We start from the raw sequence: 94,179 nt of genomic DNA on the forward strand, positions 1-94,179 counted from the left end.
CCAGCGCCGCCGTCACCGCCGCGGTGGCCAGCACGCCGATGGCGACGTTGGCGGCGACTTCCAGCACGCCGCTGACGATGTCGGCCATCATCGAGGTGTGCATCAGCGCGTCGCCCTGACGAGCGGCCCAAAGAGCGTCAGACATGCAGGGTGCTCATCAGGTCAGGGCGTCGAAGTTCAATGATTGCTTGATCGCCGCCCAGTGCGCCGCCTCGGCATCGCCCAGCGGTTGGGCTTTGACGTAGCTCAGGGCGAACATCTTGCGAGTGCCCGGTAGCACCAGGGCGAGCTGGTACTGATAGACCTTTTCGTTGCCCTTGCTGAACTGGCTGCGCAGCTCGATGCCGTCCACCGACTGCTCGGCGCCCAGGCGCACGGCCTGGCCAGGTTGAAAACGCAGGTCCTTGACCTGTTGTTGCAGACGTTCAAGCTGACCGTCGAAGTTGCTTTGCAGGGTTTCGCCGTCGGCCAGCAGGCTGCGGCTGACGATCAAAGATGTGCCGAGCTTGGCAAAGCGCAGGATATTGATGGTGGTGTCCTGCACCTCGACATCGGGCAGGGCAAACTGGAATTCGTTGAGACGATAAGTCATGACGCAGGAATCTCTTTATTGGCTGGCTTTGGGCTTGGGGAAGATCGCTTCCACGGCGCCATCGATGGTGCCTTTGACGCCTTGCCCGTCCGGAGTGGCGCCGGGGGCGCCGCCGATGTTCAGGTCCAGGGTGCCGCCGGTGTTGAACTGGGCATTGCCTTCGGCGTTGAGGTTGAACTGCACGCCGGTGAGGTTGATCTGGCCGCTGGCGTTGAGCTCGAGCACACTCTTGCCACACACCAGGCGCAGGTTCTCGCCGACCTCGATCAGGTAGCTGCGGCTGATGCTGTCGGTCTTGGTCGAGCCCACCAGCAGGATGTCGTCGCGCTTGACCGCGCGAATACGGTCTTCGCCGATGGTCGCCACTTCGCTGAAGTCCACCACCTTGTTGCGGTTGTGGCCCACCCAGTGGCTCTCGTCGTTCTCGACCTCGATGTCCTGGTTGCGCTCGGCATGGATGTACAGCTGCTCGGCGCCCTTCTTGTCCTCCATGCGGATTTCGTTGAAGTTCGCTGGCGTGCCACCTTTGCTCGAACGGCTTTTCATCCCGCTCTGAGTGGCATTGGCCGGCAGGTCGTAGGGCACGGTCTGCTCGGCGTTGTACACCCGGCCAGTGATGATCGGCCGGTCCGGATCACCTTCAAGAAAGCTGACGATCACTTCCTGGCCGATCCGCGGGATCTGCATCGAGCCCCAGTTCTTGCCGGCCCAGGCCTGGGACACGCGGATCCAGCACGAGCTGTTCTCGTTGGACTGGTCATGGCGGTCCCAGTAGAAGTGCACCTTGACCCGGCCATACTGGTCGGTCCAGATCTCTTCACCGGCCGGACCGACCACGATGGCGGTCTGCGGTCCCTTGACCTGCGGGCGCAGGGTGCTGGCCAGGGGGCGGAAGCTCTGCTGCGCATCGATGCAGCTGAGGTTGCTTTCGAACTGCGCGTTGCCGCCACCGGCACCGGTTTCCAGACGCTCCTGGACGACGTAGTAGCGGGCGCCGACGATCAGGTACTCGCGGTTCTGGTCCTGGCGGCTGAACCCGCTCATGCTGAACAGGTTGCCCGCTGCCAGGCCCCGGGCGTTGCCGCGCAGCTCGATGCGCTCGTGCAGGCTTTGCAAGGCCTCGATGCGGGTACGGGCGTAATGCTCGCCGTCCTCGCTCTGCACGTAGGTGCCGGGGTAGTCGTATAGCGGGTAATCGCCAGCGGTGTGCGGACGCGGCATTTCCGAGCGCACGTCGATGCGTGCGCTGGGGCGCTGGAAGTCATAGTCGTTGAGCTCCAGCGAGCCGGATTGCACCTCCTGGGCCAGATGCCAGTCGTTGAGGTGGTCGCGCTCGCGATGCTGGCCATCAGGTGGAAAGTACGGCACCGATTCGTAGCCCGGCACTACCTGATGGGCGCCATAGGCATCGGCCAGCACCAGCACGTGACGGTCCTTTTCGTGGCGGAAGTAGTAGTAGATACCTTCCTGTTCCATCAACCGGCTGACAAAGTCGAAGCTGGTCTCACGGTACTGCACGCAGTATTCCCACTCACGGTAGGGGCGGCTGAGACTGTCTTCGAAGTCGGAAAAACCCAGGTCGCGAAACACCTGCTTGATGATCTGCGGGATGGTCTGGTTCTGGAAGATGCGGCAATCGGAGGTCTTGCTCAGCAGCCACAGCCACGGCCGCAGGGTCACCCGGTAACTGGCGAACTGGCCGCGGTCGATGCTCTGGCTGCAACGCGACACGATGCCGTGAAAATACCGCGAGCGGCCCAGGTCCAGTTGCAGGCTCAAGCTCATGGGCTTGCCCAGCAACTGGTTGAGGTCGATGGACGAGTTGTCCGAGGTCAGCTGCAACTCGTAGTCGAACAGCCGCCCCAGCTCTTCGCCGCCACCCATTTCCGCCAGGATCAGGGCATCCGGGCCCAGCGGGCTGTTGATCTGCGCCAGTCGGGTGAATTGCTTGAATAGCATCGTTTATCTCGTCAAACGCGCCATCACGGCGCGTCGCTGAAGTGGTAGTGCAGCTCGTTGGCGTGGCAGCTGATGCGCACCCCGGCCAGGGCCTTGCCTTCGAGCATGCGCGTCAGGAACTCGCGGCTCATGTCCGGCAACAGGCTGTTGGTCAGGATCGCGTCGATCATCCGTCCGCCGCTTTCAGTCTCGCTGCAGCGCGAGACGATCAGGTCGACCACCTCGTCGTCGTAGTCGAAGGCGACCTTGTGGGTGCCTTGTACGCGCTTGCGGATGCGTTCGAGCTGCAGGCGGGTGATGGCCTTGAGCATCTCGTCGCTGAGCGGGTAATAGGGGATGGTCACCAGACGCCCGAGCAGTGCTGGCGGGAAGATCTCCAGCAGCGGTTGGCGCAGTGCGGTGGCGATCGCTTCCGGTTCGGGGATGTTCTGCGGGTCCTTGCACACCTGGGAAATCAGCTCGGTACCGGCGTTGGTGGTGAGCAGGATCAGGGTGTTCTTGAAGTCGATCACCCGGCCTTCGCCGTCTTCCATCACGCCTTTGTCGAACACCTGGAAGAAGATCTCGTGCACGTCCGGGTGGGCCTTCTCCACCTCATCCAGCAATACCACGCTGTAGGGCTTGCGCCGCACCGCCTCGGTCAGCACACCACCTTCGCCGTAGCCGACATAGCCGGGCGGGGCGCCCTTGAGGGTCGAGACGGTATGGGCTTCCTGGAACTCGCTCATGTTGATGGTGATGACGTTCTGCTCACCGCCATACATGGCTTCGGCGAGGGCCAGGGCGGTTTCGGTCTTGCCCACCCCGGAGGTGCCGGCGAGCATGAACACGCCAATCGGCTTGTTGGGGTTGTCGAGGCCGGCGCGGGAGGTCTGGATGCGCTTGGCGATCATCTGCAGGGCATGGTCCTGGCCGATGATGCGCTTGGCCAGGTGCTGATCGAGCTTGAGCACGGTTTCCAGCTCGTTGCGGGCCATGCGCCCGACCGGGATGCCGGTCCAGTCGGCAACCACCGAGGCCACGGCCTGATAGTCGACGGTCGGCAGAATCAGCGGGGTTTCACCTTGCAGGTCGCTCAGGCGTTGTTGCAGGTCGATGAGTTTTTCGCGCAGCTCATGGCTCTGTTCGCTGCCCGTGTCGCGGTCGACCACTCCGACGTTTTCGCGCAGTTGCGCACGGGTGGCCAGCAGTTCGTCGACCAGGGTTTTCTCTTCGGCCCAGCGGCTTTCCAGTTCGGCCAGGCGCTCGCGCTCAGCAGCCAGCAAGGTTTCAGACTGTTGCTGGCGGTTGCCGATGGCGATACCGATCGCCTGTTCGCGGGCGATGATCTGCAGCTCGGTTTCCAGTGCCTCGATGCGCCGGCGGCTGTCATCCACTTCAGCCGGCACCGCGTGCAGGCTGATGGCGACGCGGGCGCAGGCGGTGTCGAGCAGGCTGACGGACTTGTCTGGCAACTGGCGCGCCGGGATGTAGCGGTGGGAGAGCTTGACCGAAGCTTCGAGGGCTTCATCGAGGATCTGCACCTGGTGGTGCTGCTCCATGGTCGAGGCCACGCCGCGCATCATCAGCAGCGCCTTGTCTTCGCTCGGCTCGGCGACCTGCACCACCTGGAAGCGGCGGGTCAGGGCCGGGTCTTTCTCGATGTGCTTCTTGTACTCGGCCCAGGTGGTGGCGGCCACGGTGCGCAGGCTGCCGCGGGCCAGGGCTGGCTTGAGCAGGTTGGCGGCATCACCGGTACCGGCCGCGCCACCGGCACCGACCAGGGTGTGGGCTTCGTCGATGAACAGAATGATCGGTTTCGGCGAGGCCTGAACATCCTCGATGACCTGGCGCAGGCGCTGCTCGAACTCGCCCTTCATGCTCGCCCCGGCCTGCAGCAGGCCGACATCCAGGCTGCGCAGTTCGACGTCCTTGAGCGAAGGCGGGACATCGCCGGCGACGATACGCAGGGCAAAGCCTTCGACCACTGCGGTCTTGCCCACACCGGCTTCACCGGTGAGGATCGGGTTGTTCTGCCGGCGACGCATGAGGATATCCACCAGTTGGCGGATCTCTTCATCACGGCCGACGATCGGGTCGAGCTTGCCGCTGCGCGCCTGCTCGGTGAGGTCAACGGTAAAGCGCTTGAGCGCTTCCTGTTTGCCCAGGGCGCTGGGGGCCATGGCACCGCTGGCTTCGCCCGGCACGGCGCCGGCATTGAAACCGTCGCTGGCGCTCAGGGCGTTTTCCGGCGAATCACCGACATACTCGTCAAAACGTTCGCTGAGGGCTTCGACCTTGATCTTGGCAAACTCCGACGACAGGCCGAGCAAGGCATTGCGCAGGCTCGGGGTCTTGAGGATACCGAGCACCAGGTAGCCGGTGCGCACCTGGCTTTCGCCGAACATCAGGCTGCCATACACCCAGCCACGCTCGACGGCTTCTTCGACGTGGGAAGACAGATCGGTGATCGAGGTCGAGCCGCGGGGCAAGCGGTCCAGGGCATCGGTCAGCTCACGGGCCAGGCGCGCGGGCTCAAGGTTGAACTGGCGGATGATGCGGTGCAGGTCCGAGTCCTGCAGTTGCAGCAGTTGATGAAACCAGTGGGCCAGTTCCACATAAGGGTTGCCCCGCAATTTGCAGAACACCGTGGCGGCCTCGATGGCCTTGTAAGCGACGCTGTTGAGTTTGCCGAACAGCGCGGCGCGGCTGATTTCACCCATGTTCCGGACTCCTTGTGGATTGCGATGCGGTCGCCTGCTCGGCGTAGTACCGAGCCAGTGTCAGATCCCTGGCATCGTGTTGCGGGCGGCCCAGCCAGGTATCGAAACCCAGGCGTCGACCGGTGTTGAGTTGCAGGGCGGGTATCTGCTCCTGCTGCAGGATCAGGTTCAGGTCCCAGTCCAGCTCGTGCCCCTGATGCTCGGCGACCCAGGCCACCAGCTCGCCAAAGGCACTGCCATCGGGCAACAGTGACAGGTACTGGTCCAGGCTCAGCGGCCCCAGGCAGATGCGAAACTTGTGCTGGCGGTCCCAGACGTGGCTGCCCAGGCACACATCCATGCCCAACTGGTTGGCGCTCGCACCCAGGCGGCTGCGCTCCGGCAGTTGTAGCCACTGACCGACATATTCCTCGATGCTCACCGGCACGCCGAAGTACGCCCCGAGAATGCCACGCAGGCCATCCGGGTAGCGGGTCTGGGCGGCGAGATGGCCGCTGTAGTGCAGCTTGGCGGTGTCCGGCAACGGGCCCTGGTCGCGCAGCGCCGGTGTGCCGCGGCCGCTCAGGGCGGCCAGGCGCGCGGCCCAGTAGTCGTCATCGGGGCGGTCATGGCTGACCGTCGGCCGCGCCTCGGCCCAGGCCCGGTAGAACAGGCTCAGCAGGCGGTGATGAAACACATCGAGAAAGCGCTTGCTGGTGCTGTCGGCGTTGTTGCGCTGGCGCTCGCGCATGTACTCGGTCAGGTGCAGGGGCAGGGGGCCGTTGGGGCCGCCGAGGCCAAAGAAGAACTGCTCCAGGCGCGCCGGGCCCTGCTCTGTGGCAGGCGTCAGCGATGCCAGGGTTGCCGGCGCAAAAGCGCAATCGAGCTGCTGGCCAAGGCGAACCGGCTCATCGGCCAGGCGCAGGGAATGGCCGAAGCGTGGCAACTGCGGCGACTCGCACTCAAGCCGGCGCAGGGCCTGGAAGAAATCGTAGTTCCAGGGTTCGGCCTGCATCTCGCTGAGGATATTCACAGGGTCGGACGGCGTCCGGGCTTGGCTTTCCATCGCATGATCTCGCCGCGTTCGGTGGTACGGAGCACCGTCTCGGTAAAGCTGTTGATCGACACGTAACGTGCCAGGAAACGCTCGAACACTGCACCGAGGAGGAACACCCCGGTGCCGCGGAAGGCGTTCTCATCGAACTCCAGGGTGATCTCCAGGCCACGGCCAAAGACGATCGGCCCGGGCATTGGCAGCCGTCGCGTGCAAGCCTTGCTGCTGACCTCACGCAGGCCGTCGATCTGCAGTTGCAGGGCGGCGTCATGGCTGTCGCCGTACAGGCGCAGCAGCTCGCGCAGAGCGGCTGCGCCCTGGCCCTGTTCGGTCAGCGACAGGTAGTTCAGCGACAGCTGGCTGATCAGGCGCCAGGCCTTGTTGTCATGGGCGTGGCTGGCACGCGGCCGGCTTGGTCCGGCCAGGCAGCGAATGGCGGCCACTGGCGCGCTGTCGGCCAGCGTGAAATCGCTGCGGCCATCGCCAACGTTCATGAACAGCGGCAGATCGCGGTTGGTACACAGGGCGCTGACGCCCAGTTGGCGCAGGTCATGGCGGTAGGGCGCCTGCTGACCATCGACCAGGCTGATGAAGGTCTCGCTGCCCATGTAGGTCGAGCGGGTGCCGTTGCGCCGCTGCTCGCTGGAAAGCATGCGTGGTTCGCGGCGCACGATGTAGTACGCCTGGTCACGGCCATAGCGCGACGGATCGCGCACGGCATAGAACGGCAGGAAACTCTGGTCGGGGCCGGTGCCGTGACCGGTCACACTGCTCAGCGAGTGGATCTCGAAATCCGTCGGCCGGGTGCGGTCAGCGATCACGTGGTGCTCGTTGACCCGGTCGCTCAGGTGGATCCGGTCGACACGGCGCGGGAACAGATTGATCGCCGGAGTACAGAAGGGCACGAACTGCTCGACGCCGACGCTGCCTTCCAGCGTCTGGTCGTAGCGCTCGAACAGCACGATCAGCTCCAGCTCCTGCCCGTCGCAACGTTTTACCGCGCGACTCAGCTCGGCGAACTCGACGAACAGGAAACGCTGCGGCAAAGCGAAGTATTCCTGCAGCAGGCGGTAACCCTGGAACGCCTGCGGGACCACCGGCAAGGCTGCCTCGCGGTCATCGAAGCCGCACGGGCGCAGGGCCGAGGCAGGAATGCGCTCGACCCAGTCGCTGCCGGGCTGGCGCGCGAACACCGCACAGGCGTTGCCCAGCAACTGCTCATAAAGGCGAAACGGCAGTTCATCGGCGCCGTTGAGGTACAGCGGCAGGCTGCTGAGGTCGAGCGCGTTGAACGGCAGCTCGGCGCCGGTACGCAAGGTAATGCGCAACCCGGCGCGGGCTTTCGGTTCACTGGCGGCAAGGCGCCCGAGGTTGGCTGCGGGATTGCCGAAGTATTCGGCCTGGGCCACCTGCAGCGGCCACAGCGTGACCGGGTGGGCACTGCGAAATTCACAGGGCGTCTGCGAATTGCGGCCAAGGGTGGCGCGCAGCACGCTGCCACGGGGCAGGGTGAAACCAGCACTGAGCGATCCTTCGTCAGGATCGGCCTGCATCTGCACCACGGCCATCGACGGCGTCGGTGCCAGGTAGTGCGGGTAGGCGATCTCCAGCAGGTTGTGGGTGAAGGTCGGGTACTCGGCATCGAGCTTGAGTTGTACCCGTGCGGTCAGGTAGGCAAAACCTTCGAGCAGACGCTCGACATAGGGGTCGGCGCAGTCAATGCCGGACAGGGTCAGACGCCCGGCGATCTTCGGGTATTCCCTGGCGAATTCTGCCGCGCTTTCACGGATGTGTTGCAGTTCCTGGTTGTACAGCTCGAGCAGGCGCGGGTTCATGGACGTCTCCGGCGCTCGGCGGGGGCAACCCGGACATGCCCGGATTCCAGGTCAAGGTCTGTGCGCAGCAGCAACGGCAGTGCCGCGGGCTGGGCCCACAGGTCGCCTTCGATCTCGAAACTCAGGGCGTTGTTGTTCATTTCCCCCGGTGCGACCTGGGCGCGAACCCGCAGGCTGCTGCGCAGGATGCGCGGTTCGAAGGTGGCGATGGCCTGGTAAATGATGCTCTCCAGAGCGCTGATATCAATGTTCGAGGCGCTGTTACCGGCCAGTGCCGGCAGGCCGTAGTTGACCACCGAGGTGCCGGCCGCAGTGTTGAGCGTGGCGCCAGCATCAAGCAGTGAGGTGGTATTGAGTAGCCAGGTGAGATCGCGCAGTACTGACGCCTTGAGCTGGTTCAGCGACAGCACGCGTTTGTCGTTGGCTTCTTGCAGGTTGCCGGGCTCGTCGTCGGTCAGACGATCGAGCAGCGAAGGCTGCAGGCGGTCACGTGCAGCGATTTCGGCTACCAAGGGGCGGCTCCGGTGGTGGGATTCAAGATTGCGTTGGCCTTATCGCGGGGCAAGCCCGCTCCTACCAGGTGGGAGCGGGCTTGCCCCGCGAAGAGGGCGAAACGCATCAGATCTTGACGTTCTGGCGCACGTTCCAGCCGTACTTGACCGGGCCGCCGTCTTTGGTGCCGTCAGCTTTCTGCGGCTGGTAATCGACCGTGACCTTGCCGAAGTTCAGGGTGACGTTTTCGGTCAGGCGGTCATCGCCGCCCGAGCCGCCGGTGCTCAGCGAGCTGATCAGCACTTCTTCGAGGTTGATGACCAGGTATTCAACCTGGCTTTCGCCACCGGCCTTGCGCACGGTCAGCTTGACCTTGTCGATGTGCTTGCCGCTGGAGCAATGCATCATCAGGTTAGGGCTGGACTTGTCGACGTACTTGGTCAGCGACAGGTCCTGGATGTTGACCTTGCCGGCGCCACCGCCACCGCCCATGTGCATGTTGCCGGACTGGGCCATGCCCCAGCTCCAGTTCAGCACATCGATCTCGTCCTTGTGGGCCTTGTCCATGGACTCGCCCTTGATGTCGCCGATCTTGATGAAAATATCAACTGCCATGTTGTCTCCAGAGTGTGGCTTCTACCACATTGTTTTTCAGTGCACGCCCCGCATTTGCGGGGCGCTTCAGCGAGCCAGGGCTCAGGCGCCCTTGGCCGATGGCAACTTCGATACCAGACGTAGCGACACGGTCAGCCCTTCGAGCTGGTAGTGCGGGCGCAGGTAGAAACGCGAGTTGTAGTAACCCGGGTTGCCTTCGACTTCTTCGACCACCACTTCGGCCGCCGCCAGCGGATGCTGGGCCTTGGTGGTTTCGGTGGAGTGGGCCGGGTCGCCATCGACGTAGTTGAGAATCCAGTCCTGCAGCCAGCGCTGCATCTCGTCCTTCTCTTTGAACGAGCCGATCTTGTCGCGCACGATGCACTTCAGGTAATGGGCGAAGCGACAGGTGGCGAACAGGTACGGCAGGCGCGCAGCCAGGTTGGCGTTGGCGGTAGCGTCCGGGTCGTCATACTCGGCAGGCTTTTGCAGCGACTGGGCGCCGATGAAAGCAGCGAAGTCGGTGTTCTTCTTGTGCAGCAGCGGCATGAAACCGTTCTTCGCCAGTTCCGCTTCACGGCGATCGGAGATGGCGATCTCGGTCGGGCACTTCATGTCCACGCCACCGTCATCGGTGGGGAAGGTGTGCGCGGGCAGGTTCTGCACTTCACCGCCGGACTCGACACCGCGAATCCGCGAGCACCAGCCGTAGTACTTGAACGAGCGGTTGATGTTCACCGCCATGGCGTAGGCGGCGTTGGCCCAGGTGTACTTGGTGCTGTCGGCACCGTCGGTGTCTTCTTCGAAGGCGAAGGCTTCCACCGGGTCGGTCTTGGCGCCATACGGCAGGCGCGCGAGGAAACGCGGCATGGTCAGGCCGATGTAGCGCGAGTCTTCCGATTCACGCAGCGAACGCCAGCCAGCGTACTCCGGGGTGGTGAAGATCTTGGTCAGGTCGCGCGGGTTCGACAGTTCCTGCCACGAGCCCATGCCCATCACGGTCGGCGAGGCCGCAGCAATGAACGGCGAGTGCATGGCGGCACAAACCTTGGACAGCTCGCCGAGCAGCTCGACGTCCGGTGGCGACTGGTCGAAGTAGTAATCGCCGACCAGGCAGCCATATGGCTCGCCGCCGAACTGGCCGTATTCCTCTTCGTACATCTTCTTGAACAGCGGGCTCTGGTCCCAGGCCGTGCCCTTGAATTTCTTCAGGGTCTTGTGCAGGTCGGGCTTGGAGATGTTGAGCACGCGGATTTTCAGCTGCTCGTCGCTCTCGGTGTTGTTGACCAGGTAGTGCAAGCCACGCCAGGCGCTTTCCAGCTTCTGGAACTCGGGGTGGTGGATGACCTGGTTGACCTGGGCAGTGAGCTTGGCGTCGATGGCGGCAATGATCGATTCGATCGACTTGATCGCGTCATTGGACACCAGGTCGGTTTGCGCCAGGGCCTGTTCGGCCAGGGTGCGTACCGCAGTTTCGACGGCTTCGCGAGCGCGCTCGGTCTTGGGTTTGAATTCTTGCAGCAACAGCGAGGCGAACTCGCTGGCTTGCTCGGTGGCCGCTGGCTGGGCCTGGGTATCACGCATCGGATCGGTCATGAGGCTATGTCCTGATTAAGCGTTCGGCTCGGGGTCCTGGGGCTTTGGCGCACTGGCCAAGGCCTGGAGCAGGGCCGGATCCTTGATGGCTTTCATGATGATTTCTTCGGCGCCGGTCTTGCCGTCCATGTAGGTCAGCAGGTTGGCCAGCTGGGTCCGCGCTTCGAGCAGCTGGTTCAGCGAATCGACCTTGCGCGCCACGGCGGCAGGGCTGAAGTCGTCCATGCTTTCGAAGGTGATATCCAGGCTCAGGTTGCCTTCGCCGGTCAGCTCGTTGGGTACATGGAAGGCTACCCGTGGTTGCATGGCCTTGAGGCGCGAGTCGAAGTTGTCGACGTCGACTTCCAGGAACTTGCGTTCGGCCACCGGCGCCAGCGGCTCGGCAGGCTTGCCCGCGAGGTCGGCCATGACGCCCATGACGAAAGGCAACTGGACCTTCTTTTCGGCGCCGTAGAGCTCGACGTCATACTCGATCTGCACCCGCGGCGCGCGATTGCGCGCAATGAATTTCTGAGAACTGGGGTTCGCCACGTTGTTCCTCCTGGTCGCAGGTGCGACGGTATTGGCGTCATCGATCGTTGCCGGTAACGGTGTTGCATATGTGCGTAGGGTCTGGCCCGCAGGCCTCAGTCGGTCTCAGGCCCGCGCAGGGTTTCGAATTGCGACAGCCCATCCGGGATCAGGTCGCGGACGATCGCGGCAAAATCGGCATTCACCAGATTTTTCGCGCGGTTCAACAGCACCGGCAGCGGGCTCGAGGGCTCGTGACGGGCGTAGTACTTGAGAATTCGGTCGAGGCTGCGCAGCACCTCGTCGCGGCTGGCGATATCGGCCGAGGCACGGGCAACGGGGGCTGCAGGAGTCGCGCTGGCAAGAGACGCCGGGCTGTCGGCTGCGGTGCTGACTTCGCTGACTTCGCTGGTGTCGTTGGCGGCTTGCTCGCTTGCTGGCGCATGTTCGGCGAGGATTTGCGCGGCCTGGCGCAGCGGCTGTTTCAGGGCGCTGAGATCAACCCCGCTGGCCGACCCGACCTGCTCGTTGACGTACTGCTCGATTGCCTCGGTGGCTTCGCGGGCCTGCTGCAACGCCTCGTGGGTGGCCTGCAGTTGCTCGGCATCACTGTCGCGCAGGGCACCGCCGAGCTCGTCGGCATTGAGTGTCTCGCTGGCAAAGTGCTGCAGGCCGCTGGCGTGCAGGGCCGCGCGCAGGCTGACCGGGCCGAAAGCACGGGAGCGGGTCAGAAGGCTTTCGCGCAGCAGGGCGATGTTGGTCTCGCAGACCAGACCGGCGAGGGCGTTGATGCGCACCGTCGGGTCATTGTCGTCATCGGCGTCGAGTTGCGGGTGCACGTGCGGCCAATACTGGCGCAACAGGTCGTTGATCAGTTGCAGGGTGCTGGCAAGGCCGGCAATGCCATGCAAGGCCAGGGCACTTTGCAACAGGAAATGAGTGACGCGAAGGTCTTTGCTGCGTTGCAGCAGGGCGGTGCAGGACTGTTCGATCTGCCGCCATTGGGGCGGTTCGGCAGGCTGGATGGCATCGCCCATGACACGTTCGGGCTTACCTTGGGCATCACGCTCCAATTGCAGGAAGTCCGGGTCGTATTCAAGGTCGTCGCCGCAAGGAAAGTTCTCCGAAACGGCAGCGAGCAAATGCGCTGAGTTCACCAGATATCGATCTCCGTATCGTCCCGTGGTGGGGGTAGCTAATGTGCGCTAATTGGTTTTGTGACGTAGCGCACATATTTTGCTGAGTTGTCCTTAGTTGATATCAAAGTGATATCACGCTTGTTCAGCAAGTCGCGCATTTTTGGTTTATTTCCAATTGGCTGTCAAGGTAAGCTATCGGCCCACCGTAACCTGAGTTTTGGGCCAAACAGGTTTTCTGACCTATTGGTCAGGGTGCCGGTGGATGTCGTTTGAAACTGACAGAGTTCGGCTAAAGTTACCGAACATCGGACATTCAGTTGATTTTTCAGGGATTGGAAGCGAATCGCGTTATCTGCGCAAGGCCTGAAGCGGGTCCGCAGGCGATTCAGGATGTTGCTAAGGAGGCGTGATGTCGCTGAGTCTGACTATTACCAGTTATCACAAGATTACCCCTGGCCAATGTCCTGAAAAGTTCATCGAATCAGGTGCCATCAGCATTGGACGTGGCCCCGGTAATGATTGGGTATTGCCCGATCCGGAACGTCTGGTCTCTTCGCAACATTGTGTCATTCAATATAAAGACGGTCGCTACTACCTCACTGATAACAGTACGAATGGTGTCGAATTAATTCACGCCGGTATTCGTTTGCGTCGCGGTAACAGTGAGCCGCTGATGGATGGCGAAGTGATCCGCATTGGCGAGTACGAGATTCAGGCGCGCATCGATTCAAGCTTCAAAATGGAAGATGGCAATCCGTTAAGTCGCGATGCCTCCAACAGCTTCGAGGCGCTGATGGCCAATCAGGCTGGCGCCGCCCCTACTCCTTCAGTCCCCGCCGCGCCTGCGTTCATCCAGGGGGCCTCGAGCAACGATACCCTCCCTGACCTGTTCGATTTTCTTGCACCGGCAAGCATTGCACCGGTGACCCAGCCCGATCATGTGCCTGCCCAACAGCATGACTTTCGCCCACCAACGCCAGTGCCGCCTGTTGTGCCAGCGCCGGCGAGCCCCGGGGTCATCCCCGAAGACTGGGACCTGTTCGCCGAACCTTCAGCTCCCACGCCCGCTCCTGTAGCCGCGCCGGCCGCGACCGCAATGCCCGCTCCGGCGCCCGTTGCCGAAGCCGTTGCGCAGCCCGCCCCGGCGCCCGTTGTCGAAGCCCTTGCGCAGCCTGCCGACTCAAGTGCGTTGGTCCAGGCATTCCTGCGCGGTGCAGGTCTTGAGCAGTTGCGAATCGACAGCGCCCAGGTAGAGGCGCAGATGGAAGCCCTCGGCCGTAGCTACCGGCTGATGGTCGAGGGTCTGATCGATGTACTGCGTGCGCGCAGCAGCCTCAAGGGTGAGTTCCGCATGCAGCAGACCATGATCCGCCCGGCGGAAAACAACCCGCTCAAGTTCGCTCCGAATGCCGATGAAGCGCTGCTGTTGCTGCTGCGGCACGGCAATCACGCGTTCATGGCGCCGGATCAGGCAGTACGCGACAGCTTCGACGACCTGCGCGCGCATCAGTTGGCTGTGATGGCGGGTGTTGAAGCGGCCATCAAGCACCTGCTCGCACGCTTCGAGCCGGCACAGCTGGAGTCGCGGTTAGGCGAGCCGGCCGGCCTATCGAAACTGTTCGGCAGCTCGCGCCAGGCGCAGTACTGGCAGCAGTTCACCGAGCTGTACAGCAAGATCTCCGGGGAAGCCGAAGACGACTTCCAGGACCTGTTCGGGCGCGAGTTCAGCCGCGCCTATGAGGAGCACAGCGCGCGTCTGCAACGCTCCTGAAACAAACGGAAAGTGCCACGTCATTGAGGACGCAGGATGATTCGAACAATGCTGATGGCGGCGGTGACCACACTGCTGCTCAGTGGTTGTAGCAAGGATGAAGTCGCAGCACCGGTCCAGCCCGAGGTGGCAGGGCCTACCAGCGTGACCTTGTATTTCAGTGCCGCCGCCGGGCTCAACCCGGGCGCCAACGGCCAGGCCGCGCCTGTGCGCGTGCGCATTTTCGAACTGAAGAACAGCGCCAACTTCAACCGCGCCGATTATTTCGCCCTGGCCGAACGTGCTCCGGCGACCCTGGGCGCCGACCTGATCGATCAGGACGAAGTGCTGGTGCAGCCTGGTGAGCAACTGCGTGTCGAGCGCCCGCTGAGCTCGACCACCCGCCAGATCGGCCTGGTGGTCGGCTACCGCGAGGTCGATCAGGCGCAGTGGCGCAGCCTGCTGCCCGTGCCGCCGCTGGATTACCAGATCAGCCTCGATGTCCGCGCTGTGCGCAGCGCTGCCCATACCTCCCCAACCAGTACCGCCCAATAGGCGATCGGAGAAGCCATGTCCTGGAACAATCGTGTGGTCTGGTCGGAAGGCATGTTCCTCGGAACCCAGCACTTTCAACAGCATGACCGTTATCTCGAAAATCTGATCGATGCCCGCAGCCGGCCACTGTCGGCGGGCGCCTGGGGTTTTTCCGAGCTGCTGATCGACCAGGGCCTGCTGGCCCAGGGAAAACTGGCCATCGTTTCGGCTCGGGGCCTGCTGCCTGACGGCACACCTTTCAACATCCCCCAGGATGACTTGGCGCCAAGCCCGCTGAACATCGATGACAACCTGCGTGATGGCCTCGTGTACCTGGCCTTGCCGCTCAAGCGCGCCGGTGCCCGCGATACGGTCGACGAGGGCGAGACGCTGGGCGGTGCGCGCTATGTCAGCCGGGTGGCCGAAGTGCGCGACGACAACGCGCCGTTCGAGAATCGCTCGCCGGTCGCTCTCGGTTCCCGTGCCCTGCGCCTGATTACTGCCGAAGAGGGCCTGAGCGACTATGCCGCGCTGGGCCTGGTACGTATCAAGGAAAAGCGCGCCGACCGCGCCCTGGTCCTGGATGACAGCTATATCGCGCCAGTGCTGGATGTATCGGCGAGCAAGAGCCTGTCGGCATTTCGCAGCGAACTGCTGGGCCTGCTGCATCAACGCGGCGAAGCGCTGGCCGGGCGGGTGGTAGCCTCGGGTGCCGGCGGCGCTTCGGAAATCGCCGACTTCATGCTCCTGCAACTGGTCAACCGCGCCCAACCGCTGGTCGAACACCTGAGCCAGTTGAGCCCGTTGCACCCGGAGCGGCTTTACAGCGAGCTGGTCAGCCTGGCCGGTGAGTTCGCCACCTTCTGTGCCAGCAACCGTCGCCCGGGCGAGTTCCCGGTGTACCAGCATGATGACCTGGCAGCGAGCTTCGCCCCGGTCATGCAGGCGCTGCGCGAAGCCCTGTCGATGTTGATCGACAGCAAGGCCACGCCCATCCCGATCGTCGAGAAGGCCTACGGCATTCACGTGGCCATGCTGGCTGACCGCAGCCTGCTCGATAACGCCAGCTTCATCCTCGTGGTGCGCGCCGACGTGCCGAGCGAGACCCTGCGCGGGCGCTTTGCCCAGCAAAGCAAGATCGGTGCGGTCGAACACATTCGCGACCTGGTCAACCTGCAACTGCCGGGCATCGGCCTGCTGCCGTTGCCGGTGGCGCCACGGCAGATCCCGTTCCATGCCGGCTCCACCTACTACGAACTCGATCGCGGCAGCGAGCATTGGCAGCAACTGCAGAACGCCGGGGGCTTTGCTTTCTACGTCGCCGGCGAGTTCCCGGGGCTGAACCTGGCCTTCTGGGCCATCCGAGGATAAGCCGCGATGCAGCCTAACGACCCGTCGGCACCGCCGGCCAACGACCGTACCCAGTTCATGCCGCGCCCCGGTGGCCGTGGCCCACAGGCGGATATGCCTGAGCCGGCTGCGCCGCCGTCGATGCCGGCACAGCCGTTGCCCGGTGGCCAGGCACTTGGCCTGAACCCGCTGGAAAGCGCCGCCGGCCCGTTGTTGGCATTGCTGACCCGCTTGCGTAGCACCATCGCCCATCCGGCCCCGGCCAGCCTGCGTGCGCAGTTGCTGGCCTATCTGCGTCAGTTCGAAGAGCGCGCCGAAGCCGCCGGGGTGGCGCGTAACGAAGTGCTGCTGGCGCGTTACGCCCTGTGCACCGCTCTCGATGAAGCCGTACTCAGTACGCCTTGGGGCAGCAGCAGCGACTGGGGCAAGCAGAGCCTGCTGATTACCGTGCACAACGAAGCCTGGGGTGGCGAGAAGGTATTTCAGCTGCTTGAACACTGCCTGCAGAGCCCGCGCGAACGTCTGTACCTGCTGGAGTTGCTGTACCTGTGCATGTGCCTGGGCTTTGAAGGCCGCTATCGGGTCATGAACGGTGGCCGTGCTCAGCTCGAAGCCTTGCGCGAACGCACTGCCGCCGCCATTCGCAGTGCCCGGGGCGAGTTCGAGCGCGAACTGTCGCCGCACTGGCGCGGGGTCAGCGTCACCCGTGATCGACTGTCGCAGTTCATGCCGCCCTGGGTGGGCCTGGCCATTGCCCTGGCGCTGTTACTGGCATTGCTGTTTGCCCTGCGCTTCATGCTCGCCGCCGACGCCGAGCCGGTATTCAAGAACATTCATGCCCTGGGCGAGATCCCGGTGCAAGCCATCGATCGCCCGGTGACCCAGCCAAAACCAGTGGAACGGCCACGGCTGGCGGGCTTCCTGGCCAGCGATATCAAGGCCGGGCGGGTCAGTGTCGAAGACGCTGTCGACCGCTCGGTGGTGACCATCCGCGGCGACGAGCTGTTCGCCTCGGCCAGCACCAGCATCAATGACAGCTTGCAGCCATTGATGCTGCGCATCGCCGATGCCATTGGCCAGGTCAAGGGCCAGGTGCGGATCACCGGCCACAGTGACAACCGGCCGATTGCGACCTTGCGCTTCCCGTCCAACTGGGCGCTGTCCCAGGCCCGCGCCGAGCAGGTCCAGCAGATTCTGGCAGCCAAGACCGGCCAGCCTGCGCGCTTCACCGCACAGGGCCTGAGCGATACCGAACCACTGGCACCGAACAACACGGCCGAAGGCCGGGCAAAGAACCGCCGGGTTGAAATCACTGTATTGGCGGAGGGGGTCGAGTGAAGGCGTTTTTCGGTTTTGTCATTCGCTGGGTCATCCCGGTGCTGGGTCTGATCGCCCTGAGCCTGATCATCTGGTTCGTCGGGCCGTTGTGGGATGTGCTGATTCCGGCGGGTCGCCGCTGGGCCCTGATTGCCCTGCTGTTTGCGTTGTGGCTCGGCTATCGCCTGTGGCGCATTGTCCAGGCCCGCCGCCAGGCGGAAGAGGTCATGCGCAGCCTGGCCGCGGAAACCGCCCCGGACCCTGCCAGCGTTGCTACCGCCGAGGAGCTGGCGACCTTGCGCCAGCGCATGGACGAAGCCCTGGTGCTGCTGAAAAAGGCCCGCCTCGGTGGTGACGAGCGGCGCAATCTGTACGAGCTGCCGTGGTACGTGATCATCGGTCCGCCGGGCTCGGGCAAGACCACGGCGCTGGTCAATTCCGGCCTGCATTTCCCTCTGGCGGCGCAGCTTGGCGCCGGGGCAATTCGCGGTGTTGGCGGCACCCGCAACTGCGACTGGTGGTTTACCGACCAGGCTGTGCTGCTCGACACCGCAGGCCGCTACACCACTCAGGACAGCCACGCCCAGGTCGACAAGGCTGCCTGGCTGGGCTTTCTCGACCTGCTGAAGAAGCAGCGCTCGCGTCGGCCGATCGATGGCGCCTTCATTGCCATCAGCCTGTCCGACCTGCTGCTGGGCAGCGACGCGGAACGTGCCGCCCACGCGGCGGCCATCCGTTCGCGCATCCAGGAGCTGTATAGCCAGCTGGGCGTGCGCTTTCCAATCTACCTGATGCTGACCAAGCTCGACCTGGTGCCGGGCTTCATGGAGTTCTTCGACACCCTGAGCAAGGAAGAGCGCGCCCAGGTGTGGGGCATGACCTTTGCCCTGGACGACGACAAGTCGGCTGAAGGGCCGCTGGCGCAGTTCCAGAGTGAGTTCGCCGGCCTTGAGCAACGCCTCAACGAGCGGCTGGTCGAGCGCCTGCAGCAAGAGCGCGATCCGGCGCGGCGCGATCTGGTCTATGGCTTTGTTCAGCAGTTCGCTGCCTTGCGCTCGAACCTGCAGAGTTTCCTCGACGGCGTGTTCAAGCCCAATGCCTATGAAGAGCGCGCGTTGTTGCGTGGCGTGTACTTCACCAGCGGCACCCAGGAAGGCAGCCCGATCGACCGGCTGATCGGCGCCATGGCCCAGAGCATGGGCCTGGACCGTCAGCACCTGGCGCGCCAGACCGGCACCGGCCGCAGTTACTTCATCGAAAAACTGTTCAGCGCCGTGGCCTTTGCCGAGCGCGGGCTGGTCGGGGTCAACCCGAAGGTCGAGCGCCGGCGCAAATGGCTGGCCCGTGCTGCACTCGCGGCCAGCGTTGCCCTGGTAGTGCTGGTCGGCAGCGTGTGGGCGCTGAGCTATCGCGCCAACCAGGCTTACATCGCCCAGGTCGAGCGTAAGCTCGCGCCGCTGGGGCCAGTCCTGCAAACCCTGAGCCCGGCCCAGCGCGATGTACTGGCGGTACTGCCGCTACTCAATGCCGTGCGCCATCTGGCCGATGATCCACCGAGCTGGGCAGAAGGCCTGGGGCTGTACCAGGGCGACATGCTCGAAGCCGAGTCGGCCAGCGTCTACCGCAAGCTGCTGATTGCCGTGTTTGCCCCACGCCTGGTTACCCGTATCGAAGAGCAGCTGCACAGTGGCGGTGGCTCCGACTTCCTCTACGAAGGCCTCAAGGCGTATCTGATGCTGGCGGACGGCGAGCACTATGACCCTGATTTCATCAAGGCCTGGGTAACCCTCGACTGGGAGCAGAGCCTGCCCCGTGACCTCTCTCCTGAGCAGCGTGCGGCGCTGGGTGAGCACCTGCAGGCGCTGTTTGAAAAGCGTCCGCCGAATGCGCGCCTGGATGCCAACCTGATCGAAGACCTGCGTCGCCAGCTGCAGCAGTTGCCGGTGGCCCAGCGCGTCTATGACCGGGTCAAACGGCAGAAACTGCCAGACGGCGTCAGCGATTTTCGCCTGAGCGAAGCCGCCGGCCGCGATGCTGCGCTGGTGTTCAGCCGCAAGAGCGGCAAGCCGTTGGGCGAGCCATTGAGCGGGCTGTTCACCGTCGAGGGTTATCGCAAGGCGTTCCTCGCCACCAGCCTGCAACACAGCAACACCCTGGCCGAAGAGCGCTGGGTGCTGGGCCGCGAGCAGGCCGATGAAGGTGATGTAAGCAGCCTGGCTGCCGACGTGCGCCGCCTGTATTTTGCCGACTACATCCGCCACTGGGACGCACTGCTGGCCGATATCGACTTCGTGCCGATCACCAGCGTGGCCCAGGCCGCCGATGTATTGCGGGTGATTTCCGGGCCGACTTCGCCGCTGAAAAAACTGCTGGCCGCCGTGGCCAAGGAAACCAACCTGCAACAGCAGGACCCGCTCGCCGCCGCCCAGGCTAAAGCCAGCGAGGCCGGTGTCGATCAGCTCAAGCAACGCCTGGGTAACCTGCTGGGCCAGGATGCACCGGTAGATATCCGTCAGGCGCAACACAACGAGGATCCGGTCACCGCGCACTTTGCCGAACTGGCCAGCCTGGTCAGCAAGGGCGAGGGGGAGCCTGCGGCCATCGATGGCCTGCTCACCGACATGAACGCCTTGTACGTGCAGGTCAGTGCCATGGTCGGTGCCAGTGGTGACGCCTTGCTCGGTGAGGCCAAGAACCAGGCCACTGCCGCCGCCAATCGTGTCAGCCTCACCGCACAACGCCAGCCGCCGATGGTCCAGGGCCTGGTCAAGTCGGTCGTCAGCTCGACCACCAACACCATGATGGGCGGCGTGCGCAATCAACTGAACGCCGCCTGGGTCAGTGAAGTGGTCAACGTTTATCGCCAGTCCCTGAGCGGCCGTTACCCGTTGGCACCGGGCAGCTCGCGGGATGCCACGCTGGACGACTTTGGCCAGTTTTTCGGCGTTGGCGGGGTGATGGACAGCTATTTCCGCAAGTACCTGCAGCCGTACGTCGATACCTCGGCCAACCCGTGGCGCTGGCAGCCGGGTGCGGCGCAGAAACTCGGCATCGGCCCTGGTGTGCTGCACACCTTCCAGCGCTCGGCGGCGATTCGCGATGCGTTCTTCCGCTCCGGCGGCATGCAGCCGACCGTGCGCTTCGAGCTCAAGCCGGTGGCCATGGACGCCTCGATCACCCAGTTTTTGCTCGACCTCGACGGCCAGCAGATCAGCTATGACCACGGCCCGAGCCGACCGGTAGCAATGCAGTGGCCGAACCCCAACAGTATCGGCGTGGTGCGCCTGTCGATCATGCCGCCGTCGGCCAGCGGCCGTTCCGGCCTGACTCTGGAAGGGCCGTGGGCCTGGTTCCGCTTGCTCGATCAATCCGATCTGGTGGCCGGCAACGGCCCGGATCGCTTCAGCCTGCGCCTGCGCGTCGACGGTGCCAGCGTGTCTTACGAACTGCGCGCCAACAGCGCTTTCAACCCGTTCAAGAGCCGCGTGCTCAGCGGCTTCAGCCTGCCGGAGCGGTTGTGATGGGTGGCGTTGGCTTCTACGGCAAGCTGGCCAGCCGTGGCGACTTTGTCAGCCGCGGCTTGCCGCAGAGCTTCATCCAGCCCTGGGACCAGTGGCTGGCGGCGGGGCTTATGGCCAGCCAGCAGCAGTTGGCCGAGCACTGGTTGCCGGCCTATCTGGTCAGCCCCTTGTGGCGCTTTGCCTTGGCCCCGGGGGTCTGCGGGCCAGAGGCTGTAGTGGGCGTGCTGATGCCCAGCATCGACCGGGTAGGGCGCTATTTCCCTCTTACCCTGGCTCAGGTTCTGGCGTCGGATGAGTCGCTGGCGGCGGTGGTCAGTGGCCCGGATGACTGGTTCGAGCACGGCGAAGCGCAGCTGTTGGCCACCCTGGAACCCCAGGCTGGTTTCGAGGCGTTCGATGCGGCGGTCCAGGGCTTTTCCGCACCCCGCATCAGTGCCGTTTCGAGCCCGGCGGTTGCTGGCTTGCAGCGCTTTGCGGCAGTGACCCCCGAGGCCCGCCAGGCCGCTTTGGCCGAAAGTGCCTGCGCCGGCATGAGCCTGTGGTGGGGGCGGGGTTCGGAGCATATCGAGGCGGGATTGTTGCGTTGTGCCGGTCTACCGCGCAGCGAGGATTTCGCCAGTTTTCTTTTGGGTAGTGAGGCGGCGCGCTAGATGACGGCTTTGCATTACACCGCAGCCAGCTACAGCCATGTCGGCATGGTGCGCAGCATCAACGAAGACGCCTGCCTGGACCTTGGCAGTGAAGGCCTGTGGGCGGTTGCCGATGGCATGGGTGGGCATGCGGCGGGCGATTACGTCAGTTGCCTGATCGTCGATACCTTGCGCCAGTTGCCGGCAACGCATTCCCTGGATGAATACGCCCAGGTGCTGCGCGAGCGGCTGTCGGCGGTCAACGCAGCGGTGCGCGAAGAAAGCGTCCGGCGTGGCGTGACGATGATGGGTAGCACCCTGGTGCTTTTGGCTGTGCGTGGTGACCAGGGTATCTGCCTGTGGGCCGGTGACAGCCGCCTGTACCGCTTGCGCGACGGGCGCCTGGAGGGCATCTCCCGCGATCACAGTTACGTGCAGGAACTGCAGGACAGCGGCCTGCTCAGCGAGGCCGAAGCGCGGGTGCACCCGCGGGCCAATATCGTCACCCGGGCGATTGGTGTCGAGCCCGAGCTTGAGCTTGAGGCCGTGTCACTGCAGATCTTCCCCGGCGATACCTACCTGTTGTGCAGCGACGGCCTCAACAAGACTGCCGAAGACCATGAAATCCGCGAAGTGCTGGGCCACAGCGACCCCTACCAGGTGGTCCGCAGCCTGGTGCACCTGGGCCTGACCCGGGGCGCCCCCGACAACATTACCGCCGTCGTCATCAAGGCCGGTTGAAGACCAAGCACATGGACAAAGTGATTCCCGGATACGACATCGACGGAGAGATTGGCGAAGGCGCCATGGCTACCGTCTACCTGGCCACCCAACGCTCGCTGGAGCGTAAGGTGGCCCTGAAGGTCATGGCTGCGGCCCTGGCTGCCGACCCGACCTTCTGCGAGCGCTTCTTGCGCGAAGGCCGCACCCTGGCGCGGCTGTCGCACCCGCACACGGTGACCATCCACGACATCGGCAATGTCGGCGAGCTGTACTACATGGCCATGGAGTACCTGCCCAATGGCACGCTCAAGGAGCGCATTGCCGCCGGGGTGACACCGGAGCAGGGCCTGCTGTATATCCGCCAGATCGCTTCAGCCCTGGGCTACGCCCATGCCCAGGGCCTGGTGCACCGTGATGTGAAACCGGCCAACATTCTCTTTCGCGCCGATGGCACTGCGGTGCTGTCGGACTTCGGCATCGCCAAGTCGCTGGATGACCGGACCCAGTTCACCCAGGCCGGTTTCGCTGTTGGCACCCCGAGCTACATGAGCCCGGAGCAGGCGCGTGGCCAGGACATCGACGGCCGCGCCGATCTCTATGCCCTGGGTGTGGTGTTTTACGAGATGCTGGTTGGCAAGCTGCCATACAGCGGCAACGACGCACTGTCGACGGCACTGGCGCATTTGACCGAGCCGTTGCCGGAGTTGCCGATCGAGCACGGCCGCTATCAGGAAATTCTTCGTGGCCTGCTGGCCAAGGACCCGGCCGAGCGCTTTGCCGATGCCGAGACCTTGCTGGCGGCGCTCGATCGGCTGCCAGCACAAGATACTCAAAGCACGTTGATCCAGCCGCTGCCAATTGCCAGCCCGGTGACGCCTGTAGCGGTGGAGCCGCCACAGGCGCCTCCAACGCCGAAACCAGAACCCATCGCCAAGGCATCGCCACCGGCAGCCCCGCGCAAGCGCCCGGCAGTGGCCTTGCTTGCCATTGCGATCGCTGCGGCGCTGGGCCTGGGCGGGGTTGGCTATTGGGTCATGAGTGGCGATGAACAGATCGCTGATTCCCAGCCGGTGCAAACCAGCGAACCGGCACCACAGACGCCTCCGAGCGCAAGCAATGACGACAATCGCCCGCTGTTGATGGCCGGCAAGAAAACCCTGTTCCAGCGCGTGCTGAGCAAGCCCGGCGCCCAGGTCGTCAGCCAGCCGGGCGCCACGCCCAGCGATACCTTGCCGGCGTTTACCGTGCTCTACGTCTACCAGCGTCAGGACCTCAACGGCAGCCCCTGGCTTCAGGTCGGCACCGCCAGTGATGGCCGCCGCGACGGCTGGTTGCCGGCCTCCCAGGTCAGCGACTGGAAGCAGAGCCTGGTACTCAAGTTCACCGAACGCTCGGGGCGCGCACCGGTGATGTTCCTGCGCCAGTCCGATGAGCTGGAACGCTTGCTCGGCGATACCTCGGCGGCCCGCGCCGAACTGCTCAAGGCGCAAAACACTCCGGACGCAGTACCGCAAGTGATGGCCCTGGAACCCAGCGCCAGCGCCGTGCCCCAGGATCAGTTCTATCTGATGCCGATCTTCGAGGCGCGCGAGAGCTTCGACGAAAACGGCCAGCCGCTGCAGCTGCTCAATGTCGCCTCCATCGACCCTGGCAGCAGCGCGCGCAGCAGCCAACCCAAGGCCGCCGGTATGGCGTCCTCCAGCGACGCGTTCCGTACCGCCGTGGTGCTGGTGGTGGATACGTCGGTATCGATGCAGCCCTATATCGATCAGGTGCGCCAGGTGGTGCACGAGCTGCATGGGCAGATCTCGCGCCGTGGTGAGCTGGATAACGTCAGCTTCGGCCTGGTCGGCTTTCGCAACAACACCACGCGCACGCCGGCCCTGGAATACCTGACCAAGACCTTGGTAACCCTGGACCAGGGCCGCGATCCCGAGCGCTTCCTGAAGCTGGCCGAACAGGTCAAGGCCACCAATGTCTCCAGCCACTCGTTCAATGAAGACGCCTTCGCCGGGATCATGCAGGCGGTCGACGGCATGGACTGGTCCGGTTATGGCGGGCGCCTGATTCTGCTGGTCAGCGACGCCGGCTCCCTGCGCAAGAACGACCGCTACAGCAGCACCCAGATGAACGAAGCCGAAGTGCGCCAGGCGGCCCTGAGCAAGCAGATCAAGATCTACGCCCTGCACCTGCGCACCGAAGCGGGCAAGAAGAACCACGCCTACGCCGAGCAGCAGTACCGGGTGTTGACTGCCGATGCCAACCCGCAGATCGGCGACCTGTATGTGTCGGTGCCCGGTGGCGATGTGAACAAGTTTGGCGAGCGGGTGCGCGAGATCGGCTCGAGCTTCGCCGACCTGGTCCACCAGGTACGCAGCAACCCGGCACAACCGGCACCGCTGCTGGCTGCTTCGCCAAGCGTTGCGGATAAATCAGCCGCCATTGGCTATGCCATGCACATGGACTTTCTCGGCCGCAAGAGCGCCAGCCAGGCCCCGCAACTGGTCAGCGCCTGGACCTCCGACCGCGACCTGACCAACCCGGCGCTGCCGACCCTGCAGGTCTGCGTGATGCTCACCAAGCTGCAACTCAACGACCTGCAGCAATCGCTGAAGCTGATCGTCGATGCCGCGCGCAAGACCCGCACTTCGCCCAAGGATTTCTTCCAGGAAATCGCCAGCGCCAGTGCCTACATGAGCCGCGACCCGGCGGCCCTGCGCAAGGGCGCCAACCTCGCCGAAGGCGGTGTGCTGGGCGAATACCTGGAGGGCCTGCCGTACCGCAGCAAATCCCTGAGCATGACCCAGGACCTGTGGTTGTCGCTCAGCGTTGGCGAACAGGAGGACTTTATCGACGAGCTGGATTCGAAGATCCGCCTGTACGAAACCTTCCATAACGACATGGCCAACTGGGTGCGCTTCGGCAATGCCGAGCCCGGTGATGCCTTGTACCGTGTGCCGTTGTCGACGCTGCCGTGATGATCAGCCTGCAAGCGCTGCGCAAAACCCGCGGCCTCGGCAGCCAGCGCTACAGCCTGGAGATCGAGCGCCTGGAACTGCGCGCCGGTCAGCAGCTGGCCCTGGTCGGCCCTAGCGGCTGCGGCAAGAGCACCTTGCTCGACCTGCTGGCCTTGGTGCTGCAGCCGGATCAGGCCGAGCGCTTCGTGTTCAGCACCGACTCGCACACTTACGACATTCAGCAACTGTGGCGCGAGCAGCGCCAGGACCGGCTGGCGCACCTGCGCCGCCGGCATCTGGGCTATGTGCTGCAGGCGGGGGGCTTGCTGGGCTTTCTCGACGTACGCAGCAATATCGCCCTGCCGCGCCAGGTGCTTGGCCTGGGCGATGACGGCAGCGTACAGCGCCTGGCCGAGCAACTGGAGATTGACGACCAGCTCGACAAGCAGCCGAACGCGCTGTCGGTCGGCCAGCGCCAGCGGGTCAGTTGTGCCCGTGCCCTGGCGCATAACCCCGACCTGTTGTTGGCCGATGAGCCGACCGCGGCCCTTGATCCACTCAATGCCGAGCGGGTGATGCAGCTGTTGCTGCGTCAGGCGCAAGCGCGGCAGGTGGCCTGCCTGATCGCTACCCACGACGAGGCGCTGGCCCGCGATGCCGGCTTGCAGGTGTTGCGCATGATCTGCCGCCGCGATGCCGACGGCGGTGTCACCGCCACGCTGGAGGGCCAGCCCTGATGCGCCCGATGCTGATCGCTGCCCTGGCCTGGCGGGACTACCGCAACGACGCGCGCCTGTCCGCTTGCAGCGTGCTGGCGCTGGTGGCGGTGATCGCGCCGTTGCTGGTGTTGTTCGGTTTGAAGTTCGGCCTGGTCAGCAGCCTGACCGAGCGCTTGGAGCGCGACCCGGCGGTGCGTGAAATCATCCCGTTGGGCGGTGGTCGTTTCAGCGCTGATTTCGTTGCCGAACTGGCTGAGCGTCACGATGTGGCATTCGCCTTGCCGCGGACCCGACAAATTGCCGCAACCGCTGATCTGGTGCTGTCTGCGCGCAAGGTGGTGGTCAATGTCGAGATGATCCCGACGGCGCTCCGCGACCCGCTTCTGCAGGGGCTGCAAATCCCCAACGGCATCGACCAGATCGTCCTCAGCCGCACGGCGGCGGAGAAGCTTGGCGCTCAGGCAGGCGACTCGCTTGAGGCGTCGTTCAGCCGCCAGCTGGCCGGGCAGATTCAGGCTCAACGCACCACCTTGAAGGTCTTGGCCGTATTGCCGCTGGAAGCCTTCGAGCGTGACGCCTTGTTCGCGCCTCTGGCGCTGCTGGAAGCTGCCGAAGACTACCGCGATGGCCGCGCCGTACCCGCCTTTGCCTGGGAAGGGGAGGCCAAGGCCGGCGAGGCGCAACGGGTCTATCCGGCCTTTCGCCTGTATGCGCGCAACCTCACCGATGTCGAGCCGTTGCGCCGCTTCTTTGCCGACCGCCAGTTGCTGGTCTCGACCCAGGCCCCGGCCATTGCCCAGGTGCAGTCGTTGAGCCGCAACCTGACCTTGGTGTTCTGGATCATCGCCGCGCTGGCAGTGGCTGGCGCGTTCGCGGCTATCTGCGCTGGCGCCCTGGCTGCGGTCGAGCGCAAGCGCCGCGAGCTATCGGTGATGCGCTTGCTCGGTTTCAGCACGACAGCCTTGCTGGCTTTTGTGGTGCTCCAGGCGCTGTACAGCGGTGTGTTCGCCGCGGTGCTGGGCGCCACGCTGTATGCCCTGGCCGAAAGCGGCCTCAACCAGTTGTTCATGCAGATGCCCGGCGAGTACGCCAGCCATCTGCTCCCGTCGCATTACCTCGTTGCCTTGCTCGCTGTGCTGTTGGCCAGCGCGGCCGCTGCCGCCCTGGGGGGCTGGCGCGTGGCACGAATAGACGCTTGTGAAGGAATTCGAGATGTTTGACCGCCGCTTCCCCGCCCTGGCGCTGATCGTCGCCGCCCTGAGCCTGGTGTCCTGCGCCCAGGCCGAGGACGACCCCAAGCCTGCCAGCAACAAGCTGGACAACCCCAAGCCGCTGGCCGACGACATCAGCCTGCCGCTGCCGTGCGACGGCGAGATGGTCTTCCGCCACGTCTACGTGCTGGCCCAGGGCAGCCTCGATGATCGTGAAGTGAACCTCGGCTATCCGTTCAGCGAAGGCGAGGCGGGCTACAAACAGTCGTTTATTTCCGGCTATCGCCGCGACTTCATCAACGGCCAGTTCAGCCTGCAGGACCTGTCCACTGACTGGAAAAAACGCATCAGCCCAAGCCTGCCGAAAACCGAGGCCGGCAGCCCGCTGAGACCGATGATGTACTTCATCGGCAAGTACGAAGTCACTGCCCGCCAGTACGCACAGGTGATGGCGCAGGCCCAGTCGCTGGCCAGCGGCGAACCGGCGCCGGCCTGCGAGGCACCGACTGGCATGGCCGGGCGCCTGCCCAAGGTCAAACTGTCGCGTTTTGAGGCTGAGCGTTTTTCCGCGGTCTACAGCGCCTGGCTGATGAAGAACCACCGCGATCTGCTGCCGGTCAGTGGCCGTGGCAAGAAGGCTGAGGATGGCGGTATCGGTTTTGTGCGCCTGCCGACCGAAGTGGAATGGGAGTTTGCTGCCCGTGGTGGCTCTGCCGTCAGTCGCCAGGAGCTGGAAGGCCGGCTGTTCCCGCGACGCCTTGAGGGCAGTGAAAGCGACGGGCCGCTGGCTGATTGGGCAGTGTTCAATCAGGTTGCCGGCGGCACCGGCCAGGCCGCGCGCCTGACCCCGATCGGCACCAAACTGCCCAACCCGTTGGGGCTGTTCGACGTTGTCGGCAACGCTGCGGAAATGGTCCAGGAGTCGTTCCAGCTGGTGCATGCCGGGCGCCGCCAGGGTGCTTATGGCGGCTTCGTGGTCAAGGGCGGCAATTACCTGGAAGGCGAGGGCACGCTGTTCACCGGCATGCGTCGCGAGTACCCGCTGTTCGGCGCCGATGGCACTGAGCAAAGCAATGAAACTACAGGTTTCCGTGTAGCCATTGGCGCCCTGTCGGCCCCGCGTTCGCGTTATGAGGAACTGTTCGAGCAGTGGCAGAAAGAGGGCCGCATGGCCTCGCTGACCGACGCCATCGACGACGCCCAGGACCCGACCAAGCGCCTGGACAGCATCATCGCCGCCAGCGTCGACCCGCGCCTGCAAGCGGAGCTTGGCCTGGTCAACGAAGAGCTCAAGCGCAACGTTTCGTTGATCGCCCAACAGCGCGAAGAAGCTGCCGGCAACCTGATCCAGTCGGCGGCGCTGGTGGCCGAGACCATCAACAACTACAACATCCGCCTGACCAACCTGCAGAAGACCCAGCAGCAGGCCAAGGCCTCGGGTGACGAGACCAGCGCCAAGCTGTTCGCCGCCGCCATCAACAACGGCCGCAGCGCGCTCGACGGCGCCGTGGCGATCTACATCGACAACCTTGCCACTGGCACGCGCTATACCGATGCGGTGATTCAGGCGCAGTTCCAGCGGGTCAAGGAAGAGCTCAATCGCAAGCCGGTGCTGGGCAAGAGCCTGCTCAGCCGCGCGACCTTGTTCGTCCGTCATGTCGGGGACTATCGCCAGCAACGGCGTGCGGACCCAGCGACGATCTTGAAAGAACTGCTCGCATCAGCTGCTCCGCAATCTTGAGCGGCTGTCGAGCGAGCATCGTAGTGACCGGGGCGACATGAGGTTGTCCCGGGCGTGTTTAAACAGAGAGAGAACCTGACCATGCTTTCAACTCGCAAGCCCTTCTTCACTGCTTCCAACGGCCGGGCCGCGCTGCTGCTGGCGGCCGGTTTCAGCACCGTCCTGCTGACTGGCTGCGCCAGCTCGCCGGCGTCCAAGGTCGGTGCGACGACCAAGGTCGAGTACTACCCGAGCTGCTACGAGCCGGTCCAGCACCTGCGCGCCACCGATTCGGACATGACCAAGTCGGTCGCAACCGGCGCCCTGATCGGTGCCGTCGGCGGCGCGCTGACCGGCGCCCTGACCGGCAACTCCGACACCCGTGGCCGTAACGCTGCCATCGGTGCTGCCGGTGGTGCCCTGGTCGGCGGTGCGGCCGGTTACTACACCGAGCGCCAGAAGCAGATCAGCGACGACAACCAGCGCATCGGCTCTTACGCCACCGACATCAACAAGAGCGCGGCCGACATGGACCGCAGCACCGCTTACGCCAAAGCCTCCCAGGCGTGCTACCAGCGTGAGTTCGCCAACCTGATGGATGGCCGAAAGAGCAACAAGATCAGCGATGGCGAAGGCCGCAAGCGCCTGGCGGAAATCATCGCCGGCCTGCAGGAGTCGAACAACCTGATCACTGCGGTCAACGGCCGTCTGGGTGAGAACCTCAACAACTACACCCAGGCTTACGAGCAAGACCTCAAGCAGGTCGGCGTACCGCGTAACGACGTGGTGATCGTCGCCGAGGCCCAGGCGCCGGTGCTGGCCACCGGCAACGCCAAGAAGACCAACACCGGCAAGACCAAGACTCCGCCACCGGCGAAGAAAAAGCTGCCAGAGGTACCGAAAGAAGCCGTCGCCACCGAGAAGACCCTGCAGGACGCCAATGCCAAGAAGGCTGAAAGCCAGAAGGTTGCTAGCGCCGGCCAGAGCCAGGTCAACAGCATGTGCAAGAACCCGGACATGGGTGACTGGGCACCGGTGCCTTGCCCTAACGTGTAAGGCCTGAACAGCAGCGTCGCCTGGCCTTGTGCTACAAGGCCGGGCGACCTGTGCGCCGTTTCAAGGAAGACCGTACATGAGTGAGTTACTCAGCCGACTGGATAGCAATCCATCGCAGTTTTTCGCCAGGCAGCGCATCGAAAGCGGCATCAACCTGCCGAAACTCTTTGCCGCCATCGACGCCGATCCAGGCATCGTCGGTGCCGGCGTGGTGTATATCGATGCGGACTACAACGTGGTGACGCTGCGTGAGTTTCAACCCATTTGCAGTGTGTTGCCCAAGCGGGTGATTTTGCGTGAGGCGAAGAAGTATCTGGCGCCTGCGCAGTTCATCGAAGAGCTAAAGGCTAGTCCGCGCGAGTCGCGAGTAGTCAAGGAAGCAATGAACGCATCGCTTTCCTGTGCGGGGGCAATCCTGGGATGGATCGTGGTGTTTAGCGGCACAATTGCGGTGCCGTTCACCGCCGGTACCAGCTTGGTGCTTACCGCTATGGGGAGTGCCGCTGCAGCAGCCAGTACCACCCAGTGCTTTTTCGGCGGATACAGAACCTACAATGAACTGATGAACCCTGCCGATAACGACGAGCTTGACTCTCAGGCGTGGTACCAAAGCATGTCATCAGTTCTGGATGCTGTGTCATTGATGGGGGTTGGCGCTTCGGGCCTGACAACATTCAAGTACCTTCAGGTCCGCAAAGCGGCCACGGGAAGCAGTTGGCATGAGCTTTCCAGAAACCTGAGCCGTCAGCAGCGTAAAGCACTTACCGATGAACTGCTTTCGCTCAAGCACCCGTCGCTAACAGCCAAGCAACTACGGCTCAAACAGAGCACCGGTCAATTAACCAAGCGCTACACGCCAACCGAGTTCAAGCATGCAACCCAAACCCTGATCAAAGACTCCTTGGGTGCTGGTGCTGGGTTTGTGGGCAGCAGCAGAGTGCAAACGATCGCCGTAGGTTTGTATGAGGAGTTTGAGCAATGACGCAGTCGCTGAGTTTGAAAGTGTTTCTGGCACAGTACTTTCCAGCGTTCATCGTCGCCTTCTTTATGATGTGCTTCTCGGCTTCCTGCACCGTGGCGCTTGCTTCCAATACCTATTTCAAAGGTATTGAAGATCGAGTGTTCAAAACCTCCATGGTTCTGCTGGCGCTTTCTGTGGTGGGGTTTCTGAGCCATTTTCTGATGGTAAGGGGTCGCGCTTGGGCGGTTTGGGTCATTGTCGGCTTGTTCGTGGCTTGCCTGTTAACAGTGTTGCCCAGCTACGGATATCGGCCTCATATGTTTGTCTACAGCACCGGTCTGCTATTCCCTCTCATCGGGTTGTTGATTCTGAACAGCAAACGGCATAGGGAAATGCGTGCCTATCTGGTAGCGATGCGAAAGGAGCGTGTTAAGCAACGGGGCGAAGCTCGTGCAATCAAGGCACGTCGTTGAAGGGGGGAAGTCCCAAATGGTTCATCTCCATGACGTACCAGGGTTTCTTCGCCGTTACTTTCCGACCTTTATCTGCGCTTTTTTGTTGGCCTGCTTCTCCTGCGCGTTGACAGCGGTAGTCGTGGTCGATGGGCATTTTGCCAGTGTGACAGAGCAGGCCAACTACACCGTAGTACTCGTGATGATCGCTTCATTGGTGCTTTGTATAGGCAATATGCTTGTTGTCCGCGGGCGTCCTTGGGGTGTCTGGGTGGTTGTTGCGTTGTTGGTTGCTAATCTGCTGGCGTTGTTCGTTAGCTATGGGCCGCGCTCCAGCAATCTGCTGTTCCTGGTTATTACGGTTCTGTCGCTGGCAGGGCTTTATGTGCTCAACAGCCAACGCCAGCGAGAAATGCGCAGTCGTCTGGTGACGATCCGCAAATCGCGTAACAAGTTGTTCAAGGCCATGCGTGCCGGCAATCGGCAAAACCATTGACTCTGGTTAATATTTGCACAATCGCCACTCCCTAAACTAAGGCCTCTGCACCCTCAAAGGGGGACATGGCATGACCATTATCGTCACCGGCGCCGCCGGTTTTATCGGTAGCAATCTGGTTCAGGCCCTCAACCAGCGCGGCGAAACCGAGATCATCGCGGTCGATGACTTGAGCGATGGCGACAAGTTTCGCAACCTGGCTGACTGCGAAATCGCCGACTACCTGGACAAGGACGATTTTCTCGAGCGTTTCGCTCGCGGCCAGTTCGGCAAGGTACGCGCCGTGCTGCACCAGGGCGCTTGCTCCAGCACCGTCGAAGGCGACGGGCGCTTGATGATGGACAACAACTACCGCTTCAGCCGCGACCTGCTCGACGCCGCCCAGGCCCTGCAGGTGCCGCTGCTGTATGCCTCGTCGGCAGCGGTGTATGGCGCCGGACGCGACTTTCGCGAACAGCGTGAATGCGAGCGGCCATTGAATGTTTACGGCTACTCGAAATTCCTTTTCGACCAGCGCGTGCGCCGGCAACTGCCACAGGCGCGCAGCCAGATCGTCGGCCTGCGCTACTTCAACGTCTACGGCCCCCACGAACAGCACAAGGGCGCCATGGCCTCGGTCGCCTTGCACTGCTTCAACCAGTACCAGACCGACGGCAAGGTCAGCCTATTCGGCAGCTATGGCGACTACCCGAGCGGCGGCCACCTGCGCGATTTCGTGGCGGTCGAGGATGTGGTCAAGGTCAACCTGTTCTTCCTCGACCGGCCACAGTTGAGTGGCCTGTTCAACGTCGGCAGCGGTCGTGCCCAGCCTTTCAACGATGTGGCACTGGCAGTGATCAACCACCTGCGCGAGCAGCAGGACCAGCCGCCGCTGTCGCTGGAGATGGCCCTGCTGGAAGGCATTCTTGAATACAGCGAATTCCCCGAGCACCTGCGCGGCAAGTACCAGTGCTACACCTGCGCCGACCTTGAGCGCTTGCGCAGCGTTGGCTATGAGCAGCCGACGCTGACGGTGGAGCAGGGTGTGGCGGGTTATTGCGAGTGGTTGCAGCGCGCGCCGTAGTCAGTGCTGGCGCAAGGTCTTCAAATCGCCCTTGCCCGAAGTCTCGCGCAGGTACTCCTGCAGTGAGTCATCCAGCGCGTTGAGCCAGCGGGTATGGTGCGGCACGGCAGCGGTACCGGTGATCACTGAGCGGTAGGACTTGTCGCGGTAACCCATGATGTCCTGCTTCTTGTCCGACTTCCATTTGAGGAAAATCCGGTTCACCGCGTCGATATCGAAACTCGGGTAATCGGTCTGCTCGATCAGGTGCTTGATATAGCGGCCCTGGAACTCGTACATCGACGCGGTCGACTCCAACGCCAGTTCATCGGCGCGCCACTGTGCGCCGTCGGCAGCCATCGCCGCCCGCTGCGGCAGCTTGATGCGCCCGAGCATGTAGTCGCGGGCGAACCAGGCCTGGGCGTCGAATAGGTTGAAGCTGTACCAGAGGTCTTGCATGCCGAGGTAGATCAACTGCGGGTTCTGCTCCCAGACAACTCCTTGGTACAGTCCTGCCGGCCACAGGCGGTTGCTGGTCTTGAGCGTCAGCTCATCGGGCAGGAACGGGAAGTGATGCTGGTAGCCGGTGCAGAGGATGATCGCATCCACGCGCTTGCTCGAACCGTCGGCAAAGAACGCCATCTCGCCCTCGACCCGCAGCAACTGCGGGCGCTCTTCCCAGCCTTTGGGCCATTTGTAGCCCATGGGCTGGGTGCGGTAGGCACTGGTAATCGAGCGCGCACCGTACTTGAAGCACTGCGAGCCGATGTCCTCGGCCGAATAGCTGCTGCCGACAATCAGCACATCCTTGCCCTTGAACTCCACTGCCTCACGGAAATCGTGAGCATGAAGGATTCGCCCGGAGAAGCGCTCGAAGCCGTCGAACGCCGGCACATGCGGGGTAGAGAAATGCCCGCTGGCCACCACGACGAAATCGAACACCTGCTCGATGCCCTGGCCGATGCTGTAGTCATAGGCACTGACGGTGAAGGTGCGGCTAGCCTGGTCAAATCGCACCGCCTTGACGGCGGTATTGAAGCGAATGTGATCGCGCACTCCGGCCTTTTTCACCCGGCCCTGGATGTAGTCCCACAGCACCTCGCGCGGCGGATAAGACGAAATCGGCCGACCGAAATGCTCATCGAAACTGTAGTCGGCGAACTCCAGGCATTCCTTCGGCCCGTTCGACCACAGGTAGCGATACATACTGCCGTGCACCGGCTCGCCGTGCTCATCCAGGCCGGTGCGCCAGGTGTAGTTCCACATCCCGCCCCAGTCGGCCTGTTTCTCGAAACACACCACCTCGGGCATCTCGGCACCCTGGGCATGAGCGGATTGGAAGGCACGTAGCTGCGCCAGGCCGGACGGGCCCGCGCCGATAATGGCAACACGAATAGTCATAATATTTCCTGACAGAAAACACTGAAAAAAATGCAAAGCATCTCCAGCCCTGAGCGGCAGAACCGAGGGCGAGGGGAAGCGGAAACTTCAGATGTCAGCTGGCAGGCGGAGGGACAGGGCGCTTGCGCTTGTGCGCGAGCAGGACGTCGCGAGGTGGAATCGACAAGGTGTGGAACAGCGTCGACAGGGGGGAGCTGGTCAGCGAAGGGCTAGCGACAGCGTTGGGCCCGTAAGGCTTGCCGAACAGCGCGGCAAACGGGCCTGAAGGGCGAAAGATACGTGTGGTCTCGTACATGGCGGGCTGATTCTGCCTCTTGTGGTTATGGATGCCTTTTTAGCTATAACGGATGAGGAAGGGGATTACAACCACCTGCAGGTGGTCGCCAAGCTGCTGGAGGGGCTTGCTCGTTGAGCTGCTTTCGGTCACTGTACAGACTAATGTCATTACAGTGAGGCCAAAGCCATGGCGTCTATCAACGTTCGTATCGACGACGATCTTAAAGCCCGGGCCTATCGTGAGCTCGAAAAGCTCGGCGTTACGCCTTCCGAACTGATGCGCCAGGCTTTGCAGTACGTCGCAGAGCGGGGCCAGTTACCGTTCAAGCCGGTGCTGTTGACGGAGGATGACGAGGCTTTGCTCGCAACAGTACGCGAGCGGTTGGCTGCACCACAGCGAGTGAAGGTCACCCTGGATGACCTATAGCCTTGAGTTCGATGCAAGGGCACTGAAGGAATGGCACAAGCTCGGCGACACCATACGTGCCCAGTTCAAGAAGAAGCTGGCGGCGGTTTTGCTGGAACCACGAATCGAGGCCAATCGCCTTCGCAGTCTGCAGGACTGCTACAAAATAAAGCTTCGCAGCAGCGGCTATCGCTTGGTTTACCAAGTGATAGATCAGGAGGTTGTGGTGTTCGTGGTGGCGGTGGACAAGCGGGAGCGTGAGCAGGTGTACCGTAAGGCATCTGAGCGATTGGCAGACTGAGCGAAGCCAGCTCATATGGAGGCAAAAAAGGCCGTCTCTGCATCCTCAGAGGGGGCATGGCATCGACACTATCGTCACCGGCGCAACTGCCGGCATAAGCTTGCTATCAGTGCAAGAGATCGCGAGTTACCGCCACCTGATTATGTACTCGTGTGTTTCCCGCCTTGCCATTTCGGCATGCTGAACGTTAGGCTTCCCCGGTCGCTGCAAAATCAGCGATCGGGTTTGGTCGCCCGTACAGCAAATTGCAAAAGCTCCCATCCACGAATGCTGACGGATTTTCGTCTGCACATTCGTGCTATGGCGGCTGTGCGCGGGAGGCATTCGTGCCTGCCGGGTTTGCCTTTTGTCCCGGTCGACCAACCTGCGTACAGCTGTCACCCAATTTGTTTGGTCGCAGACGGTGACAGCTCCATTGCAAAAGGAGCGTCATAATGACAAAAAAGATAGTTCCGGATCCTCCCGAATCCCTCCTTGGCAAGACTGCCGCAACCCCCTTCGGCTCCTGTGGTGCCGGACATCCACCGTTATTTGCTGTGCGTGATGGAATCGAGGCTGAAGATGCTTTGGTTCACGTTTCGCTCTTGCTGCAAGGCATCTATGACAGCGCTCAGCAGGCATGCGAGCACATCGATGGCCTGCCCAAGAAGGGGCTGCTCTGGTCAACCCTGCATTCGGCTGAAATGGCCAAGGGGTTGGTGGATGCCGTGCTGGATGGGCTCGAGAGTGAAGCGCTGAGGCGCAAAGGATTGGGAAAGCCTGTCTGATCTAGTCGACGATGCGAAAGGTTTGTCTTCTCGCTTCAGGGCTGCTTGGCAGCCCATCGTCTACGAGCGTTGCTGATCATTTTTCTGGGAAATTCGGGCCATGCTTTGCCCGAGATCTCAGGTACCAAAGCAGTGTCAGCACGCTCGGCCAAAACACAGTATTCAGCACATCATGAAGGCTCGCCTGCCACCGCCAGTAGCCCAGGCTATGCAGGTCATCCCACCCGTCGACTATCTCGCCCATGCAGGCCAGGGCTAATACACAAGACCAGGCCAGATAAGGTTTTGGTTGCTTGCTGATGGCTGCAAGGGCGACGAACACCACCATACCGAAGTAGATATGCAGCGCGTCTTTCGAAAGACCGGTAACCGAGACGATGGCCAGCTTGATGGCTTGTGCGGTTGAGGTTTCCATACCAATGATTCTCCTCCCTGTGGTGGCTGAGAGGATAGTTTGGATCATCCCGTGATATACATGTGGGAACGGGACTTGCCCGCGATCGAGCGTGCAGCGGTCGTAATTCAGACGGTGCAAACAAAAAAGGCCGACCTTGCGGTGAGCCTCATTTTTTACTGCGTATGGTGCGGCACCAGACGAACGGTTTCTACCTATGAGGGCAGGGGATTCGCGGGGTTGGAATTTGGTGGATTTTCTGGCGTACCTCATAAGGTAGCTATAAATAAATCAGCTAGTTATGGCGTTTGATGGAATCGAATCGGGGTGTTTCTGGTCACCTGCTGATGAAAATTGTGAAAGTAGATTATCGGTCTGAATAGTTACAGGTCATAGAACTTGAAGATATAAACATCGCCTCCCAGTCGCATGCGACCCAATGCTGCGATTGCTGATACACCGGAGGCAAGAAGAATTATGGATGGGTACAATTAAGTTTGGTTAGCTACTAAAAGATACGCGCAACTAGGTCGGTGATTCGGGCTGCATTAGATTTGTTAGGGTCCTTAGGCTTGCTATGCCTACGTTTGCGCAAACGAACGATAGCTTGAGATAGGCTATCTAAGCTTGGATGAATTGCCACCAGCTGTTCAAGCGTTCGCTGCATCTGCTAGAGTGAAGGCTAATGGGGAATGGTTTTATTTTTGGTATAAATTTCTAAATGTTTAGCATTTGAAACGTAATGGCCGGTTTTGCTAATCTTTCTAGACTCAGTTCAGGAAGTGTTAACTCATGCCATCGTTAGCTCGTAATGAGTCAAGTGGAGAGATTTTCGCTTTAAATGGCATAGTTGAGATTTGTGCCAGGTGTTAGCAGAATGCTGTTTTTAAATTTATCGCGTAAATCAATGGAAGAATTATGGCTGATCTACTTAGAAGGCATCTAGAGCAGAAGACCAAAGAACATTCTGCGCTAAAATCATTGTATAGCCAGTGGGACTTTGATGAAAAACTCATTCCTAAAGCGCTTCAAACAGTAGGTGCTTTATTTCCTCATTATAGCCGGCATGATGAGTCACACTCCAAGCAGATACTGATCAATATAGAGCGAGTCCTTGGCGAAAATATAGCGCTGTTAACCGCAACAGATACTTGGTTGATACTAGAGTCTGCCTATTGGCATGACATTGGCATGGTCGTGCCCCGAAGTGATATGGATGAAGCGCTTCAAGATCCAAAGTTTAAGGAGTTTTTACAATATTACTGTGATAATAGTCATCACGAGCTACATGGTATTTCGTCCGCACTTAAGGGTCCCGATAAAAGCAACTTGTTTTTTGATCATTCTAATCCCGCGGATGCGGTTGTGAAGTTTAGGGAATTAATGGCGGAGTGGTTTCGGGGGAAACACCCGGGGCGGGCAGATCAAATTGTTAGATCACCGATGCAAACAATCGGAGTTAACTCTCCCAGGACAGAACTAATCCCGTCACGGTTGTTTCGATTGCTGGGTAGAATCTGTCAAATGCACGGTGCCCCATTCGAGTCAATATTGGCCGATGGAGGGCTGCCATTCCGTGAGGCGGGGCTAGCTCAGGAAGATTGCCATCCTCGGTTCGTTGCGTGCCTGCTTCGAATGGGGGATTTGTTGGACATGGATGACAACAGGTTCTGCCCTGTCATGCAACGAGTTTCAGGGGATGACAGGCCGAAGGTTAGCAAAGCGCACGAGGACAAACACTCAGGCATACGGCATTTGAGGATCGACCAAGAAAAGATTGAGGTTGATGCGGAGTGTGACTCCATCGATGGGTATATTGAGGCGTTCAAATGGTTTGAGTGGTTAAAGCAAGAAACGCAGAATCAGATGGCAAATTGGCGAGATATTGTGCCAAACCGAGAGCTCGGGCTGCTTCCAACACTTGGTAAAATTTCTGTAAAAATTGGCGGAAATATTCAGATCTTGCGTGATGGAGAAAAACCTGCATTTGGAATCGATCTGTATGCTGCGATTGAACTGCTGCAAGGTCACAATCTTTACGACTCAAAATTTGATTGTATTAGAGAGATTATTCAAAACGCAGTGGACGCCACTCTGCTAAGAGTTTGGTTAGAGCATGGGCGAAAAGCTGATATTGACTGGTCAAGCCCCGATTCTGCAGAAATTAAAGAGTTATTCAGCAGGTATCCCGTTGGATTTGAGCTCACTGAGTCGTTGCAAGATGCAGACGCGCTGAACGAAATACGCCAGACCAGTTGGAAGGTCACGATTACCGATTCCGGAACTGGGATCAGTAAGAATGACCTTGAACATATGCTGAAAGTTGGTGGGTCCAGACGTAATACACTGAAGCAACAGCAGATCGCATCAATGCCAGAGTGGATGAAGCCTTCGGGGACTTTCGGCATAGGCTTACAAAGCCTTTTCATGATAAGCGATAGTCTGCATATCGAAACCAAAAGCCTCATTAGTAACGAGGCTTTTAGTATCACTATGCATAGTCCTACGGGGCCAAAGGACGGCTTGGTAATTTTACATCGAATGGACAGTGATTTTAGCAAGCCTTTCGGTAGCAAGCTTACTGCAATGATTAAGCTGGATACATTTTCAAGGTCTTTCAGTACTCAGCATGACGATGACTCTATATCAGCGGAGATTGTAAATAACTTAGACCCAATTCTGCATGAAAGTTTTCCATATGAGGCGGCACAGGTTTATGATGCTGCCGTGAGGTTTAGCGAGAACTCGCTTATCCCCATTAAGGGTAAATTAGCTTCGGGCATAATTAATCATAGTAATTCTGACTTTGATTGCTTGCACTTAGACTCGAGCGAGAATCCTTGGCATTTTGTACGGTGGAATGGGTTGGAGTGTCGTTTACAGTATAAGCCATCTCCGCATGTTCATCCTTCTCGCGCCTGTAGAACTTTCTATAGGGGGCAGGAATTTGAAACGAAGGGCTTAAACTTTCCAAATGTTATAGTGGCTATAGATATACTTTCTGGTAGCGCAAGCAAATGGCTTAGGTTTAGCAGGGATAAGGCCTTCAAAACTGCCATGAAGGAAATTGAGGAGGCAATACTTGGATGCTTAAGTGTGCAAGTGAGGCTGGATTTAAATAGTTACAAAGTCAATCAGGTTGAAGATGCCGCCAGCAAGCAGAGTAAGTCCGAATTTTCCTTCTTCCTAAAAAGTATGGCGCTCAGATTCGACGGTGATTGGGACGAATTGGCGAAATCTCTTGGAGATAGCTGGCTTGATCTGGAAATAAAAAATCAAAAACACTGCTATAGATATTACTTCAATTTGCCAGAGTGGACTGCGCAAGTTAAGCATGACGAAAAAATAGTACGGTCCGATGAATCCCTTTTGGTAATTAGTGGGGTTAATAGTGAGCTAACACTGTGGGTGCTAATTTCTGACTGGTTATCAGTAGCGGGGAATAGTGTTTCAGTTGCAGGCGGTGACAATATATATGATCTCGAAGCCTATGAGTCCTATTTGGCGCAGCAGGCCGAAAGTGGTGCCCAAAAAGACTTTTTCCTTCGAAACTCTGAAGAGTACTTCAATGCTATTAGCTTTAAGCGCATAGCACAAGAGCCATGGAACGATTCTGCATTTGCGACTGCCTTGTATCGGGCTACACGATCTTCTTGGGGTAATGAAAGATTATATGTGTCAACAAAGCTTCTGAGTTGCGATCCAAGTGCCATCAAGCGTTTGGCGATTGCTGATAGTGTAGGTATAAGGGCGCGAAACCTTTTTCATGTTTCGCCTTATAATTCTGAGCGTGTGGTATTGCCTTTTCTTTTTAGGGGCAGAAAAAATAAGTTTGGTAGGCTGACTGATAGTGATGATTTAGAGGCGCTGTGTCATTGGGTTCAGCCCAAACTGATTGAACGGCTTGATATTTCCGAAATTAGAAATATTTATGTTGAATTTATTGGTTTCCTCGATAATGAGCTTATGCCTGGGACAGTTTATTACGTTGAGTGGTGTAAGGCACGAGGCATAGAGCCGAAAACTTCTTGATTTAAGTTCGCTGGGCGTGGCTTTGTGATTTTCGAGAGTCACGCTCAAATTTTTAGCCCCTCCCCCATTTCCTGGCTAACGCTAAGGTGTCGATCTGGGGCAAAATATCAGGAAAAATTATCTATCGTTCCAGTTTGGCCATTCGGAAGCGATGCCCCACAGTCAAGACCCTGTTTATATATCGCTGAACTTTAGGGGGTCGATGCTTTCTAGAAACAAGAAGGTCTAGGGCTGAAGTCGAGCCGTTCGAGCAGGCTGCTCGCAGAAGAATAACTCGCAAAACTGAATGGTGATAGTCCTAGGTTTTCTAAAAACTATTTCACTTCGTATAATTGGGTTCCCATCCTCGCAAGACTACTCATGAGTTTTAATTCAGGTTGTTATAGCTAAGGCCATTCGCTCCTCTGGTAAATTGGGATACCATAGCTGAATAAGAGTAGCCGTTTTTAAATTAGTGTTCGGAGGTTCTTACGGGTTTATTGCTTGATATAAACCAATCTTGTTGATAGATCGAAAGTCCATGTTTTTTGTAAACGACTAGCGATTAGCCGCACGGTTAGCAAATAGGAATATCGCGTCGTCTCGCTGTGTTGATTCAGACGATGTATAAGAAACCAAGCCACATGCTTTCTCTGCCAAGCCCAAGGTGTCTTCCGCTGCCAGCGCTCTGAGATTTCAGCTTGGATGGTTCGCGCTTGCCGCAAATGACGTTGCCGTGTGGCGTGTGATCCAGTAAGCACGCCAGCCAAGAATAACTCCATGTCGAATGGCTCACTCATGTCCGACCACCAATGTAGGCTGCGACCACATCGATCCGCCCGTGCCCCAGCTCATAGCTGACCTGTCTCCGGGCCTCACGATCTAAGTTTCTATCTACCTGGCAACATTGGCCGCCATTGATAGGCGCGTGGTGTTGGGTGATTTGTTCATAGCGCTCACATGCATACGCTGCTCGTAGCTCATGGAGGCCTTTGAGGTCGTGGGCATGCAGGATGTCCCGCGCGGGGCGGATGATTTTTTGCTGAAAAATTAAGTAGCTCTCGTGTGGCGCAATCAGGTTACGGCTACCCGCAGGCGACACCTGCCATGCAAACCTCAGAGTCTCGCGAACTTGGCCGTCCACCGCAATCCAACGCGGTGCCGAGGCACCGGCGCGACCGCCTTTGGTGCCATCCTGAATGTTAATTCTGCCTAGGTCGTTAGCCTCACGGCTCAGCCGTGGCAGGTCAGCCAAGGTGGCCTCGCGCAAGCGCATGCCGGTGGCTCGCGCTAGGAGTACAATTGCGGCGGCCCGTAGCTGATGTTGGCGACAAAGTGCATCGACGATCTGTTTAACCTTTGCGCGGTCTTGGCCCTGCGGCACCGACTGTCGAACTCCGCTGCGCTGCATACCCAACGCCCTGCTCGGGCTGGGCAATTTCACGTACTGATCACCGCGAAGCGCTGCCATGGTCCTGTTAACGCTGCATAGGCGGTTTTGTGAGGTGCTGACAGCAAGGTCACCACACCCAATCGCGTCGCGCAGATACGCCGCATAGTCGCCCAATACCTTTCGATCAATCTGCCGTGCATCATTGATACCGGGCCCCTGTTCGGAGCGGCACCACTTCACGAATGCCTGCCACCGATCACTGTGCGCCTTGACTGTGCCGTAGTGGCCACCGCCGAACATGTCTTTCAGCGCCTGCGGCCCGGCGTAGCTCAACTGCCTGCCGTAGCCGAAATTGCGGCCATCGCGTCTACCCACCAATGCCATATCGGTCACCTCATCTCTTGCTCTCCAGTCCTCACCCCACGTCATCCCGCCAAGAATGTTGAGTGTTATCAGGGATCAAGGCCCCTGCGACCTGTGGGGAATGTCCACTACGCGGGACTGGCGGCTCCTTACGTCCGGGAGCAAGGGCATCTCATGATCTGGCCTCCTGAGCACCGTTACCGGTGGGCGGGTGGAGGCAGCGCTGGCTGACGAGACCTGCGCCTGAAGATCCTGAGCCATGTGCAAGCAGCAATGCGATGACCGGGGCATGCCTGACTGTCAGTCAGGTGCAGTCCATTCCCTGGTCTGCGGCACCATCATCTAGAAGGCTGTTGCTGGTGACATCGGCGTTTGTCACGCCGATTGTCACGAGGGGGAATGCCGCAAAGCCTTGTGCGATCAGGGCTGCAGCAGTGGTAGAAGTGCCCGTCTCTTTCCAGAAGAAAGAGACGGGTGCAGGTTGGCGCAATATTCGGCCAAGCGGATAGGTTGCTGCAGGGCAGCGAGGTACGATGTATCTGGCGCACGAGCGCTATATGTGTAAGAGCATCCATCACATGGGTAGTGACCGGGCGAGCTGCCGGATGCGAATCGCCTTTGGGGAGAACCACCGCGAGAGCGGCGTGACCTTGAAGGTTCGGGTCACCTGGGGTGCTGCCTAAGGCAGCGGTTGCAAGATCAGTTCTACGCCTGTGGATAATTTTGGTCAATGCCTCAATCTCCGTGGCCTCTGAGGCTGTGCATGAAGTTATCCACCGGTGGAAATCAGTGGTATCCAAAGGATTTGTGTCGGCTTTTAGCTTTGCAAAGCGAGGTCCATCCAAACAGGGCGGCTTTGCAGCCCTGTTTGGATGGACCCGAATTAAAGAGCGGCCAACGGTGTTCTGGAGGGTTCACCGACGATTGAATGCGCCACGCCCACTTGGCAAGGGGGTGATGTTCTCGCCGGCTGGGTGGGCGAACTCGTGTGGGGTGACATGCCCGGATCTGTTGGCATCGATGTAATTGCTCCACCACGCCATGATCAGCCGACGCTGCTCCAGAAATTCGGCCTTGTGGATATAGGCGGCGCGCACGCGATTGCGTTCCTTGTGGCTCATCTGCCGCTCAATCGCCGCGTCCGTCCACAGCCCTGACTCCAGTAAGGCGCTACAGGCCATGGTCCTGAATCCATGCCCGCATACCTCCTTGGATGTGTCGTAGCCAACGTTGCGCAGCACCTGGTTAACCGTGTTCTCCGACATTGGCTTCCAGTACTTGTGGTCACCAGGCAGCACCAGTTCGGAGAAGCGACTCAAGCCGCGCAGCCGTTCAAGGATCGCGATGACTTGGGGAGAGAGCGGTACCATCTGTATGTCTCCGCTCATCTTGGTGCCACGAGTGGAATTGCGCACGCCGTCGATTGGCTTGCGGGTGTCCGGGATTTCCCACATCGCCCTTTGCAGGTCGAACTCCTCCCAGCGCGCAAAGCGCAGTTCGCTGGAGCGCACGAACACGTGTAGCGTCAGCAGTACAGCCAGCCTGGTTAGCTCACGGCCGTTGTAGTTGTCGATCCGGCTGAGTAGTTCGGGGAGGCGGTTGAGTGAGAGGGCAGGGCGGTGCACGGTGCGCGGGGCATGGATCGAGCCTGCCAGATCGAGCGCCGGATTCTGGTTGATCTGCCGCGCCCGCTTCGCGCCCCGCATGATCGTGGAGAGATAGTTCTGCACACGCAGGGCAACGTCCATGGTGCCGCGCTCTTTGATACGGAGGGTGACCTCAAGCAGATCATGAGTATCGAGTTCAGCAATGGGGCGTTGGCCGATCATAGGGAAGACATGGGTGCGCAACCGACTCATGACGGTCTTGGCGTGTCCCTCCGTCCAGCGGCGGGACATTTCGGCGTACCATTCCAGGGCGACGGTTTCGAAAAGCAGGGAAGCTCGTTGAGCCGCTACCTTCGCTTTCTTCTTCTCTTCCATAGGATCGAGGTTGTCGATCAACAGGGCCTTGGCTTCATCGCGCTTGGTCCTCGCGACGGCCAGCGAGATGATGGGGTAGTTGCCGATGATCAGCGTGCCTTCTTTGCCGCTGGGCTTGAAGTAGCGCAATCGCCACGTTTTCACGCCATTGGGTTTCACGAAGAGGTACATGCCGCCACCGTCGAACAGCTTGTAGGCGCGGTCGCGAGGTTTCGCCGTACGGCATTTGAGGTCGCTGAGAGGAACGGCTAGACGTGGCATAAGGGTACGTTCTCCATGCAGGCAAGACGCTGTACCCTAAAAATACCCCCGGGGATGGGGTATTTTGTTGGATCCCGACGGAGGGTCCTGGAACGAAAAAACCCGCCCAAGGGCGGGTTTTAGGGGCTTCCAAGGCATTCAGTGGAACGCGATGGAGCTGGATATGGTGCCGGCACCAGGAATCGAACCCGGGACCTACTGATTACAAGTCAGTTGCTCTACCATCTGAGCTATACCGGCACAGGGGCGTCATTATAGCGATCAGTTTGCGTCTGTAAACTACTTCTGCAACATTCCTCGCGATGCCCGGTTTCAGCGGGTATCGCGGGGTGTTTTGTTACCAGCCGCGGTGCATGGTCGTGGCGCTGGGTTCGGCTTTGGTGGGGTCGAATATCAGCGGTTTGTAGCGGCAATCGTGCTTTTTACAGTGCTCTCGGCAGCCGTGCTTTTTCTTGCAGCTGTAGGCCGGGCCCGTGTAGCCCTTGTCGCCGTATATCTGCATCTGCGGGATTTCCCAGCCAGACATCGGGGCGTAGTCGCCGGTGGTGCAGCCGCTCAAGTAAAACGCGCACGCCAGCAGGAGGAAGGATCTGATAATAGCCACAGGCAATTCCGTTTGGTCGAAGTGTCAGTGTTTGTGTGTGTCGAGGTAGCGCTGGATGGCGTGGTGGTCTCTGCTGAAGTCCGGCCCGGGGAAGCTCTGGGTGCCGTACATCTGCATGGGCGGCACTTGCCAGTCGGACCGGGGTGGCGGGACTTGCCAGTCGGACATGAAGGCGCAGCCGCTGAGGTAAAACGCGCACGCAAGCAGGGCGATGGATCTGATGATATCCACAGTCAATTCCGTTTATTCGAGGCGTCAGTCTTTGTTGAGGATGCGGTGGATGGTGCCGCCGCAGGACTGGTAGCAGCTGTCGTAGTCGCTGCCGCACGAGTAGCTAGAGCCGCTGTTGAACGGGTAGCTGGGGTAGTAGCAGCTTTTGCGCGCTTCCTTTTTGCTCTTGCCGGCCTGGCAAAGCTGGTAGCTTCTGTAGTTGGCCTGGTACAGGGCCTGATCGCTGTTCTCCTGCAGGCGCGCCATCTGTTTGCAGTGGTTGCGTTCCATCGAGCAGGAGTTGATGCAGTTCATGCCCGCCATGCTTGGCGGTGGGGAGTATCTATAGGTGTAGCTGGGGCCGCAGCCGCCGAGCAGGCCGACGGCCAGCACTAGCGCAGCGCGCCATTTGAGTGAATTGCTCACGAGTTGCCAGTTCCTTGTTCATTCCTCGCTGAACTCCAGCAGGTCACCTGGCTGGCAGTTCAACGCGCGACAGAGCTTCTCGAGGGTTTCCATCTTGAAACCCTTGATCTTGCCGTTTTTCAGCAACGACAGGTTCGCCTCCGTAATACCGATAATCTCGGCCAGATCCTTGGAGCGGATCTTGTTCTTGGCCATGACTACATCGAGTCGAATAATTATCGGCATAGGGGCAAGCTAGACATAACAGTTGTGTTCATCGCTGATGGTTTTGGCGTCACGCATGAGGAGTGAGAAGGCGCACAGGAAGATGCCTTTCATGATCTCGTAAACCGCCTGGGATGATACACCGATCGATACGCTGAAGCTTCTCTCGCCTTTGGGCAGGTCGATGGAGAACGCCAGGCCCTGCAAGGTGCCGATCATCGGCCAGACCATCGGCAAGCCGATGCACAGCAAGCCCACCCACCAGAGCATCTTGATGTTTTGCGTCGTCCAGGTTTCGCCCCGCGACAGGCGCAGGAAGAACAAGCCGGTCAGGTACAAGGCAAAAGCCGAGAGGCTGGCGGGGATCAGTTCCAGGCCGATCACCAGGCCCAGGGCCAGGTGCGAAGGCTGGTAGTCCGGGGCCAGCAGCAGCGGCATGTTTTCACCAAAGCTTTGCAGGTAGGCGCCTTGCACCTGGGCTTTTTCGAACACCCACAATAGTACGTTGCCGCCGAACTCGACGATCCCTGTACCCCAGGCGAGTACCGCGGCGAATGCACCGATCACTCGCAGACGCGATCTCGCGTAAGCCACTGTCTTACTGTTCATGGTTTCCCTCCGTGCTAGTTGAGCGGGGTGCATTATTTGTGAAAAATTATCGTATTACAATAATTAATTGTGATTTTGGTAGGGGTGCGGCGTTTTGACACGAGGGCAGGAGAGGGGTGTCAGAGGCTGCGCGGTGGCTGAATCGCTGGCAAGCCAGCTCCCACAGAGCCGGCCTTGCCGGCGATGGGGTGCGCAGCAGCCCCAATATGGCCGGGTAATATAATTTACGAACCTTTCTGTAACCTTTAAGGGCTTTCACCTAAATACGGACTGAAAGACGCGAAAATTAATTAGTCATTTTCTATCGATTTGACTTTAACGATGCCTTGAGCTAATTTGTTGTTCATTATGTTGAACACTAAAGCGTTTCCGCTCCTCACCTCCCGCCTGGTTTCCCGTGAACGTCACTGGACCGGCGACCTCTAGCGCCTCCCCCGACAAACAGCCTCGTTTCTCTTTTTGTCTGCAGCCGTCAGCGCGATTTCGCTCGGCTTGTGTCGCCCGTGGGAGGGCATCATGCGTTCCTGGATCTATCTGTTTATCGCCATCACCGCTGAGGTGATCGGTACCGCGTCGATGAAATTCGCCGCCAGTCATTTCCCGATTCTTGGTCACGGGTTGATGTACCTGATGATCGGCCTGTCGTACTTCTTCCTGGCACTGGCGGTAAAACGCGTGCCGGTGGGCGTGGCCTACGCCCTGTGGGAAGGCATCGGTATCGTCCTGATTACCCTGATCAGCGTCACCTGGCTGGGCGAGAGCCTGGGCCTGCTCAAGGCCGCCGGCCTGGGTGTGATGATCGCCGGTATCCTGCTGATCAAGTCGGGTACCCGCGCCGCACCTGCCCCGCGCAACATGGAGGCCCTGCCATGCTGAGCATGAACTGGATTCCCTTCGCCTGGCTGGGCCTGGCGATCGTGCTGGAAGTGATCGCCAACCTGCTGCTCAAGTATTCCGACGGTTTCAAAAAGCGCGGCCTGGGCATTGCCTCGATTCTCTGTGTGCTGGCCGCCTTTACCGCACTGGCTCAGGCTGTGCGAGATATCGAACTGTCGCTGGCTTATGCCATCTGGGGTGGCTTCGGCATCCTCGCCACCGTGGCCATGGGCTGGGCGTTGTTTGGTCAACGCCTGGTGGGCCGTGGCTGGTTGGGGCTGGCGCTGTTGCTGGTGGGCATGAGCCTGTTGAAACTGGCCTGATTTAGCCTGCTTAGCGCTATTCGCGCGAAGGCTTATGCACAAGCCGCATGCCAAGCAGGTGCGCATTGCATCGGAGCAACGCCCGCCGTTGGTCTTTGCGCAAATGGCTGTTTTTGCTGGCGATTAATCGGTGAACAAAAAATGACCAGCCTGTGAAAGCGCTTGGATCCACGAATTTGCAGGGGTTCGGCGCAAGGTTGCGCACAGACTTATCCACAGGCTGAGCGCCTTTACTGACGTTCGGCCAACAGCATCAGGTTGCGTGGCGTGAGAGGCTGTTCACAAAACACCCCGAGCTGTACCTGATAGGACTGTTCCTGCAGGAACAGTGCGCGATCCAGCACCAGCCACAATTCCAGCGGGCGGCGGAACAGATTGCGCAGCAATTCCAGGTTGCGCACCTGGGCCAGGCGCTGCCAGCCGGCGGCTTCCAGCGCGGGCCAATCGGGCTCGACACCTGCCTGCAACTCTTTGAGTTCAGCAAGGCCCCGGCAGTAGTCGGCGAACGGCTTGTGCAGCCAACTGACCGGTAGCGAAGGCGTTGGCAGGTACTCATCCATTCCACGCACCTGACGTTGCCACAGATCGAAACCCAGGCGCCTGGCCATGGATTGGTCACGCTGGCGGCGCACGCGCGCACCAGCGGTAACCGTTTCGCTCAGCGGCAAGCCAAGATCTTCGATCGACAACTGCAAGCCAGAAGCCTTGGCGGCTGTGGATAACGGCTGGTACTGCGGCGCCTGGATGCGGTTGTAGCAGCACGGTGCGATGGCCAGTTGGCGGCAGCCCTGCTGGCTGGCCAGTTGCATCAGGCGTACATGCAGGTCGCCACAGGCGTGCAGGGCGACTGCCGTGTGCTCGGCATTCAGTTGCAAGGCGGCGTCATTGGCCAGTACATCCTGCAGGCGGTGCTCGGCGGGCAGCTGATGATGCTGGCTGAGGGCGATACCGGCTTCGACCAGCGCCGGGTCGTATTCCAGGCAGGTCAGTTGCTGGCTGTGCGGCTGCAACAAGCGCCGGCCCAGATGGCCCTTGCCTGCGCACCAGTCCAGCCAGTGTCGCGGGTTGTGGATAAAGCCCAGATGGCTGGCGAAGGCTTCGATCTGCTGCCATTTGCGCCCCGGCACATCGACATTCAGACGAGGGCCTGCCGCGGGCAGAGCAACGGTGGATAACTCACCGATGGCAGACAGCTCTGCCGCTCGGCGCGCCAGTTGTGGAAAAGGTGCGGGGGCGTCTAGCTGCTCGGGGTGATTGTGCGCCGCCTCAGCCTCGCTCAACGAACGCTCGCGCAACCAGTGGGCAAGGGCGGGGTGCTCGGCTTCCCACGGCAGTTCCAGCTGGGTGAAAGGCCGTGGCCGCCAGAGTGCCTGGTGCTCGCGTAGAAAACCATCCAGCGTCTGGAAGCGGCTGAGCAGTTGGTCACCGGAAAGAGGAAAGGCAGTGGTCATGAGCGGGTACGACAACGGGGCTGAGATCAGCCCCGTTATACAGGTTTATCGACCCTGGCAGGCGTCGACGCGCAGCCAGCGTTCCAGCTGCTTGAAGGCTTGCACCAGCAGGAAGGAAATCAGCAGGTAGAACAGGCCCGCAGCGAAGAAGATCTCTACCGGCAGGTAGGTGCGGGCGATGATGGTCCGCGCCATGCCGGTCAGCTCCAGCAGGGTGACGGTACTGGCCAGGGCGCTGGCCTTGAGCATCAGGATCACTTCGTTGCTGTAGGCCGGCAGGCCGATGCGCGCTGCGCGTGGCAGCATGATGTAGATCATCGCCTTGGCCCGGGACATGCCCAGGGCCCGCGCCGCTTCAATTTCGCCACGGGGGATGGCCTGCAGCGCGCCACGCAGGATTTCTGCGATGTAGGCGGCAGTGTGCAAGGTCATGGTCAGCACCGTGCACCAGAACGGATCGCGCAGATACGGCCACAAGGCACTGTTACGCACGGCATCGAACTGGGCCAGCCCGTAGTACACCAGGAACAGCTGAACCAGCAGCGGTGTGCCACGGAAGAAGAAAATGTAACCGTACGGCAGGGCGCGCACGTACCAGTGCCGCGAGGAGCGGGCGATGCCCAGTGGAATGGCGAGGATCAGGCCGGCAATGACCGCGATGGCTACCAGCTCCAGCGTCAGCGTGGCACCTTGGGCCAAGCGTGGCAGCCACTTGATGATGACTTCCCAGTTCATTGATTGGCCCTCACGAAGCCGCGAGCGGCGCGTTTTTCCATGAAGTGCATGCCGGTCATGGCAAGGACGGTCAGGCCCAGGTAGATGATGGCGGCGACCATGTAGAAGGTGAAGGGCTGCTTGCTCACGGTCACGGCGATTTGCGAGTGACGCATGATTTCTTCCAGGCCGATCACCGAGACCAGCGCGGTATCTTTCATCAGGATCATGAACAGGTTGCCCAGCCCCGGCAGCGCGATCCGCCACATTTGCGGCAGGATCAGCTTGGAGAAGATCCGCCCTTTGGACAGGCCGAGGGCCAGGCCGGCTTCACGGTGACCCTTGGGAATGGCCAGGATCGCACCACGGAACACTTCCGTGGCATAGGCGCCGAAGCACAGGCCCAGGGCAATGACACCTGCGGCGAAGGCATTGAGCTCCAGGCCAGGAATATTCAGAAGTTCGCCAAGCCGGTTCATCAGGCTGACGGTGCCGAAGTAAATCAACAACACCCAGAGCAGTTCGGGCACGCCGCGAACCAGCGTGGAGTAGAAGCCACCCAGCCATTGCAGGGGTTTGTACGGCGAGGTCTTGGCCAGGGCACCAAGCAGTCCCAGTACCAGCCCCAGAAACAGGGCCGACAACGCGAGTTTGACGGTCATCAGCGTCCCGGCCAACAAGGCCGGACCGAATCCGTAGAGATCAATATTCATGGGCAGGTTTGTTCAAGGGACCGGCATCGCCTCCAGGGCGATGCCGGTCGGGGCGAATCAATAGATGCTGAACGGGAAGTATTTGTTGTTGATCTTCTCGTAGGTGCCGTCGGCAACAATTTCCTTCAGAGCGGCGTTCAGCTTGTTGCGCAGTTCATTGTCACCTTTGCGCACGGCGATACCGACCTTGTCGCTTTCGTTCACCGGCTCGCCTTTGAACTCGTAGTTTTTACCGGCGTCGGACTTGAGCCAGTCGTAGTTGGCGTATTTGTCAGCCAGCAGGGCATCGACGCGGCCAGAAGTCAGGTCCAGGTAGGCGTTTTCCTGGGTGTCGTACAGGCTGACTTTGAACTTGCCGTCCATGCCGCCGTGATCGTCCAGCCAGATGGCGGCCTGGGTTGCGCGCTGGGTGCCCAGTGTCTTGCCTGCGAGCGAAGCATCATCGGTCTTGAAGTCGACGTTCTTCGGGGCAATGAACTGCTGCTTGTTCGAGTAGTACGGGTCGGTGAAGTCCACGGCCTGCTTGCGCTCGTCGGTAATCGACAGGGACGAGACGATGAAGTCGGACTTCTTCGCGTTCAGGGCTGGAATGATACCGTCCCAGTCGGAGACCACGACTTCACACTCGACCTTCATCTTGGCGCACAGGGCGTCGCCGATGTCTTTGTCGAAGCCGACCACCTGGCCGCTGGCATCCTTGTTGTTGAACGGCGGGTAGGCCGCCTCGATGCCCATTTTCAGTTTCTCGGCAGCCATGGCATTGGCCGAGAACACCAGCGTGGCGGCAGCGGCCAGGAGGAATTTCTTATAGGTCTGCATGCGTGTTGCTCCGTTAGCGGTTGCTGGACATGAATTGTTTACAACGCGCCGAGGTCGGGTTTTCGAAAACCTGCTGCGGCGTTCCTTGCTCTTCGACCAGCCCCTGGTGCAGGAAGACGACTTCGCTGGACACCTGGCGGGCAAAGCCCATTTCGTGGGTAACCAGTAGCATGGTACGGCCTTCTTCGGCGAGGGCACGGATAACGTTGAGCACTTCCTGGACCATTTCCGGGTCCAGGGCCGAAGTCGGCTCATCGAACAGAATGACTTTGGGCTTCATTGCCAGGGTGCGGGCGATGGCCGCACGCTGTTGCTGACCACCGGACAGTTCGGCCGGGTAGCTGTGACGCTTGTTGTGGATACCGACCTTGTTCAGCAGCGCTTCGGCATGCTCGATGGCCTCGGCCTTGCTCTGGCCCAGCACCCGGCGCGGCGCCTCGATGATGTTGTCGAGGATGCTCATGTGCGGCCACAGGTTGAAATTCTGGAAGACGAAGCCGATCTCGCTGCGCAGGCGATTGATCTGCTTGTTGTCGGCGGCGACCAGTTCGCCGTTTTTTGCCGCCTTGAGCCTGAGCTCTTCGCCAGCCACCAGAATCTGGCCCTGGTGCGGGTTTTCCAGCAGGTTGATGCAGCGCAGCAGAGTGGACTTGCCGGAGCCGGAGGATCCCAGGATCGAGATCACGTCGCCATCACGCGCGGTCAGCGAAATTCCCTTGAGGATTTCCTGGTCGCCGTAGCGTTTGTGCAGGTTGCGGATTTCCAGCGCGGGCGTGGCCTCAGCCATGTGCGGTCCTCATGTGTTCTGGTGCGCTCCTGCTGTTAGCGGCCTTCCTGGCGAGGCGCCAAGCTAGCATAGCGGTCCGAAGACAGCCAATAACGTCGGGAGAGGCAATCGGTTGGTGGGAGGGCGGGTGTCGCATCGCTGCAGTGGACTGTCGCGCAGATGTCCGCCTACCCTCGTTTCCAGGGCCGGAGCCTTGATGAAAAAAGGCGCGATGGTGCCAGTTTTGGCCGTTTCTGGGAAGTCGTTTCTGACCTTGTGCACAGGTTCGGGCCTTTATTTACGGCTTTGGTTGTACCTCGGGGTTGTACCTTTGTGTTCGTAGGAAGTGCATGAGGTGTTACCGGTGACGGATTGTGGTGCACCTAGGGTATTTGTAAGTGGGTATTTCAGTAATTGGCCAATTCCGCCGGTTTTTCAGGGGCTTTCGGTCAAGTCTTGGCCGAAAGACCTGTAAGCCTTGTTAAACGGGGCTGTGAGAATTTTCGAACGAACGGTCATCAGCCTGGCGCGGTAATTGCGTTATCGATCGGCAACAGGATGTAGCACTCTTTTTGAAGAGTGCGACTCGAGTAGCAGGATCAAAACGCCATTTCTCGCAAAGGTAGTTTTATGAGCGGTACGCACAATTCCAACGACCTCGCTCAGGGGCTCAAACAGCGGCATGTGACCATGCTGTCGATTGCCGGTGTCATCGGCGCCGGCCTGTTCGTCGGCTCCGGCCACGCCATCGCCGAAGCCGGCCCTGCGGTGTTGCTGGCCTACGCCGCGGCCGGAACCCTGGTGGTGCTGGTGATGCGCATGCTGGCCGAGATGGCCGTCGCCTCGCCGGATACCGGTTCGTTTTCGACGTACGCCGACAAAGCCATCGGCCACTGGGCCGGCTTTACCATCGGCTGGCTGTACTGGTGGTTCTGGGTGCTGGTGATTCCGCTTGAGGCCAACGCCGCGGCGACCATCCTGCATGCCTGGTTTCCCGATATCGGCATCTGGGTGTTTACCCTGGTGATCACCTTGCTGCTGACTGCGACCAACCTGTTCAGTGTGAAGAACTACGGTGAATTCGAGTTCTGGTTCGCATTGCTCAAGGTGGTGGCGATCATCGGCTTCATCATCCTTGGTGTTGCCGCGATCTTCGGCCTGCTGCCCAACAGCCAGGTCAGCGGCGTCAGCCACCTGTTCGACACCCAGGGCTTCATGCCCAACGGCATGGGCGCGGTGCTGGCGGCAATGCTCACCACCATGTTCTCGTTCATGGGTACCGAGATCGTCACCATCGCTGCCGCCGAGTCGAAAGACCCAGGCAAGCAGATCACCAAGGCCACCAACTCGGTGATCTGGCGGATCTTCCTGTTCTACCTCGTGTCGATCTTCGTGGTCGTGGCCCTGGTGCCGTGGACCAACAGTGACCTGGCCGAAGTCGGCTCGTACCAGACCGTGCTCAACCTGATGGGCATCCCCAACGCCAAGTTGATCGTCGACATCGTCGTGCTGATCGCCGTGACCAGTTGCCTGAACTCGGCGCTGTACACCTCCTCGCGGATGCTCTTCTCCCTGAGCAAGCGTGGCGATGCGCCGGCCATGGCCCAGCGCACCACCTCCAGCGGGACCCCGTATGTGGCGGTGGTGCTGTCGACTGCGGCGGCGTTCCTCACCGTGATCGCCAACTACCTGGCGCCTGCCCAGGTGTTCGAGTTCCTGCTGGCCAGCTCCGGCGCCATCGCCTTGCTGGTGTACCTGGTGATTGCCGTGTCGCAACTGCGCATGCGCCGTCAGCGTATGCAGCGCGGTGAGAAGATCGCCTTCAAGATGTGGTTGTTCCCGGGGCTGACCTGGGCGACGATCGCTTTCATTGTCGGCATTCTGACGGTGATGCTGATCCGTCCGGATCATCGTATCGAGATCGTCGCGACCGGCTTGTTGTCGATTGCCGTGGTCGCCGCCGGGTTGCTGGTGGCGCGCAAGCGCAAGGCCGAGGCGGCCGGGCGGGCGGTGCTGAACAACTGATGTGATGCGGGTGCAATGACAAAGGCCGCGATCGGTGAGGATCGCGGCCTTTTTTGTTCAAGCAGGAAGTAGTGTGGTGTTCTGGTTGGCCCCATCGCTGGCAAGCCAGCTCCCACAGGGACTGTGGTGGGAGCCGGTCTTGCCGGCGATGGGCTGCAGCGCAGCCCCATCCGGCTATCGCCATTGAGGGGATCAGGAGCCAGGCAAGCTGTCAGCCGAACTTCTTCTGCTGTTTGGACACCGCTTCGGAAGCTGCAATGTAGGCTTCCTGGAACTCGTCGCTCTCGAGCCAGGCCATGGAAGTGGCCTCGTCGGCGCCGTCCAGCCATTTGCGGTAGGCACTGAAGACCATGACGATGTAGTCGGTGGCATGTTCTTCCTTGTGGCCCTTGAGCACCAGGGTCAGCAGCGGGTCGACCAGGAACACCGAGATCAGCGCGACCAGGCCGGTGTCCTGGGCTTGCTTCATTTTTTCGAACAGGGCGGTATAGCTGCCCGATTCCATCGCCTTGTTGAATACCTGCTCGACGCTGGCGCTGGAGCTTTCGCCCGAGCTTTTGACCGCCTGGCCGCTACGCACCATGCGGTTCTCGCGAGCCTTGCTGGCGGCGCGCTTGGCGCGTTTCTGTTGTTTGCTGCTGGAGGCCATCGGTGAACCCTTGTGCTGAGCCGGATAAATTCTGCGTATTGAATCGCAGTTGGCCGGGAAACCCAAGTGCCGCCGACGGCCTGGAGCAAGCTCAGGCCGGTTGGGCCAGCTCGCCGCGGTCTTCCTCTTCCAGCACACGCGCGGCGCGGTCTACCAGCAGCGGGTCAGGCTGGTGGGCGACGCTCAGGTCCTTGCCGGGGTAGTCCAGCGAGTGCAGGAAGTGGCGGATGCAGTTGATCCGCGCGCGCTTCTTGTCGTCGGACTTGATTACCGTCCACGGGGCATCGGCGGTGTCGGTGTGGAAGAACATCGCCTCCTTGGCGGCGGTGTATTCATCCCACTTGTCCAGCGACTTGATGTCGATCGGCGACAGCTTCCAGTGTTTGAGCGGGTCGTCGCGACGGGAGATGAAACGGCGCAACTGCTCTTCGCGGTTCACCGAGAACCAGTACTTGAACAGCAGGATGCCGCTGTTGCACAGCATGCGCTCGAGCTCCGGCGCCTGGCGCATGAACTCCAGGTATTGCAGCGGCGAGCAGAAGTCCATGACCCGCTCGACCCCGGCGCGGTTGTACCAGGAGCGGTCGAAGAAGACCATTTCACCGGCCGTGGGCAGGTGCTGGACATAGCGCTGGAAGTACCACTGGCCTTTCTCCTGCTCGGAAGGCTTCTCCAGGGCGACGATTCGCGCGCCGCGCGGGTTCAGGTGCTCCATGAAGCGCTTGATGGTGCCGCCCTTGCCGGCGGCGTCACGGCCCTCGAACAGCACGACGATGCGCTGGCCGGTTTCCTTGACCCAGCTTTGCACCTTGAGCAACTCGATCTGCAGTTCATGCTTGGCCTTTTCGTACTCGGCGCGGCGCATGCGGTTGCGGTACGGATAACTGGCCGGCAGCTTGGCCGAGGCGCTGTCTTCGTTGGAGCCACGTGGCGCCGAGGCGACTTTCAAAGCGGCTGGTTGTTGGCTGATGGCGCTGATTTCGGCTTCGGCAGCGGCGCTTGCTGCAGGCTTGCGTGGGGTACGTGGACGGCGTGGGCGGGTGCTGGCAACTTTGCGTGCCGGGCTTGGGCTGGTGCTCGCAGATGTTTCAGCGGTAGGTGAGGGCAGGGGCAGGGCAGTGGATTCTTCGCTCATGGGGAGGCCTGTTGGTTCCTTCTAATATCCTCAGAGCATTTTATCGGGGCAGGCCAGGGGCATATTGACGGTGGTCAACAGCCCTTGGCATAGCGCCATCAGTACCAGTATTTCGGGTAGCTGTTGGCCTGGCGCGCATTGTTCAGGCACCAGGCCACGGCAACGATCACCAGCGAGCCTGCAAGCACCGGGGTCACCACGAAGCTCAGTGGTGCATGGCTGGCGATCACTACCAGCGGGTTGGCCCCGGCTGGCGCGTGCAGGGTGCGGGTCTGCTGCATGGCGGCCAGCGCCAGGCCGACGGCCAGGGCTGCGCTCCACCAGCTGTCGCCGAGGGTATGCAGCACTGCCAGGCCCACCAGGGTGGCAATCACGTGCCCGCCGATGATGTTGCGCGGCTGCGCCAGCGGCGAGTCGGGCATGCCGAAGGCCAGCACGCAGCTGGCGCCAAACGGCGCCATCAACCACAAGGCACCGGACACCTGGCTGAGCCAGCCGGTGGCGCCGATCGCCAGGGCCGCGCCAATCAGTGACAACAGGCTGAAGTGCAGGGAGGGGGCGGCGGGCGCCTTGGATTTGAACGGCATGGGCACAGTCTCCAGGTGGGCAATTTGCGCCGAGGATACCGATCGGTTTACCTGTAAGTCAACCGATCGGTATACACTGCTCGTAATTGTCCTGATCGAAGGTGTGGCATGAGTACGTCCGAGAAAATCGCCGAGTCGGCGCTGCAACTGTTCTACCGCCAGGGTTACCACGGCACCGGGGTCGAGCAGTTGAGCCAGGAGGCCGGGGTAACCAAGAAGACCCTGTACCGGCATTTCCCCAGCAAGGAGCTGTTGATCGAGGCAGCACTGGAGCGGCGCGATCACGATTTCATGGTGCGCCTGGAAAGCGCTCTGGCGGCCGTTGAGGCAAAAGCGCGGCCGTTGGCCTATATCGACTTTATTGAGGCCTGGGCGCGCTCTGAAGACTTCCACGGTTGTGCCTTCATCAACGCGTCAGCCGAATACGCCGGGTCGGCCGAACCGCCCCATGTGCTGGCCAGGTTGCACAAGCACAAGGTCATGGCCGCACTTGAACAGGCCTGCCGGGAGGCTGGGTGCAAGCAGCCGGCTGCGGCGGGGCAGCTGTTTCTGATCGGCGAGGGGTTGATCGTGGCGTCGCAGGTCGGCGGGGTGCAGGTGCTGCTGTTCGAGGCGGCGCGGTCGATGGTGGCTGTGCTGGCCTAGCGCAGCATCCCGCAGATCTGATTGCCTTCGTAACCATGGATGATCGGCGCGAGGATCATCATCGGGCCGCAGGCGTACATGGGCGAGCTGATGGTCTGCCTGGCGTTGAACAGCACGACCTGGTCGCCATCGATGTCCGGGCCGTAGGCCACTTCGCTGTAGGTCTTGCACACCGGCAGTAGCAAAGGCACCGGCACGACCACTGCCCAGAGGGTGACGCCGCACCATTCGCGGGTGACGTCGGATTTCTCCGATTTGCTGACCTTGGGGGTGATGTTCTTCAGGCGCAGGATGCGATGGGCCGAGGTGGGATAGGTCTGTTTTTCCGGCAGCACGACGGTGGCGCCGACACAGCCGGTCAGGCTCAGAAGTATGGCGACGACAACGGCAATCGATTTCATCCCTGGCTCCGATGTGCTCGCGGCATTTCCGTGCGCGAGAAAGCCTGCGTTCGCTGATAAATCGCAGGCATGAAAAAAGCCCCAAGGAATCACTTCGCTTGGGGCTTTTCGGTATTAGTGGTGCCCAGAGACGGAATCGAACCGCCGACACGGGGATTTTCAATCCCCTGCTCTACCGACTGAGCTATCTGGGCAACGGGGCGCATTAAAAGGGTTTTTCGGATTTACGTCAACGACTTTTTGAAAATTTTTTAAATTAATTCCGTCGCTTACGATTTTCCGGGGTTATTCGCTAGGTGGAACGTAGCCTTCGGCCTTCTCGTAATCCTGACCGGAGAAGAACTTGTCCATCTCGCCCTGGAGGAATTTGCGGTCCTCGGCGTTCATCATGTTCAGGCGCTTCTCGTTGATCAGCATGGTCTGTTCTTTCTGCCAGTCGGCCCAAGCTTGCTGCGAGATGTTCTCGAAGATGTCCTGGCCCTTGGCGCCCGGGTAGGGGGCACGATCCAGGCCTGGCATTTCTTTATGGTACTTGCGGCACATTACGGTGCGGGTCATCGCGACTCTCCTGTAAGCAATACGTCGGCCGCGCGTTTAAGCAGTTTTTTCACCGGGGCGGCAAGGCCCAGGCGCGGCGGGGTGGCGAGGTTATACCAGAGCCAGTCGGCCTCGGCCACGTGGTCGGTGGCGGTATCGACGCGCACCAGCCAGGGTTCGATGGTCAGCTGGAAATGGCTGAAGGTGTGGGTCAGGCCGTCCAGCGCCTGGCTGCCGGCCAGGCTCAGGCCGTGCTGGTCGGCCAGGTCGTCGATCTGTTCGAGGTTGTCCAGCTCCGGCAGGCTCCACAGCCCGCCCCAGAGGCCGCTGGAAGGCCGCCGGTAAAGCAGGATGGCGCCTTCGTGGTTGGCCAGCAGCGGCATCAGCGTGCGCTTTTGCGGCAGCTCCTTGCGCGGCTTGGGCACCGGGTAGCGGATTTCCTGGCCGAGCAGGTGCGCCTCGCAACCGACCTTGAGCGGGCACAGCAGGCAACTGGGCTTGCTGCGGGTGCACAGGGTGGCGCCCAGGTCCATCATCGCCTGGGTGTAGTGATTTACCCGGCTGTGCGGGGTATAGCGCTCGGCGTTGGCCCATAGCATCTTGGCCACTTTCGGCTCGCCGGGGTAACCCTCTTGCGCGGTATAGCGGGCCAGCACGCGCTTGACGTTGCCGTCGAGGATCGGCGCACGCAGGCCCATGCTGATGCTGGCAATGGCGCCGGCGGTGGACAGGCCAATGCCCGGCAGGTCGGTGAGCTTCTCGACATCGCGGGGGAACTCGCCACCGTATTGCTCGACGACGATCTTCGCGGTCTTTTGCAGGTTGCGCGCCCGGGTGTAGTAACCCAGGCCCGTCCACAGGTGCAGCACTTCGTCCTCGGGGGCTTCGGCCAGGGCCTGGACCGTCGGCAGCGCCTGCATGAAACGGTCGAAGTAGTTGAGCACGGTGCTCACCTGGGTCTGCTGCAGCATGATCTCCGAAACCCACACCCGATACGGGGTGATGCCCTGTTGCCAGGGCAGGTCGTGGCGACCGTTACGGTCGTACCACTCCAGCACGGCGCTGGAAAACTGCTCGGGGCTCATCGCTTGAACAACCCCTTGAGCGCGTCCTTGAGCTCCGGGCTGACCTTGTCACCGAGCTTCTCGTCGATCTTCTCGCTGAGTTTTTCGCTGACCTTGTCGCCGGCAAGCTTGGCCGCGACCTTGCCCAGGCCGTCTTTATCCAGGCGGCAGGCCTTGGCACCCAGCTCCAGCGGGCCGCGGCAGCGCAGCGGCAGTTCGAGGCCGACATAGCGCTCGCCCACCTGGCAGGCCGGGTCGGGCATATCGCGCTTGTCGCCTTCGACGATCACGCCAATGCGGTAGTCCATGCCCAGCACGCGCAGGTCGAGATCGCCCTGGCCATTGACGGTCAGGCCGGGAATCCGCGCCTTGAGGTCAGGGTTGCTGGCCACGCCGTTACGCATTACCAGGCTGCCCTTGAGCTCCTGGAACGGGGTGTCCTTGCCGCGTGGTTCGCCGCTCAGCGTCTTGCGGTTGAGGGTGGCGATGGCCTGGCACAGCTGCTGCTCGAGGTTGGCGTTGACCAGGATGCCGTCGTTGATGACGAAGCTGGCGTTGCCGTTGAGGGTGTCGACCAGGGCCTTCTGGCTGTTGCCGGTGGCGGTCAGGTCGCTGTTCAGGGTCAGCAGGCCCTTGACCGGTGCAGTGCCGGTTTCGCTCTTGATGAAGTGCTCGACCGGTACCCGGTTGATGCGGGTGTTGAGGCCGATCTGCGGCACTGCCGGGCGCACGTCGAGGGTGCCCTTGCTTTCGAAGTCGCCGTTGTACAGGCCACCGCGCAGGGTTTCCAGAGTGATCAGGCCACCCTGGCCCTGGGCCTTGAGGTGGGCGTTTGCGATCGGCAGCTTGTCCAGGGTCAGCTGAGCAAAAGTCAGATCGGCTTGCAGGTCGACTTTGCGCAGGCGATCAACCGGCAGCAGCTTGTCGTTGCTCCAGGCCACCTGGGTTGGCGCGTCGGGCAGCGGCGTGGTGCCGGCACCGGCCAGGGCGCCAGCTTCTTTGCTCTGCACTTCGGCCTGGCGCGCGGCCTTGGCGCCTTTGGCCGCATCGCTCTTGGCCAGCAGGTAGCGGTCGGCGTCGAACTTGTCGGCCTTGAGCTGCACGCGCAGGGCTTGCTTGGCGAAGTCTTCGACGGCCAGGCGACCGCTGAAGGTGCTGTCGTCGAGTTTAATCGCCAGGTCTTCCAGGGCCAGGCTGTTCGGTGTGCCTTGCAAACGGGTGACCAGCTCGACTTTGCTCAGGGTGCTGGGGTCGGCCGAAACCGGCAGCGGGTGGCCGATGCTGTCGAGGAAGTTGCGCAGGTCGAACTGGGCAATCGACAGGCCGCCGCTCAGCTGTGGCGTTTTGTCGAGGTCGCGCAGGTTCAGCTCGCCAAGGGCGCGCAACTGGTTGGCCGAGAGCTTGAGGCCGTTCCATTCGGCGACGTTGGCTGCCAGATCAACCAGCAACTGGCCCTGGGCGGCGAAGGTCATGGTCTTGCCTTGCAGCGGTTCGCCCGAGGCTTCGCCGCTGAGCTTCATGTCTTCGAACTGGTAGCGCTTGAGCCGCCGATCGAAGCGCAGTTCGCCGTTAAGCTCGGTGCGCGCCTTGATCACCGGCTGGCCGGAGCTGAGGAAGGCGGTCATCTTCAGCGGGATGTTCACCCCTTCATGCACCGCGCCGGTGCTCAGCTGGATGCTTTCGGCGCCGAAGCTCTGGCCGCTGCGGGCATCGTTGTACTGCACGCGGGCGTTATTGACGGTCAGGCTGTCGATGTCGAGCTTGATCGGGCGCTCGCTGGCGCTGTCGGTGCTGGCTTGTGCGGCGGCGTCGGCAGGCGTGGTGCCGGCGCCTTCGGCCGGGGCCGGGGTAGCGGCAGGCAGGGGCTTGCCGATGTCTTCCCAGTTGCCGTGGCCTTTTTCGTCGCGGCTCAGGGTCAGGTTCAGGCCCTCGACGCGCACGTCGCTCATCTGCACTTCACGGCGCAGCAAGGGCAGCACGCGTACCGACAGGCCGAGCATCTGCAGGTCGGCAAACGGCACTTTCGGGTTGTTCAGGGTGGCGATGCTGGCTTCATGCAGCTCAAGGCCCAGCCACGGGAACAGGCTCCAGCCGATGTCGCCATTGAGCGTCAGCTCGACGTGGGCCTTGTCGCGTGCCAGCTGGCGAATCTCGTCTTTGTAGTCGTTGGGATCGAAGAGGTGGGTCAGGGCGAAGCCCAGAGCCACAATGATCAGCAACAACCCGAGAAGCACCAGCCCCAGGATTTTGCCGAACGCTTTCATGGGCGAGTCCTTGTAGTCCGATTTCTAAATTCAGCCGCAGAGTATAGCGCTGCGGTTATCACCGCTGGGTGATATGGGGCGAAGGTTTAGTCCTGCAAACGTGTCGGATTCGACAGCAGAGGGCCTGACAGTTCCTTGCCGGGGAGATCAGTTGTTGAACAAACGACGGTATCAGTTTGCGCTCAGTGGCCACGGCAAATGCTACTCTCTCGCCGCTCTCAGGCCCTGCTGCGGCTATTTGTCGCGCAAAAGGGCCGTTCGCCAATAAAAACGACCAGTTGCCAGAGGGCCAAGGTCGAGGGCGGTGAGCGCTTCATACCTACGAGGGGAACACAACAATGAGCAGCAGCATCACGGCCGGCGCCATAGCGAGCGCGCCCGGTTTCCTGTCCAAGGAGCGGATCATCGCCCGTCCGGGCTTCAACCGGTGGCTGGTGCCGCCAGCGGCCCTGGCCATTCACCTGTGCATCGGCATGGCCTACGGTTTTTCGGTGTTCTGGTTGCCGCTGTCGCAGGCCATCGGTATCAGTGCGCCGGTTGTCTGCTCGGAAGAAACCAACTTCCTGATGCGCATGTTTACCACCGGGTGTGACTGGCCGATCTCGATGCTCAGCTGGATCTACACGTTGTTCTTCGTCTTCCTCGGCTGTTCGGCGGCCATCTGGGGCGGCTGGCTGGAACACGCCGGGCCGCGCAAGGCCGGGGTGGTGTCGACCCTGTGCTGGTGCGGCGGCCTGTTGATTTCCGCTCTCGGCGTCTATACCCACCAGCTGTGGCTGATGTGGCTGGGCTCCGGGGTGATTGGCGGTATCGGCCTGGGGCTTGGTTACATTTCGCCGGTCTCGACCCTGATCAAGTGGTTCCCGGACAAACGCGGCATGGCCACCGGCATGGCGATCATGGGCTTTGGCGGCGGCGCCATGGTCGGTGCGCCGCTGGCGGCAGCCTTGATGAACCACTTTGCCACTCCCGGCGACGTCGGCGTCTGGCAGAGCTTCGTGGTGATGGCGCTGATCTACTTCGTGTTCATGCTCGGCGGCGCCCTGGCCTATCGCGTGCCGCCCACCGGCTGGAAACCTGGAGGCTGGTCCGCACCGCTGAAAAAAGCCAACAACGCGATGATCACTCATCGTCATGTGCACGTCAGTGTGGCATGGAAAACTCCGCAGTTTGTGCTGATCTGGCTGGTTTTGTGCCTGAACGTGTCGGCGGGTATCGGCATTCTCGGCATGGCCTCGCCGCTGTTGCAGGAAGTCTTTGCCGGCAAGTTGCTGGGCAATGACCTGGGCTTCAGTCAGCTCAACACTGCGCAACTGGGCCAGATCGCGGCGATTGCAGCAGGTTTTACCGGCTTGCTCAGCCTGTTCAACATTGGCGGGCGCTTCTTCTGGGCGTCGTTCTCCGACTATATCGGGCGCAAGAACACCTATTTCGCCTTCTTCGCCCTGGGCGTGGCCCTGTATGCGCTGGTGCCGAACATGGGCCATCTGGGCAACATCGCCCTGTTCGTGGCGGCGTTCTGCATCATCCTGTCGATGTATGGCGGTGGCTTTGCGACGGTGCCGGCGTACCTGGCCGACCTGTTCGGCACGCAGATGGTCGGCGCCATTCACGGTCGCCTGCTGACCGCCTGGGCCGCAGCCGGGGTGCTGGGGCCGGTGCTGATCACCTACCTGCGCGAGTACCAGCTGGAACTGGGCGTGCCGCGGGCGGCGGCCTATGACATCACCCTGTACATCCTCGCCGGGTTGCTGGTGCTGGGCTTTGTCTGCAATGCGCTGGTACGGCCGGTGGCCGACAAGTACTTCATGACCGATGCCGAGCTTGCTGCCGAGCGGGCCCTGAGCCATGACCAGGGCAGCGCCAGCGAGCGCGCGCTGGAGTGGCAGGCTGATCCGGCCAGCAGGCCGCTGGTGCTGGCGGCCTGGCTGGTGGTTGTGGTGCCGCTGGCCTGGGGGATCTGGGTGACGCTGCAGAAGACGGCGGTGTTGTTCAATTAGGCCTGCTGCGCAGGCCATCGCCGGCAAGGCCGGCTCCCACAAGATCTTCATGCACTGACCCTTGTGGGAGCTGGCTTTGCCAGCGATGGGCCGTACAGCGGCCCGACTAAATTCCCTGCCACGCGTCATCTGCGTTTCAAGCCGGGCGCTTCTGGGCCTATAATGATCACCTTTTTCGCCCAATGATTTTGCGGAGCTGGTGATGGTCGAACGTAAGGCTTCCGTCGAGCGCAATACTCTGGAGACCCAGATCAAGGCCTCGATCAACCTGGATGGCAGCGGCAAGGCCCGATTCGATATCGGTGTGCCTTTCCTTGAACATATGCTCGACCAGATCGCCCGACATGGGCTGATCGACCTCGATATCGAGTGCAAGGGCGACCTGCATATCGACGATCACCATACCGTCGAAGACGTCGGTATCACCCTGGGCCAGGCCTTCAACCAGGCCATCGGCGACAAGAAGGGCATCCGCCGCTACGGCCATGCCTACGTGCCGCTGGACGAAGCGCTGTCGCGGGTGGTCATCGACTTCTCCGGCCGCCCGGGCCTGCAGATGCACGTACCGTATACCCGCGCGTCGGTCGGTGGCTTCGATGTCGACCTGTTCCAGGAGTTCTTCCAGGGCTTCGTCAACCACGCCAACGTCACCCTGCACATCGACAACCTGCGTGGGCACAACACCCACCACCAGATCGAGACCGTGTTCAAGGCCTTCGGCCGCGCGCTGCGCATGGCCATCGAGCTGGATGAGCGCATGGCCGGGCAGATGCCATCGACCAAGGGTTGCCTGTAATGCAGACGGTTGCCGTTATCGACTATGGCATGGGTAACCTGCACTCGGTGGCCAAGGCCCTCGAGCACGTAGGCGCCGGCAAGGTCCTGATCACCAGCGACGCCGACGTGATTCGCGAAGCGGATCGCGTGGTGTTCCCGGGCGTCGGCGCGATCCGCGATTGCATGGCTGAAATCCGCCGCCTGGGCTTCGACAGCCTGGTGCGTGAAGTCAGCCAGGACCGTCCGTTCCTTGGCATCTGCGTTGGCATGCAAGCCTTGCTCGATCACAGCGAAGAGAACGACGGCGTCGACTGCATCGGCCTGTTCCCGGGCAATGTGCGCTTCTTCGGCAAAGACCTGCACGAAGACGGCGAGCACCTGAAGGTGCCGCACATGGGCTGGAACGAAGTCGTCCAGAGCATCGACCACCCGCTGTGGCACAACATCCCCGAGCGTGCGCGCTTCTACTTCGTGCACAGCTACTACATCACCGCCGGCAAGCCGGGCCAGGTGGTGGGTAGCGGTCACTACGGCGTCGACTTTGCCGCAGCGCTGGCCGAAGGCTCGCGCTTTGCCGTGCAGTTCCACCCGGAGAAGAGCCATACCCATGGCCTGCAGCTGCTGCAGAACTTCGCCGCCTGGGACGGGCGCTGGTAATGGGCAAGTCCAGGGCCAAGCCGCCGATCCTCACACTGGCGCCGGAACAGGAACGCGAAGCGCTCGATACCCTCAAGCGCTTTCTCGAAGACCGTTTCGAGCTGCAGCTGGGGTCGTTCGAGGTGGCCGAGGTCCTGGAGCTGTTCACCAAAGAGATTGCCCCGCACTACTACAACAGGGCGATTTTCGATGTGCAGAACCACCTCAAGGAACGGTTCGAAAGCATTGAAAGCGACCTGTGGGCGCTCGAGAAGAACTGACTTTTCGAGCATCACTGTTTACCGAATAGACAGGTTTTGCAGATGCTGATTATCCCCGCTATCGATCTCAAGGACGGTGCTTGCGTACGCCTGCGCCAGGGCCGCATGGAAGACTCCACGGTATTCTCCGACGACCCGGTGAGCATGGCCGCCAAATGGGTTGAAGGGGGCTGCCGCCGGCTGCATCTGGTTGACCTCAACGGCGCCTTCGAAGGCCAGCCGGTCAACGGTGAAGTGGTCACCGCGATTGCCAAGCGCTACCCGACCCTGCCGATCCAGATCGGTGGCGGCATCCGTTCGCTGGAAACCATCGAGCACTACGTCAAGGCCGGCGTCAGCTACGTGATCATCGGTACCAAGGCGGTCAAGGAGCCAGAGTTCGTTGCCGAAGCCTGCCGCGCCTTCCCGGGCAAAGTGATCGTGGGCCTGGATGCCAAAGACGGCTTCGTCGCCACCGACGGCTGGGCTGAAGTCAGCTCGGTGCAGGTCATCGACCTGGCCAAGCGTTTCGAAGCCGACGGCGTCTCGGCCATCGTCTACACCGACATCGCCAAAGACGGCATGATGCAGGGCTGCAACGTGCCGTTCACCGCAGCTCTGGCCGCTGCCACCAAGATCCCGGTAATCGCCTCCGGCGGTATCCACAACCTCGGTGATATCAAGGCCCTGCTCGACGCCAAGGCGCCGGGCATTATCGGTGCGATCACCGGCCGCGCCATCTACGAAGGCACCCTGGATGTCGCCGAGGCGCAAGCCTTCTGTGACGCCTATTCGGTTAGCTCCAAGTCTTAAGCTGCAAGCTGCAAGTTTAAAGCGCGACCGAGTCGCCCTTTCTTGCAGCTTGAAGCTTGAAGCTTGCAACTCGAGGACTACCTATGGCTTTAGCCAAACGCATAATTCCCTGCCTCGACGTCGACAACGGCCGGGTGGTCAAGGGCGTCAAGTTCGAGAACATCCGCGATGCCGGCGACCCGGTGGAAATCGCCCGGCGCTACGATGAACAGGGTGCTGACGAGATTACTTTCCTCGACATCACCGCCAGCGTCGATGGCCGTGACACCACCCTGCATACCGTCGAGCGCATGGCCAGCCAGGTGTTTATCCCGCTGACCGTAGGCGGCGGCGTGCGTAGCGTGCAGGACATCCGCAACCTGCTCAATGCCGGTGCCGACAAGGTCTCGATCAACACCGCCGCGGTGTTCAACCCGGAGTTCGTTGGCGAAGCTGCCGCGCACTTCGGTTCGCAGTGCATCGTGGTAGCCATTGATGCCAAGAAGGTCTCAGGCCCGGGTGAAACCCCGCGCTGGGAGATCTTCACCCACGGCGGACGCAAGCCTACCGGCCTGGACGCAGTGGAGTGGGCGAAGAAGATGGAAGGCCTGGGGGCCGGCGAGATCCTGCTGACCAGCATGGACCAGGACGGCATGAAGAATGGCTTTGACCTGGGTGTAACCCGGGCCATCAGCGATGCCTTGGGTATTCCGGTGATTGCTTCCGGAGGTGTGGGTAACCTGCAGCACCTGGCCGACGGGATTATCGAAGGTCATGCCAGCGCAGTGCTGGCGGCGAGTATCTTCCACTTCGGTGAGTACACGGTGCCTGAGGCCAAGGCGTTCATGGCCAGGCAGGGTATCGTCGTTCGCTGAGGCTTTGTGGGAGCCGGCGTTGCCGGCGATGCTATCAGCGCGGTGTCCTGTGCACCGCGTCGTCTGCATCGCTGGCAACGCCAGCTCCCACAAGTGCCCCGCGATAGCGTTCAACCCAGGTTCTTGCCCAGCAGCGCGTGGTACAGCTCGCTGTCACCGAGAATCCCCACCACGGTATTGCCTTCCTGAAGCACCAGCTTGTTGCCGGTCTGGTAACGGATCTGCAGGGCTTCGCGCATGCCGATTTTGGCATCGACCAGGGTCGGTTTGCGGCCCAGGCCTTCCACGGCTTGACCCGGTGCCCAGTTCTGCAGGTCCATGCCGTTGGCACCCTGGCGCGCACCCTTGATGGTGTTGCCTTCGGCCAGGTCGAGCCAGGAATCACCGCCCGGGTCCAGGCACACCGAACCGTTGATGCGCTTGCACTTGTCCAGGGTGCGCATCAGGCTGCGGCCACAGAGCACGTTGAGCGGGTTAGTGTGGGCGACGAAGGTGCGCACGTAATCGTCGGCCGGGTTGAGGACGATCTCTTCCGGCTTGCTGTACTGGATGATCTTGCCGTCTTTCATGATCGCAATGCGGCTGCCGAGCTTCAGTGCCTCGTCCAGGTCGTGGCTGACGAAGACGATGGTCTTGTTCAGCTTGCGTTGCAGTTCCAGCAGCTCGTCCTGCAGGCCTTGCCGGATCAGCGGGTCGAGGGCCGAGAAGGGTTCGTCCATCAGCAGGATGTCGGCATCCATGGCCAGCGCCCGGGCCAGGCCGACCCGTTGCTGCATGCCGCCTGACAACTCGTCAGGCTTCTTGTTGCGCCACTGGGTCAGGCCCACCAGCTCGAGTTTCTCGTCGACCAGCTTGCGCCGTTCCTTCTCTGGGCGGCCCTGCATTTCCAGGCCGAAGCTGATGTTCTCGCGCACCGTCAACCAGGGCATCAGGGCGAACTTCTGGAACACCATGGCGATGCGCTTGGTGCGCATCATCTTCAGTTCCACCGGGGTGCAGTGGGCGATGTCGATATGCGAGCCTTCATGCTCGACGAACAGCTTGCCGCGGCTGACGGTGTTGAGGCCGTTGATGCAACGCAGCAGGCTGGATTTGCCTGAACCGGACAGGCCCATCAATACGCAGATCTCGCCCTTGTTGATGTCCAGGTTGGCTTTTTCGACCCCGACCACCAGGCCGGTCTGCTTCAGGATCTGTTCGCGTGAAAGGCCCTGATCGAGCAGGCTCAGGGCCTCGCGCGGTCGGCTGGAGAAGATAACGTCTACGTCTTCGAAGCGAATAATGCTCATGCTTCACTCCTTACCGGCGCGTCGGGTTGTTTGCAGATACGGTCGAGCATGATCGCCAGCAACACGATCGCCAGACCCGCTTCGAAGCCCAGAGCGATATCGGCAGTGTTCAATGCGTTGACCACGGGTTTGCCCAGGCCATCGGCACCCACCAGCGCGGCAATCACCACCATCGACAGCGACAGCATGATGCATTGGGTGACGCCGGCGGCGATGCTCGGCATGGCGTGGGGCAGTTCGATGCGCGACAGCAGCTGGCGGCGTGAGCAACCGAAGGCCTTGCCGGCGTCGAGCAGTTCCTGGGGTACATCACAGATACCCAGGTAGGTCAGGCGGATTGGCGCAGCGATGGCGAACACCACCGTCGAGATCAGTCCGGGGACCACCCCCAGACCGAACAGGGTCAGGGTCGGGATCAGGTAAACGAAGGTAGGTACCGTCTGCATCAGGTCGAGGACCGGGCGCATGGCGGTGTAGAACATCGGTTTGTGTGCGGCGAGGATGCCCAGCGGCACGCCGATGGCCACGCAGACCAGGGTGGCAAACAGCACCTGGGCCAGGGTCTCCATGGTCTCCTGCCAGTAGCCGAGGTTGAGGATCAGCAGGAATGACAGTACGCAGAATGCGGTCAGCGCCCATTTGCGCTGGATCAGGTGCGCGATCACTGCAACCAGGCCGATCAGGACGAAGGGATTGAACCAGGTCAGTGCCCCGGTCACGCCATGAATCATATATTCCAGTGCTGCCGCGAAGGCATCGAAGTAGTTGGCGCCGTGTTGCGTCAACCATTCAACGAAGCCTGCGATGTACTGGCCCAGAGGGAGTTTTTCATCGATCAGCATGATAGCGAGCGTCCACCTGCAAAAGTTTGAAGACAGCCTGCGGCGGGGCCAGCCCGCCGCAGGCAGTGCTTACTGCGTGAGTTTGGCTTTGGCTGCCTCCAGGCCAGGCTTGCCGTCAACGGTGGTAACCCCGGCCAGCCAGGTGTCGAGCACCTGCGGGTTCTTCTTCAGCCAGGCCTTGGCTGCAGCGTCGGGTTTCATCTTGTCGTCCAGGACGTTGCCCATCAGGGTGCTTTCCATGTCGAGGGTAAAGGACAGGTTCTTCAGCAACTGGCCGACGTTGCTGCATTCCTGCACATAGCCCTTGCGGGTGTTGGTGAGGACGGTGGCCTTGCCATATTCGGGGCCGAAGAAGTCATCGCCGCCGTCCAGGTATTTCATTTTGAAGCGGGTGTTCATCGGGTGTGGTTCCCAGCCCAGGAACACCACATCGGTGCCGCGGCGGGCGGCGCGATCAACCTGCGAGAGCATGCCGGCCTCGCTGGATTCGACCACCTTGAAGCCGGCGTCCTTGAGGCCGAAGGCGTTCTTGTCGATCATGCTCTGGATGGTGCGGTTGCCGTCGTTACCCGGCTCGATGCCGTAGATCTTGCCGTCCAGTTCCTTCTTGAACTTGGCAATGTCGGCGAAGTTCTTCAGGCCCTTGTCATACAGCGCCTGGGGCACGGCCAGGGTGTACTTGGCGTTCTCCAGGTTGGCCCGTACGGTTTCCACGGTGCCGGCATCACGGTACTGCTTGATGTCGTTTTCCATGGTCGGCATCCAGTTGCCGAGGAACACGTCCATGTTCTTGCCATCGGCCAGCGACTTGTAGGTCACCGGTACCGAAATCATCGTGGTCTTGGTCTTGTAGCCCAGCGACTGGAGCACGACGCTGGTGACCGCGGTGGTCACGGTGATGTCGGTCCAGCCGACATCGGAGAAGTTGACGGTCTGGCACTGCTCGGGCTCGGCGGCCTGGGCCAGCACCGGCAGACTCAGCACTGCGGCCAGCAATAGCGAGGGTGAACCTTTCATTCGATGGACTCCTGGGTTTTTTTCTCGGATGTCCCACGGGACCGCCGTGCTTTATGGTTTGCATTCGGTCGGGCCTGACTATCGGGCGATAGCGGGACGGCTGCCGTGCAATCGAGTCGATACCGATCATCTAACAGCGAAAATCAAACGCCTACAGGGTGCGTCGTATCCAGTACAGACAGGGTCGCATCCAGTGTCGATGAGGTCGTTTACAGCTTTATCCCACCCTGTAAACGCAGTTTCGGCACCTCTGCACCGCAAAAAAACGGCGCACAAGCGCGGCTGACAGCTGGCGGCGTTGCTGGGCAAGAACGCGTCGGTTGCAGACGTCAGAGGTCCTGGCAAAAGCCTGATGATGCGCGGAATCGGCGGATTGCCGCCTAATCAGCGTAGCAGTTGCGGCGCCCTTGGCTTGGGCTGCGGGGCTGCACATTCAGGCTGTACATTCAGGAGGTAGGTGGCATGGCCATCAGTGTGTTCGACCTGTTCAAGATCGGCGTTGGCCCATCCAGTTCCCATACCGTCGGGCCCATGCGCGCCGCAGCACTGTTCGTCCAGGGCCTGCGCGAGCGCGGCGAGCTTGCGCAGGTGCGGCGCATCGAAGTACGCCTGTACGGCTCGCTGTCGGCCACCGGTATTGGCCATGGCAGCGACAACGCGGTGATCATGGGCTTGATGGGTGAATGGCCGGACGCCATCGACCCCTCGCAGATTGGCCCACGCATCAACGCCCTGCGCGAAACAGACACCTTGCTGCTCGACGGCCGGTTCGAGGTCGGCTTCGTCTGGGCCCGCGACATGCTGCTGCTCGACGAGAACCTGCCGTATCACCCCAACGCCATGACCCTGACCGCCGAAGGCGCCGCTGGCGAGCTGCACCGCGATACCTATTACTCGGTGGGCGGCGGCTTTGTCGTCGATGCAGCCCAGGCTGCCAGCGGCGTGCTGGACGCCGACAACACCGTGTTGCCCTACGATTTCAACAGTGCCGTGGAACTGCTTGAGTTGTGCAAGCAAAACGACCTGCGGGTGTCGCAATTGATGCTGGAAAACGAAAAGGTCTGGCGCAGCGAGGCAGAGATTCGCGCCGGGCTTTTGAAGCTGTGGCATGCCATGCAGGCCTGTGTCGAAAACGGCCTCAAGTACGAAGGCGTCCTGCCTGGCGGGCTCAATGTGAAACGCCGCGCGGCCAAGTTGCACCGCAGCCTGCAGGAGCTGAACAAGCCCAACGTGATCGGCTCGACCCTGAGCGCCATGGAGTGGGTCAACCTCTATGCCCTGGCGGTCAACGAAGAGAACGCCGCCGGCGGGCGCATGGTCACCGCGCCGACCAATGGCGCGGCGGGGATCATTCCGGCGGTGCTGCACTATTACATGCGTTTTAGCGACGAAGTCAGCGAGGCCAATGTCGTCGACTTCTTCCTCGGTGCTGCAGCGGTGGGCATCCTGTGCAAGAAGAACGCTTCGATCTCCGGTGCCGAAGTCGGTTGCCAGGGTGAAGTCGGTTCGGCCTGTGCCATGGCTGCGGCCGGTCTTGCCGAAGTGCTCGGGGCCACCCCTGGGCAACTGGAAAACGCCGCCGAGATTGGTCTTGAGCACAACCTCGGGCTGACCTGCGACCCGGTCGGCGGGCTGGTGCAGGTGCCGTGCATCGAGCGCAATGCGATTGCCGCGGTCAAGGCGATCAATGCGGCGCAGATGGCCCTGCGCGGTGATGGCGAGCATTTCATCTCCCTCGACCGGGTGATCCGCACCATGCGCGATACCGGCGCCGATATGCACGACAAGTACAAGGAAACTTCGCGCGGTGGCCTGGCGGTCAGCGCCATTGAATGTTGAAACGTTGAGGTGGCCTGCGCCGTTTTCGTTCGCCCTTGGCCTGCGCGCTGCCTTTTGGCGCGCTGGCCCATCTCACCTCAAGTAACCCGCTGTTACCCCGGCGCCTGACGCCTTGGGTGACAGTTGCCCATGTCGTTTCTGGGCATCCTTCACACAAGTGCTACCGAATTGCTCACGCGTCCTACAGACCGGCACTAGGTCGGTCGTTTGCGTTTATAAGCGTGCCTGGGAACAAGGGCTGTATAGACGCTGCGCGACGTCGTTTTTGGGTTTTATTGAATGGCCATTCAATTTCAGGCATGGCAATTGCGTTGTGATTGGCAAAGCCCCTGCATCCGAATCGGGGCCGTGACAAAAAAGCCCGTGCCTGCCTGAGGCACAACCTGCATTGTGTGAGGAGATACCGCGATGACGTCGTACAACTCCGGGACCCCAACCCAGAACCGCACGCCCCAATCCATCGGCTTTCTGCTGCTGGACAATTTCACGCTGATTTCCCTGGCTTCCGCTGTTGAGCCGCTGCGCATGGCCAACCAGCTGTCCGGCCGCGAGCTGTACCGCTGGAGCACCTTGAGCGTGGACGGCGGCCAGGTGTGGGCCAGCGACGGCTTGCAGATCACCCCCGATGCAGCAATGCACAAGGCACCGGCCATGGACACCGTGATTGTCTGCGGCGGCATTGGCATCCAGCGCACCGTGACCCGCGAGCACGTCACCTGGCTGCAAAGCCAGGCGCGTCAGTCCCGTCGCCTGGGTGCGGTGTGCACCGGCAGCTGGGCCCTGGCCTGTGCCGGTCTGCTCGATGGCTTCGATTGCAGCGTGCACTGGGAATGCCTGGCGGCGATGCAGGAAGCCTTCCCGCGGGTGAGCATGAGTACCCGTTTGTTCACCCTCGACCGTAACCGCTTCACCAGCTCTGGCGGTACTGCGCCGCTGGACATGATGCTGCACCTGATCAGCCGTGATCATGGCCGCGAGCTGTCGGCGGCGATCTCCGAGATGTTCGTCTACGAGCGCATCCGCAACGAACAGGATCACCAGCGCGTGCCGCTCAAGCACATGCTTGGCACCAACCAGCCGAAGCTGCAGGAAATCGTCGCGCTGATGGAGGCCAACCTGGAAGAGCCGATCGATCTGGACGAACTCGCGGTTTATGTGGCGGTGTCGCGGCGCCAGCTCGAGCGCCTGTTCCAGAAGTACCTGCACTGCTCGCCATCGCGCTACTACCTGAAGCTGCGCCTGATTCGCGCCCGGCAATTGCTCAAGCAGACGCCGATGTCGATCATCGAAGTGGCTTCGGTGTGCGGCTTTGTCTCTACGCCGCATTTCTCCAAGTGCTACCGCGAGTACTTCGGTATTCCGCCGCGTGACGAGCGTGTGGGCTCCAACACTGCGCAGCAGGTGGCGATGATGCCGATCCCGCAGGCGCTGGTGCTGTCGCCGCTGGCCGGGCCGATGTCGGCATTGAGCCAGGCGCGTAACGAGTCGACGTTTGCCAGTGTGAGGCTCTGATTCCGAGCTGAATCAATCGCTGGCAAGCCAGCTCCCACAGGTCCGGTGCATGCCGATCCTGTGGGAGCTGGCTTGCCAGCGATGGGGTCAGCCGCGATTGCTGTTGAACTGCGCCAACGCCGGCAACAGCTGCTTTTCGATGGCCTGGCGCACGGCGGGCAGAATGGTCGCATTGCCTCTGTACATCTGCTCGACCATGCCCTTTAACGCTTTGGCCCGGGGCTCATTCAAACCGCGCACTGCACAGTCGCAGGCCTGCTCGGCACTGGCATCTGTCGGCATCTCGAAACCCAGCGCGCGCAGCTGGCCCAGCAGGTCGTCCTGATCAATCAAATCCGCATGCATCATGGCTGTTGTCCTTGTTTGCAGGTGTGATCGTCTTCGATTCTGTGGGCGCCGAGGCACTGCGGCAAGGGCAGATTGTCGCAATGGCCGCTTTACCTAAGCACAGGTCGTTTTCGGGCAAATCGACGGGGAGGGGAGGCTGCACACTGGGGCCATGCACAGAAAAGGAAGGTTTGGTCACCCTCCGCTTGAAGCATGTTCATGCTCGCTCTTGGCCCCGGTTGCTTCACGGCTTGCCGGGGTTATTTTTTGCCTTTGGATCGGTGCTGGATTCATCGCTGGCAAGCCAGCTCCCACAGGGATCACCGCCGCTTCTGTGGGAGCTGGCTTGCCAGCGATAGGGCGATTACGTTGGCAACCCGATCACCCGGCCAACAAACTCGGCCGCCGGCAGATCAACCTGCTCATCCACGATCCCCTGCAACCGCTCCATCACCCCGGGCGCAAACGGCGCCGACCTTGGTCCCGCCAGGTCCACATGCAACAGCATCTGCTCACTGGCCGCCAACGCCTCGTCAAAGCCTTCGCGATGCAGGCTGTGATACAGGTGCAGGCGCTTGCGGTCGAAGCCGATGATCTGGGTCTGCACCCACACCTGGGTACCGAGCTTCACTTCGTGCAGGTAGTTGAGGTGGCACTCCAGGGTGAACAGCGAGTTGCCGCTGGCGCTGCGGTTGTCGCTGTCCAGGCCGATGCGATCCATGAAGGCGTCGGTGGCGTAGCTGAAGATCAGCAGGTAGAAGGCATCGCGCAGATGCCCGTTGTAGTCGACCCAGTCCGCCTGGACCGGGGTTTGGTAGGTGATCAATGCGGGCATCGCTGCACTCCGGTCAGTCGCTGAAGGCCATGCCGTGCTTGGCCTTGGTGGTTTTTACCGCATCCAGCACGGCCAGCAGGCAATCATCGCGATAGCGCTCCAGCGAGCTGATGCTGCGTTCGCCCAGTTGTTCGCTGGTGCCCTCGACCACGGCGTCGATCAGCCCGTCGGTCAGCTGCGGCGCTGGCAGGTAAGTCCAGGGCAGTTGCAGCGCCGGGCCGAACTGGGCCATGAAGTGGCGCATTCCGGCATCGCCACCGGCCAGGGTATAGGTAAGGAAGGTGCCCATGAACGACCAGCGCAAACCCGCACCGAAACGAATGGCGTCGTCGATTTCACCGGTGGTTGCCACGCCGTCGTTGACCAGGTGCAGAGCCTCGCGCCAGAGCGCTTCGAGCAGGCGGTCGGCGATAAAGCCGGGCACTTCCTTGCGCACGTGCAAGGGGCGCATGCCGAGGCTGGTGTAGACGGTTTTTGCCGCTTCGATTGCCTCGGGCGCGGTCTTGTTGCTGCCGACGATTTCCACCAGCGGCAGCAGGTACACCGGGTTGAACGGGTGGCCGACCACGCAGCGCTCGGGATGGGTCGAGGACTCGTAGAATTCGCTGGGCAACAGCCCCGAAGTGCTGGAACCGATCAGCGCGTTGGGCTTGGCCGCAGCGCTGATCTTGCTGTGCAGGTCAAGCTTGAGGTCCAGGCGCTCGGGTGCGCTTTCCTGGATGAAATCGGCATCGCGCACGCATTCCTCGATAGTTGCCACAAAGCGCAGGCGCTGCTGTGATGCGCCGGGCGCCAGGCCCTGTTTCTCCAGGGCTGGCCAGGCGTTGGCGATACGCTTGCGCAAGGCCGCTTCGGCGCCGGGAGCCGGGTCCCAGGCTACCACGTCCAGGCCATGGGCCAGGGCGCGGGCCACCCAGCCGCTGCCGATTACGCCGCTGCCCAGGGCTGCAAAGGTCTTGATCTCGGTGATAAAGCTCATCGGTTTCTCCAGCAATCAGCGACGGGTCAGGTTCATTTTGGCGCGGCCTTCGGCAGGGGTGAGTACCCGTGCGCCGAGGCGGCTTAGAATCTCGCTGGCGCGCTCGACCAACTGGCCATTGCTGGCCAGCACGCCCTTGTCCAGGTACAGGTTGTCTTCCAGGCCGACCCGCACGTTGCCGCCCAGCAGCACCGCTTGTGCGGCCATCGGCATCTGCATGCGGCCGATGCCGAAGCCGGCCCAGGTCACGCCCGCTGGCAGGTTGTCGACCATGGCTTTCATGGTGGTGGTATCGGCCGGGGCGCCCCAGGGAATGCCCAGGCACAGCTGGAACAATGGGTCGTCGAGCAGGCCTTCCTTGATCATCTGTTTGGCAAACCACAGGTGACCGGTGTCGAAGATTTCCAGCTCGGCTTTGACCCCGAGTTCAGTGATGCGCTTGGCGCCAGCGCGTAGTTGCGCCGGGGTCGAGACGTAGATGCTGTTGCCGTCACCGAAGTTGAGGGTGCCGCAGTCCAGGGTGCAGATTTCCGGCAGCAGCGCCTCGACGTGGGCCAGGCGCTCCAGCGGGCCGATCAGGTCGGTGCCGGTACCAAATTCCAGTGGGGTCTCGCCCGGGCCGATCTCCAGGTCGCCGCCCATGCCGGCGGTGAGGTTGACGATGATGTCGACGTCCGCTTCGCGGATGCGCTCCATCACTTCCCGGTACAAGGCGACGTCGCGGCTGAAGCGGCCGGTTTGTGGATCACGGACGTGACAGTGGACGACTGTTGCGCCGGCTTTGGCGGCCTCTACCGCGGCTTCGGCGATCTGTTTCGGGGTCACCGGGACCAGGTGGCTCTTGCTGGCGGTGTCGCCGGCGCCGGTCAGGGCGCAGGTGATGATGACGTCGTGGTTCATGTGCGGTTTCCTTCGGGCGAGTTGGGGCCGTCGCGGGGTAAGCCCGCTCCCACAGATGACCATTTCCTCTGTGGGAGCGGGCATGCCCCGCGATGGGGGTTGTCAGTTAGCGGTCAGTTGCAGGTTTTCGGCGGCCGGCCTGCCGTCAAACGTGGTCACCCCTTCAAGCCAGCGTTTCTGGTCTTGTGGATGATCCTTGAGCCACTGGCGGGCGGACTCCAGCGCGTCCTTGTGGTCAAGCAGCGGTTGCATCATGCGGCTCTCGTCTTCGGCGCTGAAGGTCAGGTTGCTCAGCAGCTGGTTGACGTTCGGGCAGCGCTCGGCGTAATCCGGGGCGGTAACGGTCCACACCGAGGCGCGGCCTTCGTCCGGGCCCAGGGCGCCCTCGCTGCCGCCGAGGTAGGCCATGTCGATGTTGACGTTCATCGGGTGCGGCGCCCAACCGAAGAACACCACCGCCTCCTTGCGCCGCACAGCGCGGTCGACGGCAGCGAGCATGCCGGCCTCGCTGGATTCGACCAACTGGAACTTGCCCAGGCCGAACTGGTTCTTGCTGATCATCGCCTTGATCTGGGTGTTGGCGCCGGAGCCTGGCTCGATGCCGTAGATCTTGCCGCCAAGCTCCTTCTCGAACTTGGCGATGTCAGCAAAGGTTTTCAGGCCCTTGTCGGCCAGGTACTTGGGCACGGCGAGGGTCGCGCGGGCGTCGTCGAGGCTCGGCTGGTCGAGGACCTTGACCTGTTTGGCGTCGATGAACGGGGTGATGGTCTGGGTCATGATCGGGTTCCAGTAGCCGAGGAACATGTCCAGGCGCTGGTCGCGGATACCGGCGAAAATGATCTGTTGCGAGGCACTGGTCTGCTTGGTCTTGTAGCCCAGGCCATCGAGCAGGACCTGGGTCATGGCGCTGGTGGCCATCACATCGGTCCAGTTCACCACGCCAAGGCGCACGTTCTTGCAGGCCGCCGGTTCTGCGGCGATTACGTTGGTGCTGAGGATTGCGGTACCGACGAGCATCAGCAGGCTACGGCTGATCATTCTGTTCATGGTGGCTCCTCCAACGGCAGTTCTAATTGTTATAGGGGGCGGCCTCTGCGTGCCGTGTGATCAAACTACGCGGGTACCCTGGGCAAAAATCGCACTGTGGCGACCGGCACTTGCACAGTGGCGACCAGCGCGCTATTAACCCTGCATCCGTGGCCGTCGAGTTGTCGCTATGCCCCAGGATTTCTATTTCTTGCTGTTGCCCGGTTTCTCCGCCATTGGCTTCATTTCCGCGGTAGAGCCGTTGCGGGTGGCCAACCGCTTTCGCGGCGAGTTGTACCGCTGGCAGGTGCTGAGTATGGATGGCGGTGCGGTGCCGGCCAGCAACGGCATGTCGGTGAATGCCGACGCCGCGCTGCAGCCGCTGGGCAAAGGCGCGACCCTGCTGGTGGTGGCCGGTTTCGAGCCACTGCGCAGCTTCGGCCCGGTCCTGCAGCACTGGTTGCGCAAGCTCGATCACGAGGGCGTGGTGTTGGGTGGCATCGACACCGGCACCGTGGTGCTGGCCGAGGCTGGGCTGCTCGACGGCCACCGGGTGACCCTGCACTGGGAAGCGCTGGAAGCCTTCAAGGAAAGTTACCCGCAGTTGCAGGCAACCCAGGAGCTGTTCGAAGTAGATCGCCGACGTATCACTTCGGCGGGTGGTACTGCGTCGATCGACCTGATGCTCGACCTGATCGCCCAGGCCCACGGCCCGGAGCTGGCGATCCAGGTGTCGGAGCAGTTCGTGCTCGGCCGTATCCGCCCGCGCCAGGATCACCAGCGCATGCAGATCGCCTCACGCTATGGGATCAGTAACAAGAAACTGGTGCAGGTGATCGGCGAGATGGAGCGCAACACCGAGCAACCGCTCAATACCCTGGTGCTGGCCGAGTCGGTGCAGATCACCCGGCGCCAACTGGAGCGGTTGTTTCGCCTGTACCTGCACGACACCCCCAGTGGTTTCTACCTGCGCCTGCGCCTGGACAAGGCCCGGCAACTGCTGCGCCAGACCGACCTCAGCGTACTGGAGGTGAGCATCGCCTGCGGGTTCGAGTCATCGTCCTACTTCACCCGCTGCTACCGCGCGCGCTTTAACAGCTGCCCGCGCGATGATCGCGTCCAGGTTACCGCCAAACCCGCACTCAGCGTGCCTTGAGCAGCACCGCGCAGGCGCACTTGTAGGCTTCGTGCTGGTACTTGTTGAGCCCGGCGGGCAGCTCGATGGCGTGCTTCTTGGCCTGGGCGCTGACGGTTTGCGGCGACAGCAGCTGTACTTCGCAGCCGTCGAGCAACTGCAGGATGCCTTCGATCTTGAAGGTGGTCGGGCCGCCGGCGAATTCGCCTTTCTTGCTGCGCTTCTTGATCGCCAGGTGGGTAATGGCGTTGTCACTGAAGAATTGCCGCGCCTGGCGGGCGAAGGCCTTGACGTTGTCCGCCAGGTCATCGTCTTCCAGGGCGATCTTCTTGGTACCCAGGGCCAGGTGCGCCGGGGCGCCAGCTTCGAGGGTGGCGACCGCGAGCAGGGCTTCGCTGCCCTTGATTTCGATTCCGCAGACTTTCATTCATACCTCAGGACAGGGGTTATTGCAGGCCGAGCGATTGCAGGTACTCCGAGCGATCGTCGCTGCGCTGGGCCAGGCAGGTGTTCTGCGCGGTTTCGAAGGCTTTGCTGCCGGGCTTGACGTCAAAGGTCTCGACCTTGCAATCGGCATCGCGCAGTTGCTTCCAGATGGCTTCGGCGTCACGCAGGCGCTTGCTCAGGTCGGCAACCTTGGCGTCCTGGCCTTCGTACTGCTCGCCGATGCGTTGCAGCAGGTCATCGAAAGCGGCATTGAGTTCGCGTTCAGCGGTGGTGCGGCTGTATTGAGCGCATTCATAGCTTTGCTGGTCGGTTTCGACGTTGTCGCACGGGGTGCTTTCGTCGTCCTCGGCATAGGCGCCGAATGCCAGCAATACCAGGGCCAGCCCTACCATCGTTCTCATCTGCGACATCCTCCGGAAGCTTCGCGAACATGGGCGCCGATTCTCGCTCAGCGCCGCAGCAAAGAACAGGGTAGCCGTTGCACCTGTGAAAAAGCGTGCAGGCTGAGTGAACACTTATTCACAGACGTTTCATAAAGGCGCACATAAACTCGGCGTTTTGTCATTTATCCAGACTACCCTGTGGAAAAGCCATGGAAAGCCCCGGACTGATCAAGGTACTGCTGGTCGAGGATGACCTGAAACTGGCTGGCCTGGTTGCGCACTTTCTGGCCGAACACGGCTTCGAGGTGCACTGCGTGCATCGTGGAGACCAGGCACTGGAGGCCTTTGTGCATTTCAAGCCCGCACTGGTGGTGCTCGACCTGATGCTTCCGGGCCTGAGCGGCCTGCAGGTGTGCCGGGCGATTCGCAGCCAGGCGGCCACCCCGATCGTGATCCTGACTGCCCGCGAGGACGACCTGGACCATATCCTTGGCCTTGAGTCCGGTGCCGATGACTATGTGATCAAGCCTATCAAGCCACCGGTGCTACTGGCGCGCCTGCGCGCCCTGCAGCGCCGCCAGGGCAGCGAGCCGCTTGGGCGCGACAGCTTGCGCTTCGGGAACTTGAGCATCGACCGGGCCAGTCGCGAAGCGCATCTGGGTGACGAACCGATCGAGTTGAGCACCATGGAGTTCGAACTGCTCTGGCTGCTGGCAAGTGCCGCCGGGCAGACCCTGTCGCGCGATGACATCCTCAATCGCCTGCGCGGCATTGCCTTTGACGGCTTCAACCGTAGCGTCGATGTCTATGTCAGCAAGCTGCGCGGCAAATTGCGCGACAACCCCCGCGAGCCGGTGTGCATCAAGACGGTGTGGGGCAAGGGTTACCTGTTCAATCCTTTTGCCTGGAAGCTGTAGATGCTGCGGTTGTTTCTCGGCTTGTTCATCACCCTGGTCATAGCCTTCGCCCTGGCAGTGCCGTCGATCAACACGTTTTTCGACTGGTACCTGAAAACCAGCGACGATGTTTACTATCGCGAGTCGATGCGCGGGCCGGCCTACAGCCTGGTGGAGCAACTGCGGCCATTGCCTGCTGCACAACGTCCGCAGCGCCTGAATGAGCTGCAGCCTCACTACGGGATGACTCTCAAGTTGGTCGAGGCCAGCCAGTTGCAACTGGGCCGGCAAGATCAGGCGTTACTGGCCGACGGGCAGATGCTGATTTCCGATGATGTCAGCCGCTTCATCATTCCCATCGATGATGGCAGCCAGTTGTTGAGCGTCAGTTTGCCGCCCGATTTACGCATGACCACAGCCTTTACCGTCAGTGCCTACGCCATGTTCGCCAGCTTGCTCGGCATTGCCGTGTTCTGCTGGGTCTGGCCGCACTGGCGCGACCTTGAGCGCTTGCGCCTGGCGGCCCAGCGTTTTGGTGACAATGACTTGTGTTCGCGCATCCATTTGTCGCGGCGCTCGAACATTCGTGAGCTGGCCGAGCATTTCAACCAGATGGCCGGGCGTATCGAAGGCCTGATCGCCAACCAGCGCGAGCTGACCAATGCCGTTTCCCATGAGCTGCGTACGCCGATTGCGCGGCTGACCTTCGAACTGGAACAGTTGCGCCGCCTGGCCGACCAGAGCGCCTGTGGCCCGCTGATCGACGATATGCATGCCGACCTGGGCGACCTGGAGGAGATGGTCTCCGAGCTGTTGACCTACGCCAGCCTTGAGCATGGTGCAGCGCAGATCAAACGCGAAACCATCCAGGCCGCCGACTGGATCGACAGCGTGCTTGGCAGCGTCGCCCTGGAAGCGGAAGCCGCTGGTGTAGCGCTGACGCTGAGTGTCTGTACGGTTGAAAACATTCGCATCGAGCCGCGGTTCATGGCACGGGCGGTGATCAACCTGCTGCGTAATGCCATCCGCTACGCCGAGCGTGAAGTGCGGGTGAGCCTGGTACGCGAAGGCGACCTGTATCAGGTGTTTGTCGAAGACGACGGCCCGGGCGTGCCCTTGGTCGCCCGGGAGAAGATCTTCGAGCCGTTTACCCGCCTGGACACCAGCCGCGATCGCCGCACCGGTGGCTACGGTCTTGGCCTGGCGCTGGTCCGGCGAGTGTCGCAGTGGCACGAGGGCCACGCTCAAGTACGTGACTGCGCCGGTGGCGGCGCCCTGTTCGTGTTGAGCTGGCCGCACAACGAAGCCTGAGGTTCAGAGCCGCAGCGGCGGCAAGCTCGGCTGACAGTCGCGCGGGCAAGCCAGCTGGCTACCGTGGGCCTGCAGCATCAGGCGCAGGGCCTGGGTGGCCAGGTCGCTGACCAGCGCTTCGGCGGTATCGGCATTGGCCATCACCACCACTGCCAGTTTCGGCTCGGGCAGCACGCTCAGTTGCGCAGCAAAATCTCCGGTCGAACCGCTGTGTTGCCATTGCTGCAGTTGCGGCCCTATACGTGGATCACCGCAAGGGCCCAGGTACCAGGCCAGGCCAATCGGGCAATCGACGTCCGGCCCATTAGCGCGATTGTGCTGGCGGAACATCTGTTCGATCGACTGGCGATTGAGCACTTGCCGACCGTCGAAGCGCCCCTGGGCGAACAGCATTTGCACGAACTGGCCGACATCCCGAGGCGTGGTCCATAAGCCGCTAGCCGGCAGGTCGCTAATTTCCGGGTCCTTACTGCGCTGGCCCTGCAGGTAGCCGCGGGCGCGGTAGGGCTGCAGGCTGCTGGTGCCGATAAAACTTGAGTGCGCCATGCCCAGGGGTTTCAACAAGTGCTGCTGCAGGCGGGTTTCGAAGGGTTGCCCGCTGCTGCGCTCGATGGCGGCGCCGAGCAGGGTGAAGCCCAGGTTGGAATAGGCCATCTGCATGCCGGGGGGATGGTTAAGCCACAGCTCGCCGGCTTTTTGCGGCAGGTGCGTCAATGGATCAGCGCTGTGCAGGTTCGGCAAAAATTCGCTGGGTAGCCCAGCCTGGTGGCTGAGCAAACGGCGCAGGGTGATAGCCCGGTCAGCACTGCGGGCATCGGCATGAAAGCGCGAACGCACGCGAAACTCCGGCAGGGTCTGCGACAGCGGGGCATCCAGGTTCAGGCGCTGTTGTTCGACCAGTTGCAAAGTGGCGCTGGCGGTGAACAGCGTAGACAGCGAGCCGGCGCGGAACGCCGTGGCGGGGGTCACGGGTATTTGCAGCGCCTCGTTAGCCAGGCCGAAACCTTCGGCCCAGACCAGCGTCTGGCCGTCGATCAGCGCCAGGGACAGGCCCGGCACATGGTTCTTGCGCATCTGCTCGGGGATGCTCTGGCGCAACTGTTCGATCACCGCTTGATAGTCACCCTGGCGGATCGGCGGCAGGCTTGCGGGTGCCCGTTCGCTGCAGCCGGAGTTGACGAGCAGCAGGCTGAACAGAAAGGCAAGGCGAAGCATGGGGCACCTGGGCGCAATTGGGAGCAGTTCATGCTAGGGCAGAGGCGGTCGGCAATCTTTGAGCGGATTGTCGGAAAACTGTTAAAGACTGTGGCGCAGGCGGTCAAAGCAGCCCTTTGTCGCTCTTTGACGCTTTCGGCAATTCCCCTGTCGTTTTTGCATCTGGGCGACATTGCCCCTAGGCATATGCTGGCCCCAAAGCGCCGGCAGACGATTCGGCGCAGGTTTTACCAATAAAGGGGACAGCCTGATGAGCCCAGCCGAATTACACGCAGACAGCATCGTTATCGACGGGCTGATCATTGCCAAATGGAACCGCGAGCTGTTCGAGGACATGCGCAAGGGCGGCCTGACTGCGGCCAACTGCACGGTGTCGGTCTGGGAAGGCTTCCAGGCCACGGTCAACAACATTGCCGCCAGCCAGAAGCTGATCCGCGAGAACAGCGACCTGGTGATGCCGGTACGCACCACTGCCGACATTCGCAAGGCCAAGGAAGTGGGCAAGACCGGCATCCTCTTCGGCTTCCAGAACGCCCATGCTTTCGAAGACCAGATCGGCTATGTCGAGGTGTTCAAGCAGCTGGGCGTAGGCATCGTGCAGATGTGCTACAACACCCAGAACCTGGTCGGCACCGGTTGCTACGAGCGTGACGGCGGGCTGTCGGGCTTTGGCCGCGAGATCGTCGCCGAGATGAACCGCGTCGGGGTCATGTGCGACCTGTCCCATGTCGGTTCCAAGACCTCCGAAGAAGTCATCCTCGAATCGAAAAAACCGGTGTGCTACTCCCACTGCCTGCCTTCCGGGCTCAAGGAGCACCCGCGCAACAAATCCGATGAAGAGCTCAAATTCATTGCCGACCACGGCGGTTTCGTCGGCGTGACCATGTTCGCGCCGTTCCTGGCCAAGGGCATCGATTCGACCATCGATGACTACGCCGAAGCCATCGAATACACCATGAACATCGTTGGTGAAGACTCTATCGGTATCGGTACCGACTTCACCCAGGGCCACGGCCAGGATTTCTTCGAATACCTGACCCACGACAAGGGCTACGCCCGGCGTCTGACCAACTTCGGCAAGATCATCAACCCGCTGGGCATCCGCACCGTGGGCGAGTTCCCCAACCTCACCGAGACCCTGCTCAAGCGCGGCCATTCCGAGCGCGTGGTGCGCAAGATCATGGGCGAGAACTGGGTCAACGTGCTCAAGGATGTCTGGGGCGAATAAGCCGCCAGTAACCGTCTTCCGACCCCTGCCACAGGCGCAGGGGCAGCCAACCAAAATTTCTGGAGTTGAGTTTCCATGGCCAAGATCGCCCCGCAATTGCCTATCGAAGTCGACAGCGAAACCGGTGTCTGGACCAGCGATGCCCTGCCGATGCTGTACGTGCCACGGCATTTCTTCGTCAACAACCACATGGGGATCGAGGAAGTGCTGGGCGCCGACGCCTATGCCGAGATCCTCTACAAGGCCGGCTACAAGTCCGCCTGGCACTGGTGCGAGAAAGAAGCCGAATGCCATGGCCTGGAAGGCGTGGCGGTGTTCGAGCACTACATGAAGCGCCTGTCCCAGCGCGGCTGGGGCCTGTTCAAGATCCAGGACATCGACCTCGACAAGGGCACCGCCAGCGTCAAGCTCGAGCATTCGGCGTTCGTCTATGTGTACGGCAAGGTCGGGCGCAAGGTCGATTACATGTTTACCGGCTGGTTCGCCGGGGCCATGGACCAGATCCTGGCGGCCCGCGGCAGCACCATTCGCACGGTCGCCGAGCAGGTCTACGGCGGTTCGGAAGAAGGCCACGACGACGGCCTGTTCATCGTCAAGCCGTTGTAAGTCGAGGATCCCGCCATGGCTTTCGAAGCAATGTTCCAGCCGATCCAGATCGGCAAACTGACCATCCGCAACCGGGTACTGAGCACCGCGCACGCCGAGGTCTACGCCACCGACGGCGGCATGACCACCGAGCGCTACGTGAAGTACTACGAAGAGAAAGCCAAGGGCGGCATCGGCCTGGCCATTTGCGGTGGCTCCTCGGTGGTGGCGATCGACAGCCCGCAGGAATGGTGGGCCTCGGTGAACCTCTCGACCGACCGCATCATCCCGCACTTTCAGAACCTGGCTGATGCCATGCACAAGCATGGCGCCAAGATCATGATCCAGATTACCCACATGGGCCGCCGCTCGCGCTGGGATGGCTTCAACTGGCCAACCCTGATGTCGCCATCGGGGGTGCGCGAGCCGGTGCACCGTGCCACCTGCAAGACCATCGAGCCGGAGGAAATCTGGCGGGTAATCGGCAACTACGCGCAAGCCGCGCGTCGGGCCAAGGAAGGCGGCCTGGACGGCGTCGAGCTGTCGGCGGTGCACCAGCACATGATCGACCAGTTCTGGAGCCCGCGGGTCAACAAGCGTACCGACGAATGGGGCGGTACCTTTGAAGGCCGGATGAAATTCGGCCTGGAAGTGCTCAAGGCCGTGCGTGCCGAAGTGGGCCCGGATTTTTGCGTGGGCATGCGTATCTGCGGTGACGAATTCCACCCCGATGGCCTCAGCCACGAGGACATGAAAGAAATCGCCAAGTACTACGACGCCACCGGCATGCTGGATTTCTTCGGCGTGATCGGTTCGGGCTGCGACACCCACAACACCCTGGCCAACGTTATCCCCAACATGAGCTTCCCGCCCGAGCCGTTCCTGCACCTGGCGGCCGGCATCAAGGAAGTGGTCAAGGTTCCGGTGCTGCACGCGCAGAACATCAAGGACCCCAACCAGGCCACGCGCATCCTCGAAGGCGGCTATGTCGACATGGTCGGCATGACCCGCGCGCACATCGCCGACCCGCACCTGATCGCCAAGATCAAGATGGGCCAGATCGACCAGATCAAGCAGTGCGTCGGTGCCAACTACTGCATCGACCGCCAGTACCAGGGCCTGGATGTGCTGTGCATCCAGAACGCGGCAACCTCCCGTGAATACATGGGCGTGCCGCACATCATCGAGAAAAGCACCGGGCCCAAGCGCAAGGTGGTGGTGGTCGGCGCCGGGCCTGCGGGGATGGAAGCCGCTCGCGTGGCGGCCGAACGCGGCCATGACGTCACCCTGTTCGAGAAGAAAGACGCCATCGGCGGGCAGATCAGCATCGCTGCCAAGGCGCCGCAACGCGACCAGATCGCCGGTATCACCCGCTGGTATCAGCTGGAGCTGGCGCGCCTGAAGGTCGACCTGCGCCTGGGCACTGCGGCCGATATCGAGACCATCCAGGACCTGCGTGCGGACATTATCGTGCTGGCGGTGGGCGGCCATCCCTACATCGAGCAGAACGAACACTGGGGCGCCGCCGAAGGGCTGGTGGTCAGCAGCTGGGACGTGCTCGACGGCAAGGTGGCGCCGGGCAAGAACGTGCTGGTGTACGACACCATCTGCGAATTCACCGGCATGTCGGTGGCCGACTACATCGCCGACAAAGGCAGCCAGGTGGAGATCGTCACCGACGACATCAAGCCGGGCGTGGCCATCGGTGGCACGTCGTTCCCGACCTACTACCGCAGCATGTACCCCAAGGAAGTGATCATGACCGGCGACCTGATGCTGGAAAAGGTCTACCGCGAGGGCGACAAGCTGGTGGCGGTGCTGGAGAACGAATACACCGGCGCCAAAGAGGAGCGGGTGGTCGACCAGGTGGTGATCGAGAACGGCGTGCGGCCGGACGAGGCGCTGTACTACGGGCTCAAGGAAGGTTCGCGGAACAAGGGCCAGATCGATATCGAAGCCCTGTTCGCGATCAAGCCGCAGCCGATCCTCAGCCAACCGGGCGAAGGCTACCTGCTGTACCGCATCGGTGACTGCGTGGCGCAGCGCAATACACACGCGGCCATCTACGACGCCTTGCGCCTGTGCAAGGATTTCTGATCGACCGGCAACTGAATGCTGGTGTGTTACTACCCCTGTGGGAGCCGGCGTTGCCGGCGATGGGATCGACGCCGTGTCTGTTGTTGCGCGGTGTCTGCATCGCTGGCAAGGCCAGCTCCCACAGTGATCCCCTGGCAAGGCACTGAAGTGTCTTTTGGGAGTTTCCCATGTTGAACACCCTTATCCCCATCCTCCTGTTCGCCGCCCTGGGCCTTGCCGTCCTTGGCGCGCTGCGGCGCGTGCGGATGTGGCGCCAGGGTCGGCCGTCGAAGGTCGATCTGCTGGGCGGCCTGCTGGCCATGCCACGGCGCTATATGGTCGACCTGCACCACGTGGTCGCCCGCGACAAGTACATGGCCAACACCCACGTGGCCACGGCTGGCGGCTTCGTCCTGGCAGCGGTGCTGGCGATCCTGGTGCATGGCTTTGGCCTGCATAACAAGATTCTTGGCTATGCCTTGCTGTTCGCCACCGTACTGATGTTTGCCGGTGCGCTGTTCGTCTACAAACGTCGCCTCAACCCGCCTTCACGGTTGTCGAAGGGCCCGTGGATGCGCCTGCCGAAAAGCCTGCTGGTGTTTGCCGTGAGCTTCTTCATCGCCACCTTGCCGGTGGCCGGGATTCTCCCTGAGGGCTTCGGCGGCTGGCTGCTGGTGGCGTTGCTGGGTATTGGTGTGCTGTGGGGCGTGTCCGAGCTGTTCTTCGGCATGACCTGGGGCGGGCCGATGAAGCACGCCTTCGCCGGTGCCCTGCACCTGGCCTGGCACCGGCGCGCCGAGCGCTTTGGCGGTGGTCGCTCGACCGGGCTCAAGCCCATCGATCTGGAAGATCCACAAGCCCTGCTCGGCGTGGAAAAGCCCAAGGACTTCACCTGGAACCAGCTGCTCGGTTTCGATGCCTGCGTGCAGTGCGGCAAATGTGAAGCGGTGTGCCCGGCGTTTGCCGCAGGCCAGCCGCTGAACCCGAAAAAACTTATCCAGGACATGGTCGTCGGCCTGGCCGGCGGCACCGATGCCAAGTTCGCTGGCAGCCCGTACCCTGGCAAACCGATCGGCGAGCATGGCGGCAACCCGCACCAGCCCATCGTCAACGGCCTGGTCGACGCCGAGACCCTGTGGTCGTGCACCACCTGCCGCGCCTGCGTCGAGGAGTGCCCGATGATGATCGAGCACGTCGATGCCATCGTCGACATGCGCCGTCACCTGACCCTGGAAAAAGGCGCGACGCCGAACAAGGGCGCCGAGGTGCTGGACAACCTGATCGCCACCGACAACCCCGGCGGTTTTGCTCCGGGCGGGCGGATGAACTGGGCGGCGGACCTCAACCTCAACCTGCTCGGCGACATCAAGACCGCCGAGGTGCTGTTCTGGGTCGGCGACGGTGCGTTTGACATGCGTAACCAGCGCACCCTGCGGGCGTTTGTCAAAGTGCTGAAAGCCGCGCAAGTGGACTTTGCCGTGCTCGGCCTGGAAGAGCGCGACAGCGGTGACGTGGCCCGGCGCCTGGGCGATGAAGCGACCTTCCAGCAACTGGCCAGGCGCAACATCCAGACCATGGCCAAGTACAACTTCAAGCGCATCGTTACCTGCGACCCGCACAGCTTCCATGTGCTCAAGAACGAGTACGGTGCCTTCGGCGGCAACTACCTGGTGCAGCACCACAGCACCTACATCGCCGAACTGATCGCCGCTGGCGCGCTCAACCTCGGCCAGCACAAGGGCGGCAGCGTGACCTATCACGACCCGTGCTACCTGGGTCGTTACAACGGCGAGTACGAGGCGCCGCGTGAAGTGCTGCGCGCCCTCGGTATCGAGGTCAAGGAGATGCAGCGTTCGGGCTTCCGCTCGCGCTGCTGCGGCGGTGGCGGCGGTGCGCCGATTACCGATATTCCTGGCAAGCAACGGATCCCCGACATGCGCATGGACGACATCCGCGAAACCGCTGCCGAGCTGGTGGCCGTGGGTTGTCCACAGTGCACGGCGATGCTCGAAGGCGTGGTCGAACCGCGTCCGCTGATCAAGGACCTGGCGGAGCTGGTCGCCGACGCCATTCTCGAAGAACCGGCCCAGGCGAGCAAACCCGCCCCGGCAAAGCGTGAACCTGCGGAGGTGCACTGATGAGCGACATTATTCGCCGTGATCCGCGCGCCGAGTGGATCGCCCGCAACCGCCTGCACCCGCTGCACGCGGCCATGCAGCAGGGCCAACAGCACAGCTGGATGGGGCCCAACGGCATCATCCGCAAGAACCCCCATGGGGTCGGCTTCATCGGCCCCAACGGCATCAAGCGCATCGACCGCAGCGGCGCCCAGCAGGGCGGCAGCAGCAAGCGCACGGCAGCAGCGGCGGTGCAATTGCCGCTGCACCAGGTGGCGCAGCCGGCGTTCTACATCGCCGTGGTCCCGGACATGGTCGGCGGCCGCCTGGGCAGCCACGACCGCGACCTGCTGGGCCTGGCCCACAGCCTGGCCGGCAGCGACGGCGCAGTGCTGGCGGTGGTGTTTGGCGAACACAAGGAAAGCAACTTTTCCACAGCCGGCGTCGATCGCCTGCTGGTGATCGAAGGCGACGAGTTCGCAGGTTATGCGCCGGAGCAACTGGTGCAGGGGCTGCGCGCTGTGGATAACCAGTACAGCCCACGCCATTGGCTGCTGCCGGACAGTCGTACCGGTGGCGGCGAGCTGGGCCGGCGCTTTGCCGCGGCCATTGGCGAACGCCCGGCTACGCGCGTCTGGCAGGTCAAGGACGGGCAATGCAGCGGCCGCGCCGGCGCTGGCCAGCAGGACCTGATCCGCGGCCTGCCACGGTTGATCCTGGCGGCTGCCGAATGCGCGGAACCGGTCAGCGAAACTCGCCACGAAGCCTTGCCGGTGCAGTTATCCACAAGCGCTGTGCGCAGCTTGTCGCGAATTGAAGACCTCGGCCCTGTGGCCGTCGACCCGGCCGCCATTGCCATGGCCGAGGCCGAGTTCATCGTCTCGGGCGGCAACGGCGTCAAGGACTGGGACCTGTTCCACCGCGCCACCGTTGCGCTGGGCGCTACCGAAGGCGCTTCGCGGGTGGCCGTGGACGACGGCTTCATGCCGCGCAATCGCCAGGTCGGTGCTACCGGTACCTGGGTGACCGCGCGGGTTTATGTGGCTGTGGGTATTTCCGGGGCGATCCAGCACCTACAGGGCATCGGGGCCTGCGACAAGGTGGTGGCGATCAACATGGACCCGGGCTGCGACATGATCAAGCGTGCCGACCTGTCGGTGATCGGCGACAGCGCGGCGATTCTCCAGGCGCTGATCGAGGCTGTGGAAAACTACCGCAACGACGCCAAGCGCGATGCGGCCTAAGGGCAGGGGATAACTATGCACACCAAGGTCATCAGTCTGGTTTCAATCGGTGCCCACCCCAGCTCCGGCCGCAGCCGCCGCGCCGAACAGGACGCCCGGGCGGTGGAACTGGGCCTGCAGCTGGCTGGGGATAACTTGCAGGTGCTGCATGCCGGCGACCCGCAGGAGCCGGCCTTGCGCGCCTACCTGGGCATGGGCCTGGAACACATTGACGTGCTGGAACAACCGCAAGGCGCCGATGCCCTGGGCGTACTGGGCGACTATCTGCGCGACGCCGGTGCGCAACTGGTACTTACCGGTAGCCAGGCGGAAACCGGCGAAGGCTCAGGGATGCTGCCATTCCTGCTGGCCGAGCGTCTGGGCTGGCCGCTGGTGGTGGGCCTTGCCGAAGTGGAGTCTATCCACAACGGCGTGGCCCAGGTCCTGCAGGCCCTGCCACGGGGCCAGCGGCGCCGCTTGAAGGTGCGCCTGCCGTTGCTCGCCACTGTGGATAACGCCGCGGCCAAGCCGCGCCAGAGCGCGTTTGGCCCGGCGCGGCGTGGGGTATTGGCCGCGCGCCAGGTGGCAATCATCGAAGACGAGTTATTCACAAGTGCCGAACTGCAACCGGCCAAGCCACGGCCCAAGCGCCTCAAAGTGATCAAGGCCAAGAGCGGCGCCGACCGCATGAAAGCCGCCACCGCCAAGGCCAGTGGCGGCGGTGGGCAAGTACTCAAGGACGTCAGCCCTCAGGACGGTGCACAAGCCATCCTCAAGCTGCTGGTGGAAGAGGGTGTGCTGCGCTGACAGTTGCTCACAAAGTCTGTTGGCCGATCTGTGGATAAAGTGTTTGTGCATGGCTGGAGGGCACGCATTGCGTGCCCTTCGGCGTTATGGTCAAAAAATGATCAGGCTAAGTTGCGGATTTTTCGAGGTTTTCTTCCCTGGCCGGCGATGAGTTTGCCCACAATCGCTGTTGGCGGGTCTGTGGATAATATGTTCGCCCATGGCTGAGAGGCCCGTGGGGCAAGGGCTGCGCACGGTTGATCAAAAAACACTCAATTGTGTCATTTTTACTTGTACAGGCCCAGTGTTTCGGCTTCTCGAAGCGTTATCCACAAGGGTTTTTCGGGGCTTGGACTTTTGCACACAAAGTCTGTTGGCGTCTCTGTGGATAAGGTGTTCGCCTTCCGCTGTGAGCCTTGTATTTAAAGGCGCGCAGAGAATTGATCAAATATTGACCAATAAAATTTAGCGGGAAAAACAACGACTTGCCCACATTAGCTGTGGGCTGTCCTGTGGATAAAGTGTTTGCTGTGTTGACGGGCCCAGTGGGGCCGGGGGATTGCGGTAGGTGGTCAAATTTTGTACAGGCTGGTACGGCCCCATCGCTGGCAAGGCCAGCTCCCACAGGGTTTGCAGGTATACACACCACCTGTGGGAGCCGGCCTTGCCGGCGATGGGCCGCAAAGCGGCCCCGCTTTACTGCGCAGCCACACCCTTGAGGTAAGGCGCCGGTGCCGCCCCCAGGTTGCTCAGCATCCGCTCGCTGTACCAATCGACAAAGTTCACCACCCCAAACTCGTAGGTCTTCGAATAAGGCCCCGGCTGGTACGCTGTCGAGTTGATCCCGCGCTGGTTCTCTTCCGCCAGGCGCCGGTCCTGGTCGTTGGTGGCATCCCACACCTGGCGCATGCGCGCCGGGTCGTAGTCGACACCTTCAACCGCATCCTTGTGCACCAGCCACTTGGTCGTGACCATGGTCTCTTGCGCACTGATTGGCCACACGGTGAAGACGATGATGTGATCGCCCATGCAGTGGTTCCAGGAGTGCGGCAGGTGCAGGATGCGCATCGAGCCCAGGTCCGGGTTCTTGATCCGGCCCATGAGCTTCTGGCAGCCCTGCTTGCCGTCCAGGGTCATCGACACCGTGCCCTTGAGCAGCGGCATGCGCACGATGCGGTTGCGCAGGCCGAAACTGGCGTGGGCGTAGGGGATCTTCTCGGCGTCCCAGGCGGCGGCCGAGGCGGCGACGTGGTCCTTGAACGCCTGGTCGGCGCGCGGGTCGGTGACGTCGTCCCACTCCAGGAGGGTTTTCAGCAATTCAGGGTGCGAACCGCTGCAGTGGTAGCACTCGCGGTTGTTTTCCAGCACCAGCTTCCAGTTTGCCTTTTCCATCAAGGTGGTTTGCACCGCCACCTTGGTGTTCTCCATATCGTAGGGTTCCATGTAGTGGGTCAGGGTGGCGAGGAAGTCATCGATGGCTGGCGGGTTCTCGGCCAGGCTGATGAAGATGTAGCCACCGGCGGTCTTCACGTTCACAGGCTTGAGCCCGTACTGCTTCATGTCGAAGTCGGCGCCCATCTCGGTACCGGCGAACAGCAGGCGCCCGTCCAGCTCGTAGGTCCACTGGTGGTAATGGCAGACCAGCTTGGCGACCTTGCCCTTGTCGCTGGTGCACAGGCGGGAACCGCGATGGCGGCAGACGTTGTGGAAGGCATGCACCTGGCCTTCGGCACCGCGCACCACCAGGATCGGGTTCTTGCCGATCTGCAGGGTGATGAAGTTGCCCTTGGTCGGGATTTCGCAGGTCATCCCGGCGATCAGCCATTCCTTCTGGAAAATTTCTTCCATGTCGATCTGGAACAGGCGCTCGTCGCAGTAGAACGGCTGTGGCAGCGAGAAGGTCCGCTCGCGGCTCTGCAGCATCTCGGCGGTGGCCTTGCGTGCAGGTTCCAGTGGATCGCCCAGACTCAAAGTTGCGGTGACGTCCATCGTGTAGGTCCTCATGGCCAGTGCTTGTGGCCGGTGAAAGTGGCTAATCGTTGTTATGGCGACGCAAGGCACAAATACAGCAGGATCATTTGCGATGGAGTGTGCGTTCGAAGAGCGCTTGAACCATATCCATGGGCGACATGATCAGATCCGTTTCCGACGCGCCAGCCCCTGTAGCCGGGGGCTGGTCGCGATAAGCACGCCAATGTCGCGGATGGGTAAGTGTTGCCTGCGCGGCTTAAGCAGAATCGCAGCCATCAGGCCGCAGTCGGCCGTGGAGACGAGCATGTCCAACAGCTTCCTCAATCCGGTCAGCACCCAGACCTGGGCCAACGGCCGCCACATCGTCCGTTGCGTCAAGGTGATCCAGGAAACCTGGGATGTGCGCACCTTCTGCTTCATGGCCGACCAGCCGATCATGTTCTTCTTCAAGCCCGGGCAGTTCGTCACCCTGGAGCTGGAGATCGACGGCGAGCCGATCATGCGCTCCTACACCATCTCCAGCTCTCCGTCGGTGCCCTACAGCTTCTCGGTGACCATCAAGCGCGTGCCCGGCGGCAAGGTCTCCAACTGGCTGCACGACACCCTGCACGAAGGCCAGGAGCTGGCGGTGCACGGCCCGGTGGGGCTGTTCAACGCCATGGATTTCCCCAGCCCCAAGGTGCTGTACCTGAGTGGCGGTGTCGGTATCACCCCGGTGATGTCCATGGCCCGCTGGTTCTACGACACCAACGGCAATGTCGACATGGTCTTCGTCCACAGTGCGCGCTCACCGAAAGACATCATCTATCACCGCGAGTTGGAGCACATGGCCTCGCGGATCGACAACTTCAGCCTGCACATCATTTGCGAGAAGCATGGCCTGGGCGAGCCCTGGGCGGGCTACCGCGGCTACCTGAACCAGAAGCTGATGGAGTTGATCGCCCCCGACTACATGGAGCGGGAGATCTTCTGCTGCGGCCCGACGCCGTACATGAACGCGGTCAAGCGCCTGCTGGAAAGCAGCGACTACGACATGAGCCGCTACCATGAGGAGTCGTTCGGCGCGACCCCGGCCGAGGTCAAGGCCGATGCTGTGGAACACGCCGAACAGGCCGCCGAAGCCGCCGAGGTGGACGCCGGCGACCTGCACCAGGTGGAATTCACCGCTACCGGCAAGAGTATCCGCGTGGCCCCGGGCGAGACTGTGCACGCGGCGGCGGCCAAGCTCGGGCTGATGATCCCCAAGGCTTGTGGCATGGGCATCTGCGGCACCTGCAAGGTGCTCAAGCTGGGCGGGGAAGTGGAGATGGAGCACAACGGCGGCATCACCGAAGAAGATGAGGCCGAGGGGTATATCCTCTCGTGCTGCAGTGTGCCGAAAGGTGATGTACGGATTGAGTACTGAGTAGCGGCTGATCGCGGGGCAAGTCGAG

86 protein-coding genes and 2 tRNA genes are annotated in these 94,179 nt (G+C 61.5%); 42 read left to right on the plus strand and 46 right to left on the minus strand.

The annotated features are described in order from the left end of the window. Positions 1-157: 157 nt before the first annotated feature. From ABM562_RS14775 to tssA, 10 genes are all read right to left on the minus strand, one after another. Positions 158-592: a DcrB-related protein gene (locus ABM562_RS14775; protein ID WP_115084873.1), complete on the minus strand. Its 435-nt coding sequence runs from the start codon at positions 590-592 to the stop codon at positions 158-160. Between the two features lie 15 nt (positions 593-607). Next, positions 608-2,551 carry a type VI secretion system Vgr family protein gene (locus ABM562_RS14780; RefSeq protein ID WP_115084874.1) on the minus strand — a complete coding sequence of 648 codons (1,944 nt, stop codon included), beginning with the start codon at positions 2,549-2,551 and terminating at the stop codon, positions 608-610. Positions 2,552-2,574: 23 nt separating this feature from the next. After that, positions 2,575-5,253, minus strand: coding sequence for a type VI secretion system ATPase TssH (gene tssH, locus ABM562_RS14785; RefSeq protein WP_134064815.1), 2,679 nt, complete (start codon positions 5,251-5,253; stop codon positions 2,575-2,577). Beyond that, the gene (gene tssG, locus ABM562_RS14790) at positions 5,246-6,298 is read right to left on the minus strand and encodes a type VI secretion system baseplate subunit TssG (RefSeq protein WP_134064813.1); all 1,053 of its coding nucleotides are present in this window, start codon (positions 6,296-6,298) and stop codon (positions 5,246-5,248) included. Before tssG ends, tssH begins: the two co-directional genes overlap by 8 nt. After that, positions 6,262-8,121 (minus strand): type VI secretion system baseplate subunit TssF, encoded by a 1,860-nt coding sequence (gene tssF, locus ABM562_RS14795; protein ID WP_233674102.1) that lies wholly within the window; start codon positions 8,119-8,121, stop codon positions 6,262-6,264. The genes tssG and tssF overlap by 37 nt, the downstream gene beginning before the upstream one ends. Continuing rightward, a complete protein-coding gene (gene tssE / locus ABM562_RS14800; protein ID WP_115084878.1) occupies positions 8,118-8,633 on the minus strand; it encodes a type VI secretion system baseplate subunit TssE in 516 nt (171 codons plus the stop codon). The genes tssF and tssE overlap by 4 nt, the downstream gene beginning before the upstream one ends. A gap of 106 nt (positions 8,634-8,739) precedes the next feature. Beyond that, entirely contained in the window at positions 8,740-9,228 is a 489-nt protein-coding gene (locus ABM562_RS14805; RefSeq protein WP_115084879.1) for an Hcp family type VI secretion system effector, read from the minus strand. Positions 9,229-9,309: 81 nt separating this feature from the next. Continuing rightward, positions 9,310-10,803 carry a type VI secretion system contractile sheath large subunit gene (gene tssC / locus ABM562_RS14810; RefSeq protein ID WP_115084880.1) on the minus strand — a complete coding sequence of 498 codons (1,494 nt, stop codon included), beginning with the start codon at positions 10,801-10,803 and terminating at the stop codon, positions 9,310-9,312. 15 nt (positions 10,804-10,818) lie between these two features. Then, positions 10,819-11,334, minus strand: a complete 516-nt coding sequence (gene tssB / locus ABM562_RS14815) for a type VI secretion system contractile sheath small subunit (RefSeq protein WP_115084881.1) — start codon at positions 11,332-11,334, stop codon at positions 10,819-10,821. Between the two features lie 95 nt (positions 11,335-11,429). Further along, positions 11,430-12,470 (minus strand): type VI secretion system protein TssA, encoded by a 1,041-nt coding sequence (gene tssA / locus ABM562_RS14820; protein ID WP_346617749.1) that lies wholly within the window; start codon positions 12,468-12,470, stop codon positions 11,430-11,432. A 391-nt stretch (positions 12,471-12,861) separates the two neighbouring features. Here tssA and tagH point away from each other — a divergent pair, with 391 nt between their 5' ends. The 16 genes from tagH to rfaD all read left to right on the plus strand — a co-directional run bounded on the left by tagH (position 12,862) and on the right by rfaD (position 32,911). After that, positions 12,862-14,223 (plus strand): type VI secretion system-associated FHA domain protein TagH, encoded by a 1,362-nt coding sequence (gene tagH / locus ABM562_RS14825; protein ID WP_115084883.1) that lies wholly within the window; start codon positions 12,862-12,864, stop codon positions 14,221-14,223. Between the two features lie 36 nt (positions 14,224-14,259). Continuing rightward, the gene (tssJ, locus tag ABM562_RS14830) at positions 14,260-14,757 is read left to right on the plus strand and encodes a type VI secretion system lipoprotein TssJ (RefSeq protein ID WP_134064805.1); all 498 of its coding nucleotides are present in this window, start codon (positions 14,260-14,262) and stop codon (positions 14,755-14,757) included. 15 nt (positions 14,758-14,772) lie between these two features. Then, the gene (gene tssK / locus ABM562_RS14835; RefSeq protein WP_134064803.1) at positions 14,773-16,107 is read left to right on the plus strand and encodes a type VI secretion system baseplate subunit TssK; all 1,335 of its coding nucleotides are present in this window, start codon (positions 14,773-14,775) and stop codon (positions 16,105-16,107) included. A gap of 6 nt (positions 16,108-16,113) precedes the next feature. After that, complete coding sequence (locus tag ABM562_RS14840; protein WP_115084886.1) at positions 16,114-17,424, plus strand: DotU family type VI secretion system protein; 1,311 nt, start codon at positions 16,114-16,116, stop codon at positions 17,422-17,424. Beyond that, positions 17,421-20,924, plus strand: a complete 3,504-nt coding sequence (tssM, locus tag ABM562_RS14845) for a type VI secretion system membrane subunit TssM (protein WP_460422454.1) — start codon at positions 17,421-17,423, stop codon at positions 20,922-20,924. The genes ABM562_RS14840 and tssM overlap by 4 nt, the downstream gene beginning before the upstream one ends. Further along, positions 20,924-21,574 carry a type VI secretion system-associated protein TagF gene (tagF, locus tag ABM562_RS14850; RefSeq protein ID WP_134064797.1) on the plus strand — a complete coding sequence of 217 codons (651 nt, stop codon included), beginning with the start codon at positions 20,924-20,926 and terminating at the stop codon, positions 21,572-21,574. Before tssM ends, tagF begins: the two co-directional genes overlap by 1 nt. Then, entirely contained in the window at positions 21,575-22,294 is a 720-nt protein-coding gene (locus ABM562_RS14855) for a PP2C family protein-serine/threonine phosphatase (RefSeq protein WP_115084889.1), read from the plus strand. 11 nt (positions 22,295-22,305) lie between these two features. Beyond that, positions 22,306-25,254 (plus strand): serine/threonine-protein kinase, encoded by a 2,949-nt coding sequence (locus ABM562_RS14860; protein WP_460422456.1) that lies wholly within the window; start codon positions 22,306-22,308, stop codon positions 25,252-25,254. Continuing rightward, positions 25,254-25,970 carry an ABC transporter ATP-binding protein gene (locus ABM562_RS14865; RefSeq protein ID WP_115084891.1) on the plus strand — a complete coding sequence of 239 codons (717 nt, stop codon included), beginning with the start codon at positions 25,254-25,256 and terminating at the stop codon, positions 25,968-25,970. The genes ABM562_RS14860 and ABM562_RS14865 overlap by 1 nt, the downstream gene beginning before the upstream one ends. Further along, complete coding sequence (locus ABM562_RS14870; RefSeq protein ID WP_115084892.1) at positions 25,970-27,172, plus strand: FtsX-like permease family protein; 1,203 nt, start codon at positions 25,970-25,972, stop codon at positions 27,170-27,172. The genes ABM562_RS14865 and ABM562_RS14870 overlap by 1 nt, the downstream gene beginning before the upstream one ends. Next, complete coding sequence (locus tag ABM562_RS14875; protein ID WP_134064793.1) at positions 27,165-28,904, plus strand: formylglycine-generating enzyme family protein; 1,740 nt, start codon at positions 27,165-27,167, stop codon at positions 28,902-28,904. The genes ABM562_RS14870 and ABM562_RS14875 overlap by 8 nt, the downstream gene beginning before the upstream one ends. 81 nt (positions 28,905-28,985) lie before the next feature. Further along, positions 28,986-29,939, plus strand: a complete 954-nt coding sequence (gene tagQ / locus ABM562_RS14880) for a type VI secretion system-associated lipoprotein TagQ (protein ID WP_115084894.1) — start codon at positions 28,986-28,988, stop codon at positions 29,937-29,939. 76 nt (positions 29,940-30,015) lie between these two features. After that, positions 30,016-30,921 (plus strand): NAD synthetase, encoded by a 906-nt coding sequence (locus ABM562_RS14885; RefSeq protein WP_460422459.1) that lies wholly within the window; start codon positions 30,016-30,018, stop codon positions 30,919-30,921. Further along, a complete protein-coding gene (locus ABM562_RS14890; protein WP_258578526.1) occupies positions 30,918-31,373 on the plus strand; it encodes a hypothetical protein in 456 nt (151 codons plus the stop codon). Before ABM562_RS14885 ends, ABM562_RS14890 begins: the two co-directional genes overlap by 4 nt. 16 nt (positions 31,374-31,389) lie before the next feature. Next, positions 31,390-31,848: a hypothetical protein gene (locus ABM562_RS14895; RefSeq protein ID WP_258578525.1), complete on the plus strand. Its 459-nt coding sequence runs from the start codon at positions 31,390-31,392 to the stop codon at positions 31,846-31,848. Between the two features lie 70 nt (positions 31,849-31,918). Next, the gene (gene rfaD, locus ABM562_RS14900; RefSeq protein WP_460422461.1) at positions 31,919-32,911 is read left to right on the plus strand and encodes an ADP-glyceromanno-heptose 6-epimerase; all 993 of its coding nucleotides are present in this window, start codon (positions 31,919-31,921) and stop codon (positions 32,909-32,911) included. On the opposite strand, the gene ABM562_RS14905 is transcribed toward rfaD, so the two are convergent. Beyond that, positions 32,912-34,291 carry an NAD(P)-binding domain-containing protein gene (locus ABM562_RS14905; RefSeq protein ID WP_134064783.1) on the minus strand — a complete coding sequence of 460 codons (1,380 nt, stop codon included), beginning with the start codon at positions 34,289-34,291 and terminating at the stop codon, positions 32,912-32,914. Between the two features lie 463 nt (positions 34,292-34,754). On the opposite strand from ABM562_RS14905, the gene ABM562_RS14910 reads away from it, so the two are divergent. The 3 genes from ABM562_RS14910 to ABM562_RS14920 all read left to right on the plus strand — a co-directional run bounded on the left by ABM562_RS14910 (position 34,755) and on the right by ABM562_RS14920 (position 36,041). Further along, on the plus strand, positions 34,755-34,994 hold the full coding sequence (locus tag ABM562_RS14910) for a type II toxin-antitoxin system RelB/DinJ family antitoxin (protein WP_460422463.1): 240 nt from the start codon (positions 34,755-34,757) through the stop codon (positions 34,992-34,994). After that, positions 34,984-35,274: a type II toxin-antitoxin system RelE family toxin gene (locus tag ABM562_RS14915; protein ID WP_460422465.1), complete on the plus strand. Its 291-nt coding sequence runs from the start codon at positions 34,984-34,986 to the stop codon at positions 35,272-35,274. The genes ABM562_RS14910 and ABM562_RS14915 overlap by 11 nt, the downstream gene beginning before the upstream one ends. A gap of 434 nt (positions 35,275-35,708) precedes the next feature. Beyond that, on the plus strand, positions 35,709-36,041 hold the full coding sequence (locus ABM562_RS14920) for a DUF3077 domain-containing protein (RefSeq protein ID WP_460422466.1): 333 nt from the start codon (positions 35,709-35,711) through the stop codon (positions 36,039-36,041). A 76-nt stretch (positions 36,042-36,117) separates the two neighbouring features. On the opposite strand, the gene ABM562_RS14925 is transcribed toward ABM562_RS14920, so the two are convergent. Next, positions 36,118-36,456, minus strand: coding sequence for a hypothetical protein (locus tag ABM562_RS14925; RefSeq protein ID WP_460422468.1), 339 nt, complete (start codon positions 36,454-36,456; stop codon positions 36,118-36,120). 897 nt (positions 36,457-37,353) lie between these two features. On the opposite strand from ABM562_RS14925, the gene ABM562_RS14930 reads away from it, so the two are divergent. Beyond that, positions 37,354-40,467, plus strand: coding sequence for an HD domain-containing protein (locus ABM562_RS14930; RefSeq protein ID WP_460422470.1), 3,114 nt, complete (start codon positions 37,354-37,356; stop codon positions 40,465-40,467). 476 nt (positions 40,468-40,943) lie between these two features. Here the strand turns inward: ABM562_RS14930 and ABM562_RS14935 are convergent, their stop codons facing one another. The 9 genes from ABM562_RS14935 to ABM562_RS14975 all read right to left on the minus strand — a co-directional run bounded on the left by ABM562_RS14935 (position 40,944) and on the right by ABM562_RS14975 (position 46,498). Beyond that, a complete protein-coding gene (locus tag ABM562_RS14935) occupies positions 40,944-41,246 on the minus strand; it encodes a hypothetical protein (RefSeq protein WP_460422472.1) in 303 nt (100 codons plus the stop codon). Beyond that, entirely contained in the window at positions 41,243-42,223 is a 981-nt protein-coding gene (locus ABM562_RS14940; protein WP_460422504.1) for an integrase domain-containing protein, read from the minus strand. The genes ABM562_RS14935 and ABM562_RS14940 overlap by 4 nt, the downstream gene beginning before the upstream one ends. Positions 42,224-43,116: 893 nt before the next feature. Next, on the minus strand, positions 43,117-44,445 hold the full coding sequence (locus tag ABM562_RS14945; RefSeq protein WP_460422474.1) for a tyrosine-type recombinase/integrase: 1,329 nt from the start codon (positions 44,443-44,445) through the stop codon (positions 43,117-43,119). Between the two features lie 164 nt (positions 44,446-44,609). After that, positions 44,610-44,685 (minus strand) — tRNA-Thr (locus ABM562_RS14950). A gap of 97 nt (positions 44,686-44,782) precedes the next feature. Further along, positions 44,783-45,049: a hypothetical protein gene (locus ABM562_RS14955; protein ID WP_115084901.1), complete on the minus strand. Its 267-nt coding sequence runs from the start codon at positions 45,047-45,049 to the stop codon at positions 44,783-44,785. Between the two features lie 24 nt (positions 45,050-45,073). Continuing rightward, positions 45,074-45,280, minus strand: coding sequence for a hypothetical protein (locus tag ABM562_RS14960; protein WP_115084902.1), 207 nt, complete (start codon positions 45,278-45,280; stop codon positions 45,074-45,076). 24 nt (positions 45,281-45,304) lie between these two features. After that, positions 45,305-45,685, minus strand: a complete 381-nt coding sequence (locus ABM562_RS14965; RefSeq protein WP_115084903.1) for a hypothetical protein — start codon at positions 45,683-45,685, stop codon at positions 45,305-45,307. An 18-nt stretch (positions 45,686-45,703) separates the two neighbouring features. Then, a complete protein-coding gene (locus tag ABM562_RS14970; RefSeq protein WP_010221299.1) occupies positions 45,704-45,910 on the minus strand; it encodes a helix-turn-helix domain-containing protein in 207 nt (68 codons plus the stop codon). Positions 45,911-45,919: 9 nt separating this feature from the next. Then, positions 45,920-46,498 carry a hypothetical protein gene (locus ABM562_RS14975; RefSeq protein WP_010221300.1) on the minus strand — a complete coding sequence of 193 codons (579 nt, stop codon included), beginning with the start codon at positions 46,496-46,498 and terminating at the stop codon, positions 45,920-45,922. Between the two features lie 516 nt (positions 46,499-47,014). Here ABM562_RS14975 and ABM562_RS14980 point away from each other — a divergent pair. Further along, a complete protein-coding gene (locus ABM562_RS14980; RefSeq protein WP_038998273.1) occupies positions 47,015-47,374 on the plus strand; it encodes a multidrug/spermidine efflux SMR transporter subunit MdtJ in 360 nt (119 codons plus the stop codon). Then, a complete protein-coding gene (gene mdtI / locus ABM562_RS14985) occupies positions 47,368-47,697 on the plus strand; it encodes a multidrug/spermidine efflux SMR transporter subunit MdtI (protein WP_038998274.1) in 330 nt (109 codons plus the stop codon). The genes ABM562_RS14980 and mdtI overlap by 7 nt, the downstream gene beginning before the upstream one ends. A 230-nt stretch (positions 47,698-47,927) precedes the next feature. Here mdtI and ABM562_RS14990 read toward each other — a convergent pair whose 3' ends face one another. Genes ABM562_RS14990 through ABM562_RS15010 form a run of 5 tightly spaced genes read right to left on the minus strand, consistent with a single transcriptional unit; the run spans position 47,928 to position 52,181 of the window. Next, positions 47,928-49,148 carry a methyltransferase gene (locus ABM562_RS14990; RefSeq protein WP_460422477.1) on the minus strand — a complete coding sequence of 407 codons (1,221 nt, stop codon included), beginning with the start codon at positions 49,146-49,148 and terminating at the stop codon, positions 47,928-47,930. Positions 49,149-49,193: 45 nt separating this feature from the next. Beyond that, positions 49,194-49,883 (minus strand): ABC transporter permease, encoded by a 690-nt coding sequence (locus ABM562_RS14995; protein ID WP_115084905.1) that lies wholly within the window; start codon positions 49,881-49,883, stop codon positions 49,194-49,196. Continuing rightward, positions 49,880-50,575: an ABC transporter permease gene (locus ABM562_RS15000; protein ID WP_038998279.1), complete on the minus strand. Its 696-nt coding sequence runs from the start codon at positions 50,573-50,575 to the stop codon at positions 49,880-49,882. The genes ABM562_RS14995 and ABM562_RS15000 overlap by 4 nt, the downstream gene beginning before the upstream one ends. 57 nt (positions 50,576-50,632) lie before the next feature. Next, positions 50,633-51,394 (minus strand): ABC transporter substrate-binding protein, encoded by a 762-nt coding sequence (locus ABM562_RS15005; protein WP_038998280.1) that lies wholly within the window; start codon positions 51,392-51,394, stop codon positions 50,633-50,635. A gap of 13 nt (positions 51,395-51,407) precedes the next feature. Then, complete coding sequence (locus ABM562_RS15010; RefSeq protein ID WP_038998282.1) at positions 51,408-52,181, minus strand: ABC transporter ATP-binding protein; 774 nt, start codon at positions 52,179-52,181, stop codon at positions 51,408-51,410. A gap of 609 nt (positions 52,182-52,790) precedes the next feature. Between ABM562_RS15010 and gabP the strand changes: the two genes are divergently transcribed. Continuing rightward, complete coding sequence (gabP, locus tag ABM562_RS15015; RefSeq protein ID WP_258595238.1) at positions 52,791-54,185, plus strand: GABA permease; 1,395 nt, start codon at positions 52,791-52,793, stop codon at positions 54,183-54,185. A gap of 211 nt (positions 54,186-54,396) precedes the next feature. Here the strand turns inward: gabP and ABM562_RS15020 are convergent, their stop codons facing one another. From ABM562_RS15020 to ABM562_RS15030, 3 genes are all read right to left on the minus strand, one after another. Continuing rightward, positions 54,397-54,834, minus strand: a complete 438-nt coding sequence (locus tag ABM562_RS15020; RefSeq protein WP_038998284.1) for a hypothetical protein — start codon at positions 54,832-54,834, stop codon at positions 54,397-54,399. Between the two features lie 91 nt (positions 54,835-54,925). Then, positions 54,926-55,969 carry a polyphosphate kinase 2 gene (ppk2, locus tag ABM562_RS15025; protein WP_038998286.1) on the minus strand — a complete coding sequence of 348 codons (1,044 nt, stop codon included), beginning with the start codon at positions 55,967-55,969 and terminating at the stop codon, positions 54,926-54,928. Positions 55,970-56,067: 98 nt separating this feature from the next. Next, complete coding sequence (locus tag ABM562_RS15030; RefSeq protein WP_038998287.1) at positions 56,068-56,556, minus strand: HPP family protein; 489 nt, start codon at positions 56,554-56,556, stop codon at positions 56,068-56,070. 108 nt (positions 56,557-56,664) lie between these two features. Here ABM562_RS15030 and ABM562_RS15035 point away from each other — a divergent pair, with 108 nt between their 5' ends. After that, entirely contained in the window at positions 56,665-57,201 is a 537-nt protein-coding gene (locus tag ABM562_RS15035) for a TetR/AcrR family transcriptional regulator (protein WP_460422480.1), read from the plus strand. On the opposite strand, the gene ABM562_RS15040 is transcribed toward ABM562_RS15035, so the two are convergent. The 5 genes from ABM562_RS15040 to ABM562_RS15060 all read right to left on the minus strand — a co-directional run bounded on the left by ABM562_RS15040 (position 57,198) and on the right by ABM562_RS15060 (position 61,467). Further along, positions 57,198-57,602, minus strand: coding sequence for a hypothetical protein (locus tag ABM562_RS15040; protein WP_258578511.1), 405 nt, complete (start codon positions 57,600-57,602; stop codon positions 57,198-57,200). The genes ABM562_RS15035 and ABM562_RS15040 overlap by 4 nt on opposite strands. Positions 57,603-57,720: 118 nt before the next feature. Next, positions 57,721-57,796 (minus strand) — tRNA-Phe (locus ABM562_RS15045). A 91-nt stretch (positions 57,797-57,887) separates the two neighbouring features. Beyond that, on the minus strand, positions 57,888-58,160 hold the full coding sequence (locus ABM562_RS15050; protein WP_115084908.1) for an oxidative damage protection protein: 273 nt from the start codon (positions 58,158-58,160) through the stop codon (positions 57,888-57,890). After that, on the minus strand, positions 58,157-59,224 hold the full coding sequence (gene mutY / locus ABM562_RS15055; RefSeq protein WP_115084909.1) for an A/G-specific adenine glycosylase: 1,068 nt from the start codon (positions 59,222-59,224) through the stop codon (positions 58,157-58,159). The genes ABM562_RS15050 and mutY overlap by 4 nt, the downstream gene beginning before the upstream one ends. Next, positions 59,221-61,467 carry an AsmA family protein gene (locus ABM562_RS15060; RefSeq protein ID WP_134064755.1) on the minus strand — a complete coding sequence of 749 codons (2,247 nt, stop codon included), beginning with the start codon at positions 61,465-61,467 and terminating at the stop codon, positions 59,221-59,223. The genes mutY and ABM562_RS15060 overlap by 4 nt, the downstream gene beginning before the upstream one ends. A gap of 338 nt (positions 61,468-61,805) precedes the next feature. Here ABM562_RS15060 and ABM562_RS15065 point away from each other — a divergent pair, with 338 nt between their 5' ends. The 6 genes from ABM562_RS15065 to hisF all read left to right on the plus strand — a co-directional run bounded on the left by ABM562_RS15065 (position 61,806) and on the right by hisF (position 66,807). After that, on the plus strand, positions 61,806-63,467 hold the full coding sequence (locus ABM562_RS15065; protein ID WP_115084911.1) for an OFA family MFS transporter: 1,662 nt from the start codon (positions 61,806-61,808) through the stop codon (positions 63,465-63,467). Between the two features lie 202 nt (positions 63,468-63,669). After that, complete coding sequence (gene hisB, locus ABM562_RS15070; RefSeq protein ID WP_028942262.1) at positions 63,670-64,263, plus strand: imidazoleglycerol-phosphate dehydratase HisB; 594 nt, start codon at positions 63,670-63,672, stop codon at positions 64,261-64,263. Then, complete coding sequence (hisH, locus tag ABM562_RS15075; RefSeq protein ID WP_115084912.1) at positions 64,263-64,901, plus strand: imidazole glycerol phosphate synthase subunit HisH; 639 nt, start codon at positions 64,263-64,265, stop codon at positions 64,899-64,901. Before hisB ends, hisH begins: the two co-directional genes overlap by 1 nt. Next, complete coding sequence (locus ABM562_RS15080) at positions 64,901-65,161, plus strand: DUF2164 domain-containing protein (protein WP_010221322.1); 261 nt, start codon at positions 64,901-64,903, stop codon at positions 65,159-65,161. The genes hisH and ABM562_RS15080 overlap by 1 nt, the downstream gene beginning before the upstream one ends. Positions 65,162-65,203: 42 nt before the next feature. Next, on the plus strand, positions 65,204-65,953 hold the full coding sequence (hisA, locus tag ABM562_RS15085; protein WP_460422484.1) for a 1-(5-phosphoribosyl)-5-[(5-phosphoribosylamino)methylideneamino]imidazole-4-carboxamide isomerase: 750 nt from the start codon (positions 65,204-65,206) through the stop codon (positions 65,951-65,953). A gap of 83 nt (positions 65,954-66,036) precedes the next feature. After that, complete coding sequence (gene hisF, locus ABM562_RS15090; protein WP_115084914.1) at positions 66,037-66,807, plus strand: imidazole glycerol phosphate synthase subunit HisF; 771 nt, start codon at positions 66,037-66,039, stop codon at positions 66,805-66,807. A gap of 110 nt (positions 66,808-66,917) precedes the next feature. On the opposite strand, the gene choV is transcribed toward hisF, so the two are convergent. From choV to ABM562_RS15105, 3 genes are all read right to left on the minus strand, one after another. Continuing rightward, the gene (choV, locus tag ABM562_RS15095; protein WP_115084915.1) at positions 66,918-68,096 is read right to left on the minus strand and encodes a choline ABC transporter ATP-binding protein; all 1,179 of its coding nucleotides are present in this window, start codon (positions 68,094-68,096) and stop codon (positions 66,918-66,920) included. Next, positions 68,093-68,941 (minus strand): choline ABC transporter permease subunit, encoded by an 849-nt coding sequence (gene choW, locus ABM562_RS15100; RefSeq protein WP_177414816.1) that lies wholly within the window; start codon positions 68,939-68,941, stop codon positions 68,093-68,095. The genes choV and choW overlap by 4 nt, the downstream gene beginning before the upstream one ends. 66 nt (positions 68,942-69,007) lie before the next feature. Further along, entirely contained in the window at positions 69,008-69,955 is a 948-nt protein-coding gene (locus tag ABM562_RS15105; protein WP_460422486.1) for a choline ABC transporter substrate-binding protein, read from the minus strand. Between the two features lie 462 nt (positions 69,956-70,417). On the opposite strand from ABM562_RS15105, the gene ABM562_RS15110 reads away from it, so the two are divergent. Further along, the gene (locus ABM562_RS15110) at positions 70,418-71,794 is read left to right on the plus strand and encodes an L-serine ammonia-lyase (RefSeq protein ID WP_134061227.1); all 1,377 of its coding nucleotides are present in this window, start codon (positions 70,418-70,420) and stop codon (positions 71,792-71,794) included. A gap of 408 nt (positions 71,795-72,202) precedes the next feature. Then, entirely contained in the window at positions 72,203-73,306 is a 1,104-nt protein-coding gene (gene gbdR / locus ABM562_RS15115; protein ID WP_028942254.1) for a choline metabolism transcriptional regulator GbdR, read from the plus strand. Positions 73,307-73,393: 87 nt separating this feature from the next. Here the strand turns inward: gbdR and ABM562_RS15120 are convergent, their stop codons facing one another. The 5 genes from ABM562_RS15120 to choX all read right to left on the minus strand — a co-directional run bounded on the left by ABM562_RS15120 (position 73,394) and on the right by choX (position 77,394). Continuing rightward, a complete protein-coding gene (locus tag ABM562_RS15120; protein WP_115084919.1) occupies positions 73,394-73,654 on the minus strand; it encodes a hypothetical protein in 261 nt (86 codons plus the stop codon). Positions 73,655-73,997: 343 nt separating this feature from the next. Then, a complete protein-coding gene (locus ABM562_RS15125) occupies positions 73,998-74,468 on the minus strand; it encodes a thioesterase family protein (RefSeq protein ID WP_115084920.1) in 471 nt (156 codons plus the stop codon). 13 nt (positions 74,469-74,481) lie between these two features. Then, positions 74,482-75,447 (minus strand): L-carnitine dehydrogenase, encoded by a 966-nt coding sequence (locus ABM562_RS15130; protein ID WP_460422489.1) that lies wholly within the window; start codon positions 75,445-75,447, stop codon positions 74,482-74,484. A 15-nt stretch (positions 75,448-75,462) separates the two neighbouring features. After that, complete coding sequence (locus ABM562_RS15135) at positions 75,463-76,347, minus strand: beta-keto acid cleavage family enzyme (RefSeq protein ID WP_115084922.1); 885 nt, start codon at positions 76,345-76,347, stop codon at positions 75,463-75,465. A 102-nt stretch (positions 76,348-76,449) separates the two neighbouring features. Then, positions 76,450-77,394, minus strand: a complete 945-nt coding sequence (gene choX, locus ABM562_RS15140; protein WP_115084923.1) for a choline ABC transporter substrate-binding protein — start codon at positions 77,392-77,394, stop codon at positions 76,450-76,452. A gap of 169 nt (positions 77,395-77,563) precedes the next feature. Between choX and ABM562_RS15145 the strand changes: the two genes are divergently transcribed. Further along, entirely contained in the window at positions 77,564-78,529 is a 966-nt protein-coding gene (locus tag ABM562_RS15145) for a GlxA family transcriptional regulator (RefSeq protein ID WP_115084924.1), read from the plus strand. Here the strand turns inward: ABM562_RS15145 and ABM562_RS15150 are convergent. Beyond that, positions 78,516-78,935, minus strand: coding sequence for a DUF3010 family protein (locus ABM562_RS15150; RefSeq protein ID WP_115084925.1), 420 nt, complete (start codon positions 78,933-78,935; stop codon positions 78,516-78,518). The two genes, ABM562_RS15145 and ABM562_RS15150, sit on opposite strands and share 14 nt — an antisense overlap. A gap of 19 nt (positions 78,936-78,954) precedes the next feature. Further along, positions 78,955-79,356 (minus strand): lysozyme inhibitor LprI family protein, encoded by a 402-nt coding sequence (locus ABM562_RS15155; RefSeq protein ID WP_115084926.1) that lies wholly within the window; start codon positions 79,354-79,356, stop codon positions 78,955-78,957. Positions 79,357-79,547: 191 nt separating this feature from the next. Between ABM562_RS15155 and ABM562_RS15160 the strand changes: the two genes are divergently transcribed. Both ABM562_RS15160 and ABM562_RS15165 read left to right on the plus strand, forming a co-directional pair. Then, positions 79,548-80,255 (plus strand): winged helix-turn-helix domain-containing protein, encoded by a 708-nt coding sequence (locus tag ABM562_RS15160; protein WP_460422492.1) that lies wholly within the window; start codon positions 79,548-79,550, stop codon positions 80,253-80,255. After that, positions 80,256-81,545 (plus strand): ATP-binding protein, encoded by a 1,290-nt coding sequence (locus ABM562_RS15165; RefSeq protein WP_460422494.1) that lies wholly within the window; start codon positions 80,256-80,258, stop codon positions 81,543-81,545. A 3-nt stretch (positions 81,546-81,548) separates the two neighbouring features. On the opposite strand, the gene ABM562_RS15170 is transcribed toward ABM562_RS15165, so the two are convergent. Then, positions 81,549-82,760, minus strand: coding sequence for a serine hydrolase domain-containing protein (locus ABM562_RS15170; protein ID WP_460422496.1), 1,212 nt, complete (start codon positions 82,758-82,760; stop codon positions 81,549-81,551). Between the two features lie 250 nt (positions 82,761-83,010). On the opposite strand from ABM562_RS15170, the gene ABM562_RS15175 reads away from it, so the two are divergent. The 6 genes from ABM562_RS15175 to etfB all read left to right on the plus strand — a co-directional run bounded on the left by ABM562_RS15175 (position 83,011) and on the right by etfB (position 90,796). Beyond that, entirely contained in the window at positions 83,011-83,988 is a 978-nt protein-coding gene (locus tag ABM562_RS15175; RefSeq protein WP_254282549.1) for a dipeptidase, read from the plus strand. 75 nt (positions 83,989-84,063) lie between these two features. Beyond that, positions 84,064-84,594, plus strand: a complete 531-nt coding sequence (locus tag ABM562_RS15180) for a DUF5943 domain-containing protein (protein ID WP_134061231.1) — start codon at positions 84,064-84,066, stop codon at positions 84,592-84,594. A gap of 15 nt (positions 84,595-84,609) precedes the next feature. Then, the gene (gene dgcA, locus ABM562_RS15185) at positions 84,610-86,670 is read left to right on the plus strand and encodes a dimethylglycine demethylation protein DgcA (RefSeq protein WP_134061232.1); all 2,061 of its coding nucleotides are present in this window, start codon (positions 84,610-84,612) and stop codon (positions 86,668-86,670) included. A gap of 167 nt (positions 86,671-86,837) precedes the next feature. Beyond that, positions 86,838-88,787: a dimethylglycine demethylation protein DgcB gene (dgcB, locus tag ABM562_RS15190; protein ID WP_460422499.1), complete on the plus strand. Its 1,950-nt coding sequence runs from the start codon at positions 86,838-86,840 to the stop codon at positions 88,785-88,787. After that, entirely contained in the window at positions 88,787-90,010 is a 1,224-nt protein-coding gene (gene etfA, locus ABM562_RS15195) for an electron transfer flavoprotein subunit alpha (RefSeq protein WP_258578506.1), read from the plus strand. Before dgcB ends, etfA begins: the two co-directional genes overlap by 1 nt. A gap of 15 nt (positions 90,011-90,025) precedes the next feature. Further along, positions 90,026-90,796 (plus strand): electron transfer flavoprotein subunit beta, encoded by a 771-nt coding sequence (etfB, locus tag ABM562_RS15200; protein WP_346617730.1) that lies wholly within the window; start codon positions 90,026-90,028, stop codon positions 90,794-90,796. A gap of 675 nt (positions 90,797-91,471) precedes the next feature. On the opposite strand, the gene gbcA is transcribed toward etfB, so the two are convergent. Then, positions 91,472-92,764: a glycine-betaine demethylase subunit GbcA gene (gbcA, locus tag ABM562_RS15205; RefSeq protein WP_115084934.1), complete on the minus strand. Its 1,293-nt coding sequence runs from the start codon at positions 92,762-92,764 to the stop codon at positions 91,472-91,474. A gap of 286 nt (positions 92,765-93,050) precedes the next feature. Between gbcA and gbcB the strand changes: the two genes are divergently transcribed. Further along, positions 93,051-94,151 carry a glycine-betaine demethylase subunit GbcB gene (gbcB, locus tag ABM562_RS15210; protein ID WP_460422502.1) on the plus strand — a complete coding sequence of 367 codons (1,101 nt, stop codon included), beginning with the start codon at positions 93,051-93,053 and terminating at the stop codon, positions 94,149-94,151. Positions 94,152-94,179 lie beyond the last annotated feature (28 nt).

It is taken from the genome of Pseudomonas sp. ZL2 (assembly GCF_054788455.1).

Coding starts and splice junctions, on each gene's coding strand:
- ABM562_RS15165 (WP_460422494.1), top strand. CDS start 80,256: ATGCTGCGGTTGTTTCTCGGCTTGTTCATCACCCTGGTCATAGCCTTC.
- ABM562_RS14970 (WP_010221299.1), bottom strand. CDS start 45,910: ATGCCGATAATTATTCGACTCGATGTAGTCATGGCCAAGAACAAGATC.
- ABM562_RS14890 (WP_258578526.1), top strand. CDS start 30,918: ATGACGCAGTCGCTGAGTTTGAAAGTGTTTCTGGCACAGTACTTTCCA.
- ABM562_RS15000 (WP_038998279.1), bottom strand. CDS start 50,575: ATGAATATTGATCTCTACGGATTCGGTCCGGCCTTGTTGGCCGGGACG.
- etfA (WP_258578506.1), top strand. CDS start 88,787: ATGAGCGACATTATTCGCCGTGATCCGCGCGCCGAGTGGATCGCCCGC.
- ABM562_RS14775 (WP_115084873.1), bottom strand. CDS start 592: ATGACTTATCGTCTCAACGAATTCCAGTTTGCCCTGCCCGATGTCGAG.
- ABM562_RS14975 (WP_010221300.1), bottom strand. CDS start 46,498: ATGAACAGTAAGACAGTGGCTTACGCGAGATCGCGTCTGCGAGTGATC.
- ABM562_RS14910 (WP_460422463.1), top strand. CDS start 34,755: ATGGCGTCTATCAACGTTCGTATCGACGACGATCTTAAAGCCCGGGCC.
- tssF (WP_233674102.1), bottom strand. CDS start 8,121: ATGAACCCGCGCCTGCTCGAGCTGTACAACCAGGAACTGCAACACATC.
- gabP (WP_258595238.1), top strand. CDS start 52,791: ATGAGCGGTACGCACAATTCCAACGACCTCGCTCAGGGGCTCAAACAG.
- ABM562_RS15080 (WP_010221322.1), top strand. CDS start 64,901: ATGGGCAAGTCCAGGGCCAAGCCGCCGATCCTCACACTGGCGCCGGAA.
- ABM562_RS14940 (WP_460422504.1), bottom strand. CDS start 42,223: ATGGCATTGGTGGGTAGACGCGATGGCCGCAATTTCGGCTACGGCAGG.
- ABM562_RS15005 (WP_038998280.1), bottom strand. CDS start 51,394: ATGCAGACCTATAAGAAATTCCTCCTGGCCGCTGCCGCCACGCTGGTG.
- ABM562_RS14895 (WP_258578525.1), top strand. CDS start 31,390: ATGGTTCATCTCCATGACGTACCAGGGTTTCTTCGCCGTTACTTTCCG.
- ABM562_RS15145 (WP_115084924.1), top strand. CDS start 77,564: ATGCCCCAGGATTTCTATTTCTTGCTGTTGCCCGGTTTCTCCGCCATT.
- mutY (WP_115084909.1), bottom strand. CDS start 59,224: ATGAGCCCCGAGCAGTTTTCCAGCGCCGTGCTGGAGTGGTACGACCGT.
- tssG (WP_134064813.1), bottom strand. CDS start 6,298: ATGGAAAGCCAAGCCCGGACGCCGTCCGACCCTGTGAATATCCTCAGC.
- ABM562_RS14945 (WP_460422474.1), bottom strand. CDS start 44,445: ATGCCACGTCTAGCCGTTCCTCTCAGCGACCTCAAATGCCGTACGGCG.
- ABM562_RS14935 (WP_460422472.1), bottom strand. CDS start 41,246: ATGAGTGAGCCATTCGACATGGAGTTATTCTTGGCTGGCGTGCTTACT.
- ABM562_RS15030 (WP_038998287.1), bottom strand. CDS start 56,556: ATGCCGTTCAAATCCAAGGCGCCCGCCGCCCCCTCCCTGCACTTCAGC.
- ppk2 (WP_038998286.1), bottom strand. CDS start 55,969: ATGAGCGAAGAATCCACTGCCCTGCCCCTGCCCTCACCTACCGCTGAA.
- gbcA (WP_115084934.1), bottom strand. CDS start 92,764: ATGGACGTCACCGCAACTTTGAGTCTGGGCGATCCACTGGAACCTGCA.
- ABM562_RS15010 (WP_038998282.1), bottom strand. CDS start 52,181: ATGGCTGAGGCCACGCCCGCGCTGGAAATCCGCAACCTGCACAAACGC.
- ABM562_RS15160 (WP_460422492.1), top strand. CDS start 79,548: ATGGAAAGCCCCGGACTGATCAAGGTACTGCTGGTCGAGGATGACCTG.
- tssK (WP_134064803.1), top strand. CDS start 14,773: ATGTCCTGGAACAATCGTGTGGTCTGGTCGGAAGGCATGTTCCTCGGA.
- ABM562_RS14855 (WP_115084889.1), top strand. CDS start 21,575: ATGACGGCTTTGCATTACACCGCAGCCAGCTACAGCCATGTCGGCATG.
- ABM562_RS14805 (WP_115084879.1), bottom strand. CDS start 9,228: ATGGCAGTTGATATTTTCATCAAGATCGGCGACATCAAGGGCGAGTCC.
- hisB (WP_028942262.1), top strand. CDS start 63,670: ATGGTCGAACGTAAGGCTTCCGTCGAGCGCAATACTCTGGAGACCCAG.
- choV (WP_115084915.1), bottom strand. CDS start 68,096: ATGAGCATTATTCGCTTCGAAGACGTAGACGTTATCTTCTCCAGCCGA.
- choX (WP_115084923.1), bottom strand. CDS start 77,394: ATGAACAGAATGATCAGCCGTAGCCTGCTGATGCTCGTCGGTACCGCA.
- ABM562_RS14870 (WP_115084892.1), top strand. CDS start 25,970: ATGCGCCCGATGCTGATCGCTGCCCTGGCCTGGCGGGACTACCGCAAC.
- ABM562_RS14995 (WP_115084905.1), bottom strand. CDS start 49,883: ATGAACTGGGAAGTCATCATCAAGTGGCTGCCACGCTTGGCCCAAGGT.
- ABM562_RS14930 (WP_460422470.1), top strand. CDS start 37,354: ATGGCTGATCTACTTAGAAGGCATCTAGAGCAGAAGACCAAAGAACAT.
- ABM562_RS15035 (WP_460422480.1), top strand. CDS start 56,665: ATGAGTACGTCCGAGAAAATCGCCGAGTCGGCGCTGCAACTGTTCTAC.
- ABM562_RS14875 (WP_134064793.1), top strand. CDS start 27,165: ATGTTTGACCGCCGCTTCCCCGCCCTGGCGCTGATCGTCGCCGCCCTG.
- ABM562_RS15180 (WP_134061231.1), top strand. CDS start 84,064: ATGGCCAAGATCGCCCCGCAATTGCCTATCGAAGTCGACAGCGAAACC.
- ABM562_RS14860 (WP_460422456.1), top strand. CDS start 22,306: ATGGACAAAGTGATTCCCGGATACGACATCGACGGAGAGATTGGCGAA.
- tssH (WP_134064815.1), bottom strand. CDS start 5,253: ATGGGTGAAATCAGCCGCGCCGCGCTGTTCGGCAAACTCAACAGCGTC.
- ABM562_RS14885 (WP_460422459.1), top strand. CDS start 30,016: ATGAGTGAGTTACTCAGCCGACTGGATAGCAATCCATCGCAGTTTTTC.
- tssJ (WP_134064805.1), top strand. CDS start 14,260: ATGATTCGAACAATGCTGATGGCGGCGGTGACCACACTGCTGCTCAGT.
- ABM562_RS14915 (WP_460422465.1), top strand. CDS start 34,984: ATGACCTATAGCCTTGAGTTCGATGCAAGGGCACTGAAGGAATGGCAC.
- tagQ (WP_115084894.1), top strand. CDS start 28,986: ATGCTTTCAACTCGCAAGCCCTTCTTCACTGCTTCCAACGGCCGGGCC.
- ABM562_RS15050 (WP_115084908.1), bottom strand. CDS start 58,160: ATGACCCGCACCGTAATGTGCCGCAAGTACCATAAAGAAATGCCAGGC.
- ABM562_RS15130 (WP_460422489.1), bottom strand. CDS start 75,447: ATGAGCTTTATCACCGAGATCAAGACCTTTGCAGCCCTGGGCAGCGGC.
- ABM562_RS15175 (WP_254282549.1), top strand. CDS start 83,011: ATGAGCCCAGCCGAATTACACGCAGACAGCATCGTTATCGACGGGCTG.
- ABM562_RS15020 (WP_038998284.1), bottom strand. CDS start 54,834: ATGGCCTCCAGCAGCAAACAACAGAAACGCGCCAAGCGCGCCGCCAGC.
- tagF (WP_134064797.1), top strand. CDS start 20,924: ATGGGTGGCGTTGGCTTCTACGGCAAGCTGGCCAGCCGTGGCGACTTT.
- ABM562_RS14990 (WP_460422477.1), bottom strand. CDS start 49,148: ATGACCACTGCCTTTCCTCTTTCCGGTGACCAACTGCTCAGCCGCTTC.
- ABM562_RS15040 (WP_258578511.1), bottom strand. CDS start 57,602: ATGAAATCGATTGCCGTTGTCGTCGCCATACTTCTGAGCCTGACCGGC.
- ABM562_RS14865 (WP_115084891.1), top strand. CDS start 25,254: ATGATCAGCCTGCAAGCGCTGCGCAAAACCCGCGGCCTCGGCAGCCAG.
- ABM562_RS14780 (WP_115084874.1), bottom strand. CDS start 2,551: ATGCTATTCAAGCAATTCACCCGACTGGCGCAGATCAACAGCCCGCTG.
- mdtI (WP_038998274.1), top strand. CDS start 47,368: ATGCTGAGCATGAACTGGATTCCCTTCGCCTGGCTGGGCCTGGCGATC.
- ABM562_RS14840 (WP_115084886.1), top strand. CDS start 16,114: ATGCAGCCTAACGACCCGTCGGCACCGCCGGCCAACGACCGTACCCAG.
- ABM562_RS15150 (WP_115084925.1), bottom strand. CDS start 78,935: ATGAAAGTCTGCGGAATCGAAATCAAGGGCAGCGAAGCCCTGCTCGCG.
- gbcB (WP_460422502.1), top strand. CDS start 93,051: ATGTCCAACAGCTTCCTCAATCCGGTCAGCACCCAGACCTGGGCCAAC.
- hisH (WP_115084912.1), top strand. CDS start 64,263: ATGCAGACGGTTGCCGTTATCGACTATGGCATGGGTAACCTGCACTCG.
- ABM562_RS15125 (WP_115084920.1), bottom strand. CDS start 74,468: ATGCCCGCATTGATCACCTACCAAACCCCGGTCCAGGCGGACTGGGTC.
- dgcB (WP_460422499.1), top strand. CDS start 86,838: ATGTTGAACACCCTTATCCCCATCCTCCTGTTCGCCGCCCTGGGCCTT.
- ABM562_RS14905 (WP_134064783.1), bottom strand. CDS start 34,291: ATGACTATTCGTGTTGCCATTATCGGCGCGGGCCCGTCCGGCCTGGCG.
- tssC (WP_115084880.1), bottom strand. CDS start 10,803: ATGACCGATCCGATGCGTGATACCCAGGCCCAGCCAGCGGCCACCGAG.
- ABM562_RS14980 (WP_038998273.1), top strand. CDS start 47,015: ATGCGTTCCTGGATCTATCTGTTTATCGCCATCACCGCTGAGGTGATC.
- ABM562_RS15060 (WP_134064755.1), bottom strand. CDS start 61,467: ATGAAAGCGTTCGGCAAAATCCTGGGGCTGGTGCTTCTCGGGTTGTTG.
- ABM562_RS15170 (WP_460422496.1), bottom strand. CDS start 82,760: ATGCTTCGCCTTGCCTTTCTGTTCAGCCTGCTGCTCGTCAACTCCGGC.
- ABM562_RS15065 (WP_115084911.1), top strand. CDS start 61,806: ATGAGCAGCAGCATCACGGCCGGCGCCATAGCGAGCGCGCCCGGTTTC.
- hisA (WP_460422484.1), top strand. CDS start 65,204: ATGCTGATTATCCCCGCTATCGATCTCAAGGACGGTGCTTGCGTACGC.
- gbdR (WP_028942254.1), top strand. CDS start 72,203: ATGACGTCGTACAACTCCGGGACCCCAACCCAGAACCGCACGCCCCAA.
- ABM562_RS15120 (WP_115084919.1), bottom strand. CDS start 73,654: ATGATGCATGCGGATTTGATTGATCAGGACGACCTGCTGGGCCAGCTG.
- dgcA (WP_134061232.1), top strand. CDS start 84,610: ATGGCTTTCGAAGCAATGTTCCAGCCGATCCAGATCGGCAAACTGACC.
- hisF (WP_115084914.1), top strand. CDS start 66,037: ATGGCTTTAGCCAAACGCATAATTCCCTGCCTCGACGTCGACAACGGC.
- ABM562_RS15155 (WP_115084926.1), bottom strand. CDS start 79,356: ATGAGAACGATGGTAGGGCTGGCCCTGGTATTGCTGGCATTCGGCGCC.
- tagH (WP_115084883.1), top strand. CDS start 12,862: ATGTCGCTGAGTCTGACTATTACCAGTTATCACAAGATTACCCCTGGC.
- ABM562_RS15110 (WP_134061227.1), top strand. CDS start 70,418: ATGGCCATCAGTGTGTTCGACCTGTTCAAGATCGGCGTTGGCCCATCC.
- ABM562_RS14920 (WP_460422466.1), top strand. CDS start 35,709: ATGACAAAAAAGATAGTTCCGGATCCTCCCGAATCCCTCCTTGGCAAG.
- ABM562_RS15135 (WP_115084922.1), bottom strand. CDS start 76,347: ATGAACCACGACGTCATCATCACCTGCGCCCTGACCGGCGCCGGCGAC.
- ABM562_RS15105 (WP_460422486.1), bottom strand. CDS start 69,955: ATGAAAGGTTCACCCTCGCTATTGCTGGCCGCAGTGCTGAGTCTGCCG.
- etfB (WP_346617730.1), top strand. CDS start 90,026: ATGCACACCAAGGTCATCAGTCTGGTTTCAATCGGTGCCCACCCCAGC.
- ABM562_RS14925 (WP_460422468.1), bottom strand. CDS start 36,456: ATGGAAACCTCAACCGCACAAGCCATCAAGCTGGCCATCGTCTCGGTT.
- rfaD (WP_460422461.1), top strand. CDS start 31,919: ATGACCATTATCGTCACCGGCGCCGCCGGTTTTATCGGTAGCAATCTG.